Origin of the sequence: Nocardioides allogilvus (genome assembly GCF_003047285.1) — a bacterium.
GTDB classification, from domain to species: Bacteria; Actinomycetota; Actinomycetes; order Propionibacteriales; family Nocardioidaceae; genus Nocardioides; species Nocardioides allogilvus.
This window is the reverse complement of the sequence record NZ_PZYX01000005.1, coordinates 55,508-167,805: the sequence shown is the minus strand read 5'-3', so window position 1 is coordinate 167,805 and position 112,298 is coordinate 55,508. Positions and strand designations below refer to the sequence as shown.

110 protein-coding genes and 1 pseudogene (2 of these 111 running past the window's edge) are annotated in these 112,298 nt (G+C 70.8%); 70 read left to right on the top strand and 41 right to left on the bottom strand.

From position 1 onward, the window contains the following. The 5 genes from hsaA to C9J87_RS10430 form a co-directional block, all read left to right on the top strand. Positions 1 to 1,147 carry the 3' portion of a 3-hydroxy-9,10-secoandrosta-1,3,5(10)-triene-9,17-dione monooxygenase oxygenase subunit gene (gene hsaA / locus C9J87_RS10450; RefSeq protein ID WP_010833108.1) on the top strand. 26 nt of this gene lie to the left of the window's left edge, so 1,147 of the gene's 1,173 nt are visible here — the last part of the coding sequence; its start codon lies beyond the left edge, outside the window; the stop codon is at positions 1,145 to 1,147. Next, positions 1,148 to 2,011 (top strand): 4,5:9,10-diseco-3-hydroxy-5,9,17-trioxoandrosta-1(10),2-diene-4-oate hydrolase, encoded by an 864-nt coding sequence (gene hsaD, locus C9J87_RS10445; RefSeq protein WP_010833107.1) that lies wholly within the window; start codon positions 1,148 to 1,150, stop codon positions 2,009 to 2,011. Beyond that, positions 2,008 to 2,898 carry an iron-dependent extradiol dioxygenase HsaC gene (gene hsaC, locus C9J87_RS10440; RefSeq protein WP_010833106.1) on the top strand — a complete coding sequence of 297 codons (891 nt, stop codon included), beginning with the start codon at positions 2,008 to 2,010 and terminating at the stop codon, positions 2,896 to 2,898. The genes hsaD and hsaC overlap by 4 nt, the downstream gene beginning before the upstream one ends. A gap of 23 nt (positions 2,899 to 2,921) precedes the next feature. Beyond that, complete coding sequence (locus tag C9J87_RS10435; RefSeq protein WP_232211490.1) at positions 2,922 to 3,539, top strand: flavin reductase family protein; 618 nt, start codon at positions 2,922 to 2,924, stop codon at positions 3,537 to 3,539. Positions 3,540 to 3,624: 85 nt separating this feature from the next. Continuing rightward, positions 3,625 to 4,572 carry a zinc metalloprotease gene (locus tag C9J87_RS10430; RefSeq protein WP_107705487.1) on the top strand — a complete coding sequence of 316 codons (948 nt, stop codon included), beginning with the start codon at positions 3,625 to 3,627 and terminating at the stop codon, positions 4,570 to 4,572. 9 nt (positions 4,573 to 4,581) lie between these two features. Here C9J87_RS10430 and C9J87_RS10425 read toward each other — a convergent pair whose 3' ends face one another. Genes C9J87_RS10425 through C9J87_RS10415 form a run of 3 tightly spaced genes read right to left on the bottom strand, consistent with a single transcriptional unit; the run spans position 4,582 to position 7,588 of the window. Beyond that, on the bottom strand, positions 4,582 to 5,487 hold the full coding sequence (locus C9J87_RS10425) for an acyl-CoA dehydrogenase family protein (RefSeq protein ID WP_010833103.1): 906 nt from the start codon (positions 5,485 to 5,487) through the stop codon (positions 4,582 to 4,584). After that, complete coding sequence (locus C9J87_RS10420; protein ID WP_107705486.1) at positions 5,487 to 6,452, bottom strand: acyl-CoA dehydrogenase family protein; 966 nt, start codon at positions 6,450 to 6,452, stop codon at positions 5,487 to 5,489. Before C9J87_RS10420 ends, C9J87_RS10425 begins: the two co-directional genes overlap by 1 nt. Beyond that, positions 6,449 to 7,588, bottom strand: coding sequence for an acyl-CoA dehydrogenase family protein (locus C9J87_RS10415; protein ID WP_010833101.1), 1,140 nt, complete (start codon positions 7,586 to 7,588; stop codon positions 6,449 to 6,451). The genes C9J87_RS10420 and C9J87_RS10415 overlap by 4 nt, the downstream gene beginning before the upstream one ends. A 69-nt stretch (positions 7,589 to 7,657) precedes the next feature. Here C9J87_RS10415 and C9J87_RS10410 point away from each other — a divergent pair, with 69 nt between their 5' ends. Genes C9J87_RS10410 through C9J87_RS10395 form a run of 4 tightly spaced genes read left to right on the top strand, consistent with a single transcriptional unit; the run spans position 7,658 to position 11,351 of the window. Continuing rightward, a complete protein-coding gene (locus tag C9J87_RS10410; RefSeq protein ID WP_010833100.1) occupies positions 7,658 to 8,824 on the top strand; it encodes an acyl-CoA dehydrogenase family protein in 1,167 nt (388 codons plus the stop codon). After that, positions 8,821 to 9,615, top strand: coding sequence for an SDR family oxidoreductase (locus C9J87_RS10405; protein ID WP_010833099.1), 795 nt, complete (start codon positions 8,821 to 8,823; stop codon positions 9,613 to 9,615). The genes C9J87_RS10410 and C9J87_RS10405 overlap by 4 nt, the downstream gene beginning before the upstream one ends. Beyond that, a complete protein-coding gene (locus C9J87_RS10400; protein WP_010833098.1) occupies positions 9,608 to 10,210 on the top strand; it encodes a TetR/AcrR family transcriptional regulator in 603 nt (200 codons plus the stop codon). The genes C9J87_RS10405 and C9J87_RS10400 overlap by 8 nt, the downstream gene beginning before the upstream one ends. Next, entirely contained in the window at positions 10,203 to 11,351 is a 1,149-nt protein-coding gene (locus C9J87_RS10395; RefSeq protein ID WP_107705485.1) for an acetyl-CoA C-acetyltransferase, read from the top strand. The genes C9J87_RS10400 and C9J87_RS10395 overlap by 8 nt, the downstream gene beginning before the upstream one ends. Here the strand turns inward: C9J87_RS10395 and C9J87_RS10390 are convergent. Then, positions 11,348 to 12,847, bottom strand: coding sequence for a sulfatase family protein (locus C9J87_RS10390; protein WP_010833096.1), 1,500 nt, complete (start codon positions 12,845 to 12,847; stop codon positions 11,348 to 11,350). The two genes, C9J87_RS10395 and C9J87_RS10390, sit on opposite strands and share 4 nt — an antisense overlap. 49 nt (positions 12,848 to 12,896) lie before the next feature. Then, a complete protein-coding gene (locus C9J87_RS10385; RefSeq protein WP_010833095.1) occupies positions 12,897 to 13,526 on the bottom strand; it encodes a sulfotransferase family 2 domain-containing protein in 630 nt (209 codons plus the stop codon). A 135-nt stretch (positions 13,527 to 13,661) separates the two neighbouring features. Between C9J87_RS10385 and C9J87_RS10380 the strand changes: the two genes are divergently transcribed. Genes C9J87_RS10380 through C9J87_RS10370 form a run of 3 tightly spaced genes read left to right on the top strand, consistent with a single transcriptional unit; the run spans position 13,662 to position 16,045 of the window. Then, positions 13,662 to 14,543, top strand: coding sequence for an SDR family oxidoreductase (locus C9J87_RS10380; protein ID WP_010833094.1), 882 nt, complete (start codon positions 13,662 to 13,664; stop codon positions 14,541 to 14,543). Between the two features lie 10 nt (positions 14,544 to 14,553). Next, positions 14,554 to 15,015, top strand: coding sequence for an SRPBCC family protein (locus C9J87_RS10375; protein ID WP_010833093.1), 462 nt, complete (start codon positions 14,554 to 14,556; stop codon positions 15,013 to 15,015). Position 15,016: 1 nt separating this feature from the next. Then, the gene (locus tag C9J87_RS10370; RefSeq protein ID WP_010833092.1) at positions 15,017 to 16,045 is read left to right on the top strand and encodes an NAD(P)H-binding protein; all 1,029 of its coding nucleotides are present in this window, start codon (positions 15,017 to 15,019) and stop codon (positions 16,043 to 16,045) included. On the opposite strand, the gene C9J87_RS10365 is transcribed toward C9J87_RS10370, so the two are convergent. Next, the gene (locus C9J87_RS10365; RefSeq protein ID WP_036490720.1) at positions 16,042 to 18,081 is read right to left on the bottom strand and encodes a M3 family metallopeptidase; all 2,040 of its coding nucleotides are present in this window, start codon (positions 18,079 to 18,081) and stop codon (positions 16,042 to 16,044) included. The genes C9J87_RS10370 and C9J87_RS10365 overlap by 4 nt on opposite strands. Before the next feature lie 45 nt (positions 18,082 to 18,126). Between C9J87_RS10365 and C9J87_RS10360 the strand changes: the two genes are divergently transcribed. The 7 genes from C9J87_RS10360 (at position 18,127) to C9J87_RS10330 (ending at position 26,422) form a co-directional block, all read left to right on the top strand. Further along, positions 18,127 to 18,969 carry a PhzF family phenazine biosynthesis protein gene (locus tag C9J87_RS10360; RefSeq protein WP_010833090.1) on the top strand — a complete coding sequence of 281 codons (843 nt, stop codon included), beginning with the start codon at positions 18,127 to 18,129 and terminating at the stop codon, positions 18,967 to 18,969. A gap of 20 nt (positions 18,970 to 18,989) precedes the next feature. After that, positions 18,990 to 20,627, top strand: coding sequence for a ribosomal protection-like ABC-F family protein (gene abc-f, locus C9J87_RS10355; RefSeq protein ID WP_107705483.1), 1,638 nt, complete (start codon positions 18,990 to 18,992; stop codon positions 20,625 to 20,627). Beyond that, positions 20,624 to 21,394 (top strand): type I methionyl aminopeptidase, encoded by a 771-nt coding sequence (gene map / locus C9J87_RS10350; RefSeq protein WP_107705482.1) that lies wholly within the window; start codon positions 20,624 to 20,626, stop codon positions 21,392 to 21,394. The genes abc-f and map overlap by 4 nt, the downstream gene beginning before the upstream one ends. Positions 21,395 to 21,445: 51 nt before the next feature. Continuing rightward, positions 21,446 to 23,104: an FAD-dependent oxidoreductase gene (locus tag C9J87_RS10345; protein ID WP_010833087.1), complete on the top strand. Its 1,659-nt coding sequence runs from the start codon at positions 21,446 to 21,448 to the stop codon at positions 23,102 to 23,104. After that, complete coding sequence (locus C9J87_RS10340) at positions 23,104 to 24,492, top strand: sensor histidine kinase (protein ID WP_036490718.1); 1,389 nt, start codon at positions 23,104 to 23,106, stop codon at positions 24,490 to 24,492. The genes C9J87_RS10345 and C9J87_RS10340 overlap by 1 nt, the downstream gene beginning before the upstream one ends. 32 nt (positions 24,493 to 24,524) lie before the next feature. Next, positions 24,525 to 25,550, top strand: coding sequence for an AraC family transcriptional regulator (locus C9J87_RS10335; protein WP_198652327.1), 1,026 nt, complete (start codon positions 24,525 to 24,527; stop codon positions 25,548 to 25,550). A gap of 92 nt (positions 25,551 to 25,642) precedes the next feature. Beyond that, the gene (locus C9J87_RS10330) at positions 25,643 to 26,422 is read left to right on the top strand and encodes an SDR family NAD(P)-dependent oxidoreductase (protein ID WP_010833084.1); all 780 of its coding nucleotides are present in this window, start codon (positions 25,643 to 25,645) and stop codon (positions 26,420 to 26,422) included. A gap of 15 nt (positions 26,423 to 26,437) precedes the next feature. On the opposite strand, the gene C9J87_RS10325 is transcribed toward C9J87_RS10330, so the two are convergent. Then, positions 26,438 to 27,598: a steroid 3-ketoacyl-CoA thiolase gene (locus C9J87_RS10325; protein WP_036490716.1), complete on the bottom strand. Its 1,161-nt coding sequence runs from the start codon at positions 27,596 to 27,598 to the stop codon at positions 26,438 to 26,440. Between the two features lie 57 nt (positions 27,599 to 27,655). On the opposite strand from C9J87_RS10325, the gene C9J87_RS10320 reads away from it, so the two are divergent. Then, positions 27,656 to 28,900 carry a cytochrome P450 gene (locus C9J87_RS10320; RefSeq protein WP_010833082.1) on the top strand — a complete coding sequence of 415 codons (1,245 nt, stop codon included), beginning with the start codon at positions 27,656 to 27,658 and terminating at the stop codon, positions 28,898 to 28,900. A 1-nt stretch (position 28,901) separates the two neighbouring features. Here the strand turns inward: C9J87_RS10320 and C9J87_RS10315 are convergent, their stop codons facing one another. From C9J87_RS10315 to C9J87_RS10305, 3 genes are read right to left on the bottom strand one after another with little or no spacing between them, the layout of a single operon-like run. After that, positions 28,902 to 30,059: a thiolase domain-containing protein gene (locus tag C9J87_RS10315; RefSeq protein WP_010833081.1), complete on the bottom strand. Its 1,158-nt coding sequence runs from the start codon at positions 30,057 to 30,059 to the stop codon at positions 28,902 to 28,904. Further along, positions 30,056 to 31,099: a thiolase domain-containing protein gene (locus C9J87_RS10310; protein ID WP_010833080.1), complete on the bottom strand. Its 1,044-nt coding sequence runs from the start codon at positions 31,097 to 31,099 to the stop codon at positions 30,056 to 30,058. Before C9J87_RS10310 ends, C9J87_RS10315 begins: the two co-directional genes overlap by 4 nt. Further along, positions 31,096 to 32,064, bottom strand: a complete 969-nt coding sequence (locus C9J87_RS10305) for a Zn-ribbon domain-containing OB-fold protein (RefSeq protein WP_010833079.1) — start codon at positions 32,062 to 32,064, stop codon at positions 31,096 to 31,098. Before C9J87_RS10305 ends, C9J87_RS10310 begins: the two co-directional genes overlap by 4 nt. Positions 32,065 to 32,120: 56 nt before the next feature. Between C9J87_RS10305 and C9J87_RS10300 the strand changes: the two genes are divergently transcribed. The 4 genes from C9J87_RS10300 to C9J87_RS10285 are packed head-to-tail and all read left to right on the top strand — an operon-like array spanning position 32,121 to position 36,167. Further along, complete coding sequence (locus tag C9J87_RS10300) at positions 32,121 to 33,164, top strand: LLM class F420-dependent oxidoreductase (protein WP_107705480.1); 1,044 nt, start codon at positions 32,121 to 32,123, stop codon at positions 33,162 to 33,164. 16 nt (positions 33,165 to 33,180) lie between these two features. Beyond that, entirely contained in the window at positions 33,181 to 34,044 is an 864-nt protein-coding gene (locus C9J87_RS10295) for an alpha/beta hydrolase (protein WP_010833077.1), read from the top strand. Positions 34,045 to 34,084: 40 nt separating this feature from the next. Continuing rightward, on the top strand, positions 34,085 to 35,635 hold the full coding sequence (gene fadD8 / locus C9J87_RS10290; RefSeq protein ID WP_010833076.1) for a fatty-acid--CoA ligase FadD8: 1,551 nt from the start codon (positions 34,085 to 34,087) through the stop codon (positions 35,633 to 35,635). Between the two features lie 10 nt (positions 35,636 to 35,645). Next, entirely contained in the window at positions 35,646 to 36,167 is a 522-nt protein-coding gene (locus C9J87_RS10285; protein WP_010833075.1) for a cytochrome b, read from the top strand. A gap of 3 nt (positions 36,168 to 36,170) precedes the next feature. Here the strand turns inward: C9J87_RS10285 and trxA are convergent, their stop codons facing one another. Next, the gene (gene trxA, locus C9J87_RS20520) at positions 36,171 to 36,842 is read right to left on the bottom strand and encodes a thioredoxin (protein WP_010833074.1); all 672 of its coding nucleotides are present in this window, start codon (positions 36,840 to 36,842) and stop codon (positions 36,171 to 36,173) included. A 22-nt stretch (positions 36,843 to 36,864) separates the two neighbouring features. Beyond that, entirely contained in the window at positions 36,865 to 37,752 is an 888-nt protein-coding gene (locus C9J87_RS10275; protein WP_107705479.1) for a phosphotransferase enzyme family protein, read from the bottom strand. Positions 37,753 to 37,839: 87 nt separating this feature from the next. Here C9J87_RS10275 and C9J87_RS10270 point away from each other — a divergent pair, with 87 nt between their 5' ends. Beyond that, a complete protein-coding gene (locus tag C9J87_RS10270) occupies positions 37,840 to 39,222 on the top strand; it encodes an HNH endonuclease (protein ID WP_198652326.1) in 1,383 nt (460 codons plus the stop codon). A gap of 25 nt (positions 39,223 to 39,247) precedes the next feature. Here the strand turns inward: C9J87_RS10270 and C9J87_RS10265 are convergent, their stop codons facing one another. After that, positions 39,248 to 40,657, bottom strand: coding sequence for an aminotransferase-like domain-containing protein (locus C9J87_RS10265; protein ID WP_010833071.1), 1,410 nt, complete (start codon positions 40,655 to 40,657; stop codon positions 39,248 to 39,250). Here C9J87_RS10265 and C9J87_RS10260 point away from each other — a divergent pair. Continuing rightward, positions 40,656 to 41,522: pseudogene (locus C9J87_RS10260) on the top strand (DMT family transporter); the annotation flags it as partial. The gene C9J87_RS10265 and the pseudogene C9J87_RS10260 sit on opposite strands and share 2 nt — an antisense overlap. 59 nt (positions 41,523 to 41,581) lie before the next feature. Here C9J87_RS10260 and C9J87_RS10255 read toward each other — a convergent pair. Continuing rightward, positions 41,582 to 42,376 (bottom strand): crotonase/enoyl-CoA hydratase family protein, encoded by a 795-nt coding sequence (locus C9J87_RS10255; RefSeq protein ID WP_010833069.1) that lies wholly within the window; start codon positions 42,374 to 42,376, stop codon positions 41,582 to 41,584. 46 nt (positions 42,377 to 42,422) lie between these two features. Between C9J87_RS10255 and C9J87_RS10250 the strand changes: the two genes are divergently transcribed. From C9J87_RS10250 to C9J87_RS10240, 3 genes are read left to right on the top strand one after another with little or no spacing between them, the layout of a single operon-like run. Beyond that, positions 42,423 to 44,048, top strand: coding sequence for an acyl-CoA synthetase (locus C9J87_RS10250; RefSeq protein ID WP_010833068.1), 1,626 nt, complete (start codon positions 42,423 to 42,425; stop codon positions 44,046 to 44,048). Beyond that, positions 44,048 to 45,154, top strand: a complete 1,107-nt coding sequence (locus C9J87_RS10245) for an NAD(P)H-dependent flavin oxidoreductase (RefSeq protein WP_107705477.1) — start codon at positions 44,048 to 44,050, stop codon at positions 45,152 to 45,154. The genes C9J87_RS10250 and C9J87_RS10245 overlap by 1 nt, the downstream gene beginning before the upstream one ends. A 45-nt stretch (positions 45,155 to 45,199) precedes the next feature. Then, positions 45,200 to 46,675, top strand: coding sequence for an LVIVD repeat-containing protein (locus C9J87_RS10240; protein ID WP_157953171.1), 1,476 nt, complete (start codon positions 45,200 to 45,202; stop codon positions 46,673 to 46,675). On the opposite strand, the gene C9J87_RS10235 is transcribed toward C9J87_RS10240, so the two are convergent. Both C9J87_RS10235 and C9J87_RS10230 read right to left on the bottom strand, forming a co-directional pair. Further along, positions 46,676 to 47,770, bottom strand: coding sequence for an acyl-CoA dehydrogenase family protein (locus tag C9J87_RS10235; protein WP_010833065.1), 1,095 nt, complete (start codon positions 47,768 to 47,770; stop codon positions 46,676 to 46,678). Between the two features lie 4 nt (positions 47,771 to 47,774). Further along, positions 47,775 to 48,953 carry an acyl-CoA dehydrogenase family protein gene (locus tag C9J87_RS10230; RefSeq protein ID WP_107705475.1) on the bottom strand — a complete coding sequence of 393 codons (1,179 nt, stop codon included), beginning with the start codon at positions 48,951 to 48,953 and terminating at the stop codon, positions 47,775 to 47,777. A 45-nt stretch (positions 48,954 to 48,998) separates the two neighbouring features. On the opposite strand from C9J87_RS10230, the gene C9J87_RS10225 reads away from it, so the two are divergent. The 3 genes from C9J87_RS10225 to C9J87_RS10215 are packed head-to-tail and all read left to right on the top strand — an operon-like array spanning position 48,999 to position 51,515. After that, positions 48,999 to 50,135 carry a Rieske 2Fe-2S domain-containing protein gene (locus C9J87_RS10225; protein ID WP_107705474.1) on the top strand — a complete coding sequence of 379 codons (1,137 nt, stop codon included), beginning with the start codon at positions 48,999 to 49,001 and terminating at the stop codon, positions 50,133 to 50,135. Further along, positions 50,135 to 50,437, top strand: coding sequence for a hypothetical protein (locus tag C9J87_RS10220; protein WP_107705473.1), 303 nt, complete (start codon positions 50,135 to 50,137; stop codon positions 50,435 to 50,437). Before C9J87_RS10225 ends, C9J87_RS10220 begins: the two co-directional genes overlap by 1 nt. Next, a complete protein-coding gene (locus C9J87_RS10215) occupies positions 50,427 to 51,515 on the top strand; it encodes a ferredoxin--NADP reductase (RefSeq protein WP_107705472.1) in 1,089 nt (362 codons plus the stop codon). Before C9J87_RS10220 ends, C9J87_RS10215 begins: the two co-directional genes overlap by 11 nt. A 115-nt stretch (positions 51,516 to 51,630) precedes the next feature. Here C9J87_RS10215 and C9J87_RS10210 read toward each other — a convergent pair whose 3' ends face one another. Genes C9J87_RS10210 through C9J87_RS10200 form a run of 3 tightly spaced genes read right to left on the bottom strand, consistent with a single transcriptional unit; the run spans position 51,631 to position 53,431 of the window. Further along, on the bottom strand, positions 51,631 to 52,059 hold the full coding sequence (locus C9J87_RS10210; RefSeq protein WP_107705471.1) for a DUF1801 domain-containing protein: 429 nt from the start codon (positions 52,057 to 52,059) through the stop codon (positions 51,631 to 51,633). Beyond that, positions 52,056 to 52,730, bottom strand: coding sequence for an MBL fold metallo-hydrolase (locus C9J87_RS10205; protein ID WP_010833059.1), 675 nt, complete (start codon positions 52,728 to 52,730; stop codon positions 52,056 to 52,058). The genes C9J87_RS10210 and C9J87_RS10205 overlap by 4 nt, the downstream gene beginning before the upstream one ends. Continuing rightward, on the bottom strand, positions 52,724 to 53,431 hold the full coding sequence (locus C9J87_RS10200) for a maleylpyruvate isomerase family mycothiol-dependent enzyme (RefSeq protein WP_157953170.1): 708 nt from the start codon (positions 53,429 to 53,431) through the stop codon (positions 52,724 to 52,726). Before C9J87_RS10200 ends, C9J87_RS10205 begins: the two co-directional genes overlap by 7 nt. Before the next feature lie 139 nt (positions 53,432 to 53,570). On the opposite strand from C9J87_RS10200, the gene uvrA reads away from it, so the two are divergent. The 11 genes from uvrA to C9J87_RS10145 all read left to right on the top strand — a co-directional run bounded on the left by uvrA (position 53,571) and on the right by C9J87_RS10145 (position 65,878). After that, entirely contained in the window at positions 53,571 to 56,591 is a 3,021-nt protein-coding gene (gene uvrA / locus C9J87_RS10195) for an excinuclease ABC subunit UvrA (RefSeq protein WP_107705469.1), read from the top strand. Positions 56,592 to 56,600: 9 nt separating this feature from the next. After that, positions 56,601 to 57,062 carry a Rieske (2Fe-2S) protein gene (locus C9J87_RS10190; protein WP_010833056.1) on the top strand — a complete coding sequence of 154 codons (462 nt, stop codon included), beginning with the start codon at positions 56,601 to 56,603 and terminating at the stop codon, positions 57,060 to 57,062. A 98-nt stretch (positions 57,063 to 57,160) separates the two neighbouring features. Then, a complete protein-coding gene (gene uvrC / locus C9J87_RS10185) occupies positions 57,161 to 59,149 on the top strand; it encodes an excinuclease ABC subunit UvrC (protein WP_107705468.1) in 1,989 nt (662 codons plus the stop codon). Continuing rightward, complete coding sequence (gene rapZ / locus C9J87_RS10180) at positions 59,149 to 60,015, top strand: RNase adapter RapZ (RefSeq protein WP_010833054.1); 867 nt, start codon at positions 59,149 to 59,151, stop codon at positions 60,013 to 60,015. Before uvrC ends, rapZ begins: the two co-directional genes overlap by 1 nt. Positions 60,016 to 60,022: 7 nt before the next feature. After that, complete coding sequence (locus C9J87_RS10175) at positions 60,023 to 61,006, top strand: gluconeogenesis factor YvcK family protein (protein WP_107705467.1); 984 nt, start codon at positions 60,023 to 60,025, stop codon at positions 61,004 to 61,006. 22 nt (positions 61,007 to 61,028) lie between these two features. Continuing rightward, positions 61,029 to 62,015, top strand: a complete 987-nt coding sequence (gene whiA, locus C9J87_RS10170; RefSeq protein ID WP_010833052.1) for a DNA-binding protein WhiA — start codon at positions 61,029 to 61,031, stop codon at positions 62,013 to 62,015. A gap of 125 nt (positions 62,016 to 62,140) precedes the next feature. Continuing rightward, positions 62,141 to 63,136, top strand: coding sequence for a type I glyceraldehyde-3-phosphate dehydrogenase (gap, locus tag C9J87_RS10165; protein WP_036490711.1), 996 nt, complete (start codon positions 62,141 to 62,143; stop codon positions 63,134 to 63,136). Between the two features lie 5 nt (positions 63,137 to 63,141). Beyond that, a complete protein-coding gene (locus tag C9J87_RS10160) occupies positions 63,142 to 64,347 on the top strand; it encodes a phosphoglycerate kinase (RefSeq protein WP_010833050.1) in 1,206 nt (401 codons plus the stop codon). Positions 64,348 to 64,350: 3 nt separating this feature from the next. Beyond that, positions 64,351 to 65,148: a triose-phosphate isomerase gene (gene tpiA / locus C9J87_RS10155; protein ID WP_010833049.1), complete on the top strand. Its 798-nt coding sequence runs from the start codon at positions 64,351 to 64,353 to the stop codon at positions 65,146 to 65,148. Positions 65,149 to 65,209: 61 nt separating this feature from the next. Next, on the top strand, positions 65,210 to 65,449 hold the full coding sequence (secG, locus tag C9J87_RS10150; protein WP_010833048.1) for a preprotein translocase subunit SecG: 240 nt from the start codon (positions 65,210 to 65,212) through the stop codon (positions 65,447 to 65,449). Positions 65,450 to 65,518: 69 nt separating this feature from the next. Beyond that, a complete protein-coding gene (locus tag C9J87_RS10145; RefSeq protein ID WP_010833047.1) occupies positions 65,519 to 65,878 on the top strand; it encodes an RNA polymerase-binding protein RbpA in 360 nt (119 codons plus the stop codon). 323 nt (positions 65,879 to 66,201) lie between these two features. On the opposite strand, the gene pgl is transcribed toward C9J87_RS10145, so the two are convergent. Genes pgl through tkt form a run of 6 tightly spaced genes read right to left on the bottom strand, consistent with a single transcriptional unit; the run spans position 66,202 to position 74,360 of the window. Then, the gene (gene pgl / locus C9J87_RS10140) at positions 66,202 to 66,972 is read right to left on the bottom strand and encodes a 6-phosphogluconolactonase (protein WP_107705466.1); all 771 of its coding nucleotides are present in this window, start codon (positions 66,970 to 66,972) and stop codon (positions 66,202 to 66,204) included. Further along, the gene (locus tag C9J87_RS10135; protein ID WP_010833045.1) at positions 66,969 to 67,895 is read right to left on the bottom strand and encodes a glucose-6-phosphate dehydrogenase assembly protein OpcA; all 927 of its coding nucleotides are present in this window, start codon (positions 67,893 to 67,895) and stop codon (positions 66,969 to 66,971) included. Before C9J87_RS10135 ends, pgl begins: the two co-directional genes overlap by 4 nt. A 1-nt stretch (position 67,896) precedes the next feature. Continuing rightward, complete coding sequence (zwf, locus tag C9J87_RS10130) at positions 67,897 to 69,414, bottom strand: glucose-6-phosphate dehydrogenase (RefSeq protein WP_010833044.1); 1,518 nt, start codon at positions 69,412 to 69,414, stop codon at positions 67,897 to 67,899. A gap of 17 nt (positions 69,415 to 69,431) precedes the next feature. Further along, positions 69,432 to 71,108: a glucose-6-phosphate isomerase gene (pgi, locus tag C9J87_RS10125; protein ID WP_107705465.1), complete on the bottom strand. Its 1,677-nt coding sequence runs from the start codon at positions 71,106 to 71,108 to the stop codon at positions 69,432 to 69,434. Next, complete coding sequence (gene tal / locus C9J87_RS10120; protein WP_010833042.1) at positions 71,105 to 72,220, bottom strand: transaldolase; 1,116 nt, start codon at positions 72,218 to 72,220, stop codon at positions 71,105 to 71,107. The genes pgi and tal overlap by 4 nt, the downstream gene beginning before the upstream one ends. A 31-nt stretch (positions 72,221 to 72,251) precedes the next feature. Beyond that, entirely contained in the window at positions 72,252 to 74,360 is a 2,109-nt protein-coding gene (tkt, locus tag C9J87_RS10115) for a transketolase (RefSeq protein ID WP_198017023.1), read from the bottom strand. A gap of 100 nt (positions 74,361 to 74,460) precedes the next feature. On the opposite strand from tkt, the gene C9J87_RS10110 reads away from it, so the two are divergent. Further along, positions 74,461 to 75,450: a heme o synthase gene (locus tag C9J87_RS10110; RefSeq protein WP_408635538.1), complete on the top strand. Its 990-nt coding sequence runs from the start codon at positions 74,461 to 74,463 to the stop codon at positions 75,448 to 75,450. Here C9J87_RS10110 and C9J87_RS10105 read toward each other — a convergent pair. From C9J87_RS10105 to C9J87_RS10095, 3 genes are read right to left on the bottom strand one after another with little or no spacing between them, the layout of a single operon-like run. Further along, on the bottom strand, positions 75,427 to 76,299 hold the full coding sequence (locus C9J87_RS10105) for a COX15/CtaA family protein (protein ID WP_010833039.1): 873 nt from the start codon (positions 76,297 to 76,299) through the stop codon (positions 75,427 to 75,429). The two genes, C9J87_RS10110 and C9J87_RS10105, sit on opposite strands and share 24 nt — an antisense overlap. Positions 76,300 to 76,301: 2 nt before the next feature. After that, positions 76,302 to 77,093 (bottom strand): ABC transporter permease, encoded by a 792-nt coding sequence (locus C9J87_RS10100; protein ID WP_010833038.1) that lies wholly within the window; start codon positions 77,091 to 77,093, stop codon positions 76,302 to 76,304. Then, positions 77,090 to 78,052 (bottom strand): ABC transporter ATP-binding protein, encoded by a 963-nt coding sequence (locus C9J87_RS10095; protein WP_232820024.1) that lies wholly within the window; start codon positions 78,050 to 78,052, stop codon positions 77,090 to 77,092. Before C9J87_RS10095 ends, C9J87_RS10100 begins: the two co-directional genes overlap by 4 nt. A gap of 72 nt (positions 78,053 to 78,124) precedes the next feature. On the opposite strand from C9J87_RS10095, the gene C9J87_RS10090 reads away from it, so the two are divergent. The 13 genes from C9J87_RS10090 to C9J87_RS10030 all read left to right on the top strand — a co-directional run bounded on the left by C9J87_RS10090 (position 78,125) and on the right by C9J87_RS10030 (position 87,876). Beyond that, on the top strand, positions 78,125 to 79,102 hold the full coding sequence (locus C9J87_RS10090) for a daunorubicin resistance protein DrrA family ABC transporter ATP-binding protein (protein ID WP_010833036.1): 978 nt from the start codon (positions 78,125 to 78,127) through the stop codon (positions 79,100 to 79,102). Further along, a complete protein-coding gene (locus C9J87_RS10085; RefSeq protein ID WP_010833035.1) occupies positions 79,099 to 79,926 on the top strand; it encodes an ABC transporter permease in 828 nt (275 codons plus the stop codon). The genes C9J87_RS10090 and C9J87_RS10085 overlap by 4 nt, the downstream gene beginning before the upstream one ends. 101 nt (positions 79,927 to 80,027) lie before the next feature. Next, complete coding sequence (locus tag C9J87_RS10080; protein WP_036490708.1) at positions 80,028 to 80,708, top strand: helix-turn-helix transcriptional regulator; 681 nt, start codon at positions 80,028 to 80,030, stop codon at positions 80,706 to 80,708. Continuing rightward, entirely contained in the window at positions 80,705 to 82,123 is a 1,419-nt protein-coding gene (gene sufB, locus C9J87_RS10075; RefSeq protein WP_010833033.1) for a Fe-S cluster assembly protein SufB, read from the top strand. The genes C9J87_RS10080 and sufB overlap by 4 nt, the downstream gene beginning before the upstream one ends. 50 nt (positions 82,124 to 82,173) lie before the next feature. Beyond that, the gene (sufD, locus tag C9J87_RS10070; protein WP_036490707.1) at positions 82,174 to 83,367 is read left to right on the top strand and encodes a Fe-S cluster assembly protein SufD; all 1,194 of its coding nucleotides are present in this window, start codon (positions 82,174 to 82,176) and stop codon (positions 83,365 to 83,367) included. After that, a complete protein-coding gene (locus C9J87_RS10065) occupies positions 83,364 to 83,699 on the top strand; it encodes a non-heme iron oxygenase ferredoxin subunit (protein ID WP_107705464.1) in 336 nt (111 codons plus the stop codon). Before sufD ends, C9J87_RS10065 begins: the two co-directional genes overlap by 4 nt. Then, positions 83,696 to 84,463, top strand: a complete 768-nt coding sequence (gene sufC / locus C9J87_RS10060; protein ID WP_010833030.1) for a Fe-S cluster assembly ATPase SufC — start codon at positions 83,696 to 83,698, stop codon at positions 84,461 to 84,463. The genes C9J87_RS10065 and sufC overlap by 4 nt, the downstream gene beginning before the upstream one ends. A gap of 48 nt (positions 84,464 to 84,511) precedes the next feature. Beyond that, positions 84,512 to 85,768: a cysteine desulfurase gene (locus C9J87_RS10055; RefSeq protein ID WP_107705463.1), complete on the top strand. Its 1,257-nt coding sequence runs from the start codon at positions 84,512 to 84,514 to the stop codon at positions 85,766 to 85,768. Further along, entirely contained in the window at positions 85,768 to 86,214 is a 447-nt protein-coding gene (gene sufU / locus C9J87_RS10050) for a Fe-S cluster assembly sulfur transfer protein SufU (protein ID WP_010833028.1), read from the top strand. The genes C9J87_RS10055 and sufU overlap by 1 nt, the downstream gene beginning before the upstream one ends. After that, entirely contained in the window at positions 86,211 to 86,576 is a 366-nt protein-coding gene (locus C9J87_RS10045; RefSeq protein WP_010833027.1) for a metal-sulfur cluster assembly factor, read from the top strand. The genes sufU and C9J87_RS10045 overlap by 4 nt, the downstream gene beginning before the upstream one ends. A gap of 2 nt (positions 86,577 to 86,578) precedes the next feature. Next, a complete protein-coding gene (locus C9J87_RS10040; RefSeq protein WP_107705462.1) occupies positions 86,579 to 86,941 on the top strand; it encodes a hypothetical protein in 363 nt (120 codons plus the stop codon). Between the two features lie 30 nt (positions 86,942 to 86,971). Next, positions 86,972 to 87,334, top strand: coding sequence for an ASCH domain-containing protein (locus C9J87_RS10035; RefSeq protein WP_010833025.1), 363 nt, complete (start codon positions 86,972 to 86,974; stop codon positions 87,332 to 87,334). Continuing rightward, positions 87,334 to 87,876: an NYN domain-containing protein gene (locus tag C9J87_RS10030; RefSeq protein WP_010833024.1), complete on the top strand. Its 543-nt coding sequence runs from the start codon at positions 87,334 to 87,336 to the stop codon at positions 87,874 to 87,876. The genes C9J87_RS10035 and C9J87_RS10030 overlap by 1 nt, the downstream gene beginning before the upstream one ends. Before the next feature lie 38 nt (positions 87,877 to 87,914). Here the strand turns inward: C9J87_RS10030 and C9J87_RS10025 are convergent, their stop codons facing one another. Beyond that, positions 87,915 to 88,712: a hypothetical protein gene (locus tag C9J87_RS10025; protein WP_107705461.1), complete on the bottom strand. Its 798-nt coding sequence runs from the start codon at positions 88,710 to 88,712 to the stop codon at positions 87,915 to 87,917. Positions 88,713 to 88,767: 55 nt separating this feature from the next. Between C9J87_RS10025 and C9J87_RS10020 the strand changes: the two genes are divergently transcribed. Together C9J87_RS10020 and C9J87_RS10015 are read left to right on the top strand one after the other, a co-directional pair. Beyond that, on the top strand, positions 88,768 to 89,370 hold the full coding sequence (locus C9J87_RS10020) for an acVLRF1 family peptidyl-tRNA hydrolase (protein ID WP_107705516.1): 603 nt from the start codon (positions 88,768 to 88,770) through the stop codon (positions 89,368 to 89,370). 22 nt (positions 89,371 to 89,392) lie between these two features. Beyond that, positions 89,393 to 90,295, top strand: a complete 903-nt coding sequence (locus C9J87_RS10015) for a phosphotransferase family protein (RefSeq protein WP_107705460.1) — start codon at positions 89,393 to 89,395, stop codon at positions 90,293 to 90,295. A gap of 24 nt (positions 90,296 to 90,319) precedes the next feature. On the opposite strand, the gene ypfJ is transcribed toward C9J87_RS10015, so the two are convergent. Then, on the bottom strand, positions 90,320 to 91,276 hold the full coding sequence (gene ypfJ, locus C9J87_RS10010; protein WP_107705459.1) for a KPN_02809 family neutral zinc metallopeptidase: 957 nt from the start codon (positions 91,274 to 91,276) through the stop codon (positions 90,320 to 90,322). A gap of 52 nt (positions 91,277 to 91,328) precedes the next feature. Next, positions 91,329 to 91,505, bottom strand: coding sequence for a hypothetical protein (locus C9J87_RS19655; RefSeq protein ID WP_156887204.1), 177 nt, complete (start codon positions 91,503 to 91,505; stop codon positions 91,329 to 91,331). A gap of 118 nt (positions 91,506 to 91,623) precedes the next feature. Between C9J87_RS19655 and C9J87_RS10005 the strand changes: the two genes are divergently transcribed. The 4 genes from C9J87_RS10005 (at position 91,624) to C9J87_RS09990 (ending at position 96,747) form a co-directional block, all read left to right on the top strand. Then, positions 91,624 to 93,222 (top strand): ABC-F family ATP-binding cassette domain-containing protein, encoded by a 1,599-nt coding sequence (locus C9J87_RS10005; RefSeq protein WP_107705458.1) that lies wholly within the window; start codon positions 91,624 to 91,626, stop codon positions 93,220 to 93,222. Positions 93,223 to 93,303: 81 nt separating this feature from the next. Beyond that, entirely contained in the window at positions 93,304 to 94,089 is a 786-nt protein-coding gene (locus C9J87_RS10000; protein ID WP_107705457.1) for an enoyl-CoA hydratase/isomerase family protein, read from the top strand. Positions 94,090 to 94,122: 33 nt separating this feature from the next. Further along, complete coding sequence (locus C9J87_RS09995) at positions 94,123 to 95,982, top strand: ABC transporter ATP-binding protein (protein WP_107705515.1); 1,860 nt, start codon at positions 94,123 to 94,125, stop codon at positions 95,980 to 95,982. Positions 95,983 to 95,991: 9 nt separating this feature from the next. Next, positions 95,992 to 96,747: an SDR family oxidoreductase gene (locus C9J87_RS09990; RefSeq protein WP_107705456.1), complete on the top strand. Its 756-nt coding sequence runs from the start codon at positions 95,992 to 95,994 to the stop codon at positions 96,745 to 96,747. Here C9J87_RS09990 and C9J87_RS09985 read toward each other — a convergent pair. Beyond that, entirely contained in the window at positions 96,691 to 97,497 is an 807-nt protein-coding gene (locus C9J87_RS09985; RefSeq protein ID WP_107705455.1) for an SURF1 family cytochrome oxidase biogenesis protein, read from the bottom strand. The genes C9J87_RS09990 and C9J87_RS09985 overlap by 57 nt on opposite strands. Positions 97,498 to 97,554: 57 nt before the next feature. Between C9J87_RS09985 and moaA the strand changes: the two genes are divergently transcribed. Next, positions 97,555 to 98,538 carry a GTP 3',8-cyclase MoaA gene (gene moaA, locus C9J87_RS09980; protein ID WP_198652331.1) on the top strand — a complete coding sequence of 328 codons (984 nt, stop codon included), beginning with the start codon at positions 97,555 to 97,557 and terminating at the stop codon, positions 98,536 to 98,538. A 91-nt stretch (positions 98,539 to 98,629) separates the two neighbouring features. Here moaA and C9J87_RS09975 read toward each other — a convergent pair whose 3' ends face one another. After that, a complete protein-coding gene (locus tag C9J87_RS09975) occupies positions 98,630 to 98,827 on the bottom strand; it encodes a hypothetical protein (protein WP_051204189.1) in 198 nt (65 codons plus the stop codon). A 190-nt stretch (positions 98,828 to 99,017) separates the two neighbouring features. After that, complete coding sequence (locus C9J87_RS09970) at positions 99,018 to 99,296, bottom strand: DUF3099 domain-containing protein (RefSeq protein ID WP_051204188.1); 279 nt, start codon at positions 99,294 to 99,296, stop codon at positions 99,018 to 99,020. Between the two features lie 87 nt (positions 99,297 to 99,383). On the opposite strand from C9J87_RS09970, the gene C9J87_RS09965 reads away from it, so the two are divergent. From C9J87_RS09965 to C9J87_RS09950, 4 genes are all read left to right on the top strand, one after another. Continuing rightward, complete coding sequence (locus C9J87_RS09965) at positions 99,384 to 99,596, top strand: dodecin (protein WP_036490703.1); 213 nt, start codon at positions 99,384 to 99,386, stop codon at positions 99,594 to 99,596. Between the two features lie 64 nt (positions 99,597 to 99,660). Next, complete coding sequence (gene fabG, locus C9J87_RS09960) at positions 99,661 to 100,374, top strand: 3-oxoacyl-ACP reductase FabG (protein WP_010833012.1); 714 nt, start codon at positions 99,661 to 99,663, stop codon at positions 100,372 to 100,374. Between the two features lie 3 nt (positions 100,375 to 100,377). After that, positions 100,378 to 101,163 (top strand): enoyl-ACP reductase FabI, encoded by a 786-nt coding sequence (gene fabI / locus C9J87_RS09955; protein ID WP_107705453.1) that lies wholly within the window; start codon positions 100,378 to 100,380, stop codon positions 101,161 to 101,163. Positions 101,164 to 101,183: 20 nt separating this feature from the next. Beyond that, positions 101,184 to 102,875 (top strand): Mur ligase family protein, encoded by a 1,692-nt coding sequence (locus tag C9J87_RS09950; RefSeq protein WP_010833010.1) that lies wholly within the window; start codon positions 101,184 to 101,186, stop codon positions 102,873 to 102,875. On the opposite strand, the gene C9J87_RS09945 is transcribed toward C9J87_RS09950, so the two are convergent. Genes C9J87_RS09945 through C9J87_RS09935 form a run of 3 tightly spaced genes read right to left on the bottom strand, consistent with a single transcriptional unit; the run spans position 102,876 to position 107,017 of the window. Beyond that, positions 102,876 to 103,241 carry a cupin domain-containing protein gene (locus C9J87_RS09945; RefSeq protein ID WP_010833009.1) on the bottom strand — a complete coding sequence of 122 codons (366 nt, stop codon included), beginning with the start codon at positions 103,239 to 103,241 and terminating at the stop codon, positions 102,876 to 102,878. It lies immediately after the preceding gene. Further along, the gene (cphA, locus tag C9J87_RS09940) at positions 103,242 to 106,013 is read right to left on the bottom strand and encodes a cyanophycin synthetase (RefSeq protein WP_010833008.1); all 2,772 of its coding nucleotides are present in this window, start codon (positions 106,011 to 106,013) and stop codon (positions 103,242 to 103,244) included. Next, positions 106,010 to 107,017 (bottom strand): cyanophycinase, encoded by a 1,008-nt coding sequence (locus C9J87_RS09935; RefSeq protein ID WP_084622844.1) that lies wholly within the window; start codon positions 107,015 to 107,017, stop codon positions 106,010 to 106,012. Before C9J87_RS09935 ends, cphA begins: the two co-directional genes overlap by 4 nt. A 51-nt stretch (positions 107,018 to 107,068) precedes the next feature. Here C9J87_RS09935 and C9J87_RS09930 point away from each other — a divergent pair, with 51 nt between their 5' ends. Next, positions 107,069 to 107,596 carry a SixA phosphatase family protein gene (locus C9J87_RS09930; protein ID WP_232820022.1) on the top strand — a complete coding sequence of 176 codons (528 nt, stop codon included), beginning with the start codon at positions 107,069 to 107,071 and terminating at the stop codon, positions 107,594 to 107,596. Further along, a complete protein-coding gene (locus tag C9J87_RS09925) occupies positions 107,536 to 108,354 on the top strand; it encodes a putative protein N(5)-glutamine methyltransferase (protein ID WP_408635543.1) in 819 nt (272 codons plus the stop codon). Before C9J87_RS09930 ends, C9J87_RS09925 begins: the two co-directional genes overlap by 61 nt. Here the strand turns inward: C9J87_RS09925 and serB are convergent. The 4 genes from serB to C9J87_RS09905 all read right to left on the bottom strand — a co-directional run. After that, positions 108,332 to 109,543: a phosphoserine phosphatase SerB gene (serB, locus tag C9J87_RS09920; protein ID WP_036492793.1), complete on the bottom strand. Its 1,212-nt coding sequence runs from the start codon at positions 109,541 to 109,543 to the stop codon at positions 108,332 to 108,334. The two genes, C9J87_RS09925 and serB, sit on opposite strands and share 23 nt — an antisense overlap. Positions 109,544 to 109,607: 64 nt before the next feature. Next, positions 109,608 to 110,444, bottom strand: coding sequence for an SDR family NAD(P)-dependent oxidoreductase (locus tag C9J87_RS09915; RefSeq protein ID WP_010833003.1), 837 nt, complete (start codon positions 110,442 to 110,444; stop codon positions 109,608 to 109,610). Next, positions 110,441 to 111,382, bottom strand: a complete 942-nt coding sequence (locus tag C9J87_RS09910) for an alpha/beta fold hydrolase (protein ID WP_010833002.1) — start codon at positions 111,380 to 111,382, stop codon at positions 110,441 to 110,443. The genes C9J87_RS09915 and C9J87_RS09910 overlap by 4 nt, the downstream gene beginning before the upstream one ends. Beyond that, positions 111,379 to 112,298, bottom strand: partial view of a flavin-containing monooxygenase gene (locus C9J87_RS09905; protein WP_107705450.1) — the 3' portion only. It continues 568 nt past the right edge of the window; 920 of the gene's 1,488 nt are visible here — the last part of the coding sequence; the start codon falls outside the window, past its right edge — the gene reads right to left on this strand; it ends in the stop codon at positions 111,379 to 111,381. Before C9J87_RS09905 ends, C9J87_RS09910 begins: the two co-directional genes overlap by 4 nt.

Below are 112,298 nucleotides of genomic sequence, written 5' to 3'. Positions count from 1 at the left end.
CTCCGTCCGAGACCTGCTGCCCGGCTTCCGCGAGCGTGCCGACGAGGCCGAGCGCCTGCGGCAGGTGCCCGACCAGTCGGTCAAGGAGCTCGAGGAGACCGGCTTCTTCCGGATGCTGCAGCCCGCGCGCTTCGACGGCCTCGAGTCCGACCCGGTCGACTTCTTCACCGCGGTGCGGCTGATCGCCTCCGCCGACGGCTCGACCGGCTGGATCTCCAGCGTGCTCGGCGTCCACCCGTGGCAGGTCGCGCTCTTCACCGACGAGGCGCAGCAGGCCGTCTGGGGGAGTGACACCAGCACCCGGCTCAGCTCGTCCTACGCCCCGACCGGCAAGGCCGTGCTCACCGACGGGGGCTACACCCTCAGCGGCAAGTGGTCGTTCTCATCCGGGTCCGCGCACGCCCAGTGGGTGCTGCTGGGCGGGCTCGTCTTCAACGCCGACGGCAACGTCGTCGACTTCAAGACCTTCATGGTCCCGCGCTCCGACTACGAGATCCTCGACGTCTGGAACGTCGTCGGGCTGCGCGGCACCGGCTCCAACGACGTCGTCGTCGACGACGTGTTCGTGCCCGAGGCGTTCACGCTGTCGATGAGCGACACCGGCCGCTGCTTCGGCCCCGGCCAGGAGCAGAACACCTCCGACCTCTACAAGCTGCCCTTCCACTCGCTGTTCACCAGCACCATCACCAGCCCGATCGTCGGGATGGCCAGCGGTGCCTACGCCGAGCACGTCGAGATGCAGCAGCAGCGCGTGCGTGCGGCCTACCTCGGGGAGAAGGCATCCTCCGACCCCTTCGCGGCGGTCCGGATCGCGCGCGCCGGCAGCGAGATCGACGCCGCCTGGGCGTTGCTGATGACCAACATTCGCGAGGAGCAGGCGCACGTCGCCCGCGGGGAGAAGATCCCGCTCAACCTCCGGCTCAAGGTGCGGCGTGACCAGGTGCTCGGCACCCAGCGCGCGATCGACGCGATCGACGCGCTGTTCGAGGCGTCCGGCGGCCGGGCCCTGGCCGAGGGCACCTACCTCCAGCGAGCCTGGCGCGACGCCCATGCCGGACGGGTGCACGCTGCCAACGACCCCGAGCGCGCGCTGAAGATGTTCGGCGAGCTCGAGTTCGGGCACAAGATCGACCCGGGGATGTACTGAGTGCCCGCCAAGGAAGACCTCCGCCTGACCGTCGAGGTCGACGGCACCGAGATCGCCTACTACGAGAGCGGTGAGGGGTTCCCGCTCGTCATGCTGCACGGCGGCGGGCCCGGGGCGTCGTCGTGGTCCAACTTCGGCGCGGCCCTGCCCGGCTTCGCGCAGGGCTTCCGCACGATCCTGGTCGACCAGCCCGGCTTCGGCGCCTCCGGCAAGCCCGAGGTCGTCGGCAACTACTACCGCCACGCCGCCCAGCACGTCATCGGCGTGCTCGACCACCTCGGCATCGACCGCTGCCACCTCCTGGGCAACAGCCTCGGTGGCGGTACGGCGATGCGGCTGGCCCTCGAGCACCCGAAGCGGGTCGCGCGGCTGGTGCTGATGGGACCGGGCGGGCTCTCGCTCAACCTGTTCCACGCCGATCCCACCGAGGGCGTGCAGCGGCTGATGGACTTCGGGGCCGACCCGACGCGCGAGTCCCTGCGGGCATTCATCCGGACGATGGTGGTCAACCAGGACCTCGTCACCGACGAGCTCGTCGAAGAGCGCTTCGCCGACGCGACGGCGCCCGGCGCCCGCGAGGCGATGCGTTCGATGGGCTTGTCGTTCTGGAACCCCGACACCTACGAGGACGGCATGCTCTGGCGCGAGGCCCACCGGCTGCGGCAGCACACGCTGCTGACCTGGGGCCGCGAGGACCGGGTCAACCCGCTCGACGGCGCGATGGTCGCCCTCAAGCTGATCCCGAAGGCCCAGCTGCACGTGTTCCCCAACTGCGGCCACTGGGCCCAGATCGAGGCGGCCGACGAGTTCCGCGAGGTCGCCGTCAACTTCCTGAACCGCCATGTCGAGAGGGGATCGAAATGATCGACATCAAGTCCATGGGCTACGTCCGCGTGGCCAGCACCGACCTCGAGGCCTGGCGCTCCTTCGCCGAGAAGGTGCTCGGACTCGCCGTCGGCCGCGGGCCGACCGAGGGCAACCTCTACTACCGCATCGACGAGGTGTCGGCCCGGCTGGTCGTCTTCCCGAGCGACGTCGACGAGCTGTCGGCGACCGGCTGGGAGCTGGCCGACCACGACGCGCTCCAGCAGGCGCGCGAGCACCTGCAGAAGGCGGGCGTCGAGTTCGAGGAGGGCACGGCCGCCGAGCTGGCCGAGCGCCGGGTGCAGGAGCTGGTCCGCTTCACCGACCCCTTCGACAACGTCTTCGAGCTCTTCCACGGCATCACCTACGAGTCCCGCCCGGTCGTCACGCCCTATGCCGCCACCTTCGTCACCGGCGACCAGGGGATGGGCCACATCGTGGTCCCGGTCAGCGACGACGTCGAGGCGCTGCGGTTCTACCGCGACGTGCTCGGCTTCCGGCTGCGCGACTCGATGTCGATGCCGGGTGAGTTCGTCGGCAAGGAGCCGGGCACCAAGGTGTGGTTGCGCTTCCTCGGCATCAACCCGCGCCACCACTCGCTGGCGTTCTTGCCGATGCCCAACCCGTCCAAGTGCGTCCACATCATGCTCGAGGTCGACAGGCTCGACGACGTGGGTCGCGCGCTGGAGCGGGTCCGCAAGCACAAGGCGCCGTTGTCGGCGACGCTGGGGCGGCACATGAACGACGAGATGGTCTCGTTCTACGTCAAGAGCCCGGCCGGCTTCGACATCGAGTTCGGCACCGAGGGCCTGCAGGTCGACGACGCCCGCTGGGTGGCCCGGGAGAGCACGGCCGTCTCCTACTGGGGTCACCAGTTCGGCGGTTGAGCGCGATGGGCGAGACTGTCCGGATGAATGACCTCCCTGACGGAATGGCCGACGACGCACGCGCGTCCTGGCCGCCACGGGAGCTGATCGACTCGTTCCTGGGCAATTTCCCCCACGACTTCGAGTGGCGGCCCGGCGAGACGATCGAGGTCGACGGCGAGGAGGCGCAGAACCAGGCGCGGCTGTTCCGCGACGTCCTCGGCCGCTACGCCTCGGGAGTCACGGTCGTCACGACGGTGTCGGACGGGGTGCCGGTCGGGATGACCTGCCAGTCGTTCACGAGTGTCTCCCTCGACCCGCCGCTCGTCGCCTTCCTGCCGACGAGGCAGTCACGGGCCTTCGCGTCGATCCAGCGTGCCGGCACGTTCTGCGTCAACTTCCTGGCCTCCGACCAGGAGCAGGTCTCCAACCAGTTCGCGTCCAGTGGCGACGACAAGTTCGCCGGGGTCTCCTGGACCCCGAGCAAGGACACCGGCTCGCCGCTGCTGGCCGGGATCGTCGGTCACGTCGACTGCACGGTGCACGCCGTGCACGAGGCCGGCGACCACTACCTCGTGATCGGCAAGGTCGTCGACCTCGCCGCAGGCGACGCCGAGGACCCGCTGCTCTACTACCGCGGCGGCTATCGCACCGCGACCTGAGTTCCCCCGCAGCGGTGATACCCAAACCGGCGACGCGCGTCTAGGTTGGCCTGATCCACCTCGTCGCCCGAAGGGAACACCACCCATGCGTCCCACGCGTCTTGCCCGCACCGCCGCCGTCTCCGGCATCCTCGCCCTCTCGCCGCTGACGTTCGCCGTCACCCCGGTCTTCGCCGGCGTCATGTCCGACGGCGCCGCTGCCTGCGCCGAGGGCTCCTCGTCCGCCGCCCGCATCAAGCCGGGCGCCAAGGCCCAGGAGCCGGCGCTCTACCCCGCCGCCAAGGCAGGCGAGTTCGCCCAGCTCGCCGACTCCGCCCAGCTCGCACCCGGGTCGGTCACCGTCGACACCGTCTTCCACGTCGTCTCCGACCACGCCCTGACGCGCAGGGAGACCCGCCGGATGGAGGGCATGGTCGCCGCACAGATGACCGTGCTCAACGACTCCTTCAGCGGGCTGACCGCTCCGGACGCCGCCGACACTCCGTTCCGCTTCGCCCTCGCCAAGACGACCTACACCGTCAACGCCGAGTGGTCGACCGTCACCCCGGGGCGCACCGAGATCGCGATGAAGGAGGCCCTGCACGAGGGTGACTCCGAGACGCTCAACGTCTATGCCGCCAACATCGGTGGCGGCCTGCTCGGCTGGGCCTACTTCCCGCAGACCTACAACGCCGGCTCCGGTGCCACCAAGGACGGCGTGGTGATCCTCGACGAGTCGATGCCCGGCGGCACGGCTGGCAAGTACTCCCTCGGCGACACGCTCACCCACGAGGTCGGCCACTGGCTGATGCTCGAGCACACCTTCGCCGGCGGCTGCTCGGTCAAGGGCGACGGTGTCGACGACACCCCGGCCGAGGCGCACCCGCAGTTCGACTGTCCGGTCGGCGCGGACACCTGCTCGGCGCCCGGCCTCGACCCCATCCACAACTTCATGGACTACACGCAGGACTCCTGCATGAACATGTTCACGCCGGGCCAGTCGGCCCGGATGAGCGACGGCTGGGTGGAGTACCGCGCCGGCGGCAACGGCTGACCGACCCCGTCAGAGGGCCAGCCGCGCACGGTGCGTGTGCGGCTGGCCCCACAGCGTGCCGAGCGCGTGCGCCCGCTTGAGGACCAGGTGGGCATCGTGCTCCCAGGTGATGGCGATGCCGCCGTGCAGCTGGACCATCTCGCCGGCGACGTGGCCGAAGGCCTCGGTGCAGTACGCCGCAGCGACGGCCGCCCTCTCGGGTGCATCGGTTGCCGCGTCGACCAGCCCGTCGACCGCGTGCAGCATCGCTGATCGCGACAGCTCGAGCTCGACGAGCAGGTCGGCCATCCGGTGCTTCAACGCCTGGAACGAGCCGATCTGCCGGCCGAACTGCACCCGCTGCAAGCTGTAGGCGACGGTGTCGTCGAGGGCGCGCTGCATGCCGCCGACCTGGAGGGCTGCGGTGAGGACGAGCGCGACGTCGCGGACGTGAGCGGGCAAGGGGTCGACCCGCTGTGCCACGGTCGCGAGCTGGATCGTCGGGTCCATCGCGGGCACCTTGACGGGGGTCTCGGCCACCTCGACGAGGATGCCGTCGACGTACGCCAGGACGATCTGTGCCTGGGCGCCGAAGAGCACGTGGTCGGGGGTGGCCACGGTGGCGATCTCGCCGGCCGCGATGCGCTCCAGCAGGCCGCCCGGGTCGCCGTCGGCGAGCAGGGCGGCGGCGGCGATCGCGGTGGGGAGGAGGGGAGAGGGCGCGAGCGAGCGGCCGAGCTCCTCGAGCACGACGCAGGTCTCGGCGACGCCCATGTCGGCATCGGTCACGCCGACCTGCTCGCACAGCGTCTGCCACAGGGTCTCGTCGAAGCCGCTCCCGGAGGTCATCGCGGCCCGGACGGCCGCACTGTCGGCGCGCTTCGCGAGCAGGGACCGCACGACGGCAGCGAGCTCGGCCTGCTCCTCGGTGCGCATCAGGCGGCTCCCAGCGCCTGCAGGACCCGCGCCCGGTGGAAGGACTGGGTGCCCCAGGCCGCGACCAGAGCGCGGATCTTGAGGATCCACAGCGACAGGTCGAACTCGGCGGTGTAGCCGATCGCACCGTGCACCTGCAGCCCGACCCGCGCCGCGAGGTGGGCGGCGTCCGCGGCGGCGATGCGGGCAGCGGAGACGTCGATCGTGCCCGGGGTGAGCGCCGCACCGTCGATGAGCGGGCGGGCGAAGTCGAGCGCGATCCGCACGTCCGCGAGCTGGTGCTTGATCGCCTGGTAGGACCCGATCTCGCGGCCGAACTGCTTGCGCTGCTTGACATAGGCGACGCTGTCGGCGAGCACGCGCTCGCCGGCCCCGAGCAGCTGCGCGGCGTTCGCCAGCACCGCAAGGTCGAACGCTGCGAGCACCGCGTCGGTCGGGACCTCGGCGATCTCGCGGTCCGGGACGACCGTGAAGAGCCGCCGGGTGGTGTCGATGGAGGAGAGCGCCGCACCGACCCGAGCCGTGTGCAGGGTGCGGGAGTCGAGGAGCCTGAAGGCCGACGCGACGTCGGCGTCGAGGGCGTGGGGGACGTGCGGACCGGCCGCGACGGTGAGCAGCACCTCACCCGCGGCCACCTCGGCCAGCGTGTCGTCGGCGGAGCCGACGGACGAGAGCAGCGGCGTCAGGAAGGCCAGCGTCTCCACCCACGGACCCGGCACGCAGTGGCGGCCGATGGCCTCCATGGCGATGACGAGCTCGACCGGGCTGGCAGCCAGGCCGTCGGCCCGCTCCGGGACCAGCAGCGCGGTGACGCCCGTGTCGGCCAGCTTCGACCACAGGGCGAGGCCGGGCGCGTGGTCGCCGGCCGCCCACGCACGGGCGGCGGTGACGGTGTCGGCTCCCGACAGCAGCGACTCGAGCGTGCGCGCGAAGTCGGCCTGCTCAGCGGTGTGGGTGAACCTCATCGGCGTGGCTCCTTCGGGAGGCCGAGGATCCGCTCGGCGACGATGTTGCGCTGGATCTCGTTGGTGCCGGCATAGATCGGGCCGGACAGGGAGAAGAGGTAGCCGTCGGTCCAGGCCGACTCGACCTCCGCCTCGGGGCCGAGCAGGTCGAGGGCGGTCTCGTGCAGGGCGACGTCGAGCTCGGACCAGAAGACCTTGTTGACCGAGCCGGCCGTGCCCATGTCGCCACCGGCGGCGAGGCGGGTGACGGTGCCCCACGTGTAGAGGCGGTAGGCGCGGGCCTTGACCCAGGCGTCGACCACGGCGTCGGCCGCGGCCCCTGAGGGGGCCGGCGTGGCGGCGTACAGCGAGACGAGTCGATCGGCGGCGGCGCAGAACCGCCCGGGGGAGCGGAGCGAGAGCCCGCGCTCGTTGCCGGCGGTCGACATCGCGACCCGCCAGCCGTCGCCGGGGGCGCCGAGCACGTCGGAGTCGGGGACGAACACGTCGTCGAAGAAGACCTCCGCGAAACCGGCTTCACCGTCGAGCTGGGCGATCGGGCGGACGGTGATCCCGTCGGCGTCGAGCGGGAACAGGAAGTAGGTCAGCCCGGCGTGCCGCTCCGCGGACGGGTCGGAGCGGAAGAGACCGAACCCCCAGTGCGCCAGCGCGGCGCGCGACGACCAGGTCTTCTGGCCGCTCAGCCGCCAGCCACCGTCGACGCGGGTGGCGCTCGACCGCAGGGACGCGAGGTCGGAACCTGCCTCGGGCTCGGACCACGCCTGCGCCCACACCTTCTCGCCGCTGGCCATGGTCGGCAGGAAGCGCTGCTGCTGCTCGGGGGTGCCGTGGTCGAAGATGATCGGTGCGAGCAGGAAGATGCCGTTCTGGGAGACCCGACCGGGTGCGCCCGCGCGGTAGTACTCCTCCTCGAAGATCACCCACTCGACCAGCGACGCCTCGCGGCCACCGAGCTCGCGCGGCCACGACACCACCGACCAGCGCGCGTCGCAGAGCTGCTTCTCCCACGCCTGGTGGGCGACGAAGCCCTCGGCGGTGTCCATCGAGGGCAGCGGTGTGCGCGGCACGTGGGCCGAGAGCCACTCGCGGGCCTCGGCCCGGAAGGCCAGTTCGGAGTCGGTGAGGTCAAGATCCATCGCGGAGGTCCTTCGTGGGCATTTGGTTGGGTGGTGCGAACCAAGCAATTGCTTGGTAGGGTAGCAGGCATGAGCGCCCCCACCGATGAGGAGTTCCGGACCGAGGTCCGCAGCTGGCTCGTCGACAACCTGAGCGGCGAGTGGGCGGCCTGCAAGGGCCTGGGCGGACCGGGGCGCGAGCACGAGGCCCACGCCGAGCGACTGGCCTGGAACCGCCACCTCGCCGCGCATGGCTGGACCTGCGTCGGCTGGCCCGTCGAGCACGGCGGTCGCGGCCTGAGCCTGGACCAGCAGGTGATCTTCCACGAGGAGTACGCCCTGGCCGAGGCGCCCGCGCGGGTCAACCACCTCGGTGAGGAGCTGCTCGGCCCGACACTGCTCGCCCACGGCACGGATGCCCAGCGGGCGCGCTTCCTGCCCCGGATCAAGGACGTCACCGAGCTGTGGTGCCAGGGCTACTCCGAGCCCGACGCCGGCTCCGACCTCGCCAACGTGCAGACGAAGGCCCGGCTGGTCGGCGACGAGTGGATCATCGACGGCCAGAAGGTCTGGACGTCCAACGCCCACGAGTCCGACTGGATCTTCGTCCTCGCCCGCACCGGTCCCGGCTCCCAGCGCCACCACGGACTGTCCTTCCTTCTGGTCCCGATCGACCAGCCCGGCATCGAGGTCCGCCCGATCGAGCAGCTGACGGGCGGCTCGGAGTTCAACGAGGTCTTCTTCACCGGCGCGCGCACGACCGCCGACCTCGTCGTGGGCCAGCCCGGCCAGGGCTGGGCGGTCGCGATGGCGCTGCTCGGCTTCGAGCGGGGCGTCTCCACGCTGGCCCAGCAGGTCGGCTTCGAGCGCGAGCTCGCCGACCTGGTGACGCTGGCCAGGGACAACGGCTCCTTCGAGGACCCCTTGCTCCGCGACCGGCTGGCCCGGGCGAAGGTCGGCCTCGCGGTGATGCGGGCCAACGTGCAGCGCACGCTCGCCGACCCGGCGCCCGGCGCCGAGTCGATCGCCAAGCTCGTGTGGGCCAACTGGCACCGCGACCTCGGCGAGCTCGCGATGGCGATCGCCGGCCCGGCAGGCCTGCAGGCGGGTCCGGGCCGGGACGCCGATGACCTGGACGCCTGGCAGCGTCTCTTCCTCTTCTCCCGCGCCGACACGATCTATGGCGGCAGCGACGAGATCCAGCGCAACATCCTCGCCGAGCGCGTGCTCGGCCTACCCAAGGAGCCCCGCGGATGAGAGTTCGACAACCTGCGCCCGACTACGTCGAGCCGCACAACCTGCTGGCGGGCAAGGTCGTCGTCGTGACGGCGGCCGCCGGCGCGGGCATCGGCGCCGCGGTCGTGCGCCGTGCGCTCGAGGAGGGTGCGCAGGCGGTCGTCTTCTCCGACACCCACGAACGCCGCATCGCCGAGGCGCAGGCTGCACTGTCCGACGCGTTCGGCGCCGAGCGGGTGCGCTCGCTGGTCTGCGACGTCACCGCCGAGGCCGACGTGAGCGCCCTGCTCGACGTGGCCGACGAGCTCGGTGGCGTCGACGTGATGATCAACAACGCCGGCCTCGGCGGCACCGCCTCGATCACCGAGATGACCGACGAGCAGTGGAGCCGGGTCCTCGACATCACGCTGACCGGCACCATGCGCTGCGTGCGCGCGGCCAGCAACCGGATGATCGCGGCCGGCACGCGCGGGGTGATCATCAACAACGCCTCGGTCATCGGCTGGCGCGCCCAGGAGGGCCAGGCCCACTACGCCGCTGCGAAGGCGGGGGTGATGGCGCTGACGCGCTGCGCAGCCCTCGACGTCGCCCCGCACGGCATCCGCGTCAACGCGGTCTCCCCGTCGCTGGCGATGCACCCGTTCCTCGCCAAGGTCACCAGCGACGAGCTCCTGCACGAGCTCGAGCAGCGCGAGGCCTTCGGTCGGGCCGCCGAGCCCTGGGAGATCGCCAACGTGATGGTCTTCCTGGCCAGCGGCTATTCCTCCTACCTCACCGGCGAGGTCATCTCCGTGAGCAGCCAGCATGCCTGAGCCGACGAGCACGCCGAGCACGACGGGCCGGCGCAGCGAGCTGCTGCGGATCGCCGCCACGCTGTTCGCCGAGAAGGGTTTCAGGAACACCACGGTCCGCGACATCGCCGAGGCCGCCGGGATCCTGAGCGGCAGCCTCTACCACCACTTCGACTCCAAGGAGTCGATGGTCGACGAGATCCTCTCGACCTTCCAGGACGAGCTGTTCGCGTCGTACGACGCAGTGCTGGCCTCCGACGACGACGCCCGCACCAAGCTCGACCGGGTGGTGCGGCTCTCGTTCGAGGCCATCGACCAGCACCCGGCCGAGGTCGCGATCTTCCAGAACGAGGCGGACCACCTCGGCACCCTCGAGAGGTTCGGCTACCTCGCCGAGCGGGGAGCCCAGTCGCGCGACATCTGGGTGACGCTGCTGCGCGAGGGCGTCGAGACCGGCGTGCTCCGCCCGGACCTGAACATCGACCTCGTCCACCGCTTCATCCGCGACACCGTCTGGGTCGCCGTCCGCTGGTACCGCCCCGGTGGCGACCTGAGCCACAGCGACGTGGCGGACCAGTACCTCACCATCTTGCTGGAGGGAATTGCCCGTGCCTGAAGCATTCATCGTCGACGCCGTCCGCACCCCGGTCGGGAAGCGTGGGGGCTCGCTCGCCGCGATGCACTCGGCCGACCTCGGTGCCCACGTCCTGTCCGCCCTGGTCGAGCGCACCGGCATCGACCCGGGACTCGTGGACGACGTGATCATGGGCTGCTGCGACACCATCGGCTCGCAGGCCGGCGACGTGGCGCGCACGGCCTGGCTGGTCGCCGGGCTGCCCGACCACGTCCCCGGTGTCACCATCGACCGCCAGTGCGGCTCGTCGCAGCAGGCCGTGCACTTCGCTGCCCAGGGCGTCATGTCCGGCACCCAGGACCTCGTCGTCGCCGGCGGGCTGCAGAACATGTCGGCCATCCCGATCAGCGCCGCCATGCTCGTCGCCGACCAGTACGGCTTCACCACGCCGTTTGCCGAGTCGCCCGGCTGGGCGGCGCGCTACGGCGACGTCGAGGTCTCGCAGTTCGGCTCGGCCGAGATGATCGCCGAGAAGTGGGGCATCAGCCGCGAGGACATGGAGGCGTTCGCCCTGGCGTCCCACGAGCGGGCGCGTACGGCGATCGCCGAGGGTCGCTTCGTGGGCGAGATCGCGCCCGTCGGGGACTTCGACACCGACGAGTGCCCGCGCGAGACGTCGCTGGAGAAGATGGCGGGCCTGCAGCCGCTCGCCCCCGGCGGCCGGATCACCGCCGCCGTCGCCAGCCAGATCTGTGACGCCTCCTCGGCGATGCTGATCGCCTCCGAGCGGGCGGTGGCCGAGCACGGACTCACCCCGCGCGCTCGCATCCACCACCTGTCGGTCCGCGGCGACGACCCGATCTGGATGCTCACCGGCCCGATCACGGCCACCCGGCACGCGCTGGCCAAGTCGGGCCTGGGCATCGAGGACATCGACCTGTTCGAGTGCAACGAGGCCTTCGCCAGCGTCGTGCTGGCGTGGATGAAGGAGCTCGACGTCCCGCACGACAAGGTCAACGTCAACGGGGGTGGGATCGCGCTCGGCCACCCGATCGGTGCGACCGGCACCCGGCTGATGACGACGATGCTCAACGAGCTGGAGCGCACCGGTGGCCGCTACGGCCTGCAGACGATGTGCGAGGGCGGCGGTCAGGCCAACGTGACCATCATCGAGCGGCTCTAGACGAGGGGCTTGGGAGCCGGCAGCTCCGGCACCAGCGTCCGGCACTTCGCCTCGGCGCAGTCCTCGAGGGTGTCGAGGTAGCCGGCCAGCACGCGACGGACCTTGCGGTAGGCCGGGTCCAGCGCGACGTTGGTCAGCTGGAGGGGGTCGGTGGTGCGGTCGTAGAGCTCGACGAACCGCGGGCCCTGCCAGCGGACGAGCGTGTAGCGCTTGGTGCGGACCCCGCGCCAGCGCCAGGCCGTCTTCTCGTCCTTGCCCTTCGACCCGGCCTGCAGGAGCAGTCCGCGGTCGCGCTGGCGGCGGTCGTGGACGGCGTACCCCAACAGGCTGCGGCCGTCGATGCCGACCGTCGGGTCGGCGTCCGCGAGCTCGGCGATGGTGGGCGCGAGGTCGACCATCGCGACGGTCTGCCTGCGTCGCTCGCCGGCGGGGATGCCGGGGCCGCGCATCACGAGCGGCACCCGGATGGACTCCTCGTAGGGCACGTTCTTGCCCACCAGTCGGTGCTCACCGAAGAGATAGCCGTTGTCGCTGGTGAACATGATGACCGTGTCGTCGAGCGTGCCGGCGGCCTCGAGGGAAGCCACGATGCCGGCGACGGCCTCGTCGAGCGCGGCGAGCGTGCGCAGCCGCTGGGTGAACAGCGCCTGCTGGGTGGCCGGGTCCACGCCCGGCTGCGCCTTGACGTCCTTGCGCTTGTCGCTGACGTCCGGCTCGTTGAAGGAGGGCGAGGACAGCGACGGCAGTGCGACGTCGCCGAGGATGCCGGCGTGCCGGTCCGCGGCCGGGGGAGGCCCGGAGCAGTCGGCCTCGGTGTTGCCCTGGCAGGTGCCGTGCGGCGCGATGAAGCTCGACCACAGGAAGAACGGCTCACCGGCCGCGCTGAAGTCGGTGACGACCGCGGCGGCCTGCTGCGCGACGACGTCGGTGTAGTAGTCGGTCTCGCCGAACTGCACGAGGGTGCCGTTGTCGTACTGCACGAACGAGCGGTAGTCCGACAGCGTGCCGACGATCGGCTTCCACTGGTCCCAGCCCGGCTCGATGCCGTCGTTCTCGTCGTAGCCGTGCATGTACTTGCCGATGAAGGCAGTGCTGTAGCCGGCTGCCTGCAGCCACACCGGCAGGGCCGTCGTCGGGTCGAAGCCCTCGTGCCCGCCCCACGGCGGGGAGTTGGTGCGGACCCCGTTGTTGTGGGCGTACCCGCCGCTGAGGATCTGGGCGCGCGCCGGGCAGCAGTTGGGGTGCGGCGCGATCATGTTCTTGAACGTCAGGCCCGCCCGGCCGATCAGCTTCCTCGTCTTCGGCATCCACTTGAGCTCGAGCTTGGTCTGGTCGTCGGACGTGATCAGCACGATGTTGGGCTGGTCGCCGACGGTGACACCGGCGGTCGAGTCCGGCGGCCCGGGCACGCGGTCCTGCTCCCGGGCGGGCATGCAGCCCGCCGTCAGTCCGGTGACGAGCAGGAGGGCGAGAGCGAGCGCAGACGGACGTGACACGAGGCGAACCCTAGCTCTGAGCAGCTGGTGGCAGCGTGGCCGGGCACGCTCAGAAGTCGTAGCCGAAGGCCTCGACGTCCTTCGCGTAGACCTCGCCGATCCGGTCGCGCGCGGCCGGGGTGTAGTAGTCGCGGTAGGAGCCGTGCGACGTCGTGTTGCGGCGCGGGATCTCGGTCACCGGGAGCCCGAGCTCGCGCTGCACGGTCGCCATGTCCTCGCCCAGCGACTCGGTGCGACCGATGAAGTCGGCGCGCTGGTCCCCGTCGACGAGGTAGTCGACCTGCGGCATCGCGAGCCGGTCGATCTCGGCGGTGCCACGCAGGATGAACTCGTCGAAGTCGGCGTACGCCGCGACCGCGCGCCACAGCGGGTTGCCGTCGCGCGTCGAGCCCCACTGGCCGTCCTGGGGGCGGCCCGAGGCGGGGCCCCAGCGGCGGTCCCACGTCTCGATCATGGAGTACCACGACACCATCCGGGCCCACGGGTTGCGCACGAAGCCGAACGACCAGTAGCCCTCGAACTCGGGGTGCTGCTTGAGGATCCGGCGCAGCCGCGCGTGCCGCTGCTTGCCGACCGAGCGAGCGTCCGGGCACATCTCGCGGAGCAGCTGCTCCACGGAGGCGCCGCCGGTCTTCGGGATGTGGACGAAGAGCATCCGGCGTTGGTCGGAGATGAGCACGCTCAGAGGTTAGACGCTGCGGTGGTCGACGCTGGCCCCGACGGTGAGGACACGGACCGGCACCCCGACCAAGCAATTGCTTGGTAGGGTGGGCGCACCCCCCATCTCCACCCACGTCAACAGCTTGGAGTCCTCATGACCCTCCTTGAAGGCCGCATCGCGATCGTCACCGGAGCCGGCCGCGGCATCGGCCGCGCGCACGCCCTGGAGCTCGCCCGCCAGGGCGCCAAGGTCGTGGTCAACGACTTCGGCGTCTCGCTGGCCGGCGAGAAGCCCTCCGACGCCGTCTCGCCGGCCGACGAGGTCGTCGCGCTCATCCGCGAGGCCGGCGGCGAGGCCGTGGCCAACGCGGCGGACGTCGCGGACTTCGCCCAGGCGGAGGCCATGGTGCAGCAGGCGATCGACACCTTCGGCGGCCTCGACGTCCTGGTCAACAACGCCGGCTTCGTGCGCGACCGGATGCTGGTCAACGCCACCGAGGACGAGTGGGACGCGGTCATCCGGGTCCACCTGAAGGGGCACTTCGCTCCGCTGCGGCACGCCGCGGCGTACTGGCGGCTGGAGTCGAAGGCCGGGCGCCAGCGCGTCGCGCGCGTCGTCAACACCTCCTCGGGCGCCGGGTTGCAGGGCTCGATCGGGCAGGCCGCCTACTCAGCGGCCAAGGCCGGGATCGCGGGGCTCACACTGGTCGCGGCGGCGGAGCTCGGTCGCGTCGGGGTCGCGGTCAACGCGATCGCACCGGTCGCGAAGACCCGGATGACCGAGGGCGTGTTCGCGGCGAAGCTGCCCGAGCCCGAGGACAACTCGCCGGTCGTCGCCTGGCTGGCCTCGACCGACTGCGAGCTCACCGGCCGGGTCATCGAGATCGAGGGCGGGAAGCTCACCCTCGAGGACGGCTGGCGCCATGGCGCCTCCCGCGACCTGGGCCGGCGCTGGGATGCGGCCGAGGTCGGCGCGGCCATGCGCGAGCTGGTCGCGGAGGGCGCGACACCGGAGCCGGTTTACGGGGTCTCCTAGGCTCGGTCGCGTGAACCGCTTCCGCGCGCACAACAGCTCCGAGGCAAACCTGCGCTCCGCGCCCGACCGGGTGTGGGACGTCCTGACCGACCCGGAGCTGCTCCCACGGCTCACGCCGTACCTCAAGCGCATCGAGGTCGACGGCGACCGCTGGACGTGGCACCTCACCCGGATCCCGGTGATGAGCGCGACCATCACGCCCACCTTCACCGAGGTGATGACCTTCGAGGAGCCGACCCGCATCGTCTTCGCGCACGACCCGGCGAAGACCGACGAACGCACCGGCGTCGAGGGCACCTACCTCCTCACGCCGGCCGGCTCCGGGACGCACGTCGCGATCGACCTCGAGGTCTGGTGCGACCTGCCGCTGCCCAGGATCTCGCGGATCGCCGTGGAGACGGTGATGGGCGGGGTCGTCGCGGCCATGGGCAAGCGGTTCGCCGCCAACATGCTGCGCCACCTGGGGGAGTGACGTGCGGATCCTCGTGCTCGGTGCCACCGGCTATGTCGGCTCACGACTGGTCCCGGCCCTGCTCGACGAGGGCCACGCAGTGGTCGCGGCCTCGTCGTCGGAACCCGCGCCGGAGCGGTTCGACTGGGGCGCGTCGGTCGACTGGGTGCGCTGCGACGTCACGTCGCGTGCGGACGTGGACGCGGCGCTCGTCGACGTCGACGCCGTCTGCTACCTCGTGCACTCCTTCGACCGGAGGGGTTTCGCGGGCCCGGACCGGGTCGGTGCCGAGGTCGTACGCCGCGGGGTCGATGCGGCCTCGGTACCCCGGCTCGTCTACCTCAGCGGGCTTGTCCCCGACGTCCCGCGCGCCGAACTGTCCGCCCACATCGCCTCCCGGCTGGAGGTCGAGGAGGAGCTGTTGCGCTCGACGGCCGCGAGCGTGGCCCTGCGCGCCGGCGTCATCATCGGCGCGGGCTCGACGTCCTTCGAGGTGGTCCGCCAGCTCAGCACCCTGCTGGTCGTCCAGCCGGTCCCCTCGTGGCTGCGCTCGCGCGTCCAGCCGATCGCGGTCACCGATGCCGTGCGTGCGCTCGTCGAGGCACTGACCTGCGACCCGCCCATGACAGGAGCCCTCGACATCGGCGGCCCCGACGTGATCCGCTACCCGCGACTCCTGGCCGCCCACGCGCGTGCCGCCCAGCTCCTGCGGGTGCGGGTGCCGGTGCTGCTCGCACCGACCGTGCTGGTCGCGGCCGGGACGGCGGGTCTCGTCCGCGCACCCTTCTGGACCGTCACCGCGCTCGTGGCGTCACTGCGCCACGACATGGTGTGTCGACCGTCCGCGACCTGGGTGCCGGCGTCCGGCGACGCACTGCTCACCGTGCGGGAGGGGATGGAGCGCGCTGTGCACGGGATCGGGCTGGAAGGCCCGATGCCGAGCGACCCCGACTGGACCCGCCAGCACGCACCGCTCCTCGACGCGGTGCCCGCGCCCCGGTCGGTGCGGGCCGGTGTGAGCCTGGCGTGGCACCGCCTCCGGTCCTTCTAGCCGATCCGCTCCAGCAGGTGGCCGAGGTCCGGGTCGCCGCCGCGGAACGCGCGGTAGGACTCCATCGCGTCGACTGATCCGCCCGGCGCCAGCAGCGTGCGGCGGAAGTGCTCGCCGGCCTCGCGCGTCATGCCGCCCCGGCCCTCGAACCACGCGACGGTGTCGGCGTCCATGATCTCCGACCAGAGGTAGGAGTAGTAGGCCGCGGAGTAGCCGCCGCCGAAGATGTGGTGGAAGTAGGTCGAGCGGTAGCGCGGCGGCACCGGCGCGTAGTGGACACCGGCCTTCTCGAGCGCCGCGAGCTCGAAGGCCTCGACGCCCTCGGGATCGGAGGGCAGGTCGGTCGCGGGGGTCTGGTACCAAGCCTGGTCGAGGATCATCGCGCCCAGCAGCTCGGCGTAGCGGAAGGTCTCCTTGCCCGAGGTCTCCAGCAGCTGGGCGAGCATCTCGTCGGGCAACGGCTCGCCGGTCTCGTGGTGGCGGGCGTAGGTCGCCAGCAGGCTGGGCTCGCGGGCCCAGATCTCGTTGACCTGGCTGGGGAACTCGACGAAGTCCCGCGGCACGGACGTGCCGCTGCGGCTCGGGAACCGCACGTCGGAGAGCAGGCCGTGCAGGTCGTGTCCGAACTCGTGGAAGAGCGTGATGACGTTGTCCCACGAGAGCAGGCTCGGGCTGCCGGGCGCCGGCGGCGGGAAGTTGCAGGTGTTCGTCACGACGGGGGAGTCGCCCAGGAGCTCGCTCTGGTCGACGATGCTCGTCATCCACGCGCCGCCCTGCTTGGTCGAGCGGGTGTAGGGGTCGATGACCACGACACCGAGGTGGTCGCCGTCCTCCTCGCGGACCTCGTAGACGCGGGCGTCCGCGGTGTAGCCGACGAGGTCCTCGCGCCGGTGGAAGGTGATGCCGTAGAGCGCGGTCGCGGCGGCGAGCACCCCGTGCTCCAGCACCCGGTCGAACTCGAGGTAGGGGCGCAGTGCGCCCTGGTCGAGCTCGGCCTCCTCGTGCCGCAGCTGGCTGTCGACGTACGCCCAGTCCCAGGCTTCGAGGGTGGCGCCGGGCTCGAGCTCCTCGAGGTGGGCCTGGAGCTGCTCGCCGCGGGCGCGGACGAGGTCGTAGGCGGCGGGGCCGAGACGGCCGAGGATCTCGTTGACGGCGTCGGTGCTGCCGGCGCAACCGTCCTCGGCGGCATAGGCCGCGTGGTGCGGGTAGCCCAGGAGCCGCGCCCGCTCGTCGCGGAGCTTGGCCATCGTGAGGAGCACTCCACGGGTGTCGTGGTCGCCGGCGACGAGTCCGCGCTCGGCGCTGGCCCGCCACACGCGCTCGCGGACGGCGCGGTTGCGCAGGGAGGCGAGCACGGGCTGGCCGGTGGTGTTGGTGATCGTGAGCAGCCAGCCGTCCTCGCCGACCTCCTGGGCGGCCTCCTTCGCCCCGGCCCGCTCCCCGTCGTCGAGGCCGTCGAGCTCGGCCTCGTCGGTGATCAGGACACCCGCGGCGTTGCGGCCGGCGACCAGCAGCTGGTCGAACTTCGTCGCCAGCGTCGCCAGCTCGGTGTTGAGCTCGCGCAGCCGCGCCTGCTCGTCCTCGGGCAGCGCGATGCCGCCGCGCTCGAAGTCCTTGAGCTGCTCGGCGAGCAGGTGGGTCTCCTGGGCGTCCAGGGTGACCTCGCCGCTGTCGCGGCGGGCGCGCAGCTGGGTCAGCCGCGCGTAGAGCCCCGCGTTGAGCAGGATCGCGTCCTCGTGCTGGGCCAGCCTGGGTGCGATGTCCTCCTCGATCGCGTCGCGCTCGTCGTTGGTGTCGGCGGCCTTGGCGACCCAGAAGGCGTTCATCGCCCGGGTCAGCAGGCTGCCGCTGCGCTCCCACGCCTCGAGGACGTTGGCGACGGTGGCGGGCTCGGTGTCCTGCGCCACGGCGTCCAGCTCGACCAGGTGCTCGGCCATGCCCCGCTCGATCGCCTCGCGGAAGTCAGCGTCCGACAGGTTGGCGTAGTCCGGGAGGGCGAAGGGCAGGGTCGACGGGCTCAGCAGCGAGTTGGTCATGTCGTCATCCAAGCAAACGGGTGAGCACTCTGGTGAGATGGCGACATGCTGCCCTTCCGACAGGTCGACGTCTTCTCCGCCGAGCCGTGGCTGGGCAACCCGCTCGCCGTCATCCACGACGCCGACGACCTGAGCGACGCGCAGATGGCCGCGATCGCCCGATGGACGAACCTGTCGGAGACGACCTTCCTGTGCTCCCCGACCGACCCGGCAGCCGACTACCGCGTGCGCATCTGGACGACGGGCGGCGAGCTGCCCTTCGCGGGACACCCGACGATCGGCAGCGCCCACGCGTGGCTCGAGGCCGGCGGCTCGCCCCGGGGCGACGTGATCGTGCAGGAGTGCGGTGTCGGGCTCGTCCAGGTCCGCCGCGAGCCGCGCCTCGGCTTCGTCGCGCCACCGCTGCGACGCTCGGGTGAGGTGGAGCCCGAGCTGCGGGCGCGCATCGTCAAGGCGCTCGCCGTCGACGAGTCCGCGGTCCTCGACATGGCCTGGACCGACAACGGCCCGGGCTGGGTGGGCGTCGACCTCGGCGCCGCCCGGGCGGTCGTCGACGTGGTCCCCGACGTCGCGGCCTTCGCGGACCTCAAGGTCGCGATCGTCGGTCGGTGGGACGACGCGAGCGCAGCCGACCTCGGGGCCGACGTCGAGGTGCGCGCCTTCTATGCCGACGGTCGCGACTTCGGCGAGGACCCGGTCACGGGCAGCGCCAACGCCGCGCTCGCGCAGTGGCTCATCGGGACGGGTGCCCTGCCCGAGAGCTATGTCGCGCGGCAGGGGTCGGTCATCGGCCGCAACGGGCGCGTCCACATCGAGTCCGCCGGCACGCAGGTCTGGGTCTCGGGCGACGCCGTGACGCGGATCGAGGGCAGCATCGACGTCGGGTGAGCCACGGCTAGGCTGCGTCGGTGAGTGGCACCCTGGTAGCGAAGGATCTGGCCGGCGGCCACGGTCACCGCACCCTCTTCGAGTCCTTGAACCTGACGGTCGCGCCCGGCGACGTGGTCGGCGTGGTGGGCGCCAACGGCGCCGGCAAGTCCACCCTGCTGCGACTGCTCGCCGGCGAGACGACGCCGATGGCCGGGACGGTGTCCACCGCGCCCGCTGACGCCTTCGTCGGCTCGCTCCCGCAGGAGCACGAGCGCGTGCCGGGGGAGACCGTGGGCGGCTACCTTGCCCGCCGTACGGGCGCAGCCGCGGCGACCGCCGCGATGGACGAGACGGCCGCGGCGCTGGAGTCGGACGACCCCGACGCGGGCGACAACTACGCGGTCGCGCTCGACCACTGGCTGGCCAGCGGCGCGGCCGACCTGGAGGACCGGGCGCCCGCCACGCTCGCCGAGCTCGGGCTGGGCGTCGGCACGGACGCGCTGATGACCTCGCTGTCCGGCGGGCAGGCAGCGCGGGTCGCCCTCGCGGCGCTGCTGCTGAGCCGCTTTGACATCGTGCTGCTCGACGAGCCGACCAACGACCTCGACCTCGACGGCCTCGAGCGCCTCGAGTCCTTCGTGCGTGGCCTGCGCGCCGGTGTCGTGCTCGTCTCCCACGACCGCGAGTTCCTGGCCCGCTGCGTCACCCGGATCGTCGAGCTCGACCTCGCGCAGCAGCAGGTCGCGGTCTACGACGGTGGCTACGACGCCTTCCTCGAGGAGCGCGCCGTCGCCCGGCGGCACGCCCGCGAGGCCTACGAGGAGTTCGCCGACAAGAAGGCCGACCTCGTGTCCCGGGCGCGCACCCAGCGCGAGTGGAGCTCGCAGGGCGTGCGCAACGCGATGAAGAAGTCGCCCGACAACGACAAGATCCGCCGCAAGGCGCAGACGGAGTCGTCGGAGAAGCAGGGCCAGAAGGTCCGGCAGATGGAGTCGCGGATCGCCCGCCTCGACGAGGTCGAGGAGCCGCGCAAGGAGTGGGTGCTGCAGTTCGACATCGCCGCCGCGCCGCGCTCCTCGAGCGTCGTCGCGACCCTCGACGCCGCGACGAAGCGGCTCGGCGACTTCGTGCTCGGTCCGGTCTCCCTGCAGGTCACGGCCGGCGACCGGATCGCGATCACCGGGCCCAACGGGGCCGGCAAGACGACGTTGCTGCGGCTCCTGCTCGGCCACACCGCGCCGGACGAGGGACGCGCCTCCCTGGGTGCGACCGTCGCGATCGGCGAGATCGACCAGGCCCGCACCTCCCTGGCCGAGGACCTGCCGCTCGGTGACGCATTCGAGGCCGTCGTGCCTGCGATGACCCCGGCGGAGGTGCGCACCCTGCTGGCGAAGTTCGGGCTCAAGGCCGACCAGGTCGCCAGCCTCGTCGAGCGGCTCTCGCCCGGCGAGCGCACCCGCGCAGCGATGGCGCTCCTGCAGGCGCGCGGGGTCAACCTGCTCGTCCTCGACGAGCCCACCAACCACCTCGACCTGCCGGCGATCGAGCAGCTGGAACAGGCTCTCGAGTCGTACGACGGCACGCTCCTGCTCGTCTCCCACGACCGTCGGCTCCTCGCCAACGTGAAGCTCGACCAGCGCTGGCAGGTCGACGGCGGAAAGGTGGTCCTCGCATGATCGAGATCCTGAATCCGGCCCGGGTGGCCCTGGCCCGGGAGTCGGGCGCCCTCGTGGCCGACATCCTGCGGACCATGCGGAGCCGCGCCGTGGTCGGCACCAACCTGCTGGACATCGACCGCTGGACGAAGGCCATGATCGCCGAGGCCGGGGCCGAGTCCTGCTACGTCGACTACGCGCCGTCCTTCGGCCGCGGGCCGTTCGGGCACTACATCTGTACGGCAGTCAACGACGCCGTGCTCCACGGCCTGCCCCACGACTACGCCCTGGCCGACGGCGACCTGCTGACCCTCGACCTCGCCGTGTCCAAGGCCGGGATCGCCGCCGACTCCGCCATCAGCTTCATCGTGGGCGAGACCAGGCCGCCGGAGAGCGTCGCCATGATCGAGGCCACCGAGCGCGCGCTGGCCGCGGGGATCGCCGCGGCCGGACCGGGGGCTCGCATCGGCGACCTGTCCCACGCCATCGGCACGGTCCTCACGGAGGCGGGCTATCCGATCAACACCGAGTTCGGCGGCCACGGCATTGGTTCGACGATGCACCAGGACCCGCACATCTCGAACACCGGGCGCCCGGGCCGCGGCTTCACGCTGCGTCCGGGGCTGCTGCTGGCGCTCGAGCCGTGGGTCATGGCCGACACCGCCGAGCTCGTCACCGACGACGACGGCTGGACCCTGCGCAGCGCGACCGGTTGCAGGACGGCGCACAGCGAGCACACGATCGCCATCACCGAGGACGGGGCCGAGATCCTCACCCTGATTGGGTAAGCCGGGCCCATCCCCGCCGGCGGGGTCCGCACTCGTCCTAGCGTCCCCGTGATGGACTCCGTCAAGCCCGCGATCCTGACCGTCGACGACGACGTCGGCGTCTCGGCCGCGATCAGCCGGGACCTGCGCGTCAGGTACGGCCGCGACTACCGCATCGTGCGCGCGACCTCCGGCGCGGAGGCGCTGGACCTGCTCTCCCGGATGAGCCTGCGCAACCAGCCGGTGGCGCTGGTCGCCGCCGACCAGCGGATGCCGCAGATGACGGGCATCGAGCTGCTGGGGCAGGCCCGCGCCCACGCCGCCACGGCGAAGTACCTCCTGCTCACGGCCTATGCCGACACCGGCGTCGCCATCCAGGCGATCAACGACATCGGCCTCGACTACTACCTCCTCAAGCCGTGGGACCCGCCGGAGGACCGGCTCTACCCGGTCATCGACGACCTGCTCTCCGACTGGCGTGCCGAGAACCCCGAGAGCACGGTCGCGGTCCGCATCGTCGGTCACCGCTGGTCCGAGCGTGCCCACGAGCTCCGGCGCTTCCTGACCCGCAACCACGTGCCGTACAAGTGGCTCGACGTCGAGACCGACCCGGAGGGGGAGCGGCTGCTCGCCGCCGCTGGCCTCGACCCCGGCGCACTTCCGATGGTGCTCGTCGCCGACAGCGAACCGCTCATCAGCCCGCACCCGCTGGAGGTCGCCCGGGCTCTCGGGCTGCGCACCACCGCGCAGCAACAGCTCTACGACGTCTGCATCGTCGGCGCCGGCCCGGCCGGCCTCGCGGCTGCGGTGTACGCCGCCTCCGAAGGCCTCAGCACCGTGATCGTCGAGCGGGAGGCTCCCGGAGGGCAGGCCGGGCAGAGTGCCGCGATCGAGAACTACCTCGGCTTCCCGCGCGGGCTCAGCGGCGCCGACCTCACGCACCGCGCGCTGGCGCAGGTCACCCGCTTCGGCGCCGAGCTGGTGCTCGCCCGCGAGGTGGCCGGACTGGAGGCGCGCGGGCCTGCGCGCGTGGTCCTCTACGAGGAGGCCGGCCAGACCGCCGAGATTGAGGCCCGGTCCGTGATCGTGGCGACCGGGGTGTCCTACCGACGGCTGGGTGCCGAGGGCGTCGAGGCCCTCACCGGTCGCGGTGTCTACTACGGTGCCGACGCCACCGAGGCGTCCCAGTGCACCGGCGACGACGTCTACCTCGTCGGGGACGCCAACTCCGCCGGCCAGGCGGCGCTCAACCTGGCCAAGCACGCGAAGAGGGTCGTGCTGCTGGTGCGCGGACCGACGCTCGAGGCCGGAATGTCGCAGTACCTCGTCGACCGGATCCGGGAGGCGCAGACCATCGAGGTGCGCCTCTCCAGCGAGGTCGTGGCCGTCGGCGGTGACCGGCACCTCGAGTGCCTGACCATCGCCGAGCGCACGACCGGCGCCACGGAGGTCGTGACGGCCAGCTGGCTGTTCGTCTTCATCGGTGCAGAGCCGCGCACGGACTGGCTGGGCGGGAGCGTCACGAGGGACAGCCACGGGTTCGTGGTCACCGGACCGGACGTGGGCGCCGGCTGGCCGCTCGAGCGGGCGCCGTACTCCCTCGAGACCAGCATCCCGGGCGTCTTCGCCGCCGGAGACGTGCGGCTCGACTCGATGAAGCGCGTCGCGTCGGCGGTCGGCGAGGGTGCGATGTCGGTCTACCACGTCCACCGCTACCTCGGGACGACGTGATGCGCGCGGAGGAGCTGCGCCCGATCCCGCTCTTCGACGGGCTCGACGAAGCACAGCTGGCGGAGCTGCTCGCGGCCGGTGAGGAGGTCGCGATCGACGACGGCGTCCAGCTGTTCAGCGAGGGCGAGCACGCCGACTTCTGGTGGGTGCTGGTCGAGGGCGCCATCGAGCTGGTGCGACACGTCGGTCGCGAGGACGTCGTGGTCGGTCGGATGGCCCGCGCCGGGCTCTGGGCCGGCGGGTTCCGGGCGTGGGACGAGCAGGGCGTCTATCTCGCGACCGCCCGCGGGGTCGAGCCGGGACGGATGTTCCGGCTGCCCTCGGCGGCCCTGCGCACGCTCCTCGACGAGTGGTTCCCGTTCGGTGTCCACATCGTCAACGGCATCTTCGGTACGGCGCGGCGCATCGAGGCGACCGCACGCCAGCGCGACTCGTTGGTGACCCTGGGCCGAATGGCCGCAGGCCTCGCGCACGAGCTGAACAACCCGGCCGCGGCAGCGGTGCGCGCCGTCGCGGCCATGGAGGCGCACAGTACGTCGCTGCTGGCCTCGCTGGGCGACCTCGCCCAGCTGCGGATCACGGCCGAGCAGTTCGCCGGCCTCGACCTGCTGCGCCGCGAGCTCGACGAACGACCGCACTCTGCCGACGCGCTCGTCCTCGCCGACACCGAGGACCTGCTCGACCGCTGGCTGGAGCGACGCGGGGTCGAGTGCGGGTGGGAGCTCGCGTCCCCGCTCGCCGCGGCGGGGGCCGACGTCGCGTGGTGCGAGCGCGCCGATGACCTGCTCGGGCCGGCCCTCGGGGCCGGGCTGAGCTGGGTGTCGGCGACCATCTCGCTGTCCTCGACGCTCGGCGAGATCCGTGAGTCGACCCGGCGCGTCTCCGAGCTGGTCTCCGCAGTCCGTTCCTACTCGCAGATGGACCGCGGTTCGCGCCAGCCCACGCAGGTCACCGAGGGCATCGACAGCACGCTGGTGATGCTCGGCCACAAGGTGCCCGACGGTGTGCGGGTGGTCCGCGTGTACGGCGACGACGTCCCGCTGGTGGACGCGTTCCCGGGAGAGCTCAACCAGGTGTGGACCAACCTGGTCGACAACGCGCTGGACGCGATGGGGGACACCGGCGTCCTGCACGTCGCGACCCGCCGCGACGGCGACCAGGTGGTGGTCGAGGTCGGGGACACCGGACCGGGGCTGGCCCCGGACGTCGCGGAGCGTGCCTTCGAGGCCTTCTTCACGACGAAGGACGTCGGCCAGGGGACCGGTCTCGGCCTGGACATCGCGCGTCGCATCGTCGTCGAGCGGCACGGTGGCGAGATCGTGATCCATCCCGAGCCGGGGCACACCGTGTTCGAGGTGCGGATCCCGATCTCGCACCCGGCGGCATGACAGGGGCACTCCTGCCTCTGACGCTTGCCCCCGTGACACTCATCCGCGGGACCTGCCTGGTGGGCTTCCCGGAACTGATGCGTGACCTCGGTGCGGATCCCGAGCCGGTCCTGCGGGCATCCGGGATCGCACTGGACGCGGTGGGGGACATCGACTCCTTCGTCGGCTACTCCCACGTGATGGACACCCTCGAGTCCGCGGCGCGGGTCACGGGCGCGCCCGACTTCGGCCTGCAGCTCGCCCAGCGGCAGGACATGGACATCCTCGGGCCGGTCAGCGCGGTCGCCCTCAGCGCTCCGACCGTGGGGGAGGGGATCGAGGCGATCGGGCGCTATCTCGCCTTCTACAGCCGGGGCCTGCGGGTGTCGCTGACGGCCACCGATCACCCCGGACGCGTCCGCCTCGGTCTGGCCTTCGTGGTCGAGAACCCGCCCGCGCACCGGCAGACGACCGAGCTCACGCTCGGCCTCACCCTCAAGATCCTGCGGCTGCTGAGTGGGTCGAGCCCGCTGTGCGTGCACGTGCCCCATGACCCGGTGTCCGCTACGGACAGCTACGAACGCCACTACGGTGCCCACGTCCGTTTCGCGGAGCCGTCGATGGGGTTCACCCTCCGTGTCCGCGACCTCGACGGTCCCCTGGGACAGGGGGGCGAGCTCCACCGGTGCGTCACCCACTACCTCGACCGGGCCCTCGCCGACGAGCACCCCTCTGGCGGGGAGTCCGATCTCGTCGCGTCGGTCACGACCCTGGTCAGGCACCTGCTCCCGACCAGGCGCCTCACGATCGGTGTGGTGGCGGCCCACCTCGCCCTGCACCCCAAGACGCTCCAGCGTCAGCTCACAGCCCAGGGCCACACGTTCGACCAGCTGGTCGACTCGGTGCGCCGAGACGTCGCCGGCAAGCTCCTGCGGGACACCGACATGCCGCTCGGCCAGATCTCCGGACTGCTGGGCTACTCCGAGCAGAGCACCTTCTCGAGACGCTGCCGGCACTGGTTCGCAGCATCTCCCCGGGCAGCCCGTCTTGCCTTGCGAGTGTCCGCAGAAGTCAACTAGCTGTCCTGGTGAGTCAAGCCCTCCCGGGACGTCCCGGGAGACGATGAGGGGTCTGCCCGCCAGCTGTTCGGAAGAAGGATCTCGTGCCCGCTATGAAGAACCAGGACCTCACCGGTCTCGTCGTCGCCATCACCGGCGGGGGGCGCGGAATCGGGTTGGAGATCGCGCGCTCGTGCCATCGGGCCGGCATGTCGGTGGCCATCGGCGACCTGGACGAGACCCTCGTGAAGGAAGCTGCCGCCGAGATCGGTCCCGACGTGCTGGGGCTGACGGTCGACGTGCGCGACGAGGCGGACTTCCGCCGCTTCCTCGACACCGTCGAGGCAGAGCAGGGACCGCTCCATGCCCTCGTCAACAACGCCGGCATCCTGCGCATGGGTCCCTTCAGCGAGCTCCCGGCCGAGGACGTCCAGCTGCAGCTCGACGTGAACATCGGCGGTGTCCTGACCGGCACCCGGCTGGCGCTGGACCGGATGCTGCCGCGCGACCAGGGGCACATCGTCAACATGGCCTCGAGTGCGGGGATGATCGCCACGGCCAACGGCGCGGTCTACTCCGCGACCAAGCACGCGGTGCTCGGGTTCACCCGGGCCCTGCGCGGCGAGCTGCGCGACACCGGGGTGAAGACCTCGGTCGTCATGCCCGGTGTCATCCGCACCGAGATGACGAAGGACTTCAACGCCGCCATGGGTGTGCGTGTCGTCGAGCCCAGCATGGTCGCGGACCGGGTCGTCGAGGCGATGCGGACCCACGAGCTCGAGGTGTGCGTCCCGAAGGAGATCGCGGTCCAGGGGCGCCTCTTCTCGCTCCTGCCCGCCGGCGCGTCCGACTCGCTCAAGCGGCTCACGCGCGCCGACTCCGTCATGCACTGACCTGCCGCGAGGGCATCAGATCCGCTCGATGATCGTGGCGGACGCCTGGGCGCCACCGGCACACATCGAGACGAGTGCGGTGGAGGCGTCGCGACGCTCCAGCTCGTGCAGGGCAGTCGTGAGCAGGCGGGTCCCGGTCGAGCCGACCGGGTGGCCGAGCGCGATCGCGCCGCCGTTCACGTTGATCTTCTCGGGCGGTACGGCGTGCACCTTCGCCCAGGACATGACCACCCCCGCGAAGGCCTCGTTGACCTCGCAGATGTCGAGGTCCGCGATCGACATGCCGGAGTCCGCGAGCACGCGTGACGTCGCCTGCACCGGTCCGTCGAGGTGATAGTAGGGGTCGGCGCCCACGAGGCAGGACGCGACGATCCGGGCCCGGGGGGTCAGGCCGAGCGAGGCCGCGAGGGCTGAGTCCATCAGCAGCAGCGCCGAGGAGCCGTCGGAGATCTGGGACGACGTGCCGGCCGTGTGGATGCCGCCCTCCAGCACCGGCTTGAGCGCGGCGAGGCCGTCGAGGGAGGTGTCGCGGACCCCCTGGTCCGTGTCGACCGACCGGGTCTCGCCGACGCTGCCGTCCTCGAGGAGCTGGGGGGCGGTCACCGCGAAGGTCTCCCGGGCGAACCGACCCTCGTCGAGCGCGACCCGTGCCTTCTGCTGCGACCAGAGTCCGAACTCGTCGACCTGCGCACGACTGAACCCGCGGTCGCGGACGATCCGGTCGGCTCCCTCGAACTGGTTGGGCAGGTCGATGTCCCACGAGGAGGGCCGCGGGTCGCCCGTGCCGGGAGGGACGTTGGCGCCGAGGCCGACGCGTGACATGGACTCGATCCCGCACGCGATGCCGGCGTCGATCACGCCGGCGGTGATCATGGCGTTGATGAGGTGGGTGGCCTGCTGGGCACTCGAGCACTGCGCGTCGATGACGGTGGAGGCCACCTCGTTGGGCAGCCCGGCGTGCATCCAGGCGCGCCGCACCATGTTGTTCGACTGCTCGCCCGCCTGGGTCACACAGCCGCCGACGACCTGCCCGACCAGCGCGGGGTCCACCCCGGAGCGCTTGACGACCTCGACGAGCGACGCCCCGAGCAGCTCAGCCGGGTGAACGCCGGCCAGCCAGCCTCGGCGCTTGCCCAGCGGCGTACGGACGGCTTCGACGATCACAGGGGTGCCCATGCGACAAAACTAGAACACGTTCTTGTATTCGGACAAGCCCCGTGGCAACCTGTCCACGTGACCGCACAGCTCCACGACCTCGACCTGCCCACGGGCTTCGACCCGACCGATCCGGCCATCAACGAGATCGGCGTCCCGCACGCGGAGTTCCTCGCGCTGCGCAAGAACGCCCCGGTCTTCTGGGTCGAGCAGCCGCCGGAGGCGCGTGCCGGCATGGAGGGCGGCACCGGCTACTGGGCGATCAGTCGCCACGAGGACGTCTCCTTGGTTTCCAAGTCCAAGGACTTCGTCACCTCGGAGAACACCGCGATCATCCGGCTCAACTCCGAGATCACGCGTGAGGAGGTCGAGCTCCAGCGGGTCATGCTGATCAACCAGGACCCGCCGGACCACACCAAGAGCCGGCAGATCATCAGTCGCGGCTTCACGCCGCGCGCCATCGGAGCCCTGCACGGCACGCTGCAGGAGTGGGCCGAGAAGATCGTCGACGACGCGATCGCGAAGGGCTCCGGCGACTTCGTCGAGGACGTCGCCGCCGAGCTGCCGCTGCAGGCCATCGCCGAGCTGCTCGGCGTGCCGCAGGACGACCGCCGCAAGCTCTTCGACTGGTCCAACCAGATGCTGGCCTACGACGACCCCGACTACGACGTCGACCCGGCCGTCGCCGCGGCCGAGATCCTCGGCTACGCCATGGGGATGGCCGAGGACCGTCGCGCCAACCCGCGCGACGACATCATCACCAAGCTCGTCACGGCCGACATCGACGGCCACGGACACCTCGGTGACGACGAGTTCGGCTACTTCGTCATCCTGCTCGCGGTCGCCGGCAACGAGACGACCCGCAACGCGATCACGCACGGCATGAAGGCCTTCTTCGACCACCCCGACCAGTGGGAGCTGTTCAAGAAGGAGCGTCCGAAGACGACGGTCGACGAGATCATCCGCTGGGCCACGCCGGTGACGGTCTTCCAGCGTACGGCGACGGTCGACACCGAGGTCAGCGGCCAGCAGATCAAGGCCGGCCAGCGTGTCGGGATCTTCTATGCCAGCGCCAACCACGACGACGAGGTCTTCACCGACCCCGACGCCTTCGACATCACCCGCGACCCCAACCCGCACGTCGCCTTCGGCGGCCACGGTGCGCACTACTGCATCGGTGCCAACCTGGCCCGGCTCGAGGTCGAGATCATGTTCAACGCGATCGCTGACCGGATGCCCGACATCGTGGCCAACGGTCCCGAGCGGCGGCTGCGGTCCGGGTGGATCAACGGGATCAAGGAGCTTCCGGTCCGCTACGCGTGAGTCAAGGCTTCTCGGCGCCGACGACCCACATCGCGAAGAACTGCGAGCCGCCGCCGTAGGCATGGCCCAGCGCTCGCCGTACGCCGTCGACCTGGTGCTCGCCGGCCTGCCCCCGGACCTGCAGGGCAGCCTCGGCGAACCGCAGCATGCCGGACGCCCCGATCGGGTTGGACGACAGCACGCCACCGGACGCGTTGACGGGCAGTCGGCCGTCGAGGGCGGTGTCCCCGGCCTCGGTCAGCTGCCAGCCGGTGCCCTCCGGGGCGAAGCCGAGGTTCTCCAGCCACATCGGCTCGAACCACGAGAAGGGCACGTAGATCTCGGCGGCGTCGATCTCCTCGAGCGGGTTGGTGATCCCCGCCTGCTTCCAGAGGGCGGCTGCGGCCGCGCGCCCGGCGAGCGGGTTGACCTGGTCCCGCTCGGCCGCCGTGGTCGGCTCGCTGCGCATGACGGTGCCGTGGATCCAGGCCGGGTCGGTGATCGAGGCCGCGGTGTCGGCGTCGGCGATGACGAGGGCGCACGCGCCGTCCGAGGACGGGCAGGTCTCGTCGTAGCGGATCGGGTCCCACAGCATCTGGCTGGCGAGCACCGACTCCACTGTGGTGTCGGGGTTCTTGAGGTGGGCGTAGGGGTTGAGCAGCGCGTTCTGCCGATCCTTGGCCGCCACGATCGCGCCGACGTGGGTCGGTGCCCCCGAGCGTCGGATGTAGGAACGGACGTGCGGGGCGAAGTAGCCGCCGGCACCTGCGTGGACGGGCATCACGAACGGCACCGGGACGCTGAGCGCCCACATCGCGTTGGACTCCGACTGCTTCTCGAACGCCACCGTCAGCACCCGCCGGTGCACGCCGGCCTGGACGAGCGAGGCCGCCACGATCGCGGTCGAGCCGCCGACGGAGCCGGCCGTGTGCACCCGCAGCAGGGGCTTGCCCGCCGCACCGAGCGCCTCGGCGAGGAACAGCTCGGGCATCATCACGCCCTCGAAGAGGTCGGGCGCCTTCCCGACGACCACCGCGTCGATGTCGTCGAACGTCATGCCGGCGTCGAGCAGCGCACGGTCGATCGCCTCGCGGCACAACCCCGCCATCGAGACGTCCTCGCGCTTGGCGCGGTGGTGGGTCTGGCCGATGCCAATGACGGCTGCGGGCTGTTTCGTCACGGTGTTGCTCCCATCGCGCACACGAGGTTCTGCTGCAGGGCGGGGCCGCTGGTGGCGTGCCCGAGCACCCTGTCGGCGGTGCCGTCCCACACCCGCCCGGCCGCCTCGCCGATCCGGTTGAGGCCGGCGCTGAACATCGGGTTGGCGGTGAGGGCCCCACCGCTCGGGTTGATCACGATGTCCTCACCCAGGCCCAGCTCGCGGCGCAGGACCAGCTCCTGGTGGGAGAACGGCGCGTGCAGCTCGGCGAGGTCGACGCGGGTCGCCGGTGCCGAACGCCGCGTCGACAGCGACGTCGTGAGGTCGCGCGCACCGAGGTGCAACGGGTCGATGTGGTGCGAGAAGTGCGTGATCCACGCCGGCCGCTCGCACGCGTCGCGCGCCCGGTCGCCGGCGGCGAGCACGATCGCGGACGCTCCGTCGGAGACGGGTGCGATGTCGTGCTTGCGCAGCGGATCGGCGTACAACGGTCGGGCCAGGAGGTCCTCGACGCTCGAGCCGCCGCGGCGGATCGCCCACTCGTTGTGCTCCGCGTCGCGCAGCGAGCGGTCGGCCACGGCGGCCAGGGCGGCCTCGTCCCACAGCCCCGCGTCGAGGCCGAGCCGCGCCTGCAGCGCGGCGATGGAGACGGTGTCGGGCCACAGCGGCGTCATCGTGTAGGGGTCGAGCTGGAGCGCGAGGGTACGGCGCAGCGTGCCCGCACTGGACTTGCCGAACCCGTAGACCAGCGCGGTGTCGACCTCGCCGGTCTGGATCTTGAGCCAGGCCTCGTAGAGCGCCCAGGCCGCGTCCATCTCGACGTGGGACTCGTTGACCGGCGGGAGGGCGCCGATCGCGTCGACCGCGCTGACGAAGGAGAACGAGCGGCCGGCGAGGTAATCGCTCGAGCCGGAGCACCAGAAGCCGATGTCCTGGCGGGTGAAGCCGGTCTGCTCGTAGCACTCGGCGAAGATCGGCACGAGCAGCTCGACGCACGTGGGGGAGCCGTCGAACTCCCGCATCTGCCGCTGGGCGAAGGCGACGACGCCAACGTCCCTCACAGGTGCATCCGGTAGGTCTCGTAGTCGGCATCGGGCTCGCCGGTCGGGCGGAAGTGCGCGATGTTCTCGATCGTGGTGCCCCACTCGTCGCGTGGTCGCCACACCGCCTCGACCCGCATGCCCATCCGCACCTCGTCGGCCGGGACCTCCAGGATCAGGTGCTGGATCGCGATGTCTGCGCCGTCGAGGAGGACGTAGGCGCTGACGTAGGGCGGGCTGATCCGCTGCCCCAGGAACGGCACGTTGACGATGCAGAACGTCGTGATCGTGCCGCTGTCCGGCAGCTCCACCTCGTCGGTCGTCGGGACCCCGTCGACCGGGCACGCGCCGCGTGGAGGGACGTAGACCTTGTGGCAGACCGGGCAGCGCTGGCCGATGATCCGGCCCTCGGCAAGGCCGGAGAAGAACGCCGACTCCTCCGGGGACGCGGCGTAGAGGTAGTCCAGCGAGATGGGGGAGACGACGCCGGTGACGGGTTCCCCGGCCGCTGGTTGAGCAGCGAGTGCAGCGAGCGTGTCGAAACCGAGGTCCCCGGCCGAAGGCTCCACGCACGCGATGTCGGTGATCGCCCCGACCCGTTCGTCGGCCCACCGGACGGTGACGCGCATCCCGGTCGCGATCGCGTCGTGGTCGGCGTCGAGGGCGAGCAGCATCGCGCAGTCTGCGCCGTCGAACCGCACCAGCGCCCAGGCGAAGGGCCGGTCGAACGGCTGCCCGGCGACCGGCTCGGGCACCCACGTCCAGCTGTCCACGACACCGCCCGGACCGACCTCGACGAAGTCGGTGGTCGCGGCATGGGTCTGCGGGTCGAACTCCGGCGGCGGGACGAGCACCCGGCCATCCGCCGTACGACCTCCGAGGACGACGCCGTCGCGCAGCCCGGTGAGGAAGCGGCCGATGACCGGGCCCGTCGAGCGGGTGTAGTCGAAGGTCACCGTCACGGGCTGGGAGAGCGTGCGCGCCATGGCAAGAGTGAAACACGTTCTAGTTTTGCGGGCAATGCTTCTGCGAGAGTGTGACCATGAAACTGGGACTTCAGCTGGGCTACTGGGGCGCGCAGCCCCCTTCCGGCGTCGCCGAGCTCGTTGCGGCCGCCGAGGCATCGGGGTTCGACGCGATCTTCACCGCCGAGGCCTGGGGCTCCGACGCGTTCACGCCGCTGGCCTGGTGGGGCCGCGAGACGTCGCGGGTGCGGCTCGGCACCTCGATCGTGCAGATGTCGGGGCGCAGCCCGGCGAGCATCGCGATGCACGCCCTGACCCTCGACCACCTCTCCGGCGGCCGGGTCGTCCTCGGCATGGGCGTGAGCGGTCCGCAGGTCGTCGAGGGCTGGTACGGCGCCCCGTTCGCCAAGCCACTGGCGCGCACCCGCGAGGTGGTCGACATCATCCGGCAGGTGCTCGCCCGCGAGGCGCCGGTGACCAGCGCTGGTCCGCACCACCCGTTGCCCTACTCCGGCGCCGATGCGACCGGGCTCGGCAAGCCGCTCAAGTCGATCGTGCACCCGTTGCGCGCCGACGTCCCGATCTGGCTCGGCGCCGAGGGGCCGAAGAACGTCGCGCTCACCGCGGAGATCGCGGACGGCTGGATCCCGATCTTCTACACGCCCGGCTCCGCCGCGATGTACCAGCCGTGGCTCGACGAGGGCTTCGCCCGACCGGGAGCCCGCCGCACGCGGGCGGACTTCGAGATCGCAGCGACCTGTCACGTGCAGGTCACCACCTCGGCCGCGGAGCGGGCCGCCGTGGTCGACACGATGAAGGGCGTGGTGTCGCTCTACATGGGCGGCATGGGCGCCAAGGACGCCAACTTCCACAAGCAGGTCTTCGAGCGCATGGGCCACCAGGCGCTGTCCGACGAGGTGCAGCGGCTCTACCTCGAGGGCCGCAAGGCGGACGCGACCGCCCTGATCCCCGACGAGCTGGTGCACGACATGCACATCATCGGCGACGCGGGCTACGTCAAGGAGCGCGCTGCGGAGTGGGAAACCACCGGTGTCACGACCCTGTTGCTGTCGTGCCGAACCGCCGACGAGGTCGCCAAGATCGCCGAAGTGCTCGCCTAAGGCCTAGCGTGTCGCCATGACCGCCTCGGGTTCCACCTTCACCTCGCCGACTGACGCGACCATCCTCGCGACCTACAGCTGGGACAATCTGTTCGTCCCCGCGGCCGCGGTCCAGATAGCCCACGGCCTCGCCGAGCACTCCGCCCGCTACGACCGGCTCGCGCAGGCGCTCAACGGCGCCGGCTATCTCGTGCACGCCCACGACCACCGCGGACACGGCAAGTCGATCGACGGCACGCCGGGTGACTTCGGCAAGGGCGGGTTCGACGCCCTGATCGCCGACACGGCGGCGTACGGCGCCACGCTCCGCGAGGACCGCCCCGACCTGCCGCTCTTCCTGATCGCCCACTCGATGGGGTCGTTCGCCGCGCAGTCGGTGCTGCTGGAGCACTCCGACCTGTATGCCGGCGTCGTGCTGTCCGGCTCCACCGCGCTCGACGTGCTCGCCGCCGGGCTCGCCGAGTCCGAGGACCCGGCCGGGCTCGAGGCGTTCAACGCCGGCTTCGAGCACCGCACGGGCTACGAGTGGCTCTCGCGCGACGAGGCCGAGGTCGATGCGTACGTCGCCGACCCGCTGTGCGGATTCGACCTGCCCGACGAGACGGTGCCCAGCCTGTTCGGCGCCGCGGCCACGCTCGCGGACCCGAAGGCGCTCGCGGGCATCCGGTCCGACCTGCCGATCCTGATCGTCTCCGGCTCCGCCGACCCGCTGGCCGGGGGTGGCGAGCTCGTCCAGCTGCTCGGCCACCGCTACCGCGAGGCGGGCGTGAAGGACGTGACGGTCAAGACCTACGACGGCGCCCGGCACGAGATCTTCAACGAGACCAACCGCGCTGCGGTCACCGCTGACGTCATCGACTGGCTGGGCCGGCACCGCTGAACCGTTGCCGCACACTAGAACGCGTTCTAGTGTGCGGGGTGTGACCGACTCCTTGCGCCTGCCCATCCACAACGGCCACCTCATGGTGGCCGCACTGAAGCGGCACCACGACCAGCCGGTCCTGCACCTCGGCGACGTCACGCTCACCGGCGGTGAGGTGGCCGACGAGATCAGCCGCTACGTGCAGGCCTTCGAAGCGCTGGGCGACGGTGGTGGCTCCGCGCTGCTCTCGCCCAACCGGCCCGAGGTGCTCGTCATCCTCGGCGCCGGGCAGACGCAGGGCTACCGGCGCACGAGCCTGCACCCGCTCGGCAGCCTCGATGACCACGCCTACGTCATCGACGACGCAGAGATCACGACGCTGATCGTGGACCCCGTCTTCGCCGAGCGTGCGGTGGGCCTGCTCGAGCGCTGCCCCGGGCTGCGGCAGGTGCTGACCATCGGCCCGGTGCCGCCGGCCCTGGCGGACGTCGCCGTCGACCTGGTGGCCAGCGCGGCGACGTACGACACACGACCGCTCGCGGCCCTCGACCTGCCCCCCGACCACATCGTGTCGATCGCCTACACCGGCGGCACCACCGGCAGGCCCAAGGGCGTCATCGGGACCGCGCAGGCGATGAACACGATGAGCCAGATCCAGCTGGCGGAGTGGGAGTGGCCGGTCGCTCCGCGGTTCCTGATGTGCACGCCGCTGTCGCACGCCGGCGCCGCGTTCTTCGTGCCGACGGTGATCCGGGGCGGGTCGCTGAACGTCTTGGCGAAGTTCGACCCGGCACTGGTGCTCGAGGCCATCGAGCGCGACCGCATCACCGCCACGATGCTCGTGCCGTCGATGCTCTACGCCCTGCTCGACCACCCCGACAGCCACACCCGCGACCTGTCGTCGCTGGAGACGGTCTACTACGGCGCCTCGGCGATCAACCCGACCAGGTTGGCCGAGGCGATCGAGCGGTTCGGGCCGATCTTCGCGCAGTCCTACGGCCAGTCCGAGGCGCCGATGGCGATCACCTACCTCGCCAAGGCCGACCACACCCCCGAGCGCCTGGCGTCCTGCGGCCGGCCCAGTGCCTTCATCCGTACGGCGCTGCTCGCCGACGACGGCACGCCGGTCGCCGTCGGTGAACCGGGGGAGATCTGCGTGGCCGGGCCGCTGCTCGCGGGTGGCTACTGGAAGCTGCCCGACGAGACGGCCGAGACCTTCCGCGACGGCTGGCTGCACACGGGTGACGTCGCGCGCGAGGATGAAGACGGGTTCTGGTACATCGTCGATCGCACGAAGGACATGATCGTGACCGGCGGCTTCAACGTCTTCCCGCGCGAGGTCGAGGACGTCGTCGCCACGCATCCCGCGGTCGCGCAGGTCGCGGTCATCGGCGTCCCGCACGAGAGGTACGGCGAGGCGGTGACCGCCCTCGTCGTGCCCCGGTCCACGCTGAGCGAGGCGGACGTCGCGAGCATCGTCGCGCTGGTGAAGGAGCGCAAGGGCTCGCTGCACGCCCCCAAGCAGGTGATCGCGGTCGACGCGATCCCGCTCACCGGACTGGGGAAGCCGGACAAGAAGGCGCTGCGCGCGCGGTTCGCCTCCGGCTAGCGTCGTCGCCGTGCTGCACAACGGACCGGAGGGCTACGGCTGGCTCAGCAAGGTGCTGCACTGGGGGACCGTGCTGGCGCTGGTCGCCCAGTTCGTCGTCGGCTACGCGATGGACGTCGATGGCGGGGGCCGAGGGCGCGGCCGGGGTCGTGGCGGTGGCTCCGGGCGCGGACGCGGGCGTGGGGGCGAGGAGGGCTACGGCGTGCTCGACGACCGGTTGCTCACCCTGCACGTCTCGCTCGGTGTCCTGATCATCGTGCTCGCGCTGGCGCGGTTGGCCTGGCGCCGGGTCGACGGACTGCCCCCGTGGTCGGATCGGCTGGGCGCTCGGCAGCGGACGCTCGCGACCTGGACCGAGCGGTGCCTGATGGGGCTGCTGCTCGTGATCCCCGCGACCGGCCTTGTGCTGGTGCTCAGCAGTGAGGACGACCTGTTGTGGCTGCACGTCGCAGCACACGTCGCGTTCTTCGTCGTCCTGGCTGCGCACGTCGCGCTCGTGGTCGGCAAGCGGCTGCTGCCGCGGATGTGGTGAGCCTCAGCGCTCGAGGGGCCAGCCGCGCTGGGCCCAGCCGTTGGTGCCGTCGCTGACGTTGAACGCGTTGAGGCCTTGCGCGCGCAGGTGATCGACGACCTGGCGGCTGCGGCCGCCCACGGCGCAGATCACGAAGAAGGGTTGGTCCGTCGGCAGCTCCGCGACGCGGCCGGGCAGCTCACCCATCGGCACGTGCACCGCACCGGGCACGTGCCCTGCGGTGAACTCGTGGTCCTCACGGACGTCCACCACGACGGCACCGGCCGCGTGGGCCGCCGCGAAGTCGTCCAGGCCCACCTCGCCCGCCTCGGCTGCCTGCGCTGCGGCGCCGGCCTGGCGGCGTACCTCGTCCATGTCCAGGTCGCGCGCCTGCTTGATGATGTCGCCGAGCGCCTGGGGCGGCAGTGCGCCGGCCTGGTTGAAGAGCAGGACCCCGTCGCGGAAGAGCATCAACGTGGGGATGGAGGAGATGCCGGCCTGGGCGGCGAGCTGCTGCTCGGCCTCCGTGTCGACCTTGCCGAACGTGATGTCGGGGTTGGCCTCCGCGGCTGCCTCGAAGACCGGCCCGAACTGCTTGCACGGACCACACCACTCGGCCCAGAAGTCGACCAGGACGATGCCCTCGCCGGAGATGGTCTCCTCGAAGGACTCAGCTGTCAGCTCTCGCGTGCTCATGAATTCAGCGTACGTGGCGCAGTCAGCGGGCCTCCGCAAGGCCGCGCCGAGCACGTGCGAGCGCCTCGGTGTTGTGGTCCGTGTCGTCCACGATCCCCGTCCGGTCGTCCGCCACGATGCGGCCCGCGAAGTAGCTGGCCTGGATGGCCCAGCGGAACCGGCGGAAGATGTCGAGGAGGGCCAGCTCGTCGTTCTCGACAGGACCGCGATCGGCGTACGACGACAAGAACTGCTCGGCCTGCTGGGGTCCGCCGAGATACATCACAGCGGAGGCGACGTCGTGGAGCGCCGGACCACGGCGGCTCCCAGCCCAGTCGATGAGACCCGTCGACCCGGTGGCGTCGTCGTGGATGAAGGCCTCAGGTGCCGGATCGGTGTGCAGCTGGGTCCAGGTGAGTTGCGGAAGCGCGTTGTACTCGCGTCGGATCTCGGCCAGCGCGGGCGGAAGCCAGGTCGCGACGGCGAGCACATCCTCCGCGGGGTAGAGCCATTCACTCATGAACGGACCGGTGTCCGATGCGGGGCATCCCGCGGTGTGCGCCGTCGCGAGGGCGGTTCCGATCAGCTGTTGCTCGTGCCCTGAATCGCCGTCGAGCTCGCGACCGGGCACGTGGCGCAGCAGTGCGAGTGCGCCTCCGGCCATTGCTACGACCGGGGCACCGGCAGTTGAGCCGACCGGTTCGCCAGTGCGCACTCCCTGCCGTCCGAGGAGGGTGGCAGCCGAGCAGCCGGCTTCGAGGGACTCGGCATCACTCGACCACTTCGCGACGAAGCGATCGCCGCCCGTGGCGGTGACCAGGCAGGTCGCAGAATTCATGCCGCCGCCGAGTGGCCGCACGTCCACGTCCTCGAGGCCCCACAGATCTGCCAGCAAGGCGGGCAGGGAACGGGCCAGCGTCGCGTCATCCACGGGGGGAGTCTCGCGGTTCTGGGTGGCTTCGGCGAACGGATTCTGCGCCGAGGATCGATGTCGGTGGTCACGTCTAGGGTCGAAGACATGATCAGGACGACCGGGCGGGAGCGCCCCGGAGGCGGCACACCGTCTCTGGTTCTCGACCCTGCTCAGGTCGAGCTGATGCTGTCGCAGGTGACGACCGCGGCGCTGCCGGCTGACGACGTCGCCCGCATGGACGTGCTCCGTGGGTTGGAGCAGCTCAAGTGTGCGGTCGAGGGTGCGCAGGCCGCGATCGCCGTTGGCTTCGATGCCTCTCAGCGGCAGGTTGCCAGCGAGCGCGGAGTCCGGTCCGAGAAGCAGGGCGACGGGATCGGTCATCAGATCGCGCTGGCACGCCGCGAGTCCCCGCAGAAGGGAAGCCGACACCTCGGCCTGGCGAAGATCCTCAAGGCGGAGATGCCGCACACCATGCGTGCGCTGCGCGGCGGCTTCATCACCGAGTGGCGGGCGACGATCCTGGCTCGCGAGACGGCCTGTCTCGACGTCGAGCGCCGCCGGGAGAGCGACAAGATCCTGGCCGCCGACGCTGATCGACTCTCAGCCATGGGAGATCTCGAGACCGAGCGCGAGGCCCGCAGGCTGGCGTCTCGACTCGATCCCGCTTCCGTGGCCGCGCGCCGACGTCGCGCGGAGGGCGAGCGGACGGTGACCGTGCGTCCCGCGCCCGACACCATGACCTGGCTGACCGCCTCGTTGCCGGTGCGCGACGGGGTCGCCGTGTTCGCAGTGCTCAAGCGCGAGGCCACGCGCCTGATCGCCGCGGGTGACGAGCGCAGCCGCGGCCAGATCATGGCCGACACCCTCGTCAATCGGGTCCTGCACGGTGTTGCGCAGGAGGGCCCGGGCGTTCCTGCGCTGGCCGTCAACGTCGTCGTCAGCGTGGACACACTTCTGGGTGAGAGCGATGACCCCGCCACGATCCCTGGCTATGGTCCGATCCCGGCCGATCTCTTGCGCGAGTGGATCCGCGACGGGCTGGACGCCGGCGTCGAGGTCAGTCTGCGGCGCTTGTTCGCCGAGCCGAGCACGGGCGCACTGGTGGCGATGGAGTCAAGAAGGCGCGCGTTCGACGGCAGCCTCGCCGACTTCATCGAGCTGCGCGACCAGCAGTGCCGCACCCCGTGGTGCGATGCCCCGGTGCGCCACCGCGACCACGTCGTGACCGCCGCCCACGGCGGTCCCACCAGCGCGGCCAACGCGCAGGGACTGTGCGAGGCGTGCAACTACGCCAAGGAGGCGATCGGCTGGCAGGCATGGCCGCGTCCCGGGCCTGTGCACACCGTCGAGACGATCACGCCGACGGGACACCGATACCTTTCGACGGCTCCGCCGATCATCGAGCCGAGAGGACGTCCGATGAGGAAGCTTCCGGACGGAATGAGCCCGGTGGAACGCCTGCTGGCCCAGCTGCTCTCGGCGGCCTGAAACCGGGCGCCGCGCCCGGACCACGTCACGACTGCGCAGCGATGGCGGTTTCGATCGTCCGGGCAGCAGCGGCAAACCCCGCCGGGTGGGGCCCCGAGAAGTTGAGGCGCAGGAAGGGGCCTGACGGTTCGGCGGGGAACCACTCGTCGCCGGCCGCGACGTAGGTGCCGGCGGCCTCGCAGTCGCGGACCAGTCGTTGCGTGTCGGTGTGGTCGGGCAGTCGTGCCCAGAGGTGCAGCCCACCTCGGGGCACGTGGTCGACGCGCAGGCTCGGCGCGTGCTCGCGGATGCTGTCGACCAGCAGGTCGCGGCGGTCGTGGAGCTGGGTGCGGAGTCGCCGCAGGTGCGTGGTCCACCCCGGGTCGCTCAGGACCTCGAGCGCGGCTTGCTGGAGGAGGCCGCTGACATACATCGACTCGGCGGAGCGGTCCGCCAGGATGCGGTCACGCGCAGGTCCGCGAGCGATCACCGCGCCGATCCGGACCGCCGGCGACATGCTCTTGGTGAGGGAGCGGACGTGGACGACGTGACCCGCGTCGTCGTGCGCTGCGACCGGGCGCGGGCGGGTGTCGATGCCGAGGTCGTGGGCCCAGTCGTCCTCGACGAGGAAGGCACCGTGCTCCCGGACGACATCCAGGACGGCATCTGCCCGCCCGGCCGACCACTGCGAACCAGTGGGGTTGGCGTAGTTGGGCTGGGCGTAGAACGCCCTGGCCCCGGTCTCGCGGAAGCACCGGTCCAGCTCCGCCGGGTCGGGTCCGTGGGCGTCGCTCGGCACCGGCACCAGGCGCACACCGGACTGGCGCGCCGCCAGGATCGCTCCCCAGTACGTCGGCGACTCGATCAGCAACGGGCCGGCTGGCGGTACGAGGGCGCGAAAGACGGAGGTCAGTCCGCTCTGGCTCCCCGGCACGACCAGCACGTCCTGTGCGGTGGGAGCCGCGACGCCGGCGGGAGTGCTACCGGCCAGCTCGGTCGCGAACCAGGAGCGGAGGTCGGGCAGTCCTGCGGATGGCGGCCTGGACGTGGCTGCGGTGCCGCGGGCAGCGCGCACCAGGGCTGTGCGCACGAGTCGCCCCGGCAGCAGGTCGGGGTCCGGATAGCCGGAATGGAGCGCCTGCGCTTCCGGGGGAGCGGTTCGCATCGCGGCGGACAGGGGCGGCAGCTCGATCCGCGGCGTCCGCAGTGCCGCTGTCTGCCAGCCGTAGTCCTGCGGGCGCAGTGTGCGCGCAGCCCGGACGAAGCTTCCGACTCCGGGCCTGCTCTCGACCAGTCCCTCACGAGCAAGGGACCGGAGCGCCTTCTGGACCGTGACCGGGCTGGCGGCGTACTCCGTCACGAGCTGCCGCGAGGAGGGTAGGCGTGCCCCGGGTGCCGCGGTCGCCACCCATCGGCGGAGATCATCGGCGATCCGGCCACTGCTATCGTTGGACATGTCGAGACAGAGTAGCGCTACTGCCCCATGGACGATCCCGATACCGGCCACGTCGGCCGGCCTGTGGTGGGGGCTGACGGGTGTCGTCGCCTTCTCGCTGACGGTTCCTCTCACCCGCGTCGCGGTCGGGGGCCTTTCACCGCTCTTCATCGGCTCGGGCCGTGCGGTGGTCGCGGCGTTGCTCGCGGGGGCCGCCCTCGCCGCCACCCGACAGTCGCGCCCCGCGGGGGCCCAGTGGCTGCGGATCGGCGTGGTGGCGGCGGGCGTGGTCGTCGGCTTCCCGATCCTCACCTCCTACGCGCTCACGGTGACGCCAGCCAGTCACGGGGCGGTCGTCATCGCGCTGCTTCCGGCCGCCACGGCCGTCGCTGCCGTGCTGCGGGTCGGTGAGCGGCCGGGCCGGGCCTTCTGGTCGTTCTCCGCCGCAGGCGCGACCGCAGCGGTGCTGTTCGCCCTGCTGCACAGCGGCGGAGCCGGTCACGTCGGCTGGGCGGACCTCCTCCTGTTCGGGGCCGTGCTCGCCGCCGCCGTCGGCTATGCGGAAGGCGGCACGCTGGCGCGCGAGATCGGCTCGTGGCAGACGGTGTCGTGGGCTCTCGTGGTCGCCGCGCCCCTGATGATCGTGCTCACTGCGGTCGCTGCCGTACGCCATCCGCCCTCGGGCACGCTGGTCGAGTGGGCCTGTTTTGGCTACCTGTCGGCGATCAGCATGTTCCTCGGGTTCTTCGCCTGGTATCGAGGTCTGGCGATCGGTCCCATGTCCCGGGTCAGCCAGGTGCAGCTGGTCCAGCCGATCATGACGATCGGCTGGGCGGCACTCCTCCTGCGCGAGCAGGTCGGCTGGCTGACCCTGGCGGGCGGCCTGGTCGTGATTGCCTGCGCCGGTGGCGCAGTGCGCTCGCGTCCGGTGCGCCGCGACGCGGCTCAGCGCCCCATGAACTCCGGCGGCCGCTTCTCCACGAACGCCCGCGGCCCCTCGGCCGCGTCGGAGGAGGCGAACACCGCGGCGCCGACGCGCGCGTCGTCGGCCCAGCAGTCGTCCTCGTGCTTGCCCTCGGACGTGCGCATCGTCGCGAGCACCGACTGAACCGCGAGTGGCCCGTTGGCGCAGATCAGGTCTGCGAGCGAGCGCGCCTTGTCCAACGCCGTGCCGTCCGGGACGACGTGGCCGATCAGGCCGTAGGACAACGCCTCGTCGGCGGTGATGTGCCGTCCGGTCAGCAGCAGGTCGGCGGCGACGGTGTAGGGGATCTGGCGGGGGAGTCGCACGGCCGAACCGCCGAGCGGATAGAGCCCCCACTTCACCTCCGAGACCCCGAACCGGGCAGAGGCACCGGCGACCCTGATGTCGGTGGCCTGCAGGATCTCGGTGCCGCCCGCGATCGCCGGACCCTCGACCGCCGCGATGAGCGGCTTGGTGAGCCGGAACCCCTTGAGCAGCGGCTTGATCACGGCCGGGTCGAACTCACCGGACGAGAACTTCGCCGACGGCGAGGAGGCCGACATCGCCGACAGGTCGGCGCCTGCGCAGAAGGCGCCACCCGCCCCGGTGAGGATGACGACGCGCACCGCGTCGGACGAGTTGGCCAGGTCCCAGGCCTCGCTCATCAGCTGCAGCATCTCGCCGGACAGGGCGTTCTTCTTCGCGGGCCGGTTCATGGTCACGGTCAGCACGTGGCCGTCGAGCGAGACGAGACAGTGCGGGGCTTCTTCCGACATGCAAACGATCCTAGTCAGAAACAAGAACGTGTTCTAGTCTCCGACCATGGCCCTCAACATCGCCGATCTCTTCGAGCACGCCGTCGACGTCGTCCCCGACCGCGGCATCATCCAGGTCGCCGACCGGATCGTGTCGTACGCCGACCTGGAGGCCGACGCCAACCGGCTCGCGCACTTCCTGCAGTCCCGCGGGGTGGCACCGGGCGACCACGTCGGCATCTATGCCAAGAACAGCGTCGAGCACGTCGTCGCCCTGCTCGCGATCTTCAAGATCCGCGCAGTGGTGATCAACGTGAACTACCGCTACGTCGAGGGCGAGCTCGACTACATCTTCGACAACTCCGACCTCGTCGCGCTGCTGCACGAGCGCCCCTACGCGCCGCTCGTCGCGAGCACCGCGCCCAAGCACGCCGGGTTGCAGACGGTGGTGGCCATCCCGGACCCGACCGAGCCCGCCTCGACGGCCGACATCTCGGCGTACGGCGGGATCGAGTGGGACGACGCACTGGCGGGGCAGAGTGCCGAGCGCGACTTCGGGCCGCGCTCGGAGGACGACCTCTACATCGTCTACACCGGCGGCACGACCGGCTTCCCGAAGGGCGTGATGTGGCGCCAGGCCGACTTCTGGCGGGTGCTGGGTGGCGGCATCGACTTCATGAGTGGCAACCGCCTCGAGGAGCACGACCAGTCGAAGTCGGCCGCGAGCAGCGAGCCGATGGTGACCTTCCCGCTCAGCCCGCTCATGCACGGCGGGGCGCAGGCGGCGATGCTGATGCACCTCTTCGCCGGGCACCGCACGATCCTGGCGCCCAAGTTCGACGCGGCGGAGGTCTGGCGCACGATCGAGGACAACGGCGTGCAGCTGATCTTCATGACCGGTGACGCGATGGCCCGGCCGCTGATCGAGGAGTACGAGCGCGGCGACTACAAGGCGGACACCCTGATCGCCGTCGCGAGCAGTGCCGCGATCTTCAGCCGTCCGGTCAAGGAGCGCTGGATGAAGGCCTTCCCCAACACCTTCTTCACCGACTCCGTCGGCTCGAGCGAGACCGGCTTCCAGGGCACCGGCCTGCAGGACTCGGAGAACATCAAGGGCGAGGGCCCGCAGATCGCGCTGGGGCTCGAGTCGGTGATCCTCGACGAGGACAACCGCGTCCTCGACCCGGAGACCAGCGTCGGCCAGATCGGCCGGCTGGCCCGCACGGGCAGCGTGCCGATCGGCTACTACAAGGACGAGGCGAAGTCGGCGAAGACCTTCATCACCGTCGACGGCGTCCGCTACTCGGTGCCGGGCGACTTCGCGCGGATCGAGGAGGGCAACAAGGTCACCCTGCTCGGTCGCGGCTCCAACTGCATCAACACCGGCGGCGAGAAGGTCTATCCCGAAGAGGTCGAGATGGCGCTCAAGGGCCACCCCGACGTCTACGACGTGCTGGTCGTCGGCGTCGCGGACGAGAGCTACGGGCAGTCCGTCAGCGCGGTCGTGCAGGCGCGCGAAGGCACGCAGCCCACGCTCGAGGGGCTGCGGGAGTTCCTGCGCGGCCAGCTGTCGGGCTACAAGCTGCCGCGCTCGGTCTCCTTCGTCGACGAGATCCCGCGCAGCGCCACGGGCAAGGCCAACTACCCACGGGCCAAGGAGCTCGCCCTGGCCGCTCTGGAGGCGCGCGTCTGATGCGCACCGAGCTGTGCGAGCTCTTCGGGATCGACGTCCCGATCTTCGCCTTCACACCGTCCGAGCACGTCGCCGCGGCGGTGTCGCGGGCCGGCGGGCTCGGGGTGCTCGGCGCCGTACGCTTCAACGACCCGGCCGAGCTCGACCGCACGTTGACCTGGCTCGACGACAACACGGACGGCAGGCCGTACGGCGTGGACGTGGTCATGCCAATGACGGTGCCCACCGAGGGGACCGGCGTCGACCTGGCGTCGATGATCCCGCCGGAGCACGTGTCCTTCGTGGACCGCACCCTGCAGCAGCTGGGCGTGCCGCCGCTGCCCGAGGGGGAGGGGCGCGAGGGCGTGCTCGGCTGGCTCCACTCCGTCGCGCGCTCGCACGTCGACGTCGCCCTGACGCACCGCCCGGTGCTGATCGCCAACGCCCTCGGCTCGCCGCCGGTCGACGTCATCGAGCAGGCCCACGCCGCGGGCGTGAAGGTGGCAGCGCTCGCGGGCGCGGCCAAGCACGCGCTGTCACACGTCGCCAACGGCGTCGACGTGATCGTCGCGCAGGGCTACGAGGCGGGCGGGCACACCGGGGAGATTGCCAGCATGGTCCTGACACCCGAGATCGTCGACGCGGTGGGACCGGGCGTGCCGGTGCTCGGCGCCGGCGGCATCGGCACCGGCCGGCAGGTCGCCGCCTCGCTCGCCCTCGGCGCCCAGGGCGTGTGGACCGGCTCGGTCTGGCTGACGACGCAGGAATACCAGCAGCTCAACACCAACCAGGGCATGACCGACGCGTTCCTCCGCGCGACCAGCGCCGACACCGTGCGCACCCGGATCTACACCGGCAAGCCCGCCCGGCTGCTCAGGACGCGGTGGACCCAGGCGTGGGAGACGGGCGAGGCGCCCGCGCCGCTGCCGATGCCGCTGCAGAACCTCCTGGTCGCCGACGCCCACAACCGGATGAACGCCCACGGCGATCCCGACGTGATCTCGATGCCCGTCGGCCAGATCGTCGGGTCGATGAACGAGGTGCGCCCGGTCGCGGACGTGATGGCCGACCTGGTCGCGGGCTTCGAGCAGGCCGCAGCGAGGATCGGTGGCATCGCCGGTGCGTAGCCCGGCACGATCGAGCCCGTTGTCGTGAGCATGGGAGCGAAGAAGATGTCAGGTCGAGCACGCGCCCGAACACGGCTGGCGGTGTCGGCGCTGGCCGCCGTCCTGGTGATGGGCGGCACGATGGCCGTCACCGGGCAGGCGCAGGGCGGACGCGAGCCACAGCCCGTGCCGCGAGCCGACTGCGGCAAGGGTTCGCGCCCCGAGACCGGCATCCAGGGCAGGGCGCCGGCGAGCGACTATGCCTCGGGCCGCGTCGACCGCGGCTACCGCTGCAACGCCCGTGCGCTGGCCCACGTCGGGAAGACGGGGGGCTTCAAGGTCCACCGCTACGTCGACGCGAAGGGCCAGACCTGCGCGTTCTACGACAGCACGCTCGTCTTCCCCCGCGACCTCGTCTACAACCTGACCTCCGGCATCGGCGTCGTCGTGCTCGCGATGGACAACCCGCGCAAGCCGCGCCAGACCACCGTGCTCACCTCGCCCGCGATGGCGAGCCCCCACGAGTCCCTGCTGCTCAACAAGAAGCGCGGCCTGCTCGCCGCCACCCTGGGCACGGCCCTGACCTATCCCGGCGTCCTCGACGTCTACGACGTGAAGACCGACTGCCGGCACCCCAAGCTGCTGTCGAGCACGCCAAGCGGCCTGCTCGGGCACGAGAGCGGGTTCGCGCCCGACGGCAAGACCTTCTGGACGGCCAGCACGGTCGGCACGCTCGTGGCCATCGACCTGGCCAACCCGAGGTCTCCGGTGCCGATCATGGTCCAGCCGGGCGTGAGCTACCACGGGCTGCGCTTCTCCGCCGACGGCGACACCATGTACGCCGCCGACATCGGCCGGCCTGACCTCGGGACGCTCGACCTGGCCAGCAACGCCGGGCTCGACATCCTCGACGTGAGCAAGGTGCACGACCGGGTGCCGGGGGCCGTCACGACGGTGCTGTCCGAGCTGAGGTGGCCGGATGCGTCGATCCCGCAGTCGGCCGATCCGTTCACCCAGGACGGCCACGACTACGTCCTCGAGATGGACGAGTACGCCGACCAGTTCTCCCTCAAGGGATTGGCTGACATGCGCAACGCGCCGGTCGGAGCGGGCCGGATCATCAACGTCGACGACCCGCGCAACCCGTTCGTGGTCTCGCAGCTGCGCCTCGAGGTGCACCAGGCCGACGTGCACGGCGGCGAGCAGCGCGACGACCCGGGCGCCAGCTTCCCCGCACAGGGCTACGCCGGGCACTACTGCTCGGTGCCCCGTGCAAACGACCCGAAGATCGCCGGCTGCTCCATGATCGTCTCCGGGCTGCGGCTCTTCGACATCAGCGACGTGAAGCACCCGCGTGAGGTGGCCTACTTCAACAAGCCGCAGCGCCCCGGCAGTCGTCCGACGTTCCCGGACGTCGCCGGCGCCTACGCGATGTCAGCGCCGGCGTGGGACCGCAAGCGCGGCAGTGTCTGGTACACCGACGCCAACTCGGGGTTCTACAACGTGAAGCTCACCAACGGGGTCGCCGAGCTGCTGCGCTGATCAGGAGGGTTCGGCAGCCAGGGCCTTGCCGATCGCCAGGGCCTGCTGGGTGGTGCCGCCGCAGGCGAACTCCCAGCGCTTCGCGGCCGTGAAGTAGCGGTGGGTCTCGCCGTCGAGGTCGATGCCGACGCCACCGTGGACGTGCACGGCCGTGTGCGCGACTCGGTGGCCGGCGTCAGCGGCGAACAGCGCGGCCGCGGCGAGCTCCTTCGTGGCGGGGAGCTCCGAGTCGAGCAGCCAGGCAGCCTGCCAGAGCGTCAACCGTTGTCCGAGGGTGTCGATGTAGCCGTCGGCGAGCCGCTGCGACACGGCCTGGAAGGTGCCGATCGGGCGCCCGAACTGCTCGCGCGTCCTCGCGTACGTCGACGTGAGCGCCAGTGCGCCCTCGGTGACGCCGAGCTGCTGGGCGCACGCGCCCAGGGTCACCAGGTCGCGCAGCCGCTCGCCGGCTCCGGCCAGGAGTCGCTCCTCGCCCACGGGCACGTGGTTCAGCTCGATGCGGGCCACCGCGTCACCGTCGGAGGACGTCTGCGGCGTGAGGGTGACCTCGTCGGCGGTGACGATGAAGACGGCCACGCCGTCGTCGGTCGAGGCCGGGATGAGGAAGACGTCGGCGACCGTGCCCGCCGGCACGGCGGCCTTGGCCCCGCTGAGCCGCCAGCCGGAGCCCTCGCGGGTGGCGGTGGTCGTCGGGCGACCAGGAGTGGGAGCGAGGTCCTCGGCCATGGCGGCGGTCAGGATCGAGGCGCCACTCGCGGCAGCCGGCAGGAACTGCCCCTGCTGCTCAGCCGAGCCCAGCTCGGCGATCAGCCGGGATGCGGCGACGTGGGTCGCGACCGGGACGGGGGCGACGGTGCGCCCCACCTCGACCAGGACGCGGCACGCCTCGACGAGGCCGAGCCCGGCGCCGCCGTACGCCTCAGGGAGGGACAGGCCCAGGAGGCCGGCCTCGCCCAGCGAGCGCCACAGGTCGCGGTCGCAGCGATCGCCCGCCTCCTCGACCGCACGCATGCGCTCGGGGGTCGCGCAGTCCTTGAGGATCCGGGCGGCCAGGGCGGCTGCCTCGTCCGCCTCGGGGGAGAAGTCGAAGTCCATGGGGTTACCTCTTCGCTGCAGGCAGGCCGAGGCCCACGTAGCCGATGATGTCGCGCTGGATCTCGTTGGTGCCGCCGCCGAAGGTCATCACCAGCGACGCGCGGTGGTAGCGCTCGAGTCGGCCGCCCAGCACCGCCCCCTCGCTGTCCCCGGTGATCGACGCCAGCGGTCCGACGACCTCCATCAACGAGCGGTAGACCTCGGTGGCGAGCTCGGAGCCGTAGACCTTCGTCGCGCTGGCCACGGCGGGGGAGAGGTCGCCGGTGGCGGAGGCGATGTTCCAGTTGAGGAGCTTGAGCATCTCGATGCGCGCGTGCGCCCGGCCGAGCAGCACCTGCACCCACTCGCGGTCGATGATGCGCTGGCCGTCGGCGTCCTTGGTCCCCTTCGCCCACGCGACGACCAGCTCCAGCGAGTGCGTCAACGGCGCGGCCGATGTCAGGGCGACGCGCTCGTGGTTGAGCTGGTTGGTCATCAGGGACCAGCCGCCGTTGAGCTCGCCGACGAGGTTGCTCGCCGGGACGCGCACGTCCTCGTAGTAGGTGGCGCTGGTGCCGACGCCGGCGACGGTGTGCACGGGCGTGTAGGAGAACCCGGGGGCGTCCGCCGGCACCAGGATCATCGACAGGCCCTTGTGTCGCGGCAGGTCGGGGTCGGTGCGGCAGGCCATCCAGATCCAGTCGGCGTACTGGATCAGCGACGTCCACATCTTCTGGCCGTTGATCACCCACTCGTCGCCCTCGCGGGTCGCACGCGTCCGCAGCGACGCGAGGTCGGTGCCCGACTCCGGCTCGGAGTAGCCGATCGAGAAGTGCAGCTCGCCGGCGAGAATCTTCGGCAGGAAGTAGTCCTTCTGCTCGTCGGTGCCGTAGCGCATGATCGTCGGCCCGACGGTGTTCAGCGTGAGGTAGGGGATCGGCACCCCGGCCACCGCGGCGACGTCGGTGAAGATCAGCTGCTCGATCATCGAGCGCTGCTGGCCGCCGTACTCCTTCGGCCAGCCGATGCCCAGCCAGCCGTCGCTGCCGAGCTGGCGGATGACTTCCTTGTACGTCGCGACGTCACCGAACTCGCCGGTGGCCAGGGCCAGGGCGGTGCGCCGCTCGGGCGTGACGAGGGCGTCGAAGTACTCCCGGAGCTCCTGTTGGAGGGCCAGGTGCTCGGGCGAGAGGGCAACGTGCATGCGGCCACACTAGAACGTGTTCTCGTTTTGGTCCATAATGGCTCCATGAGTGACACCCGCATGCTCGACACCGGTTCCGTCCCCGAGCGCTTCGCCCGTGGTTGGCACTGCCTCGGGCTGGCCACCGACCTCGCCGACGGCACGCCCCACGGCGTGGAGGCGTTCGGCGGCAAGCTCGTGGTGTGGTCCGACACGCAGGGCAACATCAACGTGCTCGACGGCTACTGCCGCCACATGGGCGGCGACCTCACCCAGGGCAGCGTCAAGGGCGACGAGATCGCCTGCCCGTTCCACGACTGGCGCTGGGGCGGCGACGGGAAGTGCAAGGCGATCCCCTACGCCCGCCGGGTGCCGCTGCGCGCCCGCACCGCGCGCTACGAGTCGGTGGTCCGCAACGGCATGCTGATGATCTGGCACGACGCGGAGGGCAGCCCCGCCAACCACGACATCCTGCCGCCCGAGCTGGAGGGCATCGGCACCGAGCGCTACACCGACTGGACCTGGAACGTCCTCGACGTCCCGACCGCGCACTGTGGCGAGATCGTGGACAACGTCGTGGACATGGCCCACTTCTTCTACATCCACTTCGCGTTCCCGACGAACTTCCGCAACGTCTTCGAGGGCCACATGGCGACCCAGTTCATGGAGTCGACCGGGCGTCCGGACATGGCCGGGGAGGGGTACGGCGACGAGGATCTCATCCTCAAGTCGGAGGCGACCTACTACGGGCCGTCCTTCATGATCAACTGGCTGGAGACCGACTACAAGGGCTTCCTGACCAAGGTCATCCTGGTGAACTGCCACGTCCCGACCGGGCCCAACTCGTTCAAGCTGCAGTACGGCCTCGCCGTCGAGAAGCCCGACGGACTCGACGACAAGACCGCGCGCTACATCGCCAAGAAGTACTCCGACATGTTCGGCGACGGCTTCCTGCAGGACGTGCACATCTGGCTGAACAAGGCGCCGGTGCAGAACCCCCTGCTCTGCGAGGAGGACGGTCCCGTCTACCAGCTGCGCCGGTGGTACGAGCAGTTCTACGTCGACGCCGCCGACGTCACCGACGAGATGACCGAGCGCTTCGAGTTCGAGGTCGACACCACCAAGGCCAACGAGTTCTGGCGCGCCGAGGTGGAGGCGAACCTCTCGCGCAAGGCTGCGGAAGACGCGACGGCCACCACCTGATGGCCTACATCGTCCCCTCCAGCGCCGACACCCTCGAGGACCAGCGCCTCTACACGCAGGCCCGCCTGACCGAGGTCGCGTGCCTGGACTGCCTGGCCCGCGTCGGGGTCAAGAAGAACTCCGAGCACCACACCTCCATCCAGTGGCACGCGGAGTCGCTGGCAGAGTGCACGGAGTTCCGCCGGCTGGACGCGGCACCGACCGGCCGCCCGATCCGGGCATCGTGTCCCCGCATGCAGGCGAGCATCGATGCCGCCGTGCGCGACGGACAGCTCACGATCGGAGCCGAAGATGGATACTGACTCCTACCTCCTCGAGGTGCGCGAGGTGGTGGCCGAGACCGCCGACGCGTCGTCGATCGTCTTCGAGGTCCCCGCCGACGCGGCCGAGGACTTCACCTACCGGCCCGGCCAGTTCCTCACCGTCGGCGTGCCCTCGGACCAGACCGGGCTCGCCGCCCGCTGCTACTCCATCTGCACGCCGCCCGGCGAGCCGCTCACGGTGACGGTCAAGCGGACCGTCGAGGGCTACGCGTCCAACTGGCTCAACGACAACCTCAAGCCGGGCGACACCGTGCGGGTGCTGCCGCCCTCGGGGATCTTCTCCCCGAAGGACTGGTCGGCCGACCTGCTGCTGTTCGCGGGTGGGTCCGGTGTCACGCCGATCATGTCGATCGTGCGTACGGCGCTGGCTGAGCACTCGAACCGGGTCGTGCTGTTCTACGCCAACCGGGACGAGGGCTCGGTCATCTTCGCCGCCGCGCTCCGCGAGCTCGCGGCCGCGCACCCCGACCGGCTCCAGGTGGTGCACTGGCTCGAGTCGGTCCAGGGCCTGCCGAGCGAGGACCAGCTGCGCGAGTTCGCATCGGCGTACACGTCGTGGACGAGCTTCTGCTGCGGCCCCGCGCCCTTCATGAAGGCCGTCTCCAACTCGCTGCGCGCCCTCGACTTCCCGCGCGACCGACGCCACCAGGAGAAGTTCGTCTCCCTCGGCGGCAACCCCTTCGGCGACGTCGAGGAGGTGCTGGCCGCCCGGGCGAGCGTCGAGGCCGCCGACGACGCCGACGAGTCGGACGAGGCGGTGCCTGCCGGCCCGTCCGGCCCGGTCAAGGTCGAGGTCGAGCTCGACGGCGAGGAGCACGTCTTCGACGACTGGCAGCCCGGCGAGAAGCTGCTCGACTTCCTGGAGTCCAAGGGCGTCAAGGCGCCGTACTCGTGTCGCGAGGGCGAGTGTTCCGCCTGCGCCATCCGGCTGGTCTCCGGCGAGGTGCGGATGCTGCACAACGACGTGCTCGAGCAGGAGGACCTCGACGAGGGCATCCGCCTCGGCTGCCAGTCCGTCCCCGCGACCGCCGAGACGGTCAAGGTCTCCTACAGCTGAGGCCTCCCGCTGCTCGAGGCTGCGCGCCAACGTGGTTGTCGGAGGTTGAGGAGGCGCGCCAGCGTGGTCGTCGGAGGTTGAGGAGCGCGCCAGCGCCGTCACGAAACCGAACTTCTCACGGCTCGCGGTGAGAGTTCTCCCTAACAGGAGTGGGCGCCTCGCGGCCGAGCTTGCGCCACCCGCCGGCCCGGTTGTTGGCGACGATGGCGCGCAGCAGCTCGACGAGGGGTTCGCGGTCGATGGGATCGTCCTGGTAGATCTGGATCGCCCGTCCGGTGGCGTTGCCGTGTCCCTGGTTGACGAGCCTGTGCGGGTCGGGAACGGTCGGGTCGTAGAGGAACAGGTTGACGTGGTCCTTGGTGGACAGCAACGCGCACACGTTGCCGTCCAGGACGAAGTAGGGCTGGACGGTCCGCTTGATCGTCTCCTCGATCTCCGGATCGGCCGCCCACACGATGCCGCGGACCTTGCGGCAGATCTCCTGCTGCCAGTCCGGTAGCCCTTCGATGTAGGCGTCAACGCCGGGGTGCGCTCGATCCGTCACCAACCCCGCTCCCGCCACTCGTCGAGGTGGGGCCGCTCGGCGCCGAGCGTCGAGTCGCCCCCGTGACCGGGGTAGAACCAGACGTCGTCGCCGTACACGTCGAAGATCTTGGTGGAGACCTCGTCGATCAGGGTCAGGAACGCGTCCGCGTCGCCGAACGTGTTGCCGACGCCGCCCGGGAACAGCGAGTCTCCGGTGAACAGGTGGCCCTGCCCGGTGGGGTCCTCCCAGAAGAGCGCGATCGAGCCCGGTGTATGGCCGGCGAGGGCGATCACCGTCAGGTCGCAGGTGCCGACGGCGATCCGGTCGCCCTGGGTGACGGTGCGATCGACCGCGACACCCGTCTGCTCGGTGATCGCGGCGGCGTCGGGCTCGCCGGCGACCACCGTGGCGCCGGTCGCCGCGACGACCTCGGCGAGGGCGCGGTGGTGGTCCCAGTGCTGGTGGGTCGTGACGACCGCGGTCAGCGACCGGTCGCCGACCAGGGCCAGCAGGGTGGGGGCGTCGTGGGCTGCGTCGATGAGCACCAGCTCGTCGGTCTCCTCGCAGTGCAGGAGGTAGGCGTTGTTGGACATCTGCGGGTCGACGGCCACTTTGGTGATGGTCACGCAGCCGGCCTGCCGGGTCTGCGCCTCGCCGCCGGGCGTGACGTCACCGGTGTAGGTCACCATGCCGGCACCGCCGGCAGCTCGCCGCGGTCGCTCGTGAGGCCGGCGCCGTCACCGCGCCCGGTCAGCCACCATGCCAGGGCGTGCGAGTCGCCGGTGACGGTCGTGGTCGGGTCGTCGTCGCCGTACGACCACGACTGCGCCAGGTCGCGCGCCAGCACCCGGAAGGAGGTGGGGAAGTCACGCTTGTCCATGGTCTCGATCACGATCACCGAGAACTCCGGCGACCAGTCCGCGGAGGTGTAGCCGACACCGAGGTCGGCGTGGTGGATCTCGACCTCGCGCAGCCGCATCAGCACCGTCGAGCGCGCGCTGAACGCCGGCCGACCGGGCGTGCGCTCGATGGTCGTCGTCCACCTGTCCTCGGGGAGGTCGCGGACCTCGCGGTCGAAGAGCTCGGTCGAAGCCATCAGCCGCGAGCGCAGGTCCCCGGGAGACGCGGTGCCGAGCTCGGCGATGTCGCCGTCGCGGTCCTCCTGGGAGGCATACATGGGGCGGGCTGCGCCCGTGGTGACGCCCTCCAGGGCACCGGCGAGGGCCTCACCGTTGAGGGCGAGGTGGGCGACCACGTGGCCGACGGTCCAGTCGGGAAGCAGTGACGGTGCGCCGAAGACGGCGTCGTCGAGGGCATCGACGGTGCGGATCAGTCGCTGGTTGGCAGCTGCGAGGAGCTCGAGCTGCGTGGCAGCGGGGGAGGAGGTCATGACTGTCATTCAACACACATGGGGAGGCTGTGTGCAGCCCCGTAGGATCGAGCCTGACCGCGTGGCGGGTTGCAACTGCGCGTGATGTGACGAACACTTGTTCGAACCCACTCTCTTGCACAGACCTTCAAGGACGACTGTGATCGACCAGCTCATCATCCGGGGCGCCCGGGAGCACAACCTCAAGGACGTCTCGCTCGATCTGCCGCGCGACGCCCTGATCGTGTTCACCGGCCTGTCCGGCTCCGGCAAGTCGAGCCTCGCCTTCGACACCATCTTCGCCGAGGGCCAGCGCCGTTATGTCGAGTCCCTGTCCGCGTATGCCCGCCAGTTCCTGGGCCAGATGGACAAGCCCGACGTCGACTTCATCGAGGGTCTCTCGCCCGCGGTGAGCATCGACCAGAAGTCCACCAGCAAGAACCCGCGCTCGACCGTCGGCACCATCACCGAGGTCTACGACTACCTCCGCCTGCTCTATGCCCGCGCCGGGCGTGCCCACTGCCCCGTTTGCGGGTCGCCGATCGAGCGCCAGACGCCCCAGCAGATCGTCGACCGGATCCTGTCGCTCGAGGAGGGGGCGAGGTTCCAGGTCCTGGCGCCCGTCATCCGCGGCCGCAAGGGCGAGTACGTCGACCTGTTCCGCACCCTCCAGACCCAGGGCTTCTCCCGGGCGCGCGTCAACGGCGAGACGCACACGCTGGATGACCCACCCAAGCTGGACAAGCAGAAGAAGCACACCATCGAGGTCGTGGTCGACCGGCTCGCGGTCAAGGAGAGCTCGAAGCGCCGGCTCACCGACTCGGTCGAGACGGCGCTCAACCTCGCCGGTGGCTTGGTGCTGTTCGACTTCGTCGATCTCGACGCGAAGGACCCCGGTCGCGAGCTCAGGTTCTCCGAGCGGATGGCCTGCCCCAACGAGCACACGATCGACACCGACGAGCTCGAGCCGCGCTCGTTCTCCTTCAACTCCCCGTTCGGTGCCTGCCCGCAGTGCAGCGGCCTCGGCACCCGCATGGAGGTCGACCCCGAGCTCGTCGTGCCCGACCCGGGCGCGACCCTGGGCGAGGGCGCGATCCAGCCGTGGAGCCACGCCCACGTCTCCGACTACTTCCTCCGCCTGATGAACGCGCTCGGCGAGGAGCTCGGCTTCGACCTCAACACCCCGTGGGAGAAGCTCACCCCGCTGGCGCGGACCTCGATCCTCGAGGGACACAAGACGAAGGTCCACGTCGTCACGACCAACCGCTACGGCCGCCAGCGCGCCTACTACGCCGCGTTCGAGGGCGTCCGGCCCTACATCGAGCGCCGCCACAAGGAGGCCGAGTCCGACACGAGCCGCGAGCGGTTCGAGGGCTTCATGCGCGAGGTGCCGTGCCCGACCTGCCGGGGCAGCCGGCTCAAGCCGGTGTCGATGGCGGTGACGCTCGGCGCGCGCGACCAGGGCGGGCTCAACATCGCCGAGGTCTGCGCGATGCCGATCAACGAGACGGCCGACTACCTGCGCAACCTCGAGCTCTCGGAGCGCGAGAAGCAGATCGGCGAGCGCGTCCTGAAGGAGATCCAGGAGCGCCTCAACTTCCTGCTCGACGTCGGGCTCGACTACCTCTCCCTCAACCGTCCCTCCGGCTCGCTGTCGGGCGGTGAGGCGCAGCGCATCCGGCTCGCCACCCAGATCGGTGCCGGGCTGGTGGGTGTCCTCTATGTCCTCGATGAGCCGTCCATCGGGCTGCACCAGCGCGACAACCACCGCCTGATCGAGACCCTGGTCCGGCTCAAGGACCTCGGCAACACCCTGATCGTCGTGGAGCACGACGAGGACACCATCCGCGTCGCCGACTGGGTCGTCGACATCGGCCCGGGTGCCGGCGAGCACGGCGGCCAGGTCGTCCACTCCGGCAGCGTGCAGGGACTGCTCGACCACCCTGACTCGTTGACCGGCCAGTACCTCAGCGGTCGTCGCGAGATCCCCGTCCCGCCCGTGCGCCGCCCGCGCACCATCGGCCGGGAGCTGACCGTGCACGGTGCGAAGGAGCACAACCTGCAAGACGTCGACGTGAGCTTCCCGCTCGGCGTCTTCTGCGCGGTCACCGGCGTCTCCGGCTCGGGCAAGTCGACGCTGGTCAACGACATCCTCTACACCTCGCTCGCCAAGCAGATCTACAACGCCCGCACCGTCCCGGGGCGGCACACCAAGATCTCCGGTGTCGAGCACGTCGACAAGGTGATCCACGTCGACCAGTCGCCGATCGGTCGCACCCCGCGGTCCAACCCGGCGACGTACACCGGGGTCTTCGACCACGTCCGCAAGCTGTTCGCGTCGACCCCCGAGGCGAAGATGCGCGGTTACCTCCAGGGCCGCTTCTCGTTCAACGTCAAGGGCGGTCGCTGCGAGGCCTGCTCGGGCGACGGCACGATCAAGATCGAGATGAACTTCCTGCCGGACGTCTACGTCCCCTGCGAGGTCTGCCACGGTGCTCGCTACAACCGCGAGACGCTCGAGGTGCACTACAAGGGCAAGACCATCGCCGAGGTCCTCGACATGCCGATCGAGGAGGCGGCCGACTTCTTCGCTGCGGTTCCTGCGATCAGCCGGCACATGAAGACGCTCTGCGAGGTCGGGCTCGGCTACGTCCGCCTCGGCCAGCCCGCGACGACGCTGTCGGGCGGTGAGGCCCAGCGGGTCAAGCTGTCGAGCGAGCTGCAGAAGCGGTCCACCGGTCGCACCGTCTACGTCCTCGACGAGCCGACCACCGGCCTGCACTTCGAGGACATCCGCAAGCTGCTGCTCGTGCTCGGTCGCCTCGTCGACCAGGGCAACACGGTGCTGGTCATCGAGCACAACCTCGACGTGATCAAGACCGCCGACTGGCTCATCGACATGGGGCCCGAGGGCGGCTCCCGGGGCGGGCTCGTGGTGGCCGAGGGCACCCCCGAGGACGTCGCGGCCAACCCGGAGAGCCACACCGGCACCTTCCTCGCGCCGCTGCTCGAGGGGCGCGCGGCCCAGCAGCCCAGCGGGAAGGTCCGCCCGAAGGAAGCCCCGGCGCGACCGCTCAGCAAGGCGGCGGCGAAGAAGGCAGCGACCGCGGCCAAGAAGGCCGCGGCGGAGAAGCCGGTTGCCAAGAAGGCGCCGGCCAAGAAGGCCGCGGCGAAGAAGTAGTCTCGGACCATGACCACCGGACTCAACCGACGCAACGTCCTCGGCGGCGCCACCGCGGCCGCCATCGGCCTGCCCGTCCTGGCCGCCTGCGGCAGCGACGAGCCCGACTCGGCGACGGACCCGACGAGCTCGACGCCCTCCGGCAGCGAGCGACCGACCACCGGTGACGGCGCGGAGTCCGGTGCCGCCGCCCTGGCCGCGACGGGCGACATCCCCGTCGGCGGGTGCGCGGTGTTCTCCGAGCACAAGATCGTGGTGACCCAGCCCACCGAGGGCGACTTCAAGGCGTTCACCTCGGTCTGCACCCACCAGGGCTGCACCGTCAGTGCCAGCACCGACGGTGTCATCCCGTGCGGCTGCCACGGCAGCGAGTTCTCGATCGAGGACGGATCGGTGCTCCAGGGCCCGGCCACCTCGCCCCTGTCCGAGGTCGAGATCTCGGTTGACGGGGACACCATCACCCTGGCCTGACACGGATGGCGTGCGACCGGCCCTGATCGAACGGGCCTGAGCACGGTCCTCGTTCGCTGACGCAAGAGGTGTCGGTGCGGCCTCGTAGGGTTGAGGTCGTGCCGTCACCCGCCAGCTATCGACCCGAGCCCGGCTCGATCCCGACCCGACCGGGTGTCTACCGCTTCCGCGACGGCAAGGGCCGGGTCATCTACGTCGGCAAGGCCAAGAGCCTGCGCCCGCGCCTGTCGTCGTACTTCCAGGACATCGGCGGCCTGCACCCGCGCACGGCCTCGATGGTCACCAGCGCGGCCAGCGTCGAGTGGACCGTGGTCAAGACCGAGGTCGAGGCCCTCCAGCTGGAGTACAGCTGGATCAAGGAGTTCGACCCGCGCTTCAACGTGAAGTACCGCGACGACAAGTCCTACCCCTGGCTCGCCGTGACCGTGGGCGAGGAGTTTCCGCGGGTCATGGTCGGACGCGGCGCCAAGCGCAAGGGCACCCGCTACTTCGGCCCCTACGGACACGCCTGGGCGATCCGCGAGACCGTCGACCTGCTGCTGCGCGTCTTCCCGATGCGCTCGTGCAGCAACGGCGTCTTCAAGCGCTCCAGCCAGATCGGGCGCCCGTGCCTGCTGGGCTACATCGACAAGTGCGCCGCACCCTGCGTCGGCAACGTCACGGCCGAGCAGCACCGCGAGATCGTCGACGACTTCTGCGACTTCATGGCCGGCAACACGACTGCCTTCGTCAAGCGCGTCGAGCGGGAGATGTACGCCGCCTCGGAGGCCCTCGACTTCGAGAAGGCCGCCCGCCTGCGCGACGACCTCGGGGCGCTCACCAAGGCCCTGGAGAAGCAGGCGGTGGTGCTCGGCGACGGCACCGACGCCGACGTCATCGCGCTCGCGGAGGACCCGCTCGAGGTCGCCGTACAGATCTTCTACGTCCGCGGCGGCCGGATCAAGGGCCAGCGCGGCTGGGTCGCCGACCGCACCGACGACGGCGGCACGCCCGAGCTCGTCCAGGACTTCCTGCTGCAGCTGTACGGCGACGAGGCCGACGCCATCCCGCGCGAGGTGCTCGTCCCGGCGCTGCCGCCCGACGCCGGTGTGATGGAGGAGCTGCTGAGCGACCGGCGGGGGAGCCGGGTCGTGATCCGGGTGCCGCAGCGGGGGGTCAAGCTGTCGTTGCAGGAGACCGTGGCCGGCAACGCCAAGCAGTCGCTGGTGCTCCACAAGACCCGTCGGGCCAGCGACCTCACCACCCGCAACCGTGCGCTCGAGGAGATCCAGCAGGCCCTGGCGCTCGACGAGGTGCCGCTGCGGATCGAGTGCTACGACGTCTCCAACCTGCAGGGCACCGAGGTGGTGGCGTCGATGGTGGTCTTCGAGGACGGGCTGCCGCGCAAGGGCGAGTACCGCCGGTTCGTGATCAAGCCCGAGCCGGGCGAGACCACGGTCGGGCAGAACGACGTCGCCCACATGCACCAGGTGATCACCCGCCGCTTCCGCCGGTTGCTCGACGAGCAGGCGAGGTCGCAGGCCGTCACCACCGACTCCGGCCCGATGCTGGTCGATCCGGAGACCGGCCGGCCCCGCAAGTTCGCCTACGCCCCCGGGCTCGTGGTCGTCGACGGCGGCCCGCCGCAGGTCGCGGCCGCCCAGCAGGCCCTGTCCGAGCTCGGAATCACCGACATCCCGGTGTGCGGCCTGGCCAAGCGCCTCGAGGAGGTCTGGCTGCCGGCGGAGGACGACCCGGTCATCCTCCCGCGCACGAGCGAGGGCCTCTACCTCCTCCAGCGGGTGCGCGACGAGGCCCACCGGTTCGCGATCACCCACCACCGCTCGCGCCGCTCCAAGACGATGGTCGAGAGCCTGCTCGACGACGTCCCGGGCCTGGGCGAGGTCCGCCGCAAGACCCTGCTGAAGCACTTCGGCTCGCTCAAGAAGCTGCGGCTCGCCGACGCTGCCGAGATCGCGATGGTGCCCGGCATCGGGCCGCGCACGGCCGAGGCGATCAAGGCGGCCGTGGCGGGCGCCGACACGACCCGCAAGAATGCCGCTGTGCAGGTCAACACCGCGACCGGCGAGATCATCGAGGAGCACTGATGGAGCCGACAGCAGGCGAGCTCGTCATCGTCACCGGCATGACCGGTGCCGGCCGCAGCACCGCCGCGAAGGAGCTGGAGGACCTCGGCTTCTTCGTGGTCGACAACCTGCCGCCGACGCTGGTGCGCGACGTCGTCCGCCTCGTCGACGACTCGCGGGGGATCACCCAGCCGATCGCGGTGGTCGTGGACGTGCGCTCCGGGTCCTTCTTCGACTCGCTGCAGGCCAACCGGCACCAGGGCGTCACCGGTCGCCCCACCACGCTGCTGTTCCTCGAGGCGACCGACGACGTGCTCGTACGCCGCCAGGAGGCCGCGCGCCGTCCACACCCGCTGCAGGGGAGCGGCCGGTTGCTGCACGGGCTCCACCGCGAGCGGGAGGTGCTGGCCGAGGTGCGCGGCGACTGCGACGTCGTGATCGACACCACCAACCTCAACGTGCACCAGCTCACCGACCGGATCGCCGCGCAGTTCGGGACCCCGGAGACGACCGCGCTCAAGGTCACGGTGGTCTCCTTCGGCTTCAAGTATGGCATCCCCGTCGACGCCGACTTCGTGGCCGACATGCGCTTCCTGCCCAACCCCCACTGGGTGCCGGAGCTCCGCCCGCGGACCGGTCGGGACGAGGACGTCGCCGATTACGTCAAGATGCGCCCGAGTGCCCAGACGTTCCTGGACCAGTACGTCCCGATGCTGGAGAACGTCGCCGGCGGCTACCTCACGGAGGGCAAGCGGTTCATGACCGTCGCGATCGGTTGCACGGGCGGCAAGCACCGCAGCGTGGCCATGACCGAGGAAATTGCGGCCCGGCTCAGGAGCCACGGCATCGACTCGCGCGCCAGCCATCGCGACCTCGGGCGGGAGTGACGCCTCGATGGCTCGATCCACCGCGCAGTCCGCGGTCGCCCTGGGGGGCGGTCACGGGCTCTTCGCCAGTCTGAGCGCGCTGCGCCACCTCGTCGCCGAGCTGACCCTGGACGAGCTCACCGCCGTCGTGACGGTGGCCGACAACGGCGGCTCGTCCGGTCGGCTCCGCGGCGAGTTCGGTGTGCTGCCTCCCGGCGACCTACGGATGGCGCTCGCCGCCCTGTGCGGCGACGACGAGTGGGGCCGCACGTGGGCCGACGTCGTCCAGCACCGCTTCGCCGGCGAGGGCGAGATGCGCGGCCACGTCATCGGCAACCTGCTCATCGTCGGGCTCTGGGAGCTGATGGGCGATCCCGTCCGGGCGCTCGACTGGGTGGGCAAGCTCCTCGGGGCACGGGGGCGGGTGCTGCCGATGGCGGTGACCCCGATCGACATGACCGCCCAGGTGCGCGGGCTGGACCCCGCCGATGCGGATCGCACCACCCAGGTGCGCGGCCAGGTGGAGGTCGCCACGACGCAGGGCCAGATCGTCTCCGTGGCGCTGGACCCGCCTGATCCGCAGGCGTGTGCCGAGGCGGTCGAGGCCGTCCTGGGCGCCGACTGGGTCGTGCTCGGGCCCGGATCGTGGTTCACCTCGGTGATCCCGCACCTGATGGTGCCTTCGCTGCGCCAGGCCCTCATCGACACGGCCGGTGGGCTGATCGTCGTGCTCAACCTCGAGCCCCAGGAGGGGGAGACACCGGGCTACCTCCCGGAGGACCACCTCGCCGCACTGTTCGAGCACGCGCCCGACCTCAAGATCCACACCGTGCTCGCCGACGTGCGCAGCGTCGGGCACCCGGAGGAGCTCGACCGGCTGGTCTCGTCCTCCGGTGCCAGCCTGGTCATCGCCGACCTCGCGGCCGACGGCACCACCGACCGGCACGACGACGACAAGCTGGCGGTCGCGTTCGAGCGCATCATGAACGGCATCGTGGTCCCGGGTGATTGACGCTCGTGGCAGGATCTGACCCATGGCGATGACGGCACAGGTGAAGGCAGAGCTGGCCAACACCCAGATCACGAAAACTTGCTGTCGGAAGGCCGAAGTGGCCTCCATGCTGCGCTTCGCCGGCGGCCTCCACATCGTCAGCGGGCGGATCGTGGTGGAAGCCGAGCTCGACACCGGTGCCGGTGCGCGCCGACTCCGCAAGGACATCGCCGAGGTCTACGGCCACCAGTCCGACGTCGTGGTCGTGCAGGGACAGGGCATCCGCAAGGGCAGCCGCTACATCGTCCGCGTCATCAAGGACGGCGAGGCGCTGGCCCGCCAGACCGGCCTGCTCGACGGCCGCGGCCGGCCCGTCCGGGGTCTCCCCCCCGCCGTCGTCTCCGGTGGCGGCTGTGACGCCGTCGCCGCGTGGCGCGGGGCGTTCCTCGCCCACGGCTCGCTGACCGAGCCCGGCCGCTCGTCCTCGCTCGAGATCACCTGCCCCGGCCCGGAAGCCGCCCTCGCGATCGTCGGCGTCGCCCGCCGGCTCGGCATCTCCGCCAAGGCTCGCGAGGTGCGTGGTGTCGACCGGGTCGTCATCCGCGACGGCGACGCCATCGGCGCCCTCCTGACCCGCCTCGGTGCCCACGAGTCCCTGATGGCCTGGGAGGAGCGGCGCATGCGCCGCGAGGTGCGTGCCACCGCCAACCGCCTCGCCAACTTCGACGACGCCAACCTCCGGCGCTCGGCTCGTGCGGCGGTCGCCGCCGGCGCCCGCGTCGAGCGGGCCCTGGAGATCCTCGCCGAGGAGGTCCCCGACCACCTCAAGCTCGCCGGCTACCTGCGCCTGGAGCACAAGAACGCCTCCCTCGAGGAGCTCGGCCAGCTGCACGAGCCCGTCCTGACCAAGGACGCGATCGCTGGTCGCATCCGCCGGCTGCTCGCGATGGCGGACAAGCGGGCCGAGGAGCTCGGCATTCCCGACACCGAGTCCTCCCTGACGCCGGAGATGCTCGCCGACGAGGTGTGAGCACGGTTACCTGCACGTACCCCGAACGCGAGCGCAGGGGCATGTCCGCGCCGCGATAGGGTCGCTGGGTCGTCGGACACCCGATCGGGTGTCCCACTCACACTCTTCGACTGAAGGAGTCCTCAGTGACTGTGCGCGTAGGTATCAACGGATTCGGCCGGATCGGCCGCAACTTCTTCCGGGCCGTCCGTGCCTCGGGAGCCGACATCGAGATCGTCGGCGTCAACGACCTGACCGACAACGCGGTCCTCGCGCACCTCCTCAAGTACGACTCGATCCTCGGGCGCCTCGACGCCGACGTGTCGAGCGACGCGACCTCGATCAAGGTCGGCGACCAGACCATCGCCGCGTTCGCCGAGCGTGACCCGGCCAACCTCAAGTGGGGCGACCTCGACGTGGACGTCGTCGTCGAGTCGACCGGCTTCTTCACCGACGCCACCAAGGCCAAGGCGCACATCGACGCCGGCGCCAAGAAGGTCATCATCTCCGCGCCCGCCTCCAACGAGGACATCACGATCGTGATGGGTGTCAACCACACCGACTACGACGGCGCCGTCCACCACGTGATCTCCAACGCGTCGTGCACGACCAACTGCCTCGGTCCGATGGCCAAGGCGCTCAACGACGACCTCGGCATCGTCAAGGGCCTGATGACGACCATCCACGCCTACACCGCCGACCAGAACCTCCAGGACAACATCCACTCGGACCTGCGCCGTGCCCGCGCGGCCGCGATCAACCTGGTCCCCACCTCGACCGGTGCCGCCAAGGCCATCGGCCTGGTGCTGCCCGAGCTCAAGGGCAAGCTCGACGGCTACGCCATCCGCGTCCCGGTGCCGACCGGCTCGGCCACGGACCTCACGTTCGAGGCCGGTCGCGAGACCACGGTCGAGGAGGTCAACGCGATCATCGAGAAGGCTGCCGACGGCCGCTTCCTCAAGTACTCCACCGACCCGATCGTCTCCTCCGACATCGTCACCGACCCGGCGTCGTGCATCTTCGACGCGCCGCTGACCAAGGTCATCGGCAACCAGGTCAAGGTCGTCGGCTGGTACGACAACGAGTGGGGCTACTCCAACCGCCTGGTCGACCTCATCGGCCTGGTCGGCGAGACCCTCTGACCTCGATGTCAGACATCGCATCGCTGGGTGACCTCACCGGCAAGCGCGTCCTGGTCCGCTCGGACCTGAACGTGCCCCTGGAACAGGTCGACGGCACGACAGCCATCACCGACGACGGTCGGATCCGCGCCAGCGTGCCGACGATCAAGCAGCTCAGCGATGCGGGTGCCCGCGTCGTCGTGACGGCCCACCTGGGTCGTCCCGACGGCGCGCCGGACCCGGCGTTCTCGCTGGCCCCCGTGGCCGCCCGCTTGGGCGAGCTGCTGGGTCGCGAGGTCGCGTTCGCGACGGACACCGTCGGGGAGAGCGCCTCCGAGACGGTCGCTGCCCTCGCCGACGGGGACGTCGCCGTACTCGAGAACGTGCGCTTCAACGAGGGCGAGACGAGCAAGGACGACGACGTGCGCGCGTCGTTCGCCGGCCAGCTCGCCCAGCTCGCCGACGCGTTCGTCTCCGACGGGTTCGGCGTCGTGCACCGCAAGCAGGCCAGCGTCTACGACGTCGCCCTGCGGCTGCCGTCGGCCATGGGCGGCCTGGTCGCCACGGAGATCGACGTGCTGCGTCGGCTCACGATCGACCCGGCCCGGCCCTATGTCGTCGTCCTCGGCGGCTCGAAGGTCTCCGACAAGCTCGGTGTGATCGACAACCTGCTCGAGAAGGCCGACAAGCTGCTGATCGGTGGCGGCATGGTCTTCACGTTCCTCAAGGCCCAGGGCCACGAGGTGGGCAAGAGCCTCCTCGAGGACGACCAGCTCGACATCTGCCGGCGCTACCTCACCGAGGCCGCCGAGCGCGGCGTCGAGATCGTGCTGCCGACCGACATCGTGGTCGCGGACAGCTTCGGCGACGAGGCCTCGGCCCGCGTCGTCGCGGCCGACGCCATCCCGGCGGACGCCCTCGGCCTCGACATCGGCCCGGAGTCCGCGGCGGCCTTCGCCGCGGCGCTGGGTGACGCGAAGACCGTGTTCTGGAACGGCCCGATGGGCGTGTTCGAGGTGGACGCCTTCGCCGGCGGCACCCGCGCCGTCGCAGGTGCGCTCACCACGATCGACGGCCTCTCGGTCGTCGGCGGTGGCGACTCGGCCGCTGCCGTGCGTCAGCTCGGTTTCGACGAGGCCGCGTTCGGCCACATCTCCACCGGCGGTGGCGCTTCACTGGAATACCTCGAGGGCAAGGAACTGCCCGGCATCGCTGTCCTTGAAAGGCACTGACCCATGACTGGCAACGCCCGCACCCCGCTGATGGCTGGCAACTGGAAGATGAACCTCAACCACCAGGAAGCGGTGGTGCTGGTCCAGAAGCTCGCGTGGACGCTCTCGGACAAGCGGCACGACTACGGCAAGGTCGAGGTCGTCGTCGTCCCGCCGTTCACCGACCTGCGCTCCGTGCAGACGCTCGTCGACGGTGACCGGCTCTCGATCAAGTACGCCGCACAGGACGTCTCGGCGCAGGACAGCGGTGCCTACACCGGCGAGGTGTCGGCGTCGATGCTGGCCAAGCTGGGCTGCTCCTACGTCGTCGTGGGCCACTCCGAGCGCCGCGAGTACCACGCCGAGACCGACGAGGTCGTCAACGCGAAGGCGCACAAGGCGCTCGCTGCGGGCATGACCCCGATCGTGTGTGTCGGTGAGGGCCTCGACGTCCGCCAGGCGGGCAACCAGGTCGCCCACACGCTCGCGCAGGTCGACGGCTCGCTGGCCGGCTTCTCGGCCGAGCAGGTCGCCGGTCTCGTGGTCGCCTACGAGCCCGTCTGGGCCATCGGCACCGGCGAGGTCGCCACCCCCGACGACGCGCAGGAGGTCTGCGGCGCGATCCGCGAGCGCATCCGCGAGGTCCACGGTGACGCGGCGGCTGACGGCGTTCGGGTCCTGTACGGCGGTTCGGTGAAGGCGTCCAACGTCGCCGGGATCATGGAGAAGGCCGATGTCGACGGCGCCCTGGTCGGTGGAGCGAGCCTCCAGGTCGACGAGTTCGGCGGGATCTGCCGCTTCTACGACCTTCCGACCCTGTGAACCTGCGCCACTTCGGCGGGCCGGTCCAGTGACCGTGCAGGCGTGACGTAGGCTTCGGCTCGTGGAACTGCTCTTCACCATCCTTCTCGTTGCGACGAGCTCTGTCATGATCCTGCTCGTCCTCCTTCACAAGGGGCGCGGAGGTGGCCTCTCCGACATGTTCGGGGGCGGCGTCTCCAGCTCCTTGGGTGGGTCGTCGGTTGCCGAACGCAACCTCGACCGCTTCACCATCGGTATGGGAGTCATCTGGGCCGCGTGCGTCATCGCGCTCGGACTGCTGAAGGCCTACGCCGGCTCCTGACTCGACTGGGTCACATGTTCGTTCGTAGTACGTGATTCGCCGACGGGGACCTGAGAGAAAGAGACACACGTGGCTGGTGGAGGAAACGCGATCCGGGGCAGCCGGGTCGGCGCTGGTCCGATGGGCGAGGCAGAGCGAGGCGAAGCCGCCCCGCGTCAGGCCGTCACCTACTTCTGCTCGCACGAGCACCGCTCCGTGGTGACGTTCGCCGTCGAGGCCACCGCGCCCGAGTCGTGGGACTGCCCCAAGTGCGGGCTCCCCGCCAGCATGGACTCCGACAACCCGCCGCCGGCGCCGAAGATCGAGCCCTACAAGACGCACCTCGCCTACGTGAAGGAGCGCCGCTCCGAGACCGAGGCGGCCGACATCCTCGACGAGGCGATCCAGCTCCTGCGCTCGCGTCGCAAGTCTGGCGACATCATCTTCTGACGGATCAATTGTCAGTCTGCTCCACCGCTCGACCGTCCACCGCGCAGCCGGCTCCCTGCCCGAGGGCTGAGGTCACCGGACCAGCCATGCTCCGCGAGGAGCGGGATGGCCAGGTCGGTCGCGATCTCTGCCCTGTTGAGGCTGCGGTCACGAAACATGGGCTCGAGACGGTCGTGCGAGAGCTGTGCCATGCCGCCAGCGAAGCAGGATCAGCCGCTGAGTGCGTCGCGCTGTCCACAGGCCACGGCGGAGGTCCTGCCTGCCTGCGGGCAGGCAGGCTGGCGAGGTGGGCCACTGGCCCTCCATCGGGCCAGGACGAGAGCTCAGGAGAGCTCGCTCGCCGCCGCTGCGTCGAGGAGCCAAAGGGTCTCGGAGGTCCCGAGCACGCCGCGAGCGGGGATCTCACGGCGATCGCCGCCGGCGATCTCGGGCTCCATGACCGCGGCCGCGACAGCTGCGGCCTTCTCCGCGCCACTGACCAGGAACCACACCGAGGTGGCGCGAGCCAGGGCATCGAAGGTGAGGCTCACGCGCAGCGGCGGTGGCTTCGGCGAATCGTGCACCGCCACCGCGATCCCGTCGCTGGTGTCGAGAGCGGGGTGACGGGGGAAGAGAGAGGCAATGTGGCCGTCCGGTCCGACGCCGAGCATCAGCACCGACAAGCTGTCACCGCCGTGGGTGCGCAGCGCCGTCGAGTAGGCGGCTGCCGCGTCCTCGACCGCCTCGACCTCGTCGGCTGCAGGGACCTCGTGGACGTTGGCCGGGTCCAGCGGTGGGTCGGCGCGCAGGAGCTGGTCGAGCAGGGCGGTGCGCGCCTGGCGGGCGTTGCGATCCTCCGACGTCGACGGCACGAACCGCTCGTCACCCCACCAGAAGACGACCTTCGACCAGTCGACCGAAGAGTCGGGCGCGCGGCGGGCGACCTCAATGTGGATGGCGTCGGCGATGGTTCCGCCGGTCAGTCCGATCTGCGGCACCTCACCACGGGCCTGCTCCTCCTCCAGCCGCGACAGCAGTCGGGAGGCGACGTCCCCCGCGAGGGTGGACGCGTCCTCGTGGACGACGACCTCGGCGGCCGGGCGGTCAGACGTCACGAGGGGTCCTTGGCAGTGGGCTGGTGCAGGGCGACCAGCCGGTGCGCCGTACGCGCGTAGATGTCGTCCTCGTCGAGGCGCCGCAGCTCCTCGGCCAGCAGGGCCGGCACCTCGCGGCGCTTGAGCGCGACCGGTCGGTCGGGACGGTTGGGCGAGGAGAACGTCGCGAGCCGGCCGTCGCCCCGCGAGATCGTGATGGGGCCCTCCCGGGTGTCCATGGTGACCTCGGTGATGCCCGGGCCGTCGGAGGTGTGGCGCCGGACGTCGACCTTGAGCCGGTCGGCCAGCCACGCGACGAGCAGGTCGGCGCTGGGGCTGATGCGCTCGGCGGTGACGGAGGCGCCGACGACCTTGAGCGGGTGCTGGTCGAGGGCGGCCGCCAGCAGCGCACGCCACGGCGTGAGCCTGGTCCAGGACAGGTCGGTGTTGCCCGGGGCGTAGGCCCGGCACTGCGCCAGCATCGCCGTGGACTTGCCACGCACGACGCCTGCGGAGTCGGTGATCCGGCGCTTCGCGAGCGCCCCGAGCGGGTCGTTGGCCGGATCGGCGGGAGGCGAGGTCGGCCACCAGATGGCGACGGGGGAGTCGGGGAGCAGCAGCGGCAGCACCACCGACTCGGCGTGCTTGACCACCTCGCCCTTGAGCCGGATCAGTGCCGTCTCGCCGCCCCAGCCGTCACCGCTGCCGACCTGCGCGTTGACCTGGGCGGCGCCGCGGGCGTCGCCGAGGATGACGGCCAGCACCCGCGAGGGGTGCTCGCGCGACGCACGCTGGGCGGCCTTCATCGCCTCGACGGCGTCCTCGTCGGGGGTGACGATGATCAGCGTCATCACCATGCCCATGGCGGGGCTGCCGGAGCGGGTGCGTGAGCGCACGAACTCCGCGGCGATCTTCGACGAGGTGGTGTCGGTGAGCTCGATCATCTCAGGGCCTCCTCCAGACGCGTCCGGTGCGGGCGAGCATGGCGTCGGCGGACGCCGGTCCCCAGGTGCCCGAGTCGTAGGGCTCGGGGGTGCCCTTGCGGGCCCAGTGGTTGATCACCGGGTCGAGCAGCTTCCACGAGAGCTCGACCTCCTCGTGCTGCGGGAACAGTGGCGGGTCGCCGAGGAGCACGTCGAGGATCAGCCGCTCGTAGGCTTCTGCGCTGGCCTCGGTGAAGGAACCGCCGTACGCGAAGTCCATGTTCACGTCGCGGATCTCCATCGCGGTGCCCGGCACCTTGGAGCCGAACCGCATGGTCAGGCCCTCGTCGGGCTGGACCCGGATCACCAGCGCGTTCTGCGTGAGCTCCTCGGTGGCGGTGGAGTTGAACGGCAGGTGTGGCGCGCGCTTGAACACGACGGCCACCTCGGTGACCCGCCGGCCGAGCCGCTTCCCGGTCCGCAGGTAGAACGGCACGTCGGCCCAACGTCGCGTCTCGATGTTGACCGTGATGGCGGCGAAGGTCTCGGTCGCGGAGGTCTTCTTGATCCCGTCCTCCTCGAGGAAGCCGATCACCTTCTCGCCGCCCTGCCAGCCGGTGGTGTACTGCCCGCGCGCGGTGGTGGTGTCGAGTCGTCGGGGGAGCACGGCGGACGCGAGCACCTTCTGCTTCTCGATCCGCAGGCTCTCGGCGTCGAAGGCGATCGGCTCCTCCATGGCGACCAGCGCCATCAGCTGGAGGAGGTGGTTCTGGATCACGTCGCGGGCGGCGCCGATGCCGTCGTAGTAGCCGGCCCGGCCGCCGATGCCGATGTCCTCGGCCATGGTGATCTGCACGTGGTCGACGTAGTGGGAGTTCCAGATCGGCTCGAACATGTTGTTGGCGAAGCGCATCGCCAGGATGTTCTGGACCGTCTCCTTGCCGAGGTAGTGGTCGATCCGGAAGATCTCGTCGGGCTCGAAGACCCCGGCCAGCACGTCGTTGAGCTCGCGCGCGGACGTCAGGTCGTGGCCGAAGGGCTTCTCCACCACGACGCGCCGCCACTGCTCGGGGGTGCCGTCGGCGAGGCCGTGCTCCTTCAGCTGCCCGACCACGGTGCCGAAGAAGGCGGGCGGGATTGCGAGGTAGAACGCCATGTTGCCGCCGGTGCCGCGCAGCTGGTCGAGCTCCTCGACGGTGCGCCGCAGGTGGTCGAAGGCGACGTCGTCGTCGAAGTCGCCGGGCACGAACCGGAATCCCTCGGAGAGCTGGCGCCACACCTCCTCGCGGAACGGGGTGCGGGCGTGCTCCTTCACGGCGTCGTGGACGATCTGCGCGAAGTCCTGGTCGGCCCAGTCACGCCGCGCGAACCCGACGAGGCTGAACCCCGGCGGCAGCAGGCCGCGGTTGGCCAGGTCGTAGATCGCGGGCATCACCTTCTTGCGCGACAAGTCACCGGTGACCCCGAAGAGCACGAGACCGCACGGCCCCGCGATGCGCGGCAGCCGGCGGTCCTGGGGGTCGCGCAGCGGGTTGGCCATGGCCGGACGGGTCGTGCTCACAGGCGTCGCTCCCGGTAGTAGGTGATGAGCGCCTTCGTCGAGGCGTCCTGTTCATCGAGTACGGCGACGTCCCCACCGACCGCGGGAGCGAGCTCCTGCGCCAGCTGCTTGCCCAGCTCGACGCCCCACTGGTCGAAGCTGTCGATGCCCCACACGACCCCTTGGACGAAGGTGAGGTGCTCGTAGAGGGCGATCAGCTGGCCGAGCACGCCCGGTGTCAGCGCCGGCGCCATGATCGAGGTCGTCGGCCGGTTGCCGGGGAAGACGCGCGCGGCCACGACGTCCTCCTCGGTCCCCTCGGCGCGCACCTCGTCGGCGGTCTTGCCGAAGGCCAGCGCCTTGGTCTGGGCGAAGAAGTTGGCCAGCAACAGCTCGTGGACGTCCACGCTGCGCCCGTCCACGGCGTCGGTGAGGGGATGGGCGGGGTTGGCGAACGCGATGAAGTCGGCCGGGACGAGCTGGGTGCCCTGGTGGATCAGCTGGTAGAACGCGTGCTGCCCGTTGGTGCCGGGCTCGCCCCAGAAGACCTCGCCCGTCTGAGTGCTGACCGGCGAGCCGTCCCAGCGGACGCTCTTGCCGTTGGACTCCATGGTGAGCTGCTGGAGATAGGCCGGGAACCGGTGCAGCAGCTGGGAGTAGGGGAGCACGGCGTGCGTCGCGGCACCGAGGAAGTTGTGGTGCCAGATGTTGATCAGCCCCATCAGGGCCGGCACGTTGCTCGACAGCTCGGTCGTGCGGAAGTGCTCGTCCATCGCGTGGAAGCCCGCCAGGAACTCCGCGAACCGTTCCGGTCCGAGCGCGATCACCAGGGAGGTGCCGATCGCGGAGTCGAGCGAGTAGCGGCCACCGACCCAGTCCCAGAACCCGAAGGCGTTGTCGGGATCGATGCCGAAGTCGGCGACCTTGTCGAGCGCCGTGGAGACCGCCACGAAGTGCTGGGCGACGGCGTCGACCGGATCGGCATCCGGCAGGGCGTCGAGCAGCCAGGCCCTGCACAGCCGCGCGTTGGTCAGCGTCTCCAGGGTCGAGAAGGACTTGCTGGAGACGATGAAGAGCGTGCTGGCGGGGTCGAGACCCTGCAGTGTCAACGCGGCGTCGGTCGGATCGATGTTGCTGATGAAGCGACACTCCAGCCCGTCCTTGACGTACGGCGCCAGCGCCTCGTAGGCCATGACGGGACCCAGGTCCGAGCCACCGATCCCGATGTTGACCACCGTGCGGATCGGCTGCCCGGTGACGCCGGTCCACTCGCCGGAGCGCACCCGCTCGGCGAACGCGTAGACCCGCGTCAGCACGGCGTGGACGTCGGCCACCGCGTCCTGGCCGTCGACCGTCAGCGACGAGGACTTCGGGGCCCGCAGGGCGGTGTGCAGCACGGCCCGGTCCTCGGTGACGTTGATGTGGGCGCCCGCGAACATGGCGTCGCGTCGCTGCGTCAGCCCGACCTCGGCGCCGAGTGCGAGCAGCGCGTCGAGGACGTCGTCGTCGACGAGGTTCTTCGACAGGTCGACGTGGAGGTCGGCAGCGGTGAACGTCAGCCGGGAGGCGCGGTCGGGGTCCTTCGCGAAGGACGCCCGCAAGTCGGGAGCGTGGTCACGGCTCAGCTCGCTGAGCCGTGACCACGCGTCCGTGGCAGTCGCGTCCACCGGAGCGGTCGCGGCCGGGTCGGTCACGACTGTCCGCCGGCCGCCTCGAGCTGGCCGCGGACGGTGTCGAGGAGCTCGTTCCACGAGGTCACGAACTTGTCGACGCCCTCGGCCTCCAGCACGGAGATCACGTCGTCGTAGTCGATGCCCACGGCGGCGAGGGACTCCATGGTGGCAGCGGCCTCGTCGTAGCTCGTGCTGACCTGGTCGCCGAGCACCTCGCCGTGGTCCGCGAAGGCCTGCATCGTCTTCTCGGGCATGGTGTTGACGGTGTTGGGCACCACCAGGTCGGTGACGTACATGGTGTCGCGGTAGTCGGGGTTCTTCACCCCGGTCGAGGCCCACAGCGGGCGCTGGGAGTTGGCGCCGGCGTCAGCCAGGGCAGCCCAGCGGTCGCCGGAGAAGAACTCCTCGTAGTCGCGGTAGGCGAGCACGGCGTTGGCCACGCCGGCCTTGCCGCGCAGCGCGAGCGCCTCGTCGCTGCCGATCGCCTCCAGCCGCTTGTCGATCTCGGTGTCGACACGGGAGACGAAGAAGGACGCCACCGAGTGGATCCGGGCCAGGTCGTGACCGTTGTCGCGGGCCTGCTCGAGGCCGGCGAGATAGGCCTCCATCACCTCGCGGTAGCGGCCCAGGCCGAAGATCAGCGTCACGTTGACGCTGATGCCCTCGGCCAGGGCGGCGGTGATCGCGGGGCCACCCGCGTCAGTGGCGGGGATCTTGACCAGGAGGTTGTCCCGGTCCACCGCCTTCCAGAGGTCCGTGGCCGAGGCGGTGGTGGCGTCGGTGTCGTTGGCGAGGGTGGGGGAGACCTCGATGGACACCCTCCCGTCGACGCCGTGGGAGGCGTCGAAGACCGGCTTGAAGATGTCGCAGGCCGCCCGTACGTCGCCGGTCGTCAGCTGGAAGACGGTGGTCTCCACGTCGGCACCGGAGCCGGCGAGGTCGCGCACCTCGGCGTCGTAGCGTTCGCCGTCCTTGAGGGCCGCGGCGAAGATCGACGGGTTGGTGGTCACCCCGACGACCGAGGAGGAGGCGATGAGCTCGGCGAGGGTGCCGGACTCGATGCGTTCGCGGGACAGGTCGTCGAGCCAGATGGAGACGCCTGCGTCTGCGAGAGCCTTCAAGCGGTCACTCATGGTTGTTCCCTCTCACTGGTGGGTTGGGACGTCACTTGCCAGCGGCTTCGATGCTGTCCTTGGCGGCCTGGGCGACCGCCTCGCTGGTCACGCCGAACTCGGTGAAGATGCGCTGGTAGTCGGCGCTGGCGCCGTAGTGCTCGATGGAGACGATGCGCCCGGCGTCGCCGACCAGCTCGCGCCAGCCCTGGGCGATGCCGGCCTCGACACTGACCCGGGCCTTGACGGTCGGGGGCAGCACCGTGTCGCGGTAGGCCTGCTCCTGCTCGTTGAACCACTCGATGCACGGCATCGAGACGACGCGGGCCTTGATGCCGTCGGCGGCCAGCAGGTCGCGGGCACCGATCGCGAGCTGCACCTCGGAGCCGGTGCCGATCAGGACGACGTCGGGCTGGGCGTCCTCGGCGTCGAGCAGGACGTAGCCGCCCTTGGCCACCCCGGAGGCGTCGGCATAGCCGTCGGTGCCGCGCGGGAAGGTCGGCACGTTCTGACGGGTGAGGCACAGGCCGGCCGGGCGGTCGGTGTGCTGGAGGACGGTGTGCCACGCGACAGCGGTCTCGTTGCCGTCCGCGGGACGGACGATGTCGAGGCCGGGGATGGCGCGCAGGGCCGCGAGGTGCTCGATCGGCTGGTGGGTCGGGCCGTCCTCGCCGAGGCCGACGGAATCGTGCGTCCAGACGTAGATGGTGGGGATCTGCATCAGCGCCGCCAGGCGCACGGCGGGGCGCATGTAGTCGGCGAACTGCAAGAACGTGCCGCCGAAGACGCGGGTGAGGCCGCCGAGGGTGATGCCGTTCATGATCGAGCCCATGGCGTGCTCGCGGATGCCGAAGTGCAGCACCCGGCCGGCCAGCGGGTGGGCCTTCCACTCGCCCGTGGAGCGCGACTCCGGCAGGAACGACGGGGCGTCGGTGATGGTGGTGTTGTTGGAGCCGGCCAGGTCGGCCGAGCCGCCCCACAGCTCGGGCATCAGCGGCGCGATCGCGTTGATCACCTTGCCGCTGGCCGAGCGCGTGGCGACACCCTTGGCGTCGGCCGGGAACGTCGGCAGCGCCTTGGCCAGGCCCTCGGGCAGGGCGCCGTCCTGGAGCCGCTCGAGCAGGGCGGCCTCCTCCGCGTGGCTGGAGGCCCAGGCAGCGAACTTCTCGCTCCACTCCTTCTCCCACACGGTGCCGCGCTCACGCAGCGCACGGGTGTGGGCCAGCACGTCCTCGGGCACCTCGAACTTCTGCTCGGGGTCGAAGCCCAGCACCACCTTGGTGGCCGCGACCTCCTCGTCGCCGAGCGCGCTGCCGTGGGCGGCCTCGGTGTTCTGGGCGTTGGGGGCGGGCCAGGCGATGATCGTGTCGAGCACGATCATGCTGGGCTGGTCGGTGACCTCGTCGGCCGCCTTGATCGCGGCATAGAGGGCGTCGATGTCCTCGACGTACTCGGTGCCGCCGTTGGTCCAGTCGACGACCTGGACGTGCCAGCCGTAGGCCTCGTAGCGCTGGGCGACGTCCTCACCGAGCGCGATGTCGGTGTGGCCCTCGATCGAGATGCGGTTGCGGTCGTAGATCACCGTGAGGTTGCCGAGCTCCTGCACGCCCGCCAGCGACGAGGCCTCGCCGGAGACGCCCTCCTCGATGTCACCGTCGGAGCAGATCGCGTAGACCTTGCGGGCGAAGGGCGACTCGGCCTCAGGGGTGTCCGCGTCGAGCATCCCGCGCTCACGACGGGCGGCCATCGCCATACCGACCGCGTTGGCGACGCCCTGGCCGAGCGGGCCAGTGGTCGTCTCGACGCCGGCGGTGTGGCCGACCTCGGGGTGACCCGGAGTCTTCGAGCCCCAGGTGCGCAATGACTTGAGGTCCTCGATCTCGAGGCCGAAGCCGCCGAGGAAGAGCTGGGTGTAGAGCGTGATGCTGGTGTGTCCGCAGGAGAGCACGAAGCGGTCGCGGCCCAGCCACGTCGGGTCGGCCGGGTTGTGGCGCATCACCTTGTGAAAGAGGAGGTAGGCCGCGGGCGCCAGGCTCATGGCCGTGCCGGGGTGGCCGTTGCCGACCTTCTGGACGGCATCCATGGCCAGCACACGAGCCGTGTCCACGGCCTTCGCGTCGAGTTCGGTCCAGTCCAGCTCGGGCAGCGAGGAGGTCACGATGTTCCTTATGGTTCGTCAGGCAGCGGGCACTGCCGAGCCTACTCATGTCGCGGGATAGACTCGACCCCGCACTGATCCCCCTTCTCTTGAGGTCTTCACCTTGTCCCACGTCGGCCAACCGGCCTCGGCTGCTGTGCCCTCCGGGGACCCGGAAGAGTCGACCCCGGGCTATCCCGGTGCCACTGGCGCCGACGACCGCACCTCGTTCAAGGACGTCGTCGCGGCCTATGTCGGGTTGACGAAGCCGCGCGTCATCGAGCTGCTGCTCCTGACGACCGTGCCGGTGATGTTCTTCGCCGCGCGGGGGATCCCGCCGCTCGGGCTCGTCGCCGCGACCGTCGTGGGCGGCGCGCTGTCGGCCGGGTCCGCGTCGGCCTACAACTGCGTCTACGACCGCGACATCGACGAGCAGATGCGTCGCACCCGCCGTCGCGCCCTGCCGCGCCACATCGTCACCGCCCGCTCCGCGCTGGTCTTCGCGACCGTGCTGGCGGTGCTCTCGACCGTCGTGCTGGCGCTGTGGGTCAACCCGCTCAGCGCCGGGCTGTCGGTGCTGGCCAACGCGTTCTACGTCCTCGTCTACACGATGGTCCTCAAGCGCCGCACCACCCAGAACATCGTCTGGGGTGGTCTCGCGGGCTGCTTCCCGGCCCTGATCGGCTGGACCGCCGTGACCGGCTCGCTGGCGTGGACGCCGGTGATCCTGTTCCTGGTGGTGTTCTTCTGGACTCCGCCGCACACCTGGGCACTCGCTCTGCGCTACCGCGAGGACTATGCCAACGTCGACGTCCCGATGCTGCCGGTCGTCAGGCCGGCCCCGGAGGTCGGGCGGCAGATCGTCCTCTACGCCTACGTCATGGTGGCGACGTCACTGCTGCTGTGGCCGATCGCCGACACCAGCCTGTTCTACCCGGTCGCGGCCGCGGTGCTGGGTGTGGCCTTCCTGGTGGAGGCCCACCGCATGTGGAAGCGCGCGAAGACCTCCGACGAGCTCAGCGTGATCAACCCCATGCGGTTGTTCCACATGTCCAACCTGTATCTCTCGCTGCTCTTCGTGGCAGTGGCGCTAGACCCGCTGCTCTTCGGCTGAGGCACGCGCACCGGTCGACAGCACGGCCCAGGTGACGGCCGCGGAGATCAGCGCGGCGCCGAGCATGTGCAGGGCGACGAGGACCTCGGGCAGGTCGGTGAAGTACTGCACGAAGCCGAGCAGGCCCTGGGCCAGCTCGAGCACGAGCAGTGCGCCCACCGCGTTGCGGACCAGGGTCGCGCCCCGGCGCTGGGCGACCAGGACCAGCCCGAAGGTCAGGGCGAGCAGGAGGTAGACGGCGGCCGCGTGCACGTGCGACATGACCTGGGGGTCCAGGCCCGTCCGGCGCGACTCGAGGTCACCGGAGTGCGGGCCGCTGCCCGTCACGACCGTGCCGAGGTAGAGCACCACCCAGGTCGTGGCGAAGACGAGCCAGGCGAGCCGACGCAGGCGAGGGCTCGCCGCTCGGACCGGGCCGCGCAGCTCGTCGAGCAGCAGCACGCAGACACCGATCATGGCCATCGACAGCAGCAGGTGCAGCGACACGATCCAGGGGTTGAGGTCCGTCAGCACGGTGATGCCGCCGACGATGCCCTGGGCCGGCACGCCGATGGCGATGATCGCGGCCAGCCGCGTCGCGCGCGCCCGGTCGCTGCGCCACAGGGACAGGAACGAGGCGATCGCGACCGCGACCAGCACCCACGTCAGCATGCGGTTGCCGAACTCGATGGCGCCGTGGATCCCGAGCGCACCGTGGGGCACGTAGGACTCCTCCGTGCAGCGCGGCCAGGTCGGGCAGCCGAGCCCGGAGTCGGTCAGGCGCACGGCACCGCCGGTGACGACGATGCCGATGTTGGCCACGAGGTTGGCGATCGCCAGCGGCCAGGCGAAGCGGTGCAGTGCAGGCATCTCTATTCCCATTTGAAGGTGCGGGCGGTGAGCAGGGTCCCGAGGACTCCCCACGCCACGAGGATGACGATGGCGGTGAGGTCCAGGCGAGCGTCGACGAGGGCGGCGCGCATCGCGTCGCCCAGCGCGGCGGAGGGCAGCCAGCCGATGACGGCCGACGCGGCGCCGTACGACGAGGTGGGCAGGACGACCCCGCCCCCGACCATCAGCAGGAGGTAGACGAGGTTGGCGAGCGCCAGCGTCGCCTCGGCCCGCAGCAGCCCGGCGACGAGGAGGCCCAGCGAGGCGAAGGCCCAGGTGCCGGCGGCGACCGCGAGCATGGTGGCGCCGATCGACACGGGCGGGTTGTCGAGCGACGGCCGCCAGCCGAGCAGCAGGCCGACCACGACCAGCACGACGAGCTGGAGGGCGACGACGTTGAGCAGCGCCAGCACCTTGCCGAGCAGGAGGCCGGAGCGCGGCAGGGGAGAGGCACCGAGGCGCTTGATCACGCCGTAGCGACGCTCGAACCCGGTGGCGATGGCGATCGAGGTGAACGCGGTGGACATGACGGCGAGGGCGAGGACGCCCGGAGCGAGTACGTCGACGGGCTGGTGTCCGTCGAGGTCGAGCCCGAGCCGCTCGGCGCCGAGGACGCCGCCGACGAGCACGATCACCGGGATCACGATGGCGAGCAGCAGCTGCTCGCCGTTGCGCAGCATCAGCCGCGCCTCCATGCGGGCCTGGGTCGCGACCTGCCGGGCGAACGGAGCGGCACCGGGGGCGGGGGTGAACCCGCCGAGCTGGGCGCTCATTCGGCCAGCTCGCGTCCGGTGAGCGTCAAGAACACGTCCTCGAGGGTCTGGCGTCCCAGCGCGAGCGACTCCGGCACGACGTCGTGGCTCTCGCACCACTGCGAGACGATCCGTAGCGTGCTGCCGTCGGCGGGGCCGGTGACGAGCATGCTCCGGGCGTCGAGCTGGGTGACCGACGTCCGGGGGCCGAGCTCGGCACCCAGCGACTCCGGGGCGCCCTCGGGGAAGGGACGGGTGACGACGAGCCGGATCGTGGCGGTGTGGCCGCCGCTCGTGAGCTCGGTCGGTGACCCCGAGGCGATCAGCCGGCCGTGGTCGATGATGTGGATCTGGTCGGCGAGGTGCTCGGCCTCGTCCATGTGGTGGGTGGTGAGCACGACGGTGACGCCGTCGCGGCGCACCTCCTCGAGCAGCCCCCAGGTGGTGCGCCGGGCCTGCGGGTCCATGCCGGCGGTCGGCTCGTCGACGAAGACGAGCTCGGGACGGCCGACGAGCGCCATCGCCAGGCCCAGGCGCTGCTGCTGCCCGCCGGAGAGGCGCCGGTAGGGGGTCCGGCCGCAGTCCGCCAGACCGAGGCGGTCGTGCAGCATCGCGGTGTCGAGCGGGTGGGCGTGCAGGGCGGCGACGTGGTCGAGCATCTCCATCGCGCGCACGCCGCTCCAGGCACCGCCGGACTGGAGCATCACGCCGACGCGGGGGAGCAGCTCGCGCCGTTGGCGGTGGGGGTCGAGTCCGAGCACGCGCACGGTCCCGGCCTGCGGTCGGCGGTAGCCCTCGCACGTCTCGAGGGTGGTGGTCTTGCCGGCACCGTTGGGGCCGAGGACCGCCGTGATCGACCCGCGGGCGACCTGCATGGACAGTCCGTCGACGGCCACCTTGTCGCCGTACGCCATCACCAGCCCGTCGATGTCGACGGCCAGCTCGCTGGCGGACGACACAGCGTGGGACTCGACGGGCACGGCCGTGAGTCTAGGAGTGCACCGAGAACAAACCGGACGCGCCCTGTCCGTGGTCACGACTACGGTTGGCGCATGACTTCCCACCACGCGATCGAGGCCGAAAACCTCGTCAAGCATTTCGGCGAGACCGTCGCCGTCGACGGCGTCTCCTTCGTCGTCCCCCAGGGCACGGTGCTCGGGCTGCTCGGCCCCAACGGCGCCGGCAAGACGACGACCGTGCGCATGATGACCACCCTCACCGCCCCCACCTCCGGCACCGCCCGGGTGGCGGGCCACGACGTCCTGACCGATCCCGCCGCCGTCCGCCGCAGCATGGGCCTGACCGGCCAGGCGGCCACGGTCGACGAGCTGTTGACCGGGCGGGAGAACCTGCGTCTCATCGGCCAGCTCTACGGCCTCGACGCGGGCTACATCAAGCGTGCCGGCGACGAGCTGCTCGAGCGGTTCTCGCTCGCCGAGGCGGGCGATCGCATCGCCAAGACCTACTCCGGCGGCATGCGCCGGCGCCTCGACCTGGCGGTCAGCCTGATCGCGACGCCGCCGGTGCTCTTCCTCGACGAGCCGACCACCGGCCTCGACCCGCGCTCGCGCGTCGAGCTGTGGGAGGTGCTGCGCGAGCTCGTCGCCGACGGCACGACGCTGCTGCTGACGACGCAGTACCTCGAGGAGGCCGACCAGCTGGCCGACAACATCGTGGTCATCGACCGCGGCACCGTGATCGCCGAGGGCACGCCGCTGCAGCTCAAGGACCAGTCCGGCGCCGCCGCCCAGGTCGTCACCGTGTCGCACGCCGGGGACCTCGAGCGGGCCGAAGCGCTGATCCGCCCGCACGTGCGCGAGGTGCACGTCGACGCCGGTGCTCGCCAGCTCACCGCGCCCGCCGAGGGCCTGGGCCACATGACGAAGGTCGCCGGGCTCTTCGACGAGAGTGCGATCGTCCTCGACGACATCGGGCTCAAGCGCCCCAGCCTCGACGACGTCTTCCTGCACCTGACCGGCCACCGCGCCGAGGACACCGCCCCTGACGCAGACGAGGAACTGGTCTCATGACGACGACCCTGGAACGCCCGCAGATCCGCGAGACCGGCCTGCTCGGCCAGTCGCTGGCGATCGCGCGTCGCAACTTCATCCACATCAAGCGCATGCCCGAGATGCTGATGGACGTCACCATCCAGCCGGTGATGTTCGTGCTGCTCTTCGCCTATGTCTTCGGCAGCTCGATCGACGTCCCGATCGATGGCGGCTACAAGGCCTTCCTGCTGCCCGGGATCATGGCCCAGACCGTGGCCTTCTCGTCCTTCATCGTCGCGGTGGGTCTCACGGCCGACCTGGAGAAGGGGATCGTCGACCGGATGCGGTCGCTGCCGATCAATCCCGCCGCCGTGCTGGTGGGCCGCTCGTTCTCCAGCGTCGCGCACTCCTCGATCGGGCTGGTGGTGATGTCGCTGACCGGGCTCGCGATCGGCTGGCGGATCCACACCAACATCCTCGAGGCGCTGCTCGGCTACCTCCTGCTGGTGGGCTGGGCCTTCGCGATGATCTGGGTGGGCATCCTGGTGGGATCGGCCATGCGCTCGGTCGAGGCGGTCAACGGTGTGATGTTCGCCACCATGTTCCCGGTCACCTTCCTGGCCAACACCTTCGCGCCGACCGACGGCATGCCGTCCTGGCTGCGGTTCGTCGCGGAGTGGAACCCGATCTCGTCGCTGACCCAGGCCGTGCGCGTGCTCTGGGGCAACGACTACCAGCTCGCCGAGGGCGCGGCGTTCCCGATGCACCACCCGATCCCGTTCACGCTCGGCTGGATCGTGCTGCTGACCGCCACCTTGGCTCCGCTGGCCATCCGCACCTTCAAGAAGCGCACCGCCGACTGAGGCGGCTCGCGGCCAGGCCGGCGGCCAGGTCGGCGGCGAGGTTAGGGCAGCCTTGCTTGAACAGGTGGAAGCATTAACGTCACACTTACGTTGTGCAATTCATGAGGCCGACCACCACGCGCGCCGGGGGGACCCCCGACGGGGACGCACCCACCCGTGACCGGGTGGCGCGGTCGATCCTCGAGAACGGCCCCTCCACGGCCGCCGACCTGGCCGCCCGGTTGGACCTGACCGCCGCTGCGGTGCGCCGCCACCTCGATCACCTGACCGAGGACGGCACCGTCGAGGCGCGCGACCAGAAGGTCTACGGCAACCGCGGTCGCGGTCGGCCGGCCAAGGTCTTCGCGCTCACCGACACCGGACGCGACGCCTTCGTGCAGCAGTACGACGACCTCGCCGTACAAGCCCTCAGGTTCGTCGCCGAGACCGGTGGCGACGCGGCCGTGATGGAGTTCGCCCGTCGCCGGGTGGCCTTCGTCGAGCGTGACTACGCCGCCGTCGTGGCCGAGGACTCGAGCCTGACGCCGGCCGAGGCGCTGGCCCGGGTGTTCAGCGCCGAGGGCTATGCCGCCAGCGTGCGCACCCTGCCCATCGGCGACCAGCTCTGCCAGCAGCACTGCCCCGTCTCGCACGTGGCCCACGAGTTCCCGCAGCTGTGCGAGGCCGAGACCGAGGCCATCGGCCGCGTGCTCGGCACCCACGTCCAGCGGCTCGCGACCATCGCCCACGGCGATGGCGTCTGTACGACTTGCATCCCCACCACCCAGAAGGAGAAGGCATGACCTCCATCGAAGAACTGAACCCCGAGCTCCAGGGCATCGGCCGTTACGAGTTCGGCTGGTCCGACAAGAACGACGTCGGTGCCGACGCGAAGCGCGGTCTCAGCGAGGACGTCGTCCGTAACATCTCCGCGCTCAAGTCCGAGCCGCAGTGGATGCTCGACCTGCGCCTGAAGGGCCTCAAGCTCTTCCACCGCAAGCCGATGCCGACCTGGGGTTCCGACCTGTCGGCCATCGACTTCGACAACATCAAGTACTTCGTCCGCTCCAGCGAGAAGCAGGCGACCTCGTGGGACGACCTGCCCGAGGACATCAAGAACACCTACGACAAGCTCGGCATCCCCGAGGCGGAGAAGCAGCGCCTCGTGTCCGGTGTCGCGGCGCAGTACGAGTCCGAGGTCGTCTACCACTCGATCCGTGAGGACCTCGAGGCCCAGGGCGTGCTCTTCCTCGACACCGACACCGCCCTGCGCGAGCAGCCCGAGCTCTTCCAGGAGTACTTCGGCACCGTGATCCCGGTCGGCGACAACAAGTTCGCCGCGCTCAACACCTCGGTGTGGTCGGGTGGCTCGTTCATCTACGTGCCGAAGGGTGTCCACGTCGACATCCCGCTGCAGGCCTACTTCCGGATCAACACCGAGAACATGGGGCAGTTCGAGCGCACGCTGATCATCGTCGACGAGGACGCCTACGTGCACTACGTCGAGGGCTGCACCGCGCCGATCTACTCCTCCGACTCGCTGCACTCGGCCGTGGTCGAGATCATCGTGAAGAAGGGCGGCCGCTGCCGCTACACGACCATCCAGAACTGGTCGAACAACGTCTACAACCTCGTCACCAAGCGCGCCGTCTGCGAGGCCGGCGCCACCATGGAGTGGGTCGACGGCAACATCGGCTCGAAGGTGACGATGAAGTACCCCGCCATCTACCTGATGGGCGAGCACGCCAAGGGCGAGACGCTGTCGATCGCGTTCGCGGGCGAGGGCCAGCACCAGGACGCCGGCGCCAAGATGGTGCACGCGGCGCCGCACACCTCGTCGAGCATCCTGTCCAAGTCGGTGGCACGCGGTGGTGGCCGCACCTCCTACCGCGGCCTGATCCAGGTCAACGAGGGCGCCTACGGCTCGAAGTCCAACGTGCTGTGCGACGCCCTGCTCGTCGACCAGATCTCGCGCTCGGACACCTACCCGTACGTCGACATCCGTGAGGACGACGTGTCGATGGGTCACGAGGCCAGCGTCTCCAAGGTCTCCGACGACCAGCTCTTCTACCTCATGTCGCGAGGCATGGAGCAGGACGAGGCGATGGCGATGATCGTCCGCGGTTTCGTGGAGCCGATCGCCAAGGAGCTGCCGATGGAGTACGCCCTCGAGCTCAACCGACTGATCGAGCTGCAGATGGAGGGCGCGGTGGGCTGATCCTCCGGGATCAGCACGCTCCGTCCACCCCGCACGTAGAAAGAGAATTTGTGACTGTCACGGAATCTGTCCGGTCTGCCCTCGAGGTGGACAAGGTCGAGAGCCACCTGCACCCGCAGGGCTCCTTCGACGTCGCCGACCACGTGGTCCCGACCGGCCGCGAGGAGATCTGGCGCTTCACCCCGCTCAAGCGACTGCGTGGCCTGCACGCCGACGCGCCCCTGACGGCGCGCTCGTGCAAGGCGACGTGGACCGAGCACGAGGGCGTGGACATCCGCGTCGTCACCGGCGACGAGGCGCAGTCCGTGCGCGGCGTGACCGCGTGGGCGCCCAACGCCCGGTTCGCTGCCCGCGTCCTGGCCGAGGTGCCGGCGAGCATCCTCGTCGACGTGCCGGCCGAGCACGAGATGGCCGAGCCGATCTTCATGGAGATCGAGGGTGTCGACCTCGACGCCACCATGGGTGCCCACATGACGCTGCGCTTCGGCGCGCACAGCCGTGGGGTCATCGTCGTCAACCACACCGGCTCCGCCGCGGTCGCGGCCGTGGTCGAGGTGGTCGTGGGCGACGGTGCCGACGTGACGGTCGTGTCCCTGCAGGACTGGGCCGGCGACGCCGTCCACCTCTCGCACCACCAGGCGCTCGTCGGTCGCGACGCGACGTACAAGCACGTGGCGGTGACGTTCGGCGGCGACGTGGTGCGGATGGACTGCAACGTGCAGTACGACGGCCCCGGCGGGTCCGCCGAGCTGCTCGGCCTCTACTTCGCCGACGAGGGCCAGCACATCGAGCACCGCCTCTTCGCCGACCACACCGCGCCGCGCACCAAGAGCAACGTGCTCTACAAGGGCGCGCTGCAGGGCCAGGGCGCACACACCGTCTGGGTCGGCAACGTCCTGATCCGCAAGGTGGCCGAGGGCATCGAGACCTTCGAGGAGAACCGCAACCTGGTGCTCAGCGACGGCTGCCACGCCGACTCCGTGCCCAACCTGGAGATCGAGACCGGTGAGATCGCCGGTGCCGGCCACGCCTCGGCGACGGCCCGCTTCGACGACGAGCAGCTGTTCTACCTCCGCTCGCGCGGCATCGACGACAAGGAAGCCCGCCGCCTCGTGGTGCACGGGTTCTTCAACGACCTGATCCGCAAGATCGGCGTGCCCTCGATCGAGGACAAGCTGATGGCCACCGTCGAGGCCGAGCTGGCCAAGAACGTGCTGCGCGAGGACGCGGAGGTCGGAGCATGACCTTCGTCCGCGCCTGCGCGCTCGACGAGGTCCCCGTCGACGAGGCCTTCGCCGTGACGATCGGCGACCTCGACGTCGCCGTGGCGCGCAACGGCGACGAGGTCTTCGCGATCCAGGACCTCTGCTCGCACGCGGCCGTCGCCCTCTCCGAGGGCGAGGTCGCCAACTGCACCATCGAGTGCTGGCTGCACGGCTCGACCTTCGACCTGCGCACCGGCAAGCCCACCACGTTCCCCGCGACCGAACCGGTCGCCACCTTCCCAGTCGAACTTCGCGACAACGACGTCTATGTCGACGTCGAGACCACCCTGAATGGAGTGACCCCCTCATGAGCACGCTTGTCATCAAGGACCTGAAGGTTTCCGTCGACACCGAGGACGGCCCCAAGGAGATCCTCAAGGGCGTCACGCTGACGATCAAGGACGGCGAGACGCACGCGATCATGGGCCCCAACGGCTCGGGCAAGTCGACGCTGGCCTACTCGATCGCCGGCCACCCGAAGTACACCGTCACCGGCGGCACCGTCACCCTCGACGGTGAGGACGTGCTGGCGATGACTGTCGACGAGCGTGCCCGCGCCGGCCTGTTCCTGGCGATGCAGTACCCCGTCGAGGTGCCCGGCGTCTCGGTCTCGAACTTCCTGCGTACGGCGAAGACCGCGATCGACGGCGAGGCCCCCAAGCTCCGCACCTGGATCAAGGACGTCAACGCCTCCCTGCAGGCGCTCGACCTCGACCCCACCTTCTCCACGCGCAACGTCAACGAGGGCTTCTCCGGTGGCGAGAAGAAGCGCCACGAGATCGCGCAGCTCGAGCTGCTCGCCCCCAAGGTCGCGGTGCTCGACGAGACCGACTCCGGCCTCGACATCGACGCGCTGAAGGTCGTCTCCGACGGCGTCAACCGGTTCAAGGCCGCGGGTGACAAGGGCGTGCTGCTCATCACCCACTACACGCGGATCCTGCGCTACATCAAGCCCGACTTCGTCCACGTCTTCGTCGACGGTCGCGTCGCCGAGCAGGGCGGTCCCGAGCTGGCCGACCAGCTCGAGGCCGAGGGCTACGACAAGTACACGAAGCCCGCCACCGTCGCCGGTTGAGCAGCGAGCGCAGCGAGCGACGTCGAAACCAAGGAAGGTAGGCATGTGATGGAAGGACTGCTTCCGGAGCTGGAAGTCATCCGCAAGGACTTCCCGATCCTCGAGCGCCAGCTCGCGGGCGGCTTTCCGCTGGTCTACCTCGACAGCGCCAACACGTCGCAGAAGCCGCAGGTCGTCATCGACACGATGGTCGACCACCTCGAGCGCCACAACGCCAACATCTCCCGGGCCATGCACCAGCTGGGCTCGGAGTCGACCGAGGCGTTCGAGGCGGCCCGTGACCGGGTCGCTGCCTTCATCAAGGCGCCGAGCCGCGACGAGGTGATCTTCACCAAGAACGCGACCGAGGCGCTCAACATGGTGGCCAACACGCTGGCGTGGGCGACGGCTGAGCTGTCCATCGGTGAGGGCGACGAGGTCGTCATCACTGAGATGGAGCACCACTCCAACATCGTCCCGTGGCAGCTGCTGACCGAGCGCAAGGGCGCGACGCTGCGCTGGTTCGGGCTGACCGAGGACGGCCGGCTCGACCTGTCGAACATCGACGAGCTCATCACCGAGCGCACCAAGGTCGTGTCGCTGACCTGGGTCTCCAACATGCTGGGCACCATCAACCCGGTGGCCGAGATCGCTGCGCGCGCGCACGCGGTCGGCGCCATCGTGGTCGTGGACGCCTCGCAGGCAGCGCCCCAGCTGCCCATCGACGTGGTGGCCTCGGGTGCCGACATCCTCGTCTTCACCGGCCACAAGGTCGTCGGGCCCACCGGGATCGGCGTGCTGTGGGGGCGCCGCGAGGTGCTCGAGTCGCTGCCCCCGTTCCACGGCGGCGGCGAGATGATCGAGACCGTGAAGATGGCGCGATCGACGTACGCAGGGATCCCGCACAAGTTCGAGGCCGGGACGCCGCCGATCATCGAGGCCATCGGTCTCGGTGCCGCCGTCGACTACCTCGACCACATCGGTCTGGACGCCATCCACGCCCACGAGCAGGCCGTCACCGGCTATGCCCTCGAGGGCCTGGCGTCCGTGCCCGGCGTGCGCATCCTCGGCCCGCTGGATGCCGCCTCGCGCGGGGGAGCGATCTCCTTCGAGCTGGCCGACGTCCACCCCCATGACATCGCGCAGGTCCTCGACTCGCGCGGCATCGCGGTGCGCGCGGGACACCACTGCGCCAAGCCGGCGCACGCGCGCTTCGGCGTGCAGGCCTCGACACGCATGTCGTCCTACCTCTACACGACACCGGCGGAGATCGACGCGCTGGTCGAGAGCCTCAACTACACGCGTTCCTACTTCAAGGTGAGTTGATGGATCTCGACAGCCTCTACCAGGAGATCATCCTGGATCACTACAAGCACCCCCACCACGCAGGCCTCCGCGACCCGTTCGAGGCCGAGGTGCACCACGTCAACCCGACGTGCGGCGACGAGGTGACCTTGCGCGTGCACGTCGCCGGGGACAAGGTGGAGGACGTGTCGTACGACGCCCTCGGCTGCTCGATCTCCCAGGCCTCCGCCTCCGTGATGACCGACCTGCTGATCGGCAAGTCCGTCGAGGAGGCGATGCAGATCCACCAGACCTTCTTGGAGCTCATGCAGGGCAAGGGCCAGGTCGAGCCCGACGAGGACGTCCTGGAGGACGGCATCGCGTTCGCCGGTGTCGCCAAGTTCCCCGCGCGCGTGAAGTGCGCCCTGCTCTCGTGGATGGCGTGGAAAGACGCGACCTCCCAGTCCCTCAGATCGGAGAACTCATGACCATCGACAACAGCGACCTGCCCGACGTGCCTGCTGCCGCGGGTGGCGGCTCGACCGTCACCGTGGACGACGTCACCGAGGCGATGAAGGACGTCGTCGACCCCGAGCTCGGGATCAACGTGGTCGACCTCGGCCTGGTCTACGACGTGCACCTCGACGAGGGGTCCAACGTCGTCATCGACATGACGCTCACCTCGGCGGCCTGCCCGCTCACCGACGTGATCCAGGACCAGACCAACTCCGCCCTGGAGGGTCTCGTCAACGACGTGGCCATCAACTGGGTGTGGATGCCGCCGTGGGGTCCGGACAAGATCTCCGACGACGGCCGCGAGCAGCTGCGCGCCCTGGGCTTCAACGTCTGAGCGTGCGCTTCACCGAGCACGAGCTGACCGAGGCGGTCACCAGCGCCGCCAAGACCGTCGTCGCCATGCGCCGTCGAGGCGTACGGCGACGCGATCGCGACGACGCCTGGGCCGCCATGAGCCGGCACGAGCGCTACCAGGTGCTCGACGCCGTCGGGAGCCAGGTGCTGCCCGTCCTGCTGGCGCTCCCGGACGTCGAGGTGGCTGCCGGCACCCGCCCCACCTTCAGCGACGGCCAGGTGCTGGCGGCCGTCCAGGAGAGCCTGGGCGAGGGCGCGCGCGGGCTGCGGGGCAAGGTCGCGGTGGCCGCCCGGGTCGCCCTGGTCCGAGACGCCCTGGCGAAGCTCCCCCCGCGGCAGGGCTGACGCGCACCCCGGGGGGCTAGTGTCGCCGACATGACGGACGACGAGATTGCCACCTTCTGGGAGCTGGCGCGGTTCCACGCCAAGCTCAACGTGGCGCCGGCCTACTTCGGCCCGACCACACTCGAGGTCGTCCGGCCGCCGGCCTGGTCCTTCGGCGAGACGCCGGAGGAGGCCGACGAGTTCGTCGCGGGGCTCGACTCCGACGATCGGCTCGAGACCTCGACGCCGGCCTCGGAGTTCGCCGACGAGGCCGTGGAGCGGCCGGTCGCGGGCGCCCTGTCGATCCTGTGCAACGGGGCCGGTCACCCGGTGGCCCTGCTCGAGATCGAAGAGGTGGAGATCGGCGACGACATCGTCGAGCGCTTCCGGGTGATCTACCGGGCCGAGTCCTGATGGAGCGCAAGACCTACCTCCTCGTCGACGGGGAGAACATCGACGCGACCCTCGGCAACTCGATCCTCGGGCGGCGCCCGCGCCCCGAGGAGCGTCCTCGCTGGGACCGACTGCTCGAGTGGAGCGAGCGGAGCTTCGACCAGCCGGTGACGGGACTGTTCTTCCTCGCCGCCGGCACCGAGATGCCCACCACCTTCGTCCAGGCACTGATCGCGATCGGCTTCACGCCGGTCCCGCTGAGCGGCGCCGGCAAGGTCGTCGACATCGCCATCCAGCGCACGGCCGAGGCGCTGCTCGCGCGCGAGGCCGACGTCATCCTGGCCAGCCACGACGGTGACTTCCTCGAGCAGGTCTCCGCCCTGTGCGACGGCACCCGGCAGGTCGGCGTGGTCGGCTTCGGCGAGTTCGTCAACGCCTCCTTCCGAGGGTTGCCCGGACTGCGGATCATCGACCTCGAGTACGACGTTGGCGCGTTCAACTCCGCGCTGCCGCGCGTCAAGGTCATCCCGATCGACGAGTTCGACCCGCTCGACTTCCTCTAGGAGTCAGCCGGTGTGCACCGGCAGCGGCGGCGTCCAGGTCAGTGCGGCGTACGGCGCATAGTCCTCGATCTCGTCGCCGGGCCACGTGGCCCGACCGACGTGGGTCGTGCCGTCGAGGTCCAGCTCCACCCGGTAGTCGAACGGCCCCTGCCCCAGTCGGGTCGCGGCGTCAGGGTGGCGCTGCGACCCTGCGCCGAGGTCACGGTGACGGTTGCAGCGGCGCGCTCGGGGTGCGAGGCGAGGTCGGAGAGGGAGAGCTCCACGCCGTAGCTGTCGAGCTCGCCGTCGTGCTCGGCCAACACTGCGAGGACGCCGGTCGCCTCCGCTGGCGTCGTGCCGTCGACGGGCGTGCGCCAGCGGACGGTGGTGACGGCGTCGCCCTCCGGGCCGCGCCCGAAGATGTCGACGTCCCAGTCCCCTGCGCGCCCGGCCGGGGGGACCCGGAAGGTGCGCGGGCCAAGGCGTTCGGCGGCGACCGTGATCTGACGCGGGCAGGCGGCACCACGCTCGCGGAAGGTCACGTCCGTGAACTCCCACCCCGGCTGCTCGAAGCCGAACACGAGCTCCTCGGCGCTGCCGATCGCGGGCGGGTCGTCCGGGGGTGCCCCGTCGGCGCAGATGCCGGGCCCGCAGAAGGTCCAGGCCGTCAGCTCCAGCTGCTTCCCGTCGGCAGTGAGGACCTGGAACGTCGGGGACCGCCCGGACGACCAGCTCTCCGGGTCACCGGGGGCGGGGAGGTGGAGCCCGTCGACGAGCTCAGGGGTGTCGCCGGCCCGGTCCGCGGTCCCGCACGCGGCGAGCACCATCAGCAGGGCGGCCGGCAGGAGGAGGCGCATGCAGGTGGGACGGCGCGGCGCCGTGTGGGGTTCCGTGGCGGGTAACGTCTCGCGCGTGCCCCACGTCCTGGTCCCGCCCGCCCGCTTCGAGCGCTGGGTGAGCAACTTCGAGACCGGCCACGGCGGCGCCGCCCTGAGCGCTCTCGACGGCGCGCTGCACGGAGCGGCCGGCGACGGCTCGACGTTCACGGCGCGACTGCCGTTCGCGACGCCGTACGACGCGATGCCCGAGGTCGCCGCCTTCCTCGCGGCCGTCGAGACGCCGGGGGAGTGGGGAGTGCTGCTGGTCCGCAAGGGCGGCTTCGCCGTGGCACGCATGGCCGGCCCCACGATGGTCGAGCACAAGATCGGCCAGCGGCACGTGCAGGGGCGCACCAAGGCCGGCGGGCAGAGCCAGCAGAGGTTCGCCCGACGCAGGGACAACCAGGCACGACAGGCCTACGAGGCTGCCGCCGACCACGCGGCCCGCATCCTCGGGCGGGGCCCGCTCGTGACCGGTGGCGACCACCCGGCGGTGATCGAGGTGCTGTCGGACCAGCGACTGGCCGGCCTGCAGGTCGTCGAGCCCTGGCTGCCGGTGCCGGACCCGCGCCGCGCCGTGCTGGACCAGGCGATCCTCGACGCGCAGGCGGTCGCCGTACACGTCACCAACGCCTGATCCATCCGCTAGCGTCAGCGCCATGTGGCAGCCCGAGCCCGGCTGGCAGCGACTGCCAGGTGGCACCAGCCCTTCGGCGTACGGCGTGTGGCTGGCGCGCGAGGGCGAGCGGGACGTGGTCGTCAAGCGGCTGCTGGCCCCCGTCGAGGGCGACCCTCCCGAGATCTCCGACTGGCGCTCGGCCGCGTGGTGGGAGCGGGAGCCGCAGGTCGCGCTGCACGCACTCGTCACGGCCACCCCCGGCCTGCGCGGCCCGAGGATGCTGCGGGTCGACGAGGACGACGAGGGCATCACGATGGTGCAGGAGAGGGTCGCGGAGACCGACAACCCGGGCCTGTTCGTCGCCCGTGCGCTTGGTCGGTTCGCCGGCTCGACGCCGCCGGACGAGCCCTGGCTGGCCCGCGGCCAGCTGCGCGAACGGCTCTCACGGGTGGAGCGTCGAGGCGGCTGGCAGACGCTGGCCCGCACCACCATGGCCGATGTCGCCGACCACCTGTGGCGGCAGCGGGGACGTCATCTCGACGCGCTGGACGCGGCACCGCAGGTGCTGCAGCACGGTGACCCGACCCCGGAGAACCTGCGCGGACGCGTGGGCGACGACGTCGTCGCGATCGACTGGAGCTCGTTGGGCACCGGCGCCGTCGGTCACGACCTCGGGCTGTGGGCGCTGGCCTCGCGCGAGGCCTTCGAGCCACTGCTGGCGGCGTACGTCGACGGGCTGGCCGACGCCGATCTCGCCCCCGCCGCAGCGGCCGGCGCGCGGATCACGGTCGTCTACACGGCGCTGAGCCGCCTGGACTGGGCGCTGCGCCGGGTCGCGGAGGGCGAGGGGGCGCTGGCCGGGAAGTACTCGCACCCCAGCGTGGCGCCGTACGTCCACTCGATGCAGCGGCAGGCGGCCCAGATCGAAGCCCTCCTGAGTTGAGGGTCGAGCTGGGCCGCCGACCGCTCAGAGCTCGCGGGCCGAGAAGGTGTCGCAGGCCTGCAGGGTGCCCTCGTTGTAGCCGACGGCGAACCAGCGCTGGCGCTGCTCGGACGAGCCGTGGGTCCAGGCCTCGGGATTGACGCCCTGGCCGGACTTCTCCTGGATCCGGTCGTCACCGACGGTCTTGGCCGAGTCGAGCGCCTCGTCGATGTCGCCCTGGTCGAGGCCCTCGAGGATGCCGTCGCCGTCGCTGGCGTCGCGGGTCCACATGCCGGCGTAGCAGTCGGCCTGCAGCTCCAGGCGCACCGCGTCGGACTGCGGGCCCTTCTGCGTGCGGACCTGGCCCATGGTGCCGAGGAGGTTCTGGATGTGGTGGCCGTACTCGTGGGCCAGCACGTAGGGCTCGACGAAGTCGCCGCCCTGGCCGCCGAGCTGTCCCTCGAGGACATCGGCGAAGAACGTGGTGTCGAGGTAGATCTGGCTGTCGGCGGGGCAGTAGAACGGGCCGACCTGCGAGGTCGCCTGGCCGCAGCCGGTGTTGACGCCGCCGCTGAAGGTGACGATCTGGGCCGCGGTGAACCCGGGGCCGCCCTGCTCGGGCAGCGTCTTCGCCCAGAACTGCTCGAGCGTCAGCGCCACGGCCTTGCGTGCGCAGTCGACGTCCTCGTTGGCGTCGGCGCCGGTCTTGCAGTTGGCATAGCGCTCGCCGTCCTGCTCGATGCCCTGCGGGTTGCCGCTCTGGCTCTGGGGATCGACCCCCGTGCCGGAGCCGTCGGGGGAGGGCAGCCCGCCACCGCCGCCCATGCACATGTTGAGCACGACGATGAGCACGACGATCAGCAGGCCGCCGATGCCGCCGCCGGCGCGGGTGCCGCCGGGGATGGGGATCCGCATCCCACCGCCGCGCATACCGCCGCCGCCGCCGCTACCGGCGTCGCCGACGCGACCGCCGCTGATGTCAGCCTTCGGATTGAAGCGCATGTGTATGAACCCTTCCCGGGGCTACCGATGAGTCGGAGGGAGGCTAACGCGTTCAGGCGCGCGAGGAGCGTCGCGACGCCAGGAACTTGATGACGAAGCCCACGATGAGCAGGACCAGGCCCAGCTTGCCGCCGCCCGCGGAGGTCGGGAGCGGGATCATGGAGCCGCCGCCGGAGCCGGCGTCCTGGACGCGTCCGGTGTCGATGTCGGCCTTCGGGTTGAAACGCATGCCGGTGTCCCTTCCTCAAGGCCCGAGTTGAGCCAGCTCCGGCTCAACATATCGCTAGGGACCGACGGGGGCCGACGATGACAGGGAAGTGTCGCCGCACCGATAGCCTGAGGGCCTGATGATCAACGCCCAACAGCTCGAGGTCCGCGCGGGCGCTCGTCTCCTCATGGAGGACGTCTCCTTCCGCATCGCCGCCGGTGACAAGGTCGGCCTCGTCGGACGCAACGGCGCCGGCAAGACCACCCTCACCAAGATCCTGGCCGGCGAGGCGCTGCCCGCCGCCGGCAAGGTGATCTCGACCGGCGAGGTCGGCTACCTCCCGCAGGACCCCCGCATCGGGGACCCCGAGGTGCTCGCCCGGGACCGGATCCTGTCCGCTCGTGGTCTCGACGACGTCGTACGCCGCATGCGTGAGGCCGAGGAGGAGATGGCCTCGGAGGACGTCGCGATCCACGAGCGCGGCATGAAGCGCTGGGCGCGCGCCGACGCCGAGCTGCACGCCGGTGGCGGGTATGCCGCCGAGTCGGAGGCCGCCCAGATCGCCAGCAGCCTCGGCATCGAGACACGCATCCTCACCCAGCAGCTCAAGACCCTCTCCGGTGGCCAGCGCCGCCGCGTCGAGCTCGCGCGCATCCTGTTCTCCGGCGCCGAGACGCTGCTCCTTGACGAGCCCACCAACCACCTCGACGCCGACTCGATCGTCTGGCTGCGCGACTTCTTGAAGTCGCACCGCGGCGGCCTGATCGTGATCAGCCACGACAACGCGCTGCTCGAGGCGACCGTCAACAAGGTGATGCACCTCGACGCCAACCGTGGCGCGATCGACGTCTACAACATGGGCTGGAAGAACTACCTCATCCAGCGCGAGACCGACGAGCGGCGCCGCAAGCGCGAGCGCGCCAACGCCGAGACGAAGGCCAAGACGCTCACCGACCAGGCCAACAAGATGCGCGCGAAGGCCTCCAAGGCGACCGCCGCGCAGTCGATGCTCAAGCGCGCCGAGAAGATGATGTCCGGCCTCGAGGGCGAGCGCGCAGCCGACAAGGTCGCGCGGATCAAGTTCCCCGCCCCGGCACCGTGCGGCAAGACCCCGATCACCGCCGAGGAGCTCTCCAAGTCCTACGGCTCGCTCGAGGTCTTCATGGACGTCGACCTCGCCATCGACAAGGGCTCACGCGTCGTCATCCTGGGCCTCAACGGCGCCGGCAAGACCACGATGCTGCGCATCCTGGCGGGCGTCGACAAGCCCGACACCGGCCGCGTGGTCCCCGGCTACGGCCTCAAGCTGGGCTACTACGCCCAGGAGCACGAGACCCTCGACACCAGCCGCACGGTCCTCGAGAACATGCAGTCGGCGGCGCCCCAGCTGACCGACAGCGAGGCCCGCAGCGTCCTGGGGTCGTTCCTGTTCTCCGGCGACGACGCCCACAAGTCCGCGGCCGTGCTGTCCGGTGGCGAGAAGACCCGGCTGGCCCTGGCCGCCCTGGTCGTGTCCAGCGCCAACGTGCTGCTGCTCGACGAGCCCACCAACAACCTCGACCCCGCCTCCCGTGAGGAGGTGCTGGCCGCGATCCGCACCTACGAGGGCGCGATCATCCTGGTCACCCACGACGAGGGTGCCGTCCGGGCGCTCGAGCCCGACCGGGTGCTGCTGCTTCCCGACGGCGACGAGGACCTGTGGAACGAGGGCTATGCCGATCTCGTGTCGCTGGCCTGACCGTCCTGTCAGGCCCTCAGTCCTGCTCTGACACGGCACCGGGCCACGTACCCGCAGGTAGTGCTCTGAGAGACTCCGGGCATGACGCTTCCTGACCTCGCGGCCGTGGGCCTCGACTACTCCGTGGCCGGTCCGGTCGCCACGATCACGCTCAACCGCCCCGAGGTGCGCAACGCGCAGACGCCGGCGATGTGGCTGGCGCTGGCCGAGATCGGCCGGCAGATCCCCGACGACGTCCGCGTCGTCGTGGTCACCGGAGCGGGCCCGACCTTCTCCGCCGGCCTGGACCGGGCGATGCTCGACCCGTCCGCCGACGCCGCCGAGAGCGTCATCGGCCTGCTCGGCCTCCCCGACCAGGCGGCTGCCGACCGGATCGAGGAGTTCCAGCGCGGCTTCACGTTCCTGCGCGACCCGCGGTTCGTGTCCATCGCCGCCGTACGCGGCTATGCCGTGGGCGCGGGCTTCCAGCTCGCGCTGTCGTGCGACCTGCGGGTCGTGGCGGACGACGCGCAGTTCTCCATGAAGGAGTCGGCGCTCGGCCTCGTCCCCGACCTGACGGGAACAAAGCCCCTCGTCGAGAGCGTTGGCTACGCCAGGGCCCTCGAGATCTGCGCCACCGCCCGGATGGTCGGTGCACAGGAGGCCGTCGACATCGGGCTGGTCAACAAGGTCGTGCCGGTCGACGACCTCGACAGCGAGGTCGCGGCGCTCGCGGCTGCCCTGTCCGCACCGATGGCCGGTGTGGTCACCGAGACCAAGACGTTGTTGCAGGGAGCGGCCGACCGTGAGCTCGACGAGCAGCGGCGCCTGGAGCGGGAGGCGCAGATGCGTCGCTTCCGGTCCGTGGCCGCTGCCTTCGCCGGCTGATCGGCCGACCGAGAAGGACTCCAGATGTCGATGATGGGACCCGGCAGCGCCGGACCGCCCTGGCGGTTCCTGCGCTCCGACCGGACCGTGGTCGACAAGCGGATCGAGCGGCAGACCGTGCGCCGGGTGCTGTCGTTCGCGCGCCCGCACCGCGTGGCGATCGCGATGTTCCTCGCCGTCACGGTGGTGGACGCCGGACTCGTCGTGCTCCCTCCGCTGCTGCTCCAGCAAATCGTCGACAAGGGCATCAGCGCCGGCGACACCCGGCTGGTGATCTGGCTCGCGGCGGCGATGGCCGTGGTCGCGGTCATCGACTCAGGCCTCGGCCTGCTCGGTGGCTACCTCTCCAGCCGGATCGGCGAGGGCCTGATCTACGACCTGCGCACCCAGGTCTTCGCCCACGTCCAGCGCCAGTCGCTCGCCTTCTTCACCCGCACCCAGACCGGCGCTCTGGTCAGCCGGCTCAACAACGACGTCATCGGCGCCCAGCGCGCGTTCACGTCCACCCTGTCCGGCACGGTGGCCAACATGATCTCGGCGCTCGTCGTCGGGATCACCATGTTCGCGCTGAGCTGGCAGGTGACGCTGCTGTGCCTGCTGCTGTTCCCCTTCCTGCTGCTCACCTCGCGCTGGGTCGGCAACCGGCTCGCCGGCCTGACCCGCGAGCAGATGGAGGGCAACGCCGACCTCGGCAACGCCATGACCGAGCGCTTCAACGTCGGCGGCGCGATGCTGCTCAAGCTCTTCGGGCGCCGCGAGACCGAGGACCGGTCGTACGCCGCCAAGGCGGCCGTGGTCCGCGACCTGGGCGTGCGCATCTCCCTGCTCACCCGGGTCTTCTTCGCCGCCATGACCCTCCTCCCGCAGCTCGCCACCGCGATGGTCTACGGCATCGGCGGCTACCTCGCGATCCAGGGCGACCTCTCCGTGGGCACCCTGGTCGCCCTCGGCATCCTGCTGCTGCGGCTGCTCGGTCCCTTGCAGGGCCTGTCCAACGTCCGCATCGACGTGATGACCGCGCTGGTGAGCTTCGACCGGGTCTTCGAGGTGCTCGACCTGCCCTCGCTGATCCAGGAGCGGCCGGACGCCACGGTGCTGCCGCGGTCGGCGGCCTCGCTGGAGTTCGACCACGTCGACTTCGGCTATCCCGCGGCCGACGAGGTCTCGCTCGCGTCACTGGAGAACGTCGCTCGGGTCGAGGCCCGGCCGAGCGGCCAGGTGCTGCACGACGTGTCCTTCACCGCCGAGCCCGGGCAGATGATCGCCCTCGTGGGCCCGTCCGGTGCCGGCAAGACCACCGTCACCCACCTCGTCGCGCGCCTCTACGACCCGGTCGCGGGCGCCGTACGCGTCGGAGGCCAGGACGTGCGTGACGTGACGCTGGAGTCGCTGGAGGACGTCGTCGGCTACGTCACCCAGGACGCGCACATGTTCCACGACACCATCCGCACCAACCTGCTCTATGCCCGGCCCGACGCCGCCGAGGCGGCGCTGTGGCAATGCATGGAGGCCGCCCAGATCGCGGCACTGGTGCGGGCCTTGCCCGACGGCCTCGACACCGTCGTCGGCGACCGTGGCTACCGTCTCTCGGGCGGTGAGCGCCAACGGCTCGCGATCGCCCGGCTGCTGCTGAAGGCGCCGGCGATCGTCGTCCTCGACGAGGCGACCGCCCACCTCGACTCCGAGTCCGAGGCGGCAGTGCAGCGCGCGCTCGACGCGGCGCTCGCCTCGCGTACGTCCCTGGTCATCGCGCACCGCCTGTCGACCGTCCGCAACGCCGACCAGATCCTCGTGCTCGACGCCGGCCGCGTCGTCCAGCGTGGCACCCACGCCGAGCTGATCGCCGAGGGCGGGCTCTACCGCACCCTGCACGACACGCAGTTCCGCGAGTAGGTTCGCGACATGGATCTCCAGCTCGAGGACAAGGTCTTCATCGTCACCGGCGGCGCCCGCGGGCTCGGCCGGGCCACGGCCGACGTGCTCGTCGACGAGGGTGCACGCGTGGTGGTCTCCGGCCGCTCGGGTGACACGATCGCCGCGGCGGTCGAGGCATTGGGCGACAGGGCCACAGGAGTGGTGGCCGACAACGCAGACCCCGAGACCCCGGCCCGGCTCATCGCCGCGGCACAGGATTCGTTCGGCCGGCTCGACGGGGCGCTGATCTCCGTGGGCGGCCCGCCGAAGGGTGCGGTCGTCGACATCACCGACGACCAGTGGTCGAGCGCCTTCGCGTCGGTCTTCCTCGGTGCGGTGCGGCTTTCGCGCGAGATCGGTCTCGCGCTGGGGGAGGGCGGCTCGCTCGCGCTGGTGCTGTCGAGCAGTGTGCGCGCACCGCTCGCCGACATGGCGGTCTCCAACGGCCTGCGCCCAGGTCTCGCGATGGTCGCCAAGACCCTGGCCGAGGAGCTCGGGCCCAAGGGAGTGCGGGTCAACGGTCTGCTGCCCGGTCGGATCGGCACCGACCGGGTCGCTGAGCTGGACGCGGCCAGCGGCGACGCCCGGGCGACGCGAGCGGCGTTCGAGCAGTCGATCCCGCTGGGGCGCTACGGCGACCCGGATGAGTTCGGCCGGGCCGCGGCCTTCCTGCTGTCGCCGGCCGCGTCATTCGTCAGCGGTGCGATGCTCCCGGTCGACGGTGGGATGCTCCGGGTCCTCTGAGCGACGCGAGCCGCGCACCATGCCGCGCCCGCCCCGTGCCTCGTCGTAGACGAGGTAGCCGAAGCCGAAGAGCGCGAGCAGCCCGAAGAACCACCACTGCAGGCCGTAGAAGAAGTGTGGTCCGCTGTCGAGCTCGGGCAGCTCCACCGGCAGCAGCGGGTCCGCGGGCTCGGGCGACTCCGAGCGCAGGTCCACGAAGCCGGTGACGACCTCGCGGTCCAGCGCCTCGCCGATCTGCGCGCTGTTGATCGAGCGGGTGGACTGGTCGGTGACCTCGGTGCTGTCGCCGGTGGCGTCGAGGCGCACCCAGCCCTCGATGGTGACCTCGCCGGCGGGTGGCGCGGGGACGTCGTCAGGCGTCGCGCCACGGTTCTGGGTGGCGAACCAGCCGCGGTCCACCAGCACGCTCGAACCGTCAACCAGCTCCAGGGGGACCACGACGTCGACGCCCGCGGCACCGTCACGGGTGCGGTAGCGCACCACGACGGTGTCCTCGACGGCATAGGTGCCGGTGGCGGTGACGCGCTTCCACTCGTCGTCGGCCGACAGCGGCGCGCCGGGCGCCATCACGTCGGTGACGGGCACCGGGGGCTGCTTCTCGTTGCGCTCGATGATGGCGTTGCGGTCCCGGCGGTCCTCCAACCGGTGGAACTGCCACTCGCCCAGTCGCCACGCCACCCAGGCCAGCGCGACCACGGTCAGGAGGAACAGCACCCACCGACGACTCAGCAGGAACCGGAACCTTTTCACCGGATGAGGTTAGCCGCAGCCCCTCCGTGACCGGCACACACCTAGACTGACCAGGTGATCCCCCTCGCAGATCGATTCGGCCGTGTCGCCAAGGACCTGCGCGTCTCCTTGACCGACCGCTGCAACCTGCGCTGCTCCTACTGCATGCCCGCCGAGGGGCTCGACTGGCTACCCGACGACCAGACCCTGACCGACGACGAGGTCGTGCGGCTGATCACCATCGCCGTACGCCGCCTGGGCATCACCGAGGTCCGGTTCACCGGCGGCGAGCCGCTCGTCCGCCGCGGCCTGGTCGACATTGTGCGGCGCACCCACGAGCTCGGTGTCGAGACCTCCCTGACGACCAACGCGCTCGGACTCGCGCGCACCGCGGCCGCTCTGCGCGAGGCGGGGCTCGACCGCATCAACGTCTCCCTGGACTCCGTGCGCCCCGAGACGTTCCACGAGATCACCCGCCGCGACCGCCTCGCCGACGTCGTCGCGGGGCTCGAGGCCGCGCGCGCCGCCGGACTGTCGCCGCTGAAGATCAACGCCGTGCTGCTGCGCGGCACCAACGACGACCAGGCCAGTGAGCTGCTGCAGTGGGCCCTGGACCACTCCTACGACCTCCGCTTCATCGAGCAGATGCCGCTCGACGCCCAGCACGGCTGGAGCCGCGCCGAGATGGTCACAGCCGACGAGATCTTCGAACGGCTGGGCGCCGACTTCACCCTCACGCCGCACGGTGAGGCCCGGGGGAGCGACCCCGCGGAGCTCTTCGACGTCGACGGGGGCCCGGGGACCGTCGGCATCATCGCCTCGGTCACGCGGCCCTTCTGCGGAGACTGCGACCGGGTGCGCCTCACCGCCGACGGCCAGATCCGCAACTGCCTGTTCGCCCGCGAGGAGTCGGACCTGAGGGCTGCGCTGCGCTCCGGCGCGACCGACGACGACCTGGCCGACCGGTGGGTCGTGGCGATGGCCGGCAAGCGCGCGGGCCACGGCATCGACGACGAGTCGTTCCTGCAGCCCGACCGGCCGATGTCGGCCATCGGCGGATAGCGGGGACGCACAGCGGATCCGCTGATGGTGGTTGAGCAAGGCGCGCGACCGAGGCACGAGGTCGCGACTGCCGTGTCGAAACCCAGTCGTGTCAGGACGAGCGGTCGCCGTGCTCCACGACGTCCTTGAGGAACCCGCGAGCGCCGAGGAAGTCGCTGAGCGACTGCCGGTGCTCGTCGCACGCCAACCACGTCTTGCGGCGATCGGGTGTGTGCAGCTTGGGGTTGTTCCACAGCAGGGCCCAGACGGCGTCGGCCGTGCAGCTCTTCGCGGAGCAGCGGTCGGGCATTCCCGGGTCGGTCACGGGGTCACCTTGGCACGATCTGGCAGCAGGGGCGCAAATGAGCCGGTGCCGGACAGCCACGGGGGAAGCCGTCCGGCACCGAAGTGCGACCACAGACGGGGGATGCTGGGGTCGCAAGTTGATTCTTGCACGACAGATCGCTGAAACCAACCTGCGGTGTCCGGTGAGTTGCGGCTCAATTGAGCTCGCGTGAAGAACTGGTGTCGCGCAGGTCGAAGCCGTCGTCCTTGCGGTTGCCGGCGTTGGCGAACACGACCGCGACGTAGGGCAGGAGCACCGCTCCGGCGACCAGCACCCACCTCAGGATCCCCGGGCCCACGGCCACCGCGCCGATCACGCACGCCGTGCGGATGGCCATCGAGATGAGATAACGGCGCTGTCGACCTGCGATGTCGTCGGCCACGCTCGTCGGCGCGGTCGTGATGCGCACCGAATGCGAGTCCCGTGAGGCCATGCCTCCACTGTACGTCGATAGGCTCGGTCACCACGGGTCCGAGCCGTTGCAGCAGGACCCACCCATCTGGCCCCCGAGGAGAACACCATGTCCAACCGCACCTACCGCGTCAGCGAGATCGTCGGCACGTCCCCCGACGGCATCGACCAGGCCGTCCGCAACGGCATCGAGCGCGCCGGAAAGACGCTGCGCCACATCGACTGGTTCGAGATCACCCAGATCCGCGGCCAGGCCAAGGACGGTCAGGTCGAGCACTTCCAGGTCGGCATGAAGGTCGGCTTCCGCCTCGAGGACGAGTGATCCGCGCGGGGTGTTTTCGCCTACCCCCGGGTAATCACTAGCGTCGTCAGGCGTGAGTGAAGCGATGCAGGAAGCACCCCGATCAGTCCTGGTCACCGGCGGCAACCGCGGCATCGGTCGCGCCATCGCCGAGGCCTTCCTGGCCCAGGGCGACAAGGTGGCGGTGACGACGCGGTCGGGCGGTGCCCCCGAGGGCGCGCTCGACGTCCGCTGTGACGTCACCGACCCGGCGGCGGTCGACGCCGCCTTCGCCGAGATCGAGGCGGCCCACGGGCCCGTCGAGATCCTGGTCGCCAACGCCGGCATCACCCACGACACCCTGATCCTGCGGATGTCGGAGGACGACTGGTCCTCGGTGATCGACACCAACCTGACCGGCTCCTTCCGGCTGGCCAAGCGGGCCGCGAAGGGCATGCTGCGCCTCAAGCGGGGCCGGATCATCTTCATCTCCTCGGTGGTCGGCCTCCTCGGCTCCGCCGGGCAGGTCAACTACGCCGCCTCCAAGGCAGGTCTCGTCGGGCTGTCCCGGTCGCTGGCCCGCGAGCTCGGGTCGCGATCCATCACCGCCAACGTCGTGGCGCCCGGATTCGTGGAGACGGACATGACCGCCGTGCTTACCGACGACCAGAAGCAGCTGATCAAGGCACAGGTGCCGCTGGGGCGCTATGCGGCCGCGACCGAGGTCGCCTCGGCCGTGACCTGGCTCGCGTCGGACGGCGCGGCCTATGTGACAGGAGCCGTCATCCCAGTTGACGGCGGACTCGGAATGGGGCACTAGGACATGTCGACAGCATCCACGGGAATTCTGGCGGGCAAGCGCATCCTGGTGGCCGGGGTGACGATGGACTCCTCCATCGGCTTCGCCACCGCCAAGGTCGCCCAGGAGCAGGGCGCCACGGTGCTCATCTCCAACTTCGGGCGCGCGCTCAACATCACCAAGCGCATCGCGAAGCGGCTGCCGGCCGAGGCGCCGGTGCTCGAGCTCGACGTCACCGACGAGGACCACCTCGCCGGGCTGGCCGACCAGGTCCGCGAGCACGTCGACGGGCTCGACGGCGTCGTGCACTCGATCGCCTACGGCAACCCGCAGACCCTGCTCGGCGGCAAGTTCCTCGAGGGCCCGTGGGCCGACGTCGCGCAGGCGGTGCAGGTGTCGGCGTACAGCCTGAAGTCCCTCGCCGTGGCGACGCGACCGCTGCTCTCCGAGGGCGGCTCGATCGTCGGGCTGACCTTCGACGCGACGGTCGCGTGGCCGGCCTACGACTGGATGGGCGTGGCCAAGGCCGGCCTCGAGTCGACCTCCCGCTACCTCGCCCGCGACCTCGGCCCGAGCGGCATCCGCTGCAACCTCGTGTCCGCCGGCCCGCTCAAGACGCTGGCGGCCAAGGCCATCCCCGGCTTCGAGGACCTGGAGTCGGCGTGGAAGGACCGCGCCCCGCTCGGGTGGAACGAGAGCGACCACGAGCCCACCGCGAAGGCCGTGTGCGCGCTGCTCAGCGACTTCTTCCCGGCCACCACCGGCGAGATCGTGCACGTCGACGGCGGCTTCCACGCGATGGGACTCTGAGCGGGCGATACGGTGCGGCGGTGACCTCCCTCGTCGAGCTTCGTGTCCTGGAAGGCCCCAACCTCTACTTCCCCCGCGCCGCCATCAAGCTGACCCTCGACATCAGCACGATCGCGGAGGCCTCCGAGGCGACGGTGCTCAGGTTCGCCCGCCGGATCGGGCTGCGCACGACGCGCCCGGGTGCCCCCGGCAGCGGCTTCCGGCAGCGGTTCGCCATGCGCGCCGTGGAGAGCTTGGTGCGCGCCATCGCGAGTGAGTCGGGCACCTCGCGGCTGGCCGTGCGGGTGCGCCCGACAGCCGACGCCAACGTGCTCGTCGTCGCCTTCCCGTGGCGCCACCGGGGACGGGCCCAGGCCCTCGGGCAGGCCGTGGCCCATGCGCTGGACGCGCTGCCCACCCCGGACGTCGAGGGCGCGGTGAGTGCCGCCGCCGAGCAGGTCGCCGCCGCCGAGCCGGGAGCCCGCCCCACCACGATCACGCCCAAGGTGCCCGTGGTCGCGGTGACCGGCACCAACGGCAAGACCACGACGAGCCGGATGATCGCCCACATCGCGCGGACCGGCGGGCAGCTCGTCGGCTGGTCCAACACCGACGGCATCTACATCGACGGCGAGCTGGTGGAGGTGGGAGACTACTCCGGCCCGAGCGGCGCCGGTCGCGTGCTCGCGCACCCGAGCGTGCAGCTCGCCGTCACCGAGACTGCGCGCGGCGGCATCCTGCTCAAGGGGATCGGCCTGACCCGCAACGACGTCTCCGTCGTCACCAACGTCACCGCCGACCACCTCGGCCTCCAGGGCATCGACACCGTCGACCAGCTGGCCGAGGTCAAGTCGGTCGTCCCGCGCATCACCCGCAAGGACGGCTGGGCCGTCCTCAACGGCGACGACCCGCGCGTGCTCGCGATGCAGACGATCACCAAGGCGCAGCCGTGGGTGTTCTCCCGCGACCCCGACTCGCCCGCGATCCGCGACATCATGAACGAGGGCGGCCGCGCGACGACCGTCATGGACGGCTGGATCACGGTGCTCCGGCCCGGCTCCGACCCGCTCCCGCTGGTCGAGCTGGTCGACGTCCCGATGACGCTGGCGGGCCTGAGCCGCTTCAACATCGAGAACGCCCTCGCCGCCGCCTCCGCGTCGCTCGCGATCGGCATCCCCGTCGAGGACGTCGTCGCCGGCCTCAGGTCCTTCCTGCCGGACGCCGAGCACAACCCGGGCCGGATGAACTTCTTCTCCCTGCCGGGCGACGTCACGGTCGTGATGGACCTCGCCCACAACGAGGCCGGGCTGGAGGCGCTGCTCGAGATCATGGAGGGCGTACGCCGCCGCGAGGCCCGCCTCCTGCTCGGGCTCGGCGCCGTCGGCGACCGCACCGACGAGCTGATCGACGCTCTGGGCGAGATCGGCGCGAAGGGCAGCGACGTCGTCGCCATCGGCCACAAGGAGCGCTACCTGCGCCACCGCACCATGGACGAGATCGACGTGCTGCTCCGGGCCGGAGCGGCACGGGTCGGCGTCACCGACATCACCACCTACCCGACCGAGGTCGAGTGCCTCGCCGGGCTCGTCGAGCAGGCCCACGCCGGCGACGTGATCGGGCTGATGTGCCATGCCGAGCGCGAGGCGGCGTACGACTGGATCGCGGGTCACGGCGGCACGCCGGACGGTCCCGACCAGCTCTCCGCGAAGGTGCGTGCCGCGCACGCGGACTGATCAGGTGTCGCCGCGGTCGATCTGCTCGCCCGGCGCTCCGATGTCGAGGTCACCCTCGACGATCATCGCCGTCATCCCCGCCGGCGACCGGGTCTCGTGGGGCTCGCCCGGCTCCCACACCGCTGCCTCACCCGCACCGATGGTGCGGACCGTCCCGTCGTGGCCGGCGACCTGCGCCTCGCCCGAGAGCACGACGAGAAGCTGTCGGCCGCTCGCGGGGTGGCGGCCGATGACGCCGCCGGGCCCGAGGGTGATCGCGACCAGGTGGGCGTCGGCGCAGATCCCGAAGGCGCCGACCGAGAAGTTCTTGCTGCCGTGCCCGTCGACGGGCCGGTGCGGGAGGTCGGTCAGCGACAGGATCCGCACTCAGGACTCCGCGGGCGCGCTGTAGTCGGGATCGGCCGCCGGCACGTCGTCGTTGATGCCGGAACCGGCCTGGGCCTGCGAGGACCAGTTCTCCAGCTCGCTCATCACCTCGCCGTGCTTGTCGACGCAGACCACGACGAGGTCGCCGCGGTTGGCGCGGTTCATCGCGCGCCGGACGGCCTTGATCTCGTCGGTGATCACCTCGACCTGCTTGCACCGGCTGCCGGCCTCCATCGCCTGGCGCACGCCCTCGGCGACCAACGCCGAGGTGGTGCCGCGGTCGCGGCCACGCAGCTGCACGTCCTCGCGCACGACGAGCACGTCGAAGTGCTGGGCGGCGATGCTGCCGAGCTCGCGCATGTCTTGGTCGCGGCGGTCGCCCGCCGTGGCGATCACGCCGATGCGCGAGGGCCTGGCGAGGTCGTGGGACGACTCCAGCGACTCGCCCACGCGGTCGACGAAGTCGCCGAGCGCCTTCATGCCGGGCGCGTTGTGGCAGTAGTCGACGATCACGGTGACGCCGTTGACCTCGATCTCGTTGAGGCGGCCGGGGGAGAGGTAGTAGCTGGTCGAGAAGGTGCGCAGGCCCTGCCGGATGTCGTGCAGCGGGGCACCCGCGGCGAACGCGGCGGCCGCGGCGGCCAGTGAGTTCTGCACGTTCATCCGCGCCCGGCCGCCGAAGGTGGCGGGGAGCAGGTGGGTCCAGGCGAGCTGCATCTCGCGACGGCCGTGCTTGACCACGATCATCTCGCCGCGCTCGGACGGGTTGAGGACGAGCGCCTTGCCGCCTCGGCGGCAGTGCGCGTCGATCAGGTCGCGCGCCTCGCTCCCCGGCTCCTCCATGGAGAACCACACGACCTGGCCCGAGCACTTGCGGCGCATCTCGCGCACGAGCGGGTCGTCGGCGTTGAGGACGGCGTGGCCGTCGCGGGGCACCGCCTCGACGAGCACGGCCTTCACGTCGGCGAGCTGCTCGACGGTGTCGATGCCACGCAGGCCGAGGTGGTCGGGCTGCACGTTGAGCACGACGGCGACGTCGTTGCGCTCGTAGCCGAGGCCCTCGCGCAGGATGCCGCCACGGGCGACCTCGAAGACGGCCGTGTCGACGCGGGGGTTCTGCAGCACCATCCGGGCCGAGCGGGGACCGGACGCGTCCGCGCGGATCACCAGCCGCTCGTCGATCACGACGCCGTCGGTCGAGGTCATGCCGACCTTGCGGCCCATGCCCTTGAAGATGTGGCTGATCATCCGGCTGGTCGTGGTCTTCCCGTTGGTGCCGGTGACCGCGATGATCGGGATCCGCGACGTCGCGCCCGGGGGGAAGAGCATGTCGACGACCGGCTTGGCGATGAACTGCGGCTCACCGATCGTCGGGTGGGTGTGCATGCGGAAGCCGGGGGCGGCGTTGACCTCGCAGATGGCCCCGCCGGTCTCGCGGACCGGCTCGGTGATGTCGGGGCAGATGAAGTCGATGCCGGCGATGTCGAGCCCGACCATGCGGGCTGCCTCCTCGGCTATCTCGACGTTCTCGGGGTGGGCCTCGAAGGTCCGGTCGATCGAGATGCCGCCGGTCGACATGTTGCCGGTCAGGGCGAGCTTGACCGTCTCGCCCTCGCGCGGGACGGAGTCGAGCGCGTGGCCCTGGCTCGCGAGCACCTCGAGGGCGGCGGCGTCGACCTTGATCCGGGTGAGCACCTTCTCGTGGCCGACGCCGCGGCGAGGGTCGGCGTTGGTGAGGTCGACGAGCTGCTCCACGGTGGAGGTGCCGTCGCCGGTGACGCTGGCCGGGACCCGCTCGGCGATGGCCACCATCCGGCCGTCGATGATCAGGCAGCGGTAGTCCTTGCCGGTCACGAACGACTCGACGATCACGACACCGCGCCGCGACTGCTCGGCGGCGATCGGGAAGGCGTTGCGCACGTCCTGGTCGTCCTGGAGGTTCAGGCACACCCCGCGGCCGTGGTTGCCGTCCAGCGGCTTGACGACCACCGGGTAGCCGATGCGGTTGGCGACCTGGACGGCACCGTCCGCCGTACGGATCGAACCCTGCTTGGGCACGGGCAGCCCGGCGGCGCCGAGGAGCTTGGTGGTGAGGTCCTTGTCGGAGGCGATGTCGACCGCGATCGAGCTGGTCTCGCTCGTCATCGTGGCCCGGATGCGCTTGGCGTGGACACCCTGGCCGAGCTGGACCAGGGAGGCCTGGTTGAGCCGGATCCACGGGATGTCGCGCGAGATCGCCTCGTCGACGATCGCCTGGGTGGAGGGGCCGAAGGCGGTGCGCTCGGCGCGGGTGATGAACGCGTCGCGCTCGGCCTCCCACTCGAAGTCGGGGTCGCCCTCGACGAGGTGGTTGACGAGGCGGATCGCGAGCTTGCCGGCCTCGACACCGACCTGCTCGTCGATGTAGCCGTAGACGATGTTGTAGACGCCCTTCTGGCCCTTCACCATGCGGGTCTTGCCGCGCCGGATGTCGTGGCCGACGACCTGCTGCAGGGCGAGGGCGGCGTGCTCGGCGACGTGGCCCAGCCAGGTGCCCTCGTTGAGGCGCTCCACGAAGCCGCCGCGGCGACCGCGCGAGCAGGAGTGCTCCCGGAGACCGGGCAGCATCGCGACGAGCTCGTCGGTGAAGCCGGGCAGGGTGTTGGTGGGGAACTCCTCGAGAGAACCGAGGTCGACGACCAGGTGGACGGACTTGTCGTAGGACCAGACGTTGGCGCCGCGGTAGACCCGCGTCTCGAGGATCCTCAGGTCAGGGCGGGGTCGCTCGCTCATGCTCGGTCTCCATCGCTTGCAGGGGATGCTTCAGGAGTGGGTGGGGCGCTCACGCGTCGCCGGTTGCGGGCCAGCCGCCGGCGCAGGTTGGTGGGGGAGACGTCGCCGGCCGCGATGTCGCGGGTGAGCTGGCGCAGGTCGCGCCCGGCCTCGGCGATCTCGGCGGCCTCGCTGTCGTCGACCTGCTGGTCGCTCGGCACCAGGGTCCGGGTGGTGAGGTCGTAGGCGGAGCCGGCCGGTAGCATGTGCAGGATCACGCCGCTGGCCAGCAGCGGTGCGGAGCGGCGGGCCTCGTGCGCGTTGGAGACCATGCGCGCCGGGTCGAAGATCGTGACCGAGCCGCGACCGGTCACGCGCAGCACCTCGTGGTCACCGACGTGCTCGACGATCGCAGCGGTGTCCTCGTCCACGCCGATGCCGAGCAGCTGGGGGCTCTGGGACACGATCATCAGCAGCCGGCCGTATCGGTTGCGCTGGTCGAAGTGCTGGTCGATCACCGACGAGGCGACCAGGCCCAGGCCCGCCGCGACCTGGGTCATCCGCTGCTTGGGCGTGGCGCCGCCGACACCGAAGGCGACCATGTGGGAGGACTGGATGCTGGCCCCGGCCGAGGTGCCGGCGACGACCGCCCCGCGCTCGTGCGCGTCGATGATCGCCTCCCCGAACGGGGTGCCGCAGATGACGCCGGAGAGCTTGAGCTGGTTGCCGCCGGTCATGAAGATGCCGGTCGCGCGCTCCAGCGCGCCGACGAGTGCGGGATCGTGCGCCTGGTCACGGGACTCGGGTCGGGCCGTGACGACCTCGGCGGCGCCGAGCTTGTGGAAGAGGGCCTCGTAGACCTCGTGGATCTCCGGGCCCAGGGACGAAGCGGTCGGGATCACGACGATGCGCGCGTCGTGGCCGCCGCTGGCGACCACGAAGTCCTTGAGGATGGTCCGCTTGCGCAGCTTGTCCTCGGCGCCGCCGATGATCATCAGGGGTCCGCGAGTGGGGGCTGAGGGCATGGGACGCAGGCTAGCGTGACAGTGCTTGGCGGGTGCTGCCAGAGTTGGCGCGTGGCAACTCTCGATTCTGCGCCGACCCGCCTGCTCGTCGTCATGCGTCATGCCAGGGCGGAGTCATGGGGCGAGAGCGACCACGAGCGCCGGCTCGCCGAGCAGGGCCGGGCCGATGCAGCCGCTGCCGGGCACTGGCTGGCGGAGCAGGGCATCGCCCCCGACCACGCCCTCGTATCGAGCGCCACCCGCACCCGCGAGACGTGGGAGGCCGTCGCAGGCGCGGCCGGCTGGAGCCTGGCGCCCGTCTTCGACGACGGCCTCTACTCCGCGAGCCCCGACACGACCCTCGACCTGATGCGGGAGACGCCCGACGAGGCCCGGGTGCTGTTCGTGCTGGGCCACAACCCGACCGTGGCGTTCCTCGCCCAGATGCTCGACGACGGTGACGGCGACCCGGCGGCGAGCGCCGACATGGCCGGCGGCTACCCCACCTGCGCGCTCACCGTGCTGCGCTTCGAGGGCGGCTGGTCCGACCTCGCCATGGCGTCGGCCTCGGTGACCGCCTTCCACGTGGGGCGCGACTGAGCGCCGAGCAGCTCGCGGCCCGGCTCCGGGCGGCGGGCTGCGTGTTCGCCGAGGACGAGGCCGCGCTGCTGCTGGGCAGCGGCCGCGAGGGTGTCGAGCTGGAGGAGCTCGTCGTCCGGCGGCTCGCGGGGGAGCCGCTCGAGACCGTGCTCGGGTGGGTGGTCTTCGCCGGTCGCCGCCTGAGCGTGTGCCCGGGTGTGTTCGTCCCGCGGCGCCGTACCGAGCTCCTGGCACGCACTGCCGCCGCCCGTTGCGGACCCGGGTCGGTCCTGCTCGAGCTGTGCTGCGGCGTCGGCCCGGTCGCGGCCACCGTGGCCGCCGGTGAGGTGCACCTCAGCGACGTCGACCCCCACGCCCTCGACTGCGCCCGCCGCAACGTCCCGCACGGGCACACCCATCTTTCCGACTTGTACGGCGACCTGCCGGCCCCGCTCCGGGGGCGCATCGACGTCGTGGCGGCCAACGCGCCCTACGTCCCGACCGACCACCTGTCGCTGATGCCGCCCGAGGCGCGTGAGCACGAACCACCCGTCGCGCTGGACGGCGGCGCCGACGGGGTCGACCTGCACCGCCGGATCGCTGCCGGCGCGCCCGACTGGCTGGCGGCGGGAGGGGCGCTGATGATCGAGACGTCGCCGGCCCAGGTGCCGCTGACCGTGGCGGCCATGCGCGACGCCGGGCTGCGGACCGACGTGGTGACCGACGAGGAGATCGGCGGCTGCGTCGTCTCGGGGGTCAGATCGGCGGAGCGGGAGTGACGAAGCCGGCCTCGGCGTCGGCGGCCTCGATCTCCTCGCGGGTGATGCCGAGGAGATACATGATCGTGTCGAGGTAGGGCACGTTGACCGACGCGTCCGCCGCGTCGCGCACGACCGCCTTGGCGTTGTAGGCGATGCCGAGCCCGGCCGCGTTGAGCATGTCGAGGTCGTTGGCGCCGTCGCCGATGGCGATGGTGGCCGCCTCCGGGACGCCGATGTCGGCGGCGAACTCGCGCAGCGCGCGCGCCTTGCCGGCCCGGTCGACCACGTCGCCGACGACGCGCCCGGTGAGCAGGCCGTCGACGATCTCGAGCTCGTTGGCGCGGGCGTAGTGGATGCCGAGGTCGGCTGCGAGCCGGTCGGTGATCTGGCTGAACCCACCGGAGACGATGGCGAACCGGTAGCCCAGCCGGCGCAGGATGCGCACCAGCGTGCGGGCGCCGGGAGCCAGGGTGATGGCTTCGTAGACCTCGTCGAGCGCCTCGGCCGGCACGCCCTTGAGCAGCGCCACGCGCGAGCGCAGCGACTCCTCGAAGTCCAGCTCGCCGGCCATGGCCCGGGCGGTGACCTCCGCGACCTCGGCCTCGCAGCCGGCGTGGGCGGCGATCATCTCGATCACCTCGCCCTGGATGAGCGTGGAGTCGACGTCCATCACGATCAGCCGCATCGAGCGGCGCAGCAGGTTGGCGGGTTGTACGGCGATGTCCACCCCTTGCGTCGCCGCCTCGGCCGCGAGGAGGGGGCGCAGGACCTCGGGCGCCACGCCGGAGATGGCGAGGTCGATCGCCGTCACGGGGTAGCGCGCCATGCGCTCGATGCGGTCGATGTTGGCGCCCGAGTCGGCGATCCGGCCGGCGATCGCCGACATGGCCGTGGCCTTCAGGGGAGCCCCGATGATCGTGACGTGCGACCGGCCGAAGCGGCGGGGCTTGTTGTCGCCCTGGCCGCGCTCGACCTCGGCCTGCATGCCGAGCCCCTCGGCGGTCTCCTCGACCGCCAGCCGGAGCTTCTTCCAGTCACGCGGCGCCGTGACGAGCACGCCGAGGACGAGGCGGCGGCGGAGCACGATCTGCTCGATGTCGAGCACCTCGACGCCCGCGGCCGCGAAGGTCGCGAACATCGCCGACGTGACACCGGGGCGGTCCTTGCCCGTGATGGTGATCAGGAGGGTCTTGGGAGTTTCGTCCATGTCGATCATCTCGCGAGAAGCCTATTGGCCAGCGAGCCCCTCGGGTGCACTCGTCCAGAGTCGGTCAGCCCACCTTCTTCGGCATGACCCGCTTGGAGACCATCGCGACGACGTCCTGGTAGCGCGAGCCGGTGAGCCGGGCGAAGTGGTGCAGGGCGTGGGCGTCGAGCCCGACCAGCACGCGGGCCTGGTTGCGCAGCACGCCCCGGACGATGATCTCGGCGGCGCGCTCCGGGGTCATCGTGGCGAGCCGCTTGTCGAAGAACGCCGCGGTCGCCTCCTTGTCCTCGGCGTCGGAGACGCGGGCGTTGCGGGCGATGGCGGTCTTGATGCCGCCGGGGTGCACGGCGGTGACGCCGACGCGGTGACCGGCGACCAGCATCTCCTCGCGCAGCGACTCCGTCAGCCCGCGTACGGCGTACTTCGTCGCGTTGTAGGCACTCTGGCTGGGCATCGAGACGAGCCCGAACAGGGACGAGATGTTGACGACGTGGCCGTCGCCGGAGGCGATGAGGTGGGGGAGGAACTCCTTGGTGCCGTGCACGACGCCCCAGAAGTTCACGCCGACGATCCAGTCGATGTCCTCGTAGTCGAGGTCGTGGAGGTCGCCCGACAACGCGACGCCGGCGTTGTTGACGACCACGTTGACCCGGCCGTAGTGGTCCTCGACGTTGGTGGCGTAGGCAGCGACCGCCGCCCGGTCCGCCACGTCCAGGCGCGCGGTGTGCACCTGGGTGGCGCCGGCGTCGCGGGCGAGCCGGGCCGTCGCCGCCAGCCCCGTCATGTCCACGTCGGACAGGGCGAGGTGGGCGCCGCGGCGGGCCACCTCCACGGCCAGGGCCCGGCCGATGCCGGATGCGGCGCCGGTGATGACCACGACCTTGTTCTCGAGCGTCTTCATGCGATGTCTCCTGTGCAGTCGGTCAGGGCGCGGTCGACGAGGTCGTGCAGCGCTGCACTGACCTCCCGGGGTCGCTCGAGCGTGAGCATGTGGCCGGCACCGTGCTCGACGCGCACCTCGGCTCCCCGGACGTGGGCGGCGATGCGCCGGGCGTGGTGGGGCGGGGTGAGCAGGTCGCGCGTCCCGACGAGGACCACGGTCGGGACGTCGTCGTAGGCCGCGAGCAGGTCGGTTCGCTCGTGGGTCATGAAGTCGTGGAAGAAGCCCCACATCGTGGCCGGCCCGCAGTTGATCAGCTGGTCCACGACGAGTCCGGTGTCGCGCGGTCGCCGGGGTTGACCGAACAGGAAGGTGTCGACCACCCAACGCTCCAGCAGCGGGGAGTTGCGGCGCTCGCTGCGGCTCAGCCGCCGGGCCCGGGTGGCGAGCACACGCGGCAGCTGGTGGCGGACCACCGGCGCAGTGACCCGCGGCAGGCCCAGGGTCACGGTGTCGAGGCCTCCGGACGACGTGGAGACGAACAGCAGCCCCACCACCCGCTCGACGAGGTCCGGGCGCTCCGCCGGGAGGGCACACATGGTCATCCCGCCGATCGAGTGACCCGCGACGACGAGCGGCCCTGAGGGGGCGAAGGCGTCGACGACGTGCCCCAGGTCGCGGGCGAGGTGGGGGATCGTGCAGGCGGCCGATCGGGCCGTGTCGGAGCGACCGTGACCCCGCTGGTCCCAGGTGATGATCCGGACGTCGTGTCCGTAGGCCACCAGCAGGTCGTGGACCTGGTAGTGCCAGTCCTGCTCGTCGGCGGCCCAGCAGTGCGCCAGCACCACCGTGAGCGGGGCGTCCTCACGCCCACGCACGGTGACGTGCAGGCGCAGGCCGTCGTCGGTGCGCACCTCCCGGGCGTGCCCGGCGTCGCGGGTCAGCGGCTCGATGCTCATGCCGAGACCTCCCCGGCGGTCGAGAGCGCCGGCACCGGGTGCGAGTAGTCGAGTGCCGGGTCGTCCACGGACGCCGCGAACACCTTCAGGTCGCGGAAGTAGTTCATCCGCAACCGCCACGGCTCCTCGCTGCCCTGCTTGGGGAAGTCGTCCACCGCGCGCAGCACGTAGCCCGCCGCGAAGTCCAGGAACGGGGCCTCGGGGACGCCGGGGTCGCGTCGCGGCACGACGATCCGGGTGCCGGTGCGCTCCATGTGCTCGAGCACGCGGACGACGTACTGGCACACGAGGTCGGCCTTGAGCGTCCACGAGGCGTTCGTGTAGCCGACGATGAACGCGAAGTTGGGCAGCTCGGTGAGCATCATCCCCTTGAAGGCCATCGTGTCGCGCAGGTCGACGTCGCGCCCGTCGACGGCGAAGCTCGCCCCGCCGAAGGCCTGCAGGTTGAGGCCGGTCGCGGTGACGACGATGTCCGCCTCGAGCTCGCGGCCGGACTGCAGCCGGATGCCGGTGGGGGTGAAGCCCTCGATGTGGTCGGTGACGACGTCGACGGTGTGCTTGCGCAGCGCCTTGAAGAGGTCGCCGTGGGGCACCAGGCACAGTCGCTGGTCCCAGGGGTCGTACGGCGGCTTGAAGTGCTCGTCGAACGCGATGTCCGCCGGGAGCTGGCGCTCGAGCAGCGTGCGCAGCAGCAGTCGTGCCTCGCGCGGTCGTGCCCGGCAGAACTCGTAGAACCCGACGTGCATCGCGAGGTAGCGGCCCCGGACGAGCTTGGCGGCCACCTTGGTCGGCAGGGTCCGCAGCATCCGGTGCGAGATCGGGTCGGTGCCGGGCTGGCTGATGATGTACGTCGGAGTCCGCTGCAGCAGCGTGACGTGACCGGCACCGCGGTCGGCCAGGGCCGGCACCAGCGTCA

Coding starts and splice junctions, on each gene's coding strand:
- tal (WP_010833042.1), bottom strand. CDS start 72,220: ATGAGTGACCGCTTGAAGGCTCTCGCAGACGCAGGCGTCTCCATCTGG.
- C9J87_RS10360 (WP_010833090.1), top strand. CDS start 18,127: ATGCTGCCCTTCCGACAGGTCGACGTCTTCTCCGCCGAGCCGTGGCTG.
- C9J87_RS10295 (WP_010833077.1), top strand. CDS start 33,181: ATGACCGCCTCGGGTTCCACCTTCACCTCGCCGACTGACGCGACCATC.
- C9J87_RS10365 (WP_036490720.1), bottom strand. CDS start 18,081: ATGACCAACTCGCTGCTGAGCCCGTCGACCCTGCCCTTCGCCCTCCCG.
- C9J87_RS10005 (WP_107705458.1), top strand. CDS start 91,624: ATGATCAACGCCCAACAGCTCGAGGTCCGCGCGGGCGCTCGTCTCCTC.
- C9J87_RS19655 (WP_156887204.1), bottom strand. CDS start 91,505: ATGCGTTTCAACCCGAAGGCCGACATCGACACCGGACGCGTCCAGGAC.
- C9J87_RS10190 (WP_010833056.1), top strand. CDS start 56,601: ATGACCACCGGACTCAACCGACGCAACGTCCTCGGCGGCGCCACCGCG.
- cphA (WP_010833008.1), bottom strand. CDS start 106,013: ATGAGCGAGCGACCCCGCCCTGACCTGAGGATCCTCGAGACGCGGGTC.
- C9J87_RS10400 (WP_010833098.1), top strand. CDS start 9,608: ATGCCTGAGCCGACGAGCACGCCGAGCACGACGGGCCGGCGCAGCGAG.
- C9J87_RS09970 (WP_051204188.1), bottom strand. CDS start 99,296: ATGGCCTCACGGGACTCGCATTCGGTGCGCATCACGACCGCGCCGACG.
- trxA (WP_010833074.1), bottom strand. CDS start 36,842: ATGAGCACGCGAGAGCTGACAGCTGAGTCCTTCGAGGAGACCATCTCC.
- C9J87_RS10000 (WP_107705457.1), top strand. CDS start 93,304: ATGACGCTTCCTGACCTCGCGGCCGTGGGCCTCGACTACTCCGTGGCC.
- hsaC (WP_010833106.1), top strand. CDS start 2,008: ATGATCGACATCAAGTCCATGGGCTACGTCCGCGTGGCCAGCACCGAC.
- C9J87_RS10045 (WP_010833027.1), top strand. CDS start 86,211: ATGACCATCGACAACAGCGACCTGCCCGACGTGCCTGCTGCCGCGGGT.
- C9J87_RS10235 (WP_010833065.1), bottom strand. CDS start 47,770: ATGGACTTCGACTTCTCCCCCGAGGCGGACGAGGCAGCCGCCCTGGCC.
- C9J87_RS10380 (WP_010833094.1), top strand. CDS start 13,662: ATGACCCTCCTTGAAGGCCGCATCGCGATCGTCACCGGAGCCGGCCGC.
- tpiA (WP_010833049.1), top strand. CDS start 64,351: ATGACTGGCAACGCCCGCACCCCGCTGATGGCTGGCAACTGGAAGATG.
- C9J87_RS10410 (WP_010833100.1), top strand. CDS start 7,658: ATGAGCGCCCCCACCGATGAGGAGTTCCGGACCGAGGTCCGCAGCTGG.
- C9J87_RS10405 (WP_010833099.1), top strand. CDS start 8,821: ATGAGAGTTCGACAACCTGCGCCCGACTACGTCGAGCCGCACAACCTG.
- sufB (WP_010833033.1), top strand. CDS start 80,705: ATGACCTCCATCGAAGAACTGAACCCCGAGCTCCAGGGCATCGGCCGT.
- fabI (WP_107705453.1), top strand. CDS start 100,378: ATGTCGACAGCATCCACGGGAATTCTGGCGGGCAAGCGCATCCTGGTG.
- C9J87_RS10105 (WP_010833039.1), bottom strand. CDS start 76,299: ATGCCTGCACTGCACCGCTTCGCCTGGCCGCTGGCGATCGCCAACCTC.
- C9J87_RS10435 (WP_232211490.1), top strand. CDS start 2,922: ATGAATGACCTCCCTGACGGAATGGCCGACGACGCACGCGCGTCCTGG.
- C9J87_RS10330 (WP_010833084.1), top strand. CDS start 25,643: ATGAAGAACCAGGACCTCACCGGTCTCGTCGTCGCCATCACCGGCGGG.
- C9J87_RS10265 (WP_010833071.1), bottom strand. CDS start 40,657: ATGTCCAACGATAGCAGTGGCCGGATCGCCGATGATCTCCGCCGATGG.
- C9J87_RS09935 (WP_084622844.1), bottom strand. CDS start 107,017: ATGCCCTCAGCCCCCACTCGCGGACCCCTGATGATCATCGGCGGCGCC.
- ypfJ (WP_107705459.1), bottom strand. CDS start 91,276: ATGCGCTTCAATCCGAAGGCTGACATCAGCGGCGGTCGCGTCGGCGAC.
- C9J87_RS10430 (WP_107705487.1), top strand. CDS start 3,625: ATGCGTCCCACGCGTCTTGCCCGCACCGCCGCCGTCTCCGGCATCCTC.
- C9J87_RS10085 (WP_010833035.1), top strand. CDS start 79,099: ATGACGACGACCCTGGAACGCCCGCAGATCCGCGAGACCGGCCTGCTC.
- C9J87_RS10160 (WP_010833050.1), top strand. CDS start 63,142: ATGTCAGACATCGCATCGCTGGGTGACCTCACCGGCAAGCGCGTCCTG.
- C9J87_RS09995 (WP_107705515.1), top strand. CDS start 94,123: ATGGGACCCGGCAGCGCCGGACCGCCCTGGCGGTTCCTGCGCTCCGAC.
- C9J87_RS10255 (WP_010833069.1), bottom strand. CDS start 42,376: ATGTCGGAAGAAGCCCCGCACTGTCTCGTCTCGCTCGACGGCCACGTG.
- C9J87_RS10230 (WP_107705475.1), bottom strand. CDS start 48,953: ATGCACGTTGCCCTCTCGCCCGAGCACCTGGCCCTCCAACAGGAGCTC.
- map (WP_107705482.1), top strand. CDS start 20,624: ATGATCGAGATCCTGAATCCGGCCCGGGTGGCCCTGGCCCGGGAGTCG.
- C9J87_RS09965 (WP_036490703.1), top strand. CDS start 99,384: ATGTCCAACCGCACCTACCGCGTCAGCGAGATCGTCGGCACGTCCCCC.
- C9J87_RS10270 (WP_198652326.1), top strand. CDS start 37,840: ATGATCAGGACGACCGGGCGGGAGCGCCCCGGAGGCGGCACACCGTCT.
- C9J87_RS10205 (WP_010833059.1), bottom strand. CDS start 52,730: ATGGTGACCTACACCGGTGACGTCACGCCCGGCGGCGAGGCGCAGACC.
- C9J87_RS10080 (WP_036490708.1), top strand. CDS start 80,028: ATGAGGCCGACCACCACGCGCGCCGGGGGGACCCCCGACGGGGACGCA.
- sufU (WP_010833028.1), top strand. CDS start 85,768: ATGGATCTCGACAGCCTCTACCAGGAGATCATCCTGGATCACTACAAG.
- serB (WP_036492793.1), bottom strand. CDS start 109,543: ATGGACGAAACTCCCAAGACCCTCCTGATCACCATCACGGGCAAGGAC.
- C9J87_RS10015 (WP_107705460.1), top strand. CDS start 89,393: ATGTGGCAGCCCGAGCCCGGCTGGCAGCGACTGCCAGGTGGCACCAGC.
- C9J87_RS10035 (WP_010833025.1), top strand. CDS start 86,972: ATGACGGACGACGAGATTGCCACCTTCTGGGAGCTGGCGCGGTTCCAC.
- C9J87_RS10250 (WP_010833068.1), top strand. CDS start 42,423: ATGGCCCTCAACATCGCCGATCTCTTCGAGCACGCCGTCGACGTCGTC.
- C9J87_RS10025 (WP_107705461.1), bottom strand. CDS start 88,712: ATGCGCCTCCTCCTGCCGGCCGCCCTGCTGATGGTGCTCGCCGCGTGC.
- C9J87_RS10245 (WP_107705477.1), top strand. CDS start 44,048: ATGCGCACCGAGCTGTGCGAGCTCTTCGGGATCGACGTCCCGATCTTC.
- C9J87_RS10030 (WP_010833024.1), top strand. CDS start 87,334: ATGGAGCGCAAGACCTACCTCCTCGTCGACGGGGAGAACATCGACGCG.
- fabG (WP_010833012.1), top strand. CDS start 99,661: ATGCAGGAAGCACCCCGATCAGTCCTGGTCACCGGCGGCAACCGCGGC.
- sufC (WP_010833030.1), top strand. CDS start 83,696: ATGAGCACGCTTGTCATCAAGGACCTGAAGGTTTCCGTCGACACCGAG.
- C9J87_RS10300 (WP_107705480.1), top strand. CDS start 32,121: ATGAAACTGGGACTTCAGCTGGGCTACTGGGGCGCGCAGCCCCCTTCC.
- whiA (WP_010833052.1), top strand. CDS start 61,029: ATGGCGATGACGGCACAGGTGAAGGCAGAGCTGGCCAACACCCAGATC.
- C9J87_RS10425 (WP_010833103.1), bottom strand. CDS start 5,487: ATGCGCACCGAGGAGCAGGCCGAGCTCGCTGCCGTCGTGCGGTCCCTG.
- C9J87_RS09975 (WP_051204189.1), bottom strand. CDS start 98,827: ATGCCCGACCGCTGCTCCGCGAAGAGCTGCACGGCCGACGCCGTCTGG.
- C9J87_RS10420 (WP_107705486.1), bottom strand. CDS start 6,452: ATGAGGTTCACCCACACCGCTGAGCAGGCCGACTTCGCGCGCACGCTC.
- rapZ (WP_010833054.1), top strand. CDS start 59,149: ATGGAGCCGACAGCAGGCGAGCTCGTCATCGTCACCGGCATGACCGGT.
- C9J87_RS10220 (WP_107705473.1), top strand. CDS start 50,135: ATGGCCTACATCGTCCCCTCCAGCGCCGACACCCTCGAGGACCAGCGC.
- zwf (WP_010833044.1), bottom strand. CDS start 69,414: ATGGCCAACCCGCTGCGCGACCCCCAGGACCGCCGGCTGCCGCGCATC.
- C9J87_RS10325 (WP_036490716.1), bottom strand. CDS start 27,598: ATGGGCACCCCTGTGATCGTCGAAGCCGTCCGTACGCCGCTGGGCAAG.
- C9J87_RS10065 (WP_107705464.1), top strand. CDS start 83,364: ATGACCTTCGTCCGCGCCTGCGCGCTCGACGAGGTCCCCGTCGACGAG.
- C9J87_RS10345 (WP_010833087.1), top strand. CDS start 21,446: ATGGACTCCGTCAAGCCCGCGATCCTGACCGTCGACGACGACGTCGGC.
- C9J87_RS10200 (WP_157953170.1), bottom strand. CDS start 53,431: ATGACCTCCTCCCCCGCTGCCACGCAGCTCGAGCTCCTCGCAGCTGCC.
- C9J87_RS10055 (WP_107705463.1), top strand. CDS start 84,512: ATGGAAGGACTGCTTCCGGAGCTGGAAGTCATCCGCAAGGACTTCCCG.
- C9J87_RS09910 (WP_010833002.1), bottom strand. CDS start 111,382: ATGAGCATCGAGCCGCTGACCCGCGACGCCGGGCACGCCCGGGAGGTG.
- C9J87_RS10090 (WP_010833036.1), top strand. CDS start 78,125: ATGACTTCCCACCACGCGATCGAGGCCGAAAACCTCGTCAAGCATTTC.
- C9J87_RS09990 (WP_107705456.1), top strand. CDS start 95,992: ATGGATCTCCAGCTCGAGGACAAGGTCTTCATCGTCACCGGCGGCGCC.
- C9J87_RS10225 (WP_107705474.1), top strand. CDS start 48,999: ATGAGTGACACCCGCATGCTCGACACCGGTTCCGTCCCCGAGCGCTTC.
- C9J87_RS10240 (WP_157953171.1), top strand. CDS start 45,200: ATGTCAGGTCGAGCACGCGCCCGAACACGGCTGGCGGTGTCGGCGCTG.
- C9J87_RS10415 (WP_010833101.1), bottom strand. CDS start 7,588: ATGGATCTTGACCTCACCGACTCCGAACTGGCCTTCCGGGCCGAGGCC.
- C9J87_RS10215 (WP_107705472.1), top strand. CDS start 50,427: ATGGATACTGACTCCTACCTCCTCGAGGTGCGCGAGGTGGTGGCCGAG.
- C9J87_RS10175 (WP_107705467.1), top strand. CDS start 60,023: ATGGCTCGATCCACCGCGCAGTCCGCGGTCGCCCTGGGGGGCGGTCAC.
- C9J87_RS10100 (WP_010833038.1), bottom strand. CDS start 77,093: ATGAGCGCCCAGCTCGGCGGGTTCACCCCCGCCCCCGGTGCCGCTCCG.
- C9J87_RS10135 (WP_010833045.1), bottom strand. CDS start 67,895: ATGATCGAGCTCACCGACACCACCTCGTCGAAGATCGCCGCGGAGTTC.
- C9J87_RS10305 (WP_010833079.1), bottom strand. CDS start 32,064: ATGGCGCGCACGCTCTCCCAGCCCGTGACGGTGACCTTCGACTACACC.
- C9J87_RS10340 (WP_036490718.1), top strand. CDS start 23,104: ATGCGCGCGGAGGAGCTGCGCCCGATCCCGCTCTTCGACGGGCTCGAC.
- C9J87_RS09915 (WP_010833003.1), bottom strand. CDS start 110,444: ATGAAGACGCTCGAGAACAAGGTCGTGGTCATCACCGGCGCCGCATCC.